The 84245-nt window shown below is 44.9% G+C and carries 69 protein-coding genes and 3 tRNA genes; 38 read left to right on the forward strand and 34 right to left on the reverse strand.

The features are described 5' to 3' along the window. The 5 genes from QVA83_RS10715 to QVA83_RS10735 all read right to left on the reverse strand — a co-directional run. A partial coding sequence (locus QVA83_RS10715) for a pyridoxal-phosphate dependent enzyme (RefSeq protein WP_287498459.1) occupies positions 1-440 on the reverse strand: 440 nt, incomplete at its 3' end. Positions 441-460: 20 nt separating this feature from the next. After that, positions 461-1870, reverse strand: a complete 1410-nt coding sequence (gene trpCF / locus QVA83_RS10720) for a bifunctional indole-3-glycerol-phosphate synthase TrpC/phosphoribosylanthranilate isomerase TrpF (RefSeq protein ID WP_156078150.1) — start codon at positions 1868-1870, stop codon at positions 461-463. Further along, positions 1863-2894, reverse strand: a complete 1032-nt coding sequence (gene trpD, locus QVA83_RS10725) for an anthranilate phosphoribosyltransferase (protein WP_014948943.1) — start codon at positions 2892-2894, stop codon at positions 1863-1865. Before trpD ends, trpCF begins: the two co-directional genes overlap by 8 nt. Further along, the gene (locus QVA83_RS10730; RefSeq protein WP_014948944.1) at positions 2887-3519 is read right to left on the reverse strand and encodes an aminodeoxychorismate/anthranilate synthase component II; all 633 of its coding nucleotides are present in this window, start codon (positions 3517-3519) and stop codon (positions 2887-2889) included. The genes trpD and QVA83_RS10730 overlap by 8 nt, the downstream gene beginning before the upstream one ends. Continuing rightward, positions 3516-5252, reverse strand: coding sequence for an anthranilate synthase component 1 (locus QVA83_RS10735; RefSeq protein WP_287498460.1), 1737 nt, complete (start codon positions 5250-5252; stop codon positions 3516-3518). The genes QVA83_RS10730 and QVA83_RS10735 overlap by 4 nt, the downstream gene beginning before the upstream one ends. Positions 5253-5530: 278 nt before the next feature. Between QVA83_RS10735 and QVA83_RS10740 the strand changes: the two genes are divergently transcribed. The 6 genes from QVA83_RS10740 to dkgB all read left to right on the forward strand — a co-directional run bounded on the left by QVA83_RS10740 (position 5531) and on the right by dkgB (position 10872). Next, positions 5531-6388, forward strand: coding sequence for a PHP domain-containing protein (locus tag QVA83_RS10740; protein WP_069944025.1), 858 nt, complete (start codon positions 5531-5533; stop codon positions 6386-6388). A 226-nt stretch (positions 6389-6614) separates the two neighbouring features. Next, entirely contained in the window at positions 6615-7235 is a 621-nt protein-coding gene (locus QVA83_RS10745; RefSeq protein WP_014948946.1) for an L-threonylcarbamoyladenylate synthase, read from the forward strand. A gap of 224 nt (positions 7236-7459) precedes the next feature. Continuing rightward, a complete protein-coding gene (locus QVA83_RS10750; RefSeq protein WP_014948947.1) occupies positions 7460-8323 on the forward strand; it encodes a segregation and condensation protein A in 864 nt (287 codons plus the stop codon). Then, on the forward strand, positions 8310-8903 hold the full coding sequence (scpB, locus tag QVA83_RS10755; protein WP_014948948.1) for an SMC-Scp complex subunit ScpB: 594 nt from the start codon (positions 8310-8312) through the stop codon (positions 8901-8903). Before QVA83_RS10750 ends, scpB begins: the two co-directional genes overlap by 14 nt. Before the next feature lie 40 nt (positions 8904-8943). Next, positions 8944-9840, forward strand: coding sequence for a 23S rRNA pseudouridine(2605) synthase RluB (rluB, locus tag QVA83_RS10760; protein ID WP_014948949.1), 897 nt, complete (start codon positions 8944-8946; stop codon positions 9838-9840). Positions 9841-10068: 228 nt separating this feature from the next. Beyond that, positions 10069-10872 carry a 2,5-didehydrogluconate reductase DkgB gene (dkgB, locus tag QVA83_RS10765; protein WP_014948950.1) on the forward strand — a complete coding sequence of 268 codons (804 nt, stop codon included), beginning with the start codon at positions 10069-10071 and terminating at the stop codon, positions 10870-10872. A 223-nt stretch (positions 10873-11095) separates the two neighbouring features. Here dkgB and QVA83_RS10770 read toward each other — a convergent pair whose 3' ends face one another. Continuing rightward, positions 11096-11659 carry a sugar O-acetyltransferase gene (locus tag QVA83_RS10770; protein WP_039225718.1) on the reverse strand — a complete coding sequence of 188 codons (564 nt, stop codon included), beginning with the start codon at positions 11657-11659 and terminating at the stop codon, positions 11096-11098. Between the two features lie 40 nt (positions 11660-11699). Beyond that, complete coding sequence (locus QVA83_RS10775; protein ID WP_156078151.1) at positions 11700-12371, reverse strand: DUF4097 family beta strand repeat-containing protein; 672 nt, start codon at positions 12369-12371, stop codon at positions 11700-11702. A 551-nt stretch (positions 12372-12922) separates the two neighbouring features. Here QVA83_RS10775 and QVA83_RS10780 point away from each other — a divergent pair. After that, positions 12923-13417, forward strand: coding sequence for an arsenate reductase family protein (locus tag QVA83_RS10780; protein ID WP_039216282.1), 495 nt, complete (start codon positions 12923-12925; stop codon positions 13415-13417). A gap of 12 nt (positions 13418-13429) precedes the next feature. Next, positions 13430-14716, forward strand: a complete 1287-nt coding sequence (locus QVA83_RS10785) for a DUF445 domain-containing protein (RefSeq protein ID WP_156078152.1) — start codon at positions 13430-13432, stop codon at positions 14714-14716. Between the two features lie 133 nt (positions 14717-14849). Here the strand turns inward: QVA83_RS10785 and tmpT are convergent, their stop codons facing one another. From tmpT to QVA83_RS10815, 6 genes are all read right to left on the reverse strand, one after another. Continuing rightward, entirely contained in the window at positions 14850-15503 is a 654-nt protein-coding gene (tmpT, locus tag QVA83_RS10790; protein ID WP_156078153.1) for a thiopurine S-methyltransferase, read from the reverse strand. 105 nt (positions 15504-15608) lie between these two features. Further along, positions 15609-15965: an outer membrane protein assembly factor BamE gene (locus QVA83_RS10795; protein WP_012517879.1), complete on the reverse strand. Its 357-nt coding sequence runs from the start codon at positions 15963-15965 to the stop codon at positions 15609-15611. 124 nt (positions 15966-16089) lie between these two features. Further along, positions 16090-17775, reverse strand: a complete 1686-nt coding sequence (gene recN, locus QVA83_RS10800; protein WP_156078154.1) for a DNA repair protein RecN — start codon at positions 17773-17775, stop codon at positions 16090-16092. Between the two features lie 301 nt (positions 17776-18076). Then, positions 18077-18586 carry a DNA starvation/stationary phase protection protein Dps gene (gene dps / locus QVA83_RS10805; protein ID WP_014976104.1) on the reverse strand — a complete coding sequence of 170 codons (510 nt, stop codon included), beginning with the start codon at positions 18584-18586 and terminating at the stop codon, positions 18077-18079. A 259-nt stretch (positions 18587-18845) separates the two neighbouring features. Next, positions 18846-19721, reverse strand: a complete 876-nt coding sequence (nadK, locus tag QVA83_RS10810; RefSeq protein WP_014948959.1) for an NAD(+) kinase — start codon at positions 19719-19721, stop codon at positions 18846-18848. Between the two features lie 90 nt (positions 19722-19811). Further along, positions 19812-22154: a fatty acid cis/trans isomerase gene (locus QVA83_RS10815; RefSeq protein ID WP_287498463.1), complete on the reverse strand. Its 2343-nt coding sequence runs from the start codon at positions 22152-22154 to the stop codon at positions 19812-19814. A gap of 210 nt (positions 22155-22364) precedes the next feature. Here QVA83_RS10815 and QVA83_RS10820 point away from each other — a divergent pair, with 210 nt between their 5' ends. Further along, entirely contained in the window at positions 22365-23552 is a 1188-nt protein-coding gene (locus tag QVA83_RS10820; protein WP_231513055.1) for an iron-containing alcohol dehydrogenase, read from the forward strand. Between the two features lie 102 nt (positions 23553-23654). Here the strand turns inward: QVA83_RS10820 and QVA83_RS10825 are convergent, their stop codons facing one another. From QVA83_RS10825 to QVA83_RS10840, 4 genes are all read right to left on the reverse strand, one after another. Further along, positions 23655-24422: a 3-hydroxybutyrate dehydrogenase gene (locus QVA83_RS10825; RefSeq protein WP_156078156.1), complete on the reverse strand. Its 768-nt coding sequence runs from the start codon at positions 24420-24422 to the stop codon at positions 23655-23657. Further along, the gene (locus QVA83_RS10830; RefSeq protein WP_239260235.1) at positions 24415-25485 is read right to left on the reverse strand and encodes an extracellular catalytic domain type 2 short-chain-length polyhydroxyalkanoate depolymerase; all 1071 of its coding nucleotides are present in this window, start codon (positions 25483-25485) and stop codon (positions 24415-24417) included. Before QVA83_RS10830 ends, QVA83_RS10825 begins: the two co-directional genes overlap by 8 nt. Next, a complete protein-coding gene (locus QVA83_RS10835; RefSeq protein ID WP_156078158.1) occupies positions 25482-26903 on the reverse strand; it encodes an E22 family MetX-like putative esterase in 1422 nt (473 codons plus the stop codon). The genes QVA83_RS10830 and QVA83_RS10835 overlap by 4 nt, the downstream gene beginning before the upstream one ends. Positions 26904-27007: 104 nt before the next feature. Then, a complete protein-coding gene (locus QVA83_RS10840) occupies positions 27008-28303 on the reverse strand; it encodes a GntP family permease (protein ID WP_014976110.1) in 1296 nt (431 codons plus the stop codon). Between the two features lie 263 nt (positions 28304-28566). On the opposite strand from QVA83_RS10840, the gene QVA83_RS10845 reads away from it, so the two are divergent. The 3 genes from QVA83_RS10845 to QVA83_RS10855 all read left to right on the forward strand — a co-directional run bounded on the left by QVA83_RS10845 (position 28567) and on the right by QVA83_RS10855 (position 32941). Continuing rightward, entirely contained in the window at positions 28567-30945 is a 2379-nt protein-coding gene (locus QVA83_RS10845) for a TonB-dependent receptor (protein WP_156078159.1), read from the forward strand. A gap of 244 nt (positions 30946-31189) precedes the next feature. Further along, positions 31190-31858, forward strand: a complete 669-nt coding sequence (locus QVA83_RS10850) for a response regulator transcription factor (RefSeq protein ID WP_014948967.1) — start codon at positions 31190-31192, stop codon at positions 31856-31858. Between the two features lie 189 nt (positions 31859-32047). Beyond that, positions 32048-32941, forward strand: coding sequence for a retroviral-like aspartic protease family protein (locus QVA83_RS10855; RefSeq protein WP_278343961.1), 894 nt, complete (start codon positions 32048-32050; stop codon positions 32939-32941). An 81-nt stretch (positions 32942-33022) separates the two neighbouring features. Here the strand turns inward: QVA83_RS10855 and QVA83_RS10860 are convergent, their stop codons facing one another. Further along, positions 33023-36538 carry a hybrid sensor histidine kinase/response regulator gene (locus QVA83_RS10860; RefSeq protein WP_287498461.1) on the reverse strand — a complete coding sequence of 1172 codons (3516 nt, stop codon included), beginning with the start codon at positions 36536-36538 and terminating at the stop codon, positions 33023-33025. 246 nt (positions 36539-36784) lie between these two features. On the opposite strand from QVA83_RS10860, the gene QVA83_RS10865 reads away from it, so the two are divergent. From QVA83_RS10865 to QVA83_RS10885, 5 genes are all read left to right on the forward strand, one after another. Beyond that, positions 36785-37690 (forward strand): tetratricopeptide repeat protein, encoded by a 906-nt coding sequence (locus QVA83_RS10865; protein ID WP_156078162.1) that lies wholly within the window; start codon positions 36785-36787, stop codon positions 37688-37690. A gap of 212 nt (positions 37691-37902) precedes the next feature. Then, entirely contained in the window at positions 37903-38526 is a 624-nt protein-coding gene (gene grpE / locus QVA83_RS10870) for a nucleotide exchange factor GrpE (RefSeq protein WP_061485368.1), read from the forward strand. Positions 38527-38645: 119 nt separating this feature from the next. Further along, positions 38646-40574, forward strand: a complete 1929-nt coding sequence (dnaK, locus tag QVA83_RS10875) for a molecular chaperone DnaK (protein ID WP_014948972.1) — start codon at positions 38646-38648, stop codon at positions 40572-40574. A 200-nt stretch (positions 40575-40774) separates the two neighbouring features. Next, positions 40775-41905, forward strand: a complete 1131-nt coding sequence (gene dnaJ / locus QVA83_RS10880; protein ID WP_014948973.1) for a molecular chaperone DnaJ — start codon at positions 40775-40777, stop codon at positions 41903-41905. A 311-nt stretch (positions 41906-42216) separates the two neighbouring features. Continuing rightward, complete coding sequence (locus QVA83_RS10885; RefSeq protein ID WP_014948974.1) at positions 42217-42702, forward strand: c-type cytochrome; 486 nt, start codon at positions 42217-42219, stop codon at positions 42700-42702. Positions 42703-42817: 115 nt separating this feature from the next. On the opposite strand, the gene QVA83_RS10890 is transcribed toward QVA83_RS10885, so the two are convergent. After that, positions 42818-42970: a hypothetical protein gene (locus QVA83_RS10890; RefSeq protein ID WP_155279855.1), complete on the reverse strand. Its 153-nt coding sequence runs from the start codon at positions 42968-42970 to the stop codon at positions 42818-42820. Between the two features lie 101 nt (positions 42971-43071). Here QVA83_RS10890 and QVA83_RS10895 point away from each other — a divergent pair, with 101 nt between their 5' ends. From QVA83_RS10895 to QVA83_RS10905, 3 genes are all read left to right on the forward strand, one after another. Further along, positions 43072-44334 carry a hypothetical protein gene (locus tag QVA83_RS10895; protein ID WP_075176283.1) on the forward strand — a complete coding sequence of 421 codons (1263 nt, stop codon included), beginning with the start codon at positions 43072-43074 and terminating at the stop codon, positions 44332-44334. A 306-nt stretch (positions 44335-44640) separates the two neighbouring features. Continuing rightward, positions 44641-47229, forward strand: a complete 2589-nt coding sequence (locus QVA83_RS10900) for a bifunctional diguanylate cyclase/phosphodiesterase (RefSeq protein WP_156078163.1) — start codon at positions 44641-44643, stop codon at positions 47227-47229. Positions 47230-47418: 189 nt separating this feature from the next. Continuing rightward, the gene (locus QVA83_RS10905; RefSeq protein ID WP_061485376.1) at positions 47419-49323 is read left to right on the forward strand and encodes a propionyl-CoA synthetase; all 1905 of its coding nucleotides are present in this window, start codon (positions 47419-47421) and stop codon (positions 49321-49323) included. Here QVA83_RS10905 and QVA83_RS10910 read toward each other — a convergent pair whose 3' ends face one another. After that, positions 49324-50007, reverse strand: coding sequence for a cytochrome b/b6 domain-containing protein (locus QVA83_RS10910; RefSeq protein ID WP_044583832.1), 684 nt, complete (start codon positions 50005-50007; stop codon positions 49324-49326). It lies immediately after the preceding gene. 403 nt (positions 50008-50410) lie between these two features. On the opposite strand from QVA83_RS10910, the gene dapB reads away from it, so the two are divergent. The 8 genes from dapB to QVA83_RS10950 all read left to right on the forward strand — a co-directional run bounded on the left by dapB (position 50411) and on the right by QVA83_RS10950 (position 60814). Further along, entirely contained in the window at positions 50411-51214 is an 804-nt protein-coding gene (dapB, locus tag QVA83_RS10915; protein ID WP_014976121.1) for a 4-hydroxy-tetrahydrodipicolinate reductase, read from the forward strand. A gap of 371 nt (positions 51215-51585) precedes the next feature. Further along, positions 51586-52716: a glutamine-hydrolyzing carbamoyl-phosphate synthase small subunit gene (gene carA, locus QVA83_RS10920; protein ID WP_014948979.1), complete on the forward strand. Its 1131-nt coding sequence runs from the start codon at positions 51586-51588 to the stop codon at positions 52714-52716. Positions 52717-52729: 13 nt separating this feature from the next. Then, entirely contained in the window at positions 52730-55951 is a 3222-nt protein-coding gene (gene carB, locus QVA83_RS10925; RefSeq protein ID WP_014948980.1) for a carbamoyl-phosphate synthase large subunit, read from the forward strand. 117 nt (positions 55952-56068) lie between these two features. Continuing rightward, complete coding sequence (greA, locus tag QVA83_RS10930) at positions 56069-56545, forward strand: transcription elongation factor GreA (protein WP_014948981.1); 477 nt, start codon at positions 56069-56071, stop codon at positions 56543-56545. A gap of 488 nt (positions 56546-57033) precedes the next feature. Then, complete coding sequence (locus tag QVA83_RS10935; RefSeq protein ID WP_283615565.1) at positions 57034-57804, forward strand: methyl-accepting chemotaxis protein; 771 nt, start codon at positions 57034-57036, stop codon at positions 57802-57804. Positions 57805-57929: 125 nt separating this feature from the next. Further along, the gene (locus QVA83_RS10940) at positions 57930-59780 is read left to right on the forward strand and encodes a hypothetical protein (RefSeq protein WP_039225620.1); all 1851 of its coding nucleotides are present in this window, start codon (positions 57930-57932) and stop codon (positions 59778-59780) included. A 10-nt stretch (positions 59781-59790) separates the two neighbouring features. Beyond that, positions 59791-60330 (forward strand): NUDIX domain-containing protein, encoded by a 540-nt coding sequence (locus QVA83_RS10945; protein WP_014976126.1) that lies wholly within the window; start codon positions 59791-59793, stop codon positions 60328-60330. A 91-nt stretch (positions 60331-60421) separates the two neighbouring features. After that, positions 60422-60814 (forward strand): DUF3224 domain-containing protein, encoded by a 393-nt coding sequence (locus QVA83_RS10950; RefSeq protein ID WP_014976127.1) that lies wholly within the window; start codon positions 60422-60424, stop codon positions 60812-60814. 100 nt (positions 60815-60914) lie between these two features. On the opposite strand, the gene QVA83_RS10955 is transcribed toward QVA83_RS10950, so the two are convergent. Beyond that, positions 60915-61364: an Hsp20 family protein gene (locus QVA83_RS10955; protein ID WP_014976128.1), complete on the reverse strand. Its 450-nt coding sequence runs from the start codon at positions 61362-61364 to the stop codon at positions 60915-60917. 389 nt (positions 61365-61753) lie between these two features. Between QVA83_RS10955 and QVA83_RS10960 the strand changes: the two genes are divergently transcribed. Both QVA83_RS10960 and pta read left to right on the forward strand, forming a co-directional pair. Further along, positions 61754-62935 (forward strand): acetate kinase, encoded by a 1182-nt coding sequence (locus QVA83_RS10960; RefSeq protein WP_110287883.1) that lies wholly within the window; start codon positions 61754-61756, stop codon positions 62933-62935. 44 nt (positions 62936-62979) lie between these two features. Beyond that, a complete protein-coding gene (gene pta, locus QVA83_RS10965) occupies positions 62980-65121 on the forward strand; it encodes a phosphate acetyltransferase (protein WP_156078165.1) in 2142 nt (713 codons plus the stop codon). A 211-nt stretch (positions 65122-65332) separates the two neighbouring features. Here pta and QVA83_RS10970 read toward each other — a convergent pair whose 3' ends face one another. The 6 genes from QVA83_RS10970 to miaB form a co-directional block, all read right to left on the reverse strand. Continuing rightward, positions 65333-66631: a Xaa-Pro dipeptidase gene (locus QVA83_RS10970; RefSeq protein WP_156078166.1), complete on the reverse strand. Its 1299-nt coding sequence runs from the start codon at positions 66629-66631 to the stop codon at positions 65333-65335. A 118-nt stretch (positions 66632-66749) separates the two neighbouring features. Beyond that, positions 66750-68255: an apolipoprotein N-acyltransferase gene (lnt, locus tag QVA83_RS10975; protein ID WP_156078167.1), complete on the reverse strand. Its 1506-nt coding sequence runs from the start codon at positions 68253-68255 to the stop codon at positions 66750-66752. A 106-nt stretch (positions 68256-68361) separates the two neighbouring features. Beyond that, positions 68362-69219 carry a CNNM family magnesium/cobalt transport protein CorC gene (gene corC, locus QVA83_RS10980; protein ID WP_014948991.1) on the reverse strand — a complete coding sequence of 286 codons (858 nt, stop codon included), beginning with the start codon at positions 69217-69219 and terminating at the stop codon, positions 68362-68364. Between the two features lie 116 nt (positions 69220-69335). Beyond that, complete coding sequence (gene ybeY, locus QVA83_RS10985; RefSeq protein WP_156078168.1) at positions 69336-69812, reverse strand: rRNA maturation RNase YbeY; 477 nt, start codon at positions 69810-69812, stop codon at positions 69336-69338. Further along, positions 69809-70891, reverse strand: a complete 1083-nt coding sequence (locus QVA83_RS10990; protein WP_039216249.1) for a PhoH family protein — start codon at positions 70889-70891, stop codon at positions 69809-69811. Before QVA83_RS10990 ends, ybeY begins: the two co-directional genes overlap by 4 nt. Positions 70892-70920: 29 nt before the next feature. Then, the gene (miaB, locus tag QVA83_RS10995; protein ID WP_287498462.1) at positions 70921-72375 is read right to left on the reverse strand and encodes a tRNA (N6-isopentenyl adenosine(37)-C2)-methylthiotransferase MiaB; all 1455 of its coding nucleotides are present in this window, start codon (positions 72373-72375) and stop codon (positions 70921-70923) included. 305 nt (positions 72376-72680) lie between these two features. Between miaB and QVA83_RS11000 the strand changes: the two genes are divergently transcribed. The 3 genes from QVA83_RS11000 to QVA83_RS11010 all read left to right on the forward strand — a co-directional run bounded on the left by QVA83_RS11000 (position 72681) and on the right by QVA83_RS11010 (position 74620). Then, the gene (locus QVA83_RS11000; RefSeq protein ID WP_156078170.1) at positions 72681-73880 is read left to right on the forward strand and encodes an FAD-dependent monooxygenase; all 1200 of its coding nucleotides are present in this window, start codon (positions 72681-72683) and stop codon (positions 73878-73880) included. Continuing rightward, positions 73880-74056, forward strand: coding sequence for a hypothetical protein (locus QVA83_RS11005; protein ID WP_014948996.1), 177 nt, complete (start codon positions 73880-73882; stop codon positions 74054-74056). The genes QVA83_RS11000 and QVA83_RS11005 overlap by 1 nt, the downstream gene beginning before the upstream one ends. Positions 74057-74296: 240 nt before the next feature. Further along, entirely contained in the window at positions 74297-74620 is a 324-nt protein-coding gene (locus QVA83_RS11010; RefSeq protein ID WP_231513057.1) for a hypothetical protein, read from the forward strand. Positions 74621-74697: 77 nt separating this feature from the next. Here QVA83_RS11010 and QVA83_RS11015 read toward each other — a convergent pair whose 3' ends face one another. Further along, positions 74698-75288: a TetR/AcrR family transcriptional regulator gene (locus QVA83_RS11015; protein WP_156078171.1), complete on the reverse strand. Its 591-nt coding sequence runs from the start codon at positions 75286-75288 to the stop codon at positions 74698-74700. Between the two features lie 149 nt (positions 75289-75437). Between QVA83_RS11015 and QVA83_RS11020 the strand changes: the two genes are divergently transcribed. Next, positions 75438-75989 (forward strand): carboxymuconolactone decarboxylase family protein, encoded by a 552-nt coding sequence (locus QVA83_RS11020; RefSeq protein WP_014948999.1) that lies wholly within the window; start codon positions 75438-75440, stop codon positions 75987-75989. A 161-nt stretch (positions 75990-76150) separates the two neighbouring features. Here QVA83_RS11020 and QVA83_RS11025 read toward each other — a convergent pair whose 3' ends face one another. Continuing rightward, entirely contained in the window at positions 76151-76333 is a 183-nt protein-coding gene (locus QVA83_RS11025; protein ID WP_014976139.1) for a hypothetical protein, read from the reverse strand. Positions 76334-76580: 247 nt separating this feature from the next. On the opposite strand from QVA83_RS11025, the gene QVA83_RS11030 reads away from it, so the two are divergent. Beyond that, a complete protein-coding gene (locus QVA83_RS11030; protein ID WP_014949001.1) occupies positions 76581-76751 on the forward strand; it encodes a hypothetical protein in 171 nt (56 codons plus the stop codon). A 592-nt stretch (positions 76752-77343) separates the two neighbouring features. Beyond that, on the forward strand, positions 77344-79908 hold the full coding sequence (locus QVA83_RS11035; protein ID WP_014949003.1) for a TonB-dependent receptor plug domain-containing protein: 2565 nt from the start codon (positions 77344-77346) through the stop codon (positions 79906-79908). Between the two features lie 69 nt (positions 79909-79977). Here the strand turns inward: QVA83_RS11035 and QVA83_RS11040 are convergent, their stop codons facing one another. Continuing rightward, positions 79978-80535, reverse strand: a complete 558-nt coding sequence (locus tag QVA83_RS11040) for an acyl-CoA thioesterase (RefSeq protein ID WP_069944046.1) — start codon at positions 80533-80535, stop codon at positions 79978-79980. 92 nt (positions 80536-80627) lie between these two features. Between QVA83_RS11040 and QVA83_RS11045 the strand changes: the two genes are divergently transcribed. Next, positions 80628-81248: a flavin reductase family protein gene (locus tag QVA83_RS11045; RefSeq protein WP_156078172.1), complete on the forward strand. Its 621-nt coding sequence runs from the start codon at positions 80628-80630 to the stop codon at positions 81246-81248. 50 nt (positions 81249-81298) lie between these two features. Continuing rightward, a complete protein-coding gene (locus tag QVA83_RS11050; protein ID WP_014978884.1) occupies positions 81299-81955 on the forward strand; it encodes a cupin domain-containing protein in 657 nt (218 codons plus the stop codon). Between the two features lie 171 nt (positions 81956-82126). Here QVA83_RS11050 and QVA83_RS11055 read toward each other — a convergent pair whose 3' ends face one another. The 4 genes from QVA83_RS11055 to QVA83_RS11070 all read right to left on the reverse strand — a co-directional run bounded on the left by QVA83_RS11055 (position 82127) and on the right by QVA83_RS11070 (position 84130). Beyond that, positions 82127-83533, reverse strand: a complete 1407-nt coding sequence (locus QVA83_RS11055) for an alanine/glycine:cation symporter family protein (RefSeq protein WP_156078173.1) — start codon at positions 83531-83533, stop codon at positions 82127-82129. 320 nt (positions 83534-83853) lie between these two features. Beyond that, positions 83854-83929 (reverse strand) — tRNA-Gln (locus QVA83_RS11060). A 4-nt stretch (positions 83930-83933) separates the two neighbouring features. Then, a tRNA-Leu gene (locus tag QVA83_RS11065) sits at positions 83934-84018 on the reverse strand. Between the two features lie 35 nt (positions 84019-84053). Beyond that, positions 84054-84130, reverse strand: a tRNA-Met gene (locus QVA83_RS11070). Positions 84131-84245 lie beyond the last annotated feature (115 nt).

The raw sequence follows: 84245 nt of genomic DNA on the forward strand, positions 1-84245 counted from the left end.
CGGAACACGTTTGGCGCTTGACGCTCAACATCTTTCGCACCCATATAAATACGTGCTTTTAGCCCCAACAATGCACATGCTAACGCAGTTGCAACACCGTGTTGGCCCGCGCCTGTTTCGGCAATAACTTCTTTTTTACCCATGCGCTTGGTAAGTAGCGCTTGGCCCAACACCTGGTTAGTTTTGTGAGCGCCACCGTGTAGTAAGTCTTCACGCTTTAGGTATAACTTTACCTTTGGGTTACTTACCAGATTGCGAGTTAACGTCATTGACGTTGGGCGACCGGCGTAGTCTTTTAACAGAGATAAAAACTCTTCGTTAAATGTCGGGTCGTCCTTGGCATCCAAAAATGCTTTTTCCAGCTGGTCTAGCGCTGGAATAAGTAGCTCGGGCACGTACATGCCACCAAATTCACCAAATTTTGTATCTAACTGGTTCATTACGTTGTCCTGTATTTAAATTAGTAACGGCGGCAAATGGCAAAAAGCGCGTCGAGTTTTTCTTCGCTTTTCACACCGGGGGCGGTTTCTACGCCTGAATTCACATCAATAGCACCACAGCCGGTTGCAATAGCTTCTGCAACATTCTGGGCGTTAATACCGCCAGCAAGCACTAACTTATGCTTCGCTTCGATATCGGTTAATAGCTGCCAGTTGAACGCTTCGCCTGTACCGCCTTTGGCATCACCCACTTGGCAATCCAGAAGAACACGGCTTACAAGGCTATTTTTTAAGTGTCTGTCCACTGCGTCTGGTAGTGCGCCAGAAGAGGTTGCTTTAACACCTTCGACTTTCCAAATTTCACAACCTTCTGGAAGCTTGGCAGCAAGCGCTGAAATGTAGGTGTCATGTTCGCTGCCGTGAAGCTGCACGGCAAAAAGGTTGAGCGAGGCGGCGAGCGATGCCACTTCATCAATGTCGTGATTAACGAACACACCAACAAAAGCACCGTCAACGCTCTGCGTTATAGTCAAAGCCTGTGCTTCGCTCACACAGCGTGGCGATTTTTCAGCGAAGATAAGCCCGCCAAAGCTAGCGCCTTTATCAAACGCCATTTGCGCTTGTTCGGGGTTGGTAAGCCCGCACACTTTAACTGCGCCATTCACTAACGTTTTCACAGCGCGCGGTAGGTCAGACTCTGCCATTAACGCACTGCCCACCAAAAAGCCTTGGGATACAGGCGCTAAACGAAGCACGTCTTGGTGTGTGTATATGCCCGACTCTGAAATAACCACGTAATCGTGCGTGGCTTTTTCAAGCATGGGCACAAGGCGTTCGGTGGTCGCTAAATCGGTAGAAAGGTCGCGTAAGTTGCGATTATTGATACCAATGATGTTGGCTTCAAGGGCAATAGCGCGCTCCATTTCTTCTTCATTACTTACTTCGGTAAGAATGTCTAATGACAGAGCATTGGCAACGCTTGCCAACTCTCGATATTCGTCATCATTTAGCACACTAAGCATTAATAGCACTGCGTCGGCATTATAGTGACGGGCTAGATACACTTGATAGGTATCAACGAAGAAATCTTTGTTAAGCACAGGCTGAGCAACACGCTCAGTAACATAAGCTAAGTACTCAAATTTACCTTGGAAGTACTTCTCGTCTGTCAGCACAGAAATACCGGCAGCATAAGGCGTGTAAGCCGCTAAGATCTCGTCTAAATCGAAATGCTCTCGAATAAGGCCTTTTGAAGGCGATGCTTTTTTGCATTCGAAGATAAAGCCTGCGTTTGGCTCACTAAGTGCGGCAAATAAACTATTTTCGGAAGGAACTAGATTCGCCTTGAAGCTTTCCAGCGGCAGTGCATCTTTGCGTGCGGCCACTTCTTCTCGTTTGTCTGCAACAATTTTCTCAAGCACATTAGCCATTCGTGCTTACCTCCTGAGTAATTTTGGCAACCTTCGTTAATAACTGCATGGGTAACCCTTCGGCCATAGCGTTCATCGCCATTTCAGCCCCTTCTTTGAAGGTTGAGGCTTTGCCGGTTACTTTCAACAGTGCCCCGCAGTTCATGGCGATAGCGGCACGGTGCGCCTCTTTACCTTCGCCGTTTAGCGCTGCTTCAACAAATTGTCTGTTTTCTTCAGGTTCACCGCCCTCAATCGCAGAAAGAGGATAATGAGGTAAACCGAAGTCTTCGGCGGTAACGGTAAGCTTGCGAATATCGCCATGCTCAAGGTCGTAAATCATTGATTCGCCGTGAAGCGCCAGTTCATCCAAGCCATCGCCATGCACTATCATTGCGCGGTGTTGGCCAAGCAGCATAAGGGTTTTTGCGTAAGGTTCAAGCAGTTCAGGAGAGTATACGCCGAAAACGCCATGAGTTGGACCCGCCGGGTTTGCCAGCGGCCCCAGTATATTAAATAAGGTTCTGGTCTTCATCGCAGCGCGCACGGGGGCTGCGTGGCGCATACCGGCGTGATAAACCGGTGCAAAAAGAAATGTGAAATTTGCTTCATCTAAGCACTTGCGGGAAGTTTCTGGGCTTATTTCTAAATTAAGACCAAACTGGCGAAACAAATCAGCAGAGCCAGACTTACTCGATACACTGCGATTACCGTGTTTCGCCACCTTCACGCCACAAGAAGCGGCAACCACCCCAGCTGCACTGGAAATATTAATGGTGTTGTGGCCATCTCCGCCTGTACCAACGATATCTGCAAACTCATAAGACGGTGTGGGAAAGGGCAGTGCATTGGCAACCATGGCACTCGCCGCACCCGCAATTTCGCTGGGAGATTCTTTTTTCATTTTCAGCGCAGTCAGCACTGAAGCAATCATCACCTCGCTTTGTTCACCGTGCATGATGCTGTTAAACAAGCTGTATGCCTCGGTTTGCGACAGTGATTCTCGCAACATAATTTGTTCTAGTAGAGGGCCTGCATTAAGCATGGTTCGCTCCCTGTAACGTTAAATAGTCAATACTTTGCTTTAACAGCATACTGCCGTGGGCTGTTAAAATAGATTCTGGGTGAAATTGGAAACCCAACATGCGATCTTCGCTGTTGTAAACTGCCATTACGGCCTCACTGCCGTCATCGTTTATTGTAGATGCGCAAACAGTAAGGTTTTCAGGCAATGAATGTGCCACTAAAGAGTGGTAGCGTGCTACATGTAAGGGCTGCTGTAAGCCTTTGAACATGGCGTCTTCAGAATGGGTAATAGCAGAAGACTTGCCGTGCATAACTTGGCTGGCGCGACCTACGGTGCCGCCGTAATGCTCAACAATGGCTTGGTGGCCTAAGCAAATTCCAATAACGGGGAACACGCCGTGTACCTTTTTAAGTAGCTCAGGCATACAGCCAGCTTCACTTGGTGCACCTGGGCCTGGCGACAGCATAAGAAGCACTGGGCCTTTTGTTGCTTGTTCCTGCATTCTTTCAAACAGAGCATTTGCTGAAACCGTGTTGCGATAGACTTTAATGTCTAGGTTTAAGGTGCGCAGTTCGTCCACAAGGTTGTAGGTAAATGAGTCTACATTGTCGAGCAAAAATAGGGTGGTCACTTGCTGATTCATGCGTTGCCTCCTTCATTTAATGCAACGTTGATACTTTCAGCTTCTTCTTGTAGCGCTGCTTTTACTGCACCAATTACCGCTTGTGCCTTAGCGCGGGTTTCATCAGCTTCAGCTTGTGGAACCGAGTCATATACTACACCTGCACCCGCTTGAATATAAGCCGTGCCGTTTTTCACAAACGCTGAGCGAATGACAATACAAGTGTCCATATCGCCTTGACCATTCAAGTAGCCAACCGCACCGCCATAACTGCCGCGGCGTTTTTTCTCTACTTCGCGAATTAACGTCGCTGCGCTTACTTTTGGTGCGCCAACTAGAGTGCCCATATTCATGCAGGCTTGATAAGCGTGCAGTGGATCTAAGTCGTCACGTAGCTGGCCAACCACGCGTGACACCAAGTGCATCACGTGAGAGTAACGGTCAACTTTTAGCAAGTCTTTCACATAGCGCGTACCTGGGCGACTCACTTTTGCAACATCGTTTCGGGCAAGGTCAACCAGCATAATGTGCTCAGACTTTTCTTTGGTGTCTTCGCGAAGGTTGAGCTCAATACGGCTGTCTAAATCTCTATCAATACTGCCGTCGGGGCGCTTGCCACGTGGACGGGTACCGGCAATCGGGTAGATCTCTACCTGATTACTTTCTCTTTCGTATTTGAGCGCTGATTCAGGAGAGGCGCCAAATATGCTGAAAGCGGCATCTTGCATGTAAAACATGTAAGGGCTTGGGTTTGATTCTTTAAGTTTAGCGTAAGCAAGTAGCGGCGACGGGCAGGGGAGAGAGAATGTGCGCGAGGGCACAACCTGAAAAATGTCGCCGGCTAAAATGTGCTGTTTTAAGTCCAGCACATGGTTGCAAAACTGTTCATCACTTAAATCAACACTAACTTCAACGCTTGGGTCAAAAGAAGAAAGTGACTGTCCGTTTTGAGTTTCGTTTGAGTTTTCTGAGTTGGAAACGAGTGACTGTCCGCTTTGTGCTTCACTTTCTACATCAGCAATCTTTGCTGTATTTGCACCTACTAGCACGGGTTCAGCGGGCATATCGTGTAGCTGCTGATGAATTGCTTCTAAGCGCTGAGCAATGGCAAAGTATTGCTGGGCTACGTCTTGTCCGCTAAAAACACTGCCAATTAAATGGGTTTCGCGGGTTTGGTGGTCAACGGTAATTAAAGTTTCTGCTAAGTAAAATACAAAGTCTGGACAGTCATTTTCATCTTCTGCAACGTTAGGTAATTTTTCAAAGCCTGCTAGCATGTCATAGGCAAAAACACCGCCTAAGAAAACGGCGTGGGGATGCTGGCGGATTGGCGTTATCTTATTGATAACAATGCGAAGCGCGTCCATTACGCTTGCGGCCTTTAAGCGGCTGTCTTCGTCAAGTTCACCGTCGGCTTCATCACACACCAACGTAATTGAAGTGTCTGTCCTTTCTTTGATGTGTAGGCCGTCAGGGGCGTGGTCAACAAATAAAGGTAACACTGAAGCGCCGTTGCCTGTCAGTGCTTTCACTTCAACGCGGTTGCCCCGGCATTCCATGCGCAGTGCTGCGTCAACCATTAACAAGCTTTGTAAATCGTCTTTAGAATCAATTTCTGCCGACTCTAAAAGCAATGCGTTATTTTTATTGCCACAAAGGTGGGCAAACGCGGCAAGTGGATCATCGACATAGTGTCCCACCTGCTCAATTGTCTCTACCTTACCTGGAGAAATCCCCAGTTCCGCTAAACTCATTTTTGCTACTCTCCAACTGCAAAAAGACAAAAAAAAGGCCCGTATTAACGGGCCTTTATGTGTATTCATTCACGCACTACAGTGCACACCGCCCGTTAAGTTAGGGAGTGCCACCACCAAGCTGCAACTGTCATTGCTGTTGAAATATTGTATGAATGCATGAATTACTCGTTGTTTTTCCAAACTTCAATAGGATTTGAAGCGGTTAGTACGTATACTTTGTGTGTATAGAAGAAAACAAATTGCCGTTTGTGTCAACCTAAAATTTGCATAAGACATTGAAAATAGATCTACACAGTCATACAAAATTCTCTGATGGCCACCTAACGCCAGAAGAATTAATCCTTCGCGCGCACACCATGCAGGTGGATGCGCTTGCCGTTACCGACCACGATACCGTAGCCGGTTTGGAAGAAGCACATGCTACTCAATCGAAGCAAAAACGTGCATTAACCATTATTGATGGTGTTGAAATTTCCACCACTTGGCACAGTTTCGATATCCATGTAGTTGGATTAAATGTGGACAGACACTGCCCAACGTTTCTTGAGCGGCTGCAAGGCCAGTCTCAAACCCGAGAAGCTCGAGCTGAAAAAATTGCTGATAAGCTCGAAAAGTGTGGGTTTGAAGGTGTTCTAACGCGAGCAAAAGCGCTAGCGGGCGTTGGCCAGGTGACACGGGCGCACTTTGCGCGCGTATTAGTAAATAACTACGGTGTGCCAAGTATGGACGCCGCGTTTAAAAAGTATCTTGGCAAAGGCAAACGAGCTGCAGTTAAAGCAGAGTGGCCAAGCATCGAAACGGCTATCGAGTGGATCCACGATGCAGGTGGACAAGCTGTACTGGCTCATCCTGCTCATTATGATATGACAGCGAAGTGGCTACGGCGCTTGGTGGCATTGTTCGAACAAGCCGGTGGCGACGCCATTGAAACCGCATTTCCAGGTATCAATAAAACCAAACAAGAGCTTATTAATGAGCTTGCACAAACCCATCAGTTACTAGCATCGGCGGGCTCTGATTTTCACTTTCCGTCTCGTTGGACTGAGCTGGGTAAGAACCTCGGCATTAGCAGTAAGCTCACACCCGTATGGCATAATTGGAAACAATTTGAAGGGCAGGTGGCCGAGAGCTAAGGAAATCTAATTTGCAACGCTCTCGGTATAAATGGGCAAGGTAAGGCAAATGGTTCACGTACGGTTGATGAGCGCTAAAGCTAATTAAAATGCCGAGAGTTGGTTGGTAAAAAGCTTAAAAACGAGTTTTACCCACGAGCTTAACCAGCAAGCTTTACGAGTGGACAGACACTTACCTCGTTGGCAAAGTAGTATCGTTCTGCGCGTTTAAGAAAAGGAAGTAATTATGAGTCAATTTTTCTATGTGCACCCCGACAACCCGCAAAAGCGCCTAATTAGTCAGGCTTGTGAGTTAATTCGAGAGGGAGCAGTGGTGGTGTATCCGACAGACTCAGGCTACGCCATAGGTTGCCAAATGGAAGACAAAAAGGCGCTTGAGCAGTTGTGTCGTATTCGTCAAATCGATAAAGATCACAACTTTACCTTAATGTGTCGAGACATGTCTGAGCTATCAATTTACGCAAAGGTAGACAACACGGCGTTCAGGCAAATTAAGAACAACACACCAGGGCGTTACACCTTCGTGTTGAAAGCGACCCGCGAAGTACCAAAGCGTTTGCAAAATCCTAAACGTAAAACCATAGGTATTCGCGTGCCCGATAACGCCATTGCACTTGCATTATTGGAAGAGCTGGGCGAGCCGTTGATGTCAACGTCTTTGATTTTGCCAGGTAACACCATGGCCGAATCAGACCCAGATGTCATTCGCGACAACTTAGAAAAGCAAGTAGGGCTTATTATTCACGGTGGTTACATTGGTGAGCAGCCCACTACCGTGGTTGATTTGTCGGAAGACACACCAGTAATTGTGCGACATGGCACGGGCGATCCGTCTCCCTTTGAGTAACTTTCGTTAGGCTGGCTTTTTGAAGAGACTGTTTTAAATAGGTTATTTTAAATAGCTTCTTTTGCTAGTTGCAGGTGGGAGTTATAGTAGGAAACCGTAAGCTATGTTGCGAGGGCCTGTAGCGCTTCGGTTTGCAGCGAAGCGCTGCAAGTTCTCGCGTGAACGCGTAAATAATAATATCAATAATCGCCGCTTTGTTAGCGCGTAAAAACGGTTGTGGAACTGTGTCAGAGCTTGTTGAAGAAAATAATAACGATAATGATGCCTCTGTTGAGAAGGGGCTTTTGACACCTGTTCAGCAGCCGTTGCCACTTGCGTTTATTAATGGCGAAGCGCTAATTGAAAAGCCTGAAGATCTCTTCATTCCCCCCGATGCCCTAGAGGTCATATTAGAAACCTTCGAAGGGCCGCTCGACTTACTACTTTATCTGATTAGAAAACAAAAGTTTGATATCACCACACTGCCCATCGCTGATGTTACCAAGCAGTATATGGAGTATGTGGATGCCATGATGTCGCTAAAATTAGAGCTGGCGGCAGAGTACTTGCTGATGGCAGCCATATTGGCGGAAATTAAGTCCAGGCTTCTACTTCCTAAACGCAGTGACGATTCCGACGAAGAAGAAGACCCTCGAGCAGAGCTTATTCGCCGATTAAAAGAATACGAGCTAGTAAAGCAAGCGGCAGAAGATTTAGATATTCAGCCTAGACTTGAACGGGATATTTTCACCACTCACGTTGAACTAAGTGAGAATGTGGCGCCAATTCGCATTGAGCCCGATGTGTCTTTAGCTGAAATTGTATTGGCGTTCAGTGCGGCCATGAAGCGCGCTGAAGCGTTTGAACACCATACCATTGCACGGGAAGCACTGAGCACGCGAGAGCGCATGTCGCTCATTTTGTCGTTACTCACAACAACAGAATATACGCCACTTGAACGCCTATTTACGGTTGAAGAAGGTAAAGCTGGGGTAGTGGTTTGCTTCTTAGCAATTTTAGAATTAGTAAAAGAACAGCTAATTTTATGCATTCAGGCAGGTCCTTATGCAAAAATTCATGTAAAATTAGGTGCCCATGAAGAAAATTAACACGGCGCAGCTTAAACAATTGGTAGAGGCAGCAATATTTGTTGCTGATAAACCTATTTCAAAGCAGCATTTAAAAGAAACGGTACTCAATGAGTTTACCGTCGCTGATAGAACCTTGAGTAAGGTGATTAACGAGCTAAAGTTAGACTATCAGCCAAGAGGCATTCAATTGGTGGAAGTAGCAAGTGGCTATCGCTTTCAATCGTTAGATGCGTTAAGCCCGTGGTTAAGCAAATTGTGGCAGGAAAATGCGCCAAAGTATTCTAGAGCAATGCTCGAAACCTTGGCACTCATTGCCTATCGTCAACCTATAACCCGCGGAGAAATAGAGCAGGTAAGGGGCGTGGCGGTAAGCAGTAATATTATAAAGACACTCACAGAACGAGACTGGGTAAAGGTAGTAGGCCACAAAGAAGTGCCTGGGCGACCAGCACTTTATGCAACTACCAAAGGCTTCTTAGACTATTTTTCGATGACGTCGTTGAGCGATTTGCCCAATGCTGATGCTTTCGAAAACATGGCTGAAAGCGTTGCGTCAGACTCGCCGCTTAAGGTGTTAAATGAGGCACCGTCTGAATAGACCGTGCGACCGTAAACAAGCAATTAAAGAGTGAAAACCCATGACTGAAAAGTTGCAAAAAGTACTGGCTAACCAAGGGCTAGGCTCGCGACGAGAAATGGAACGTTGGATTGAAGAAGGCCGAGTATCGGTCGATGGCACCAAAGCAACATTAGGAGATAGAGTCGACCACACCGCACAAATCCGTGTTGATGGTCATTTGCTATCTCGTCAAACAGAACAGCCAATTTGCCGAGTGTTGATGTACAACAAACCCGAAGGTGAATTGTGTAGCCGTCACGACCCTGAAGGTCGCGATACGGTATTTGACCGTCTACCCGCTATTCGACTAGGGCGCTGGATCACCGTTGGTCGTCTAGACATGAACACCAGTGGCCTGCTGTTATTCACTAACGATGGTGAATTAGCCAACCGCCTAATGCACCCTAAGTGCGAAGTAGAACGCGAATACGCAGTACGTGTATTCGGTGAGGTAACAGGCAAAACACTACATACCCTTCAAAAAGGTGTAGAGCTGGAAGACGGCGAAGCAAAGTTCCTGACAATTTCAGGTGCGCCTACGCCGCAGCATGCTGAAGATGAAAGCATGAACCGTTGGTACAACGTAACGTTGAAAGAAGGGCGTAACCGCGAAGTGCGTCGTCTTTGGGAGTCGCAAGGCGTGCAGGTAAGCCGTTTGATCCGTGTTAAGTATGGCCCAATTGAATTGCAAAAGCGTCTACCCCAAGGTGCGTGGGTAGAACTAGGATTAGAAGACGTGAACGCGCTTCGTAGCCATGTTCAACTGCCGGATGAAACGCAAACTATGGTTAATGTGCGCCAGGGCAAACTTGACCACGCGCGTTTAAGTCGCATGCGTCGCTCGGTTAAAAAGCATAAAGTGCGTAAGCAACAAGGCTTAAATAAACGAGCTGGGCGTCCCGCCAAACGTAAGTAATAGTTAATTTATTCTTGACGTGTAAGTGATTACTCAAAGCCGCAAGCGTTCGCTAGCGGCTTTTTTATTTCAGTGACGTGCATTCTTCAACTTAATCACTAGGTTTGTCCCCCATTTAATTCTGATTTCAGTCACGATGATTACGATCTTCTTTCTAAGCGATGGCGTAGCAAAGTGTGAAGCTGCTACGTCAAGTAGGGTAAGACCAAAACGGAAAAGGAGATAGTAATGAAAGATATGCCTCAGTTAGGAATGGGAACGTTTCGATTGAAAGGTGACGAGGCCCGTGAGTCAGTCAGTAAAGCGCTAGAGGTTGGTTTCAGACACATTGATACCGCACAATTTTATGACAACGAAGCACAAGTTGGCGATGCCATAAAAACCAGCGGCCTTGATAGAAGCGAACTGTTTGTCACCACCAAGGTGTGGCACGAGTCATTGGGCGATACCCATTTTATTCCAAGTGTTCACGAAAGCTTAGAAAAGCTGAAGCTAGAATATGTTGATTTGCTTCTTATCCATTGGCCATATCCTGGCAATGATATTTCACTCGAAAGTTACTTAGGCAATCTTGCAAAGGCGAAAGAGCAAGGGCTTACTCGTCATATTGGGGTGTCTAATTTCACTATTGATTTGTTAGATAAGGCCGAAAAGGTTCTTGGTAAAGGCGAGATTTACACCAACCAAATTGAAATCCATCCTTTCATGCAAAATAAGAAAGTTGTTGAAGCGTGTAAGGAAAAAGGCATAAAAGCGACTGCATATATGCCATTTGCGGTAGGAAAAGTAATGAAGGACGAAACGTTATTGCGAATAGCACAAAACCACGATGCGACGCCGGCGCAAGTTGTTCTGGCGTGGATGGAGAAACGTCACATTTACGCAATCCCTTCATCAACCAGTAAAGTACACTTGGCGGAGAATTTAGCTTACGGTGGTGTACACTTAACTGATTCAGAGCTCGCGCTTATTGATGATCTTGATAACGGCGACCGAATTGTAAACCCGGATTTTGCTCCAGACTGGGATTAACGATTTGTAGAGAGCGTTTGTCTTTAGACTACTAACGGGATAGCGTTTAATTTTACCTAGCTCTGTGTACAGGGCTAAAATCAGGGGCCGCCTTTGAGGTACTAATGGCGGCCCTTGAAGAGTCTTTGAATTACCGGTTCAGATTAAATCGATAGATGTGACTTGGTATGGACTCGAGTAAAGGTGTTTTTTAAGACATGTGATACCGAAAACATCACATGCTCTATTCGGCTTGCTCTATTTCTTTGATGACTTTGGCGGGGTTACCACCTATGACCACATTGTCGCCAAAAGACTTAGTTACCACCGCGCCAGAGGCCACAACCACATTGTCTCCCAACGTTACGCCAGGGTTTATGACCGCCATACCACCAATCCAGCAATTATCGCCAATAGTAATGGGCTTGGCGAACTCGATGCCGGTTGCCCTTTGTACCGGATCTAATGGGTGCGTAGCGGTGTACAAACCGACTTGAGGCGCAATCATGCAGTTATCACCTATCGTGACCTTCGCTGCATCTAAAATCACACAATTGAAGTTAGCGAAAAAATTTTCGCCTACGTGAATATTTTCGCCGTAATCACATTTGAATGATGACTCGATGTAAAGCCTTTTTCCAGTACTACCAAACAGCGCTTTTAGTAGTCTTGTACGCTTTTTGTGGTCACTTTGACAAGTTGTGTTGAGCTCGTCTAATTGCATACGACATTGCTTGCGCAATGCCGATAATGTTTTGTCTGACGGAAAGTATAAATCGCCAGCAAGCATCTTTTCTTGTTCAGTCATGCATTTCCAGAATGTTAGCTTAAATGATTAAGCTGATAAGTTACTGCGCACCACTGTAGCTTACAATGACTTTTTGCTTAAGTTCGTCGCTTTCAATATCTAAGTTAACAGGACGGTGCAAAACAATGTTGCCGTCCACAGTAACCGATGCACTAATCGATAGGGTAGGTTTGTTGTCCGATTTCTTGCCCCAAGAGCTTTCACTTTCCTTATATACGATATCGCCTAAAACGTGAGAAGAGCCAGACAAAGTAATATCGCCGTTGAGTGTTTTGATGTGTTTTTCAATGGTTGTATCAACGGCTGTTATGTCTCCATTCACTGTTTCAACGCTACCGCCAATTTTACTTTGCGTAGGAAGCGTAACATTTCCATTCACGGTCTCTACACCCTTAAGCACATTGAGGTGTGAAGCTGCACTTATATCGCCATTTACAATATCGATATTTCGGACAGACACATGGCTACCCATTTCAAGATTGCCGTTAACGATACTGACTTCATCTGCGCCACCATGATCGCTAATTTCCACATTGCCATTAACAGAAGAAATATCGCCAGCGTGCTTCCCTTCAGCTATGTCAATATTGCCTAGAATAGAACTGAAATCGCTGCCTTCTAATGCACTAGCGTCTCCAACATGGATAACGCAGCCAGTAAGCAAAGAGGCTGAAAGCAACATAGCTGCACTAGCAATTATAGACTTTTTCATATTCTTATATCCTTGATTATTTTATAAATACTTAATAAGACGCTTTAACGGTATTAATATCAAACACAAATTTTGTTGTGTATTTATAAAATACGTTTCACGTATCATGCCACTCTTAAAAAGTATTTTAAATCAAAAGGTTAGTTTAATGTGCCAAAGGGGGGAGACTGGCTCAATGGTGTAATGACTAATTTTATAGTTTCATCTGCCACCGGATGGCGAATTTGACCATTCTGCACCACATGGCCCTAAGCTCAGAAGGGAGCTCAGAAGGGGACAGACACTCGCTTGAAGAAATTATTTAAAGAAATGGACAGACACTCATTGTGAATACATCTTTTTGGTTACAAGCTGCTTTTTTGAGTGTCCGTCCTCGAATTGTATTTGGTTACAAGCTACTTTTTTGAGTGTGTGTCCAAGAAGTACAGGTAGCTATTTGAGTGTGTGTCCAACGAGTACAGGCAAGGTTTTAGCCTTTGCGAGTGTCTGTCCTCGAATTTCAATAGTATGTTGGTATATGTGGTTTTTACTTTTTAGTGAGGTTAGGTGGCATGATAAAGATTTATCACAACCCAGAGTGCGGCACGTCTAGGAATGTACTGGCGGTGATCAAGGCCGCTGGGTATGAGGTGCAGGTTATTGAGTATTTGCGTGTTGGGTGGGAACGTGAACAACTAACTTATTTATTGAATGCAGCTAACCTTAACCCTCGACAAGCGCTTCGCACAACAAAGTCTCCTGCTGCTGAATTAGGGTTACTTGATGAAACAGTGAGTAACGAAATCATCTTTGAATTGATGCTGGAACATCCCGTTTTAGTGAATAGGCCTATTGTTTGCATTCCCGAAGGTGAACACGAAAAAGCAGTTTCTTTACCTCTTGGGAGAGTTGAAGGTAATTCCTATTCGAATAACGCGAAAGAAACAGTGAAATTATGCCGGCCAAGTGAAGCTGTACTGGATATTTTGCCTGTATGGCCACAAGGCCCTTTTGCTAAAGAAGACGGCACACCACTTATAGACCAAGATGGTAAACGAGTAATTTAAACGGAGTAGTTTATGCAGGACAAGTACACGCAATTGAATAAGGCTAAAAGGCTTGCATTGGCCTGTTTGATTTTTGCCGCAAGTGTATTTGTTTTAACGGTTTTACTTCCTAAGTTTTATCCAAACTTGCAAGGAGCATGGTGGTTGGGGCTTATTAAGATGGCCAGTGAGGCGGCGCTCATCGGTGGTCTAGCTGACTGGTTTGCAGTGACGGCATTATTTAAGCCAATTCCAGCGAAGTACCCCATTCCGCACACCAATATCGTGGCTAGTAACAAGTCTGTTATTGCTAATAACCTGTCATTGTTCGTTAAAGAAAAGTTCTTTCATCCTGAAGCAATAGAGAAGCTAATTCGGGACAGCGACCCTGCTAAGGGCGCGGGAAGGTGGTTGTCACAGGATAGAAACGCTACCCGTTTAAGTCGCTTTCTATGCGATGCTTTTGCAGGCGTTCTGCGTGTGCTCGATGACAAACCTGTGAAAGCGTTTATCGCTAAAACCGCACAGAAGGGCATTAACCAACTTGATCTTAGGCAATTGATGGCAACCTCGTTAAGCGCCGTTACGAAAGAGCGCCAGCATCAGGTAGTGCTTGATAGGGTGTTAGGGAAATTGGCCTCACTGCTTGCAGAGCCAGAAACCCAAATCTACATAGCAGATACGTTAGTAGTCTGGCTAAAAACTGAATACAGTCGTATCGAAAAGCTATTACCGTCTAGTTGGCTAAGCGAGCAGGGGGCACTCATTGCTGTTAAAGCGGTTTCAAGTATTTTGGAAGATGTATACGAAGATGAGCATCACCCCATTCGCCATGCATTTGATGAGCAAGTACAAGAATTCCTCTACGAACTACAGCACAGCCCGTTAATGGAGAAAAAGGTAAACAGCTATCGGGAAAAAATTATTAATGACCCAGCGTTAAACGCGTATGTTCAGCAATCATGGGCCAAGTTTCATCAATGGCTTTTAACGTCTCTTGAACAGCAAAATGGTAAAGCAGAAACAAAGGTGTCGAGCCTTTTGAACGATTTGGGTACCACGTTAACGCAAGACAGTGAGCTAGCAAAAGCGTTCAATAAGCACATTGGAGAAGCGGCTAAATATATGGCGCCTGAGTTGGCTGAATTTCTAACCCGTCACATTCGCGACACCATCAATAGTTGGGATGAACGTGAAATGGCTGAGCAGGTAGAGTTGAATATTGGCCGCGATCTTCAAAAAGTTCGCATAAACGGCACGATCGTAGGCGGGTTGATAGGTGCAATATTGTTTGGCATAGAGGCACTGCTTGGCCTCTAGTCATTTATTTAAGCAAGTCGCATTAGCTGGTGTGGGTATGAATAGCTTAAGTGTCGCTGTTAATCAGCGCTAAAACGCAAACTATAAAGCAACTATTTCAACGCTTTGTATTGGCAATAAATCTTAAAAAAGTCTACTTCGCCGTTAGTGCAAATACCAAATTATCAGCGTCTACTTTGCCTTTCAAACCGCCTTCAAGCACCGAGCGCTCTAACCTCTGAATGTTGTAATCGGCTGAATAAAGAGCGTCGACGGTTTTTTCGTTTACGCTAAAGGGAGGGCCGGCCATTTCATTCTGGTCATACTCGAAAGAAATGATTAGCTGGGGGGCGCATTGAGTAATGGTAATTAAGTGTGCAGCGTATTGCTCGCGAAGCGGACTGGGCAGTGCAACTAAAGCGGCTCTGTCGTAAACACCAGTAACGTCACCTATGTCGCTTGATGTGAGTTTAAAAATATCGCCCACGTGTATGGTTAAGCCGTCTTTAGCATAAACCTTACCCTTTGCTGTTGGGGTAATGGTAGGCTCGGCTCCCAGCTCTTCAAACAGCTGTATAATAGCCACTTCGCTTAGCTCAGCACCTACCACCTCACAACCTTGGGAAAGTAGCCAGCCGATGTCGCGGGTCTTCCCGCATAGCGGAACAAATATGCGTTTCAAAGCTGAGTGTGAGTTTTCAACATCCAACAGGGAAGAGGCATATTTGATAAGAAGCGCATTCCCTTCAGGTTCGTGAAATCCAATCTCGTTCTTTTGCCATTTACTGTGCCAAAAACTATGTTCCATATAAACCTCAAGTAGGTAAGCGATATATCTCTAAAAAAACAGACGTTTTTATGAAGGGTATTAGAAACAAAAAAGGTAGCGAGAAACGCTACCTTTTAAACAAAATTAGTTATCAAGCGGTGTATTGAAGTCTTCAGATAACTCGAAGTCACCTTCAACCGTTGTCACTTTGTTGTCTACAAAGTTAATCACCATTTGCTTTTGAAAATCTTCACCACGCTTTTTCATACCGCGCTTCATATCGTAAACGTAGTACCAAGTATCATCGTCGAATGAGTCTTGAACAACAGGGTTACCTAGTACATAAATAACCTGTTCTTTTGTCATTCCAACGCGCAGCTTTTCCACATCTCTTTGATCAAGGAAGTTTCCTTGAGGAACGTCGATTCGATAAATCCAGTTCGAGCAAGCGGTTGATGTAAGTGTGATACCAAGAATTACTAATAGGTGTTGCAACTTCATGCGTTAATTTGTCCAGTATTGCCTTTGTTAGTGTCAATGAACTTCGCTAAAGCGAATTTCGAGACTGTTTTATTGCAAGCGCGAAGGCATGCTACATTGACAACTATGACCAATCAACTGCATTTTAGTTCGATGCTGCGCTTTTAAGCAGTTCTTTTGCATTCGCTAGCGCCGATTTGGTTACTTTATCACCGGCTAATAGTCTTGCAAGCTCATCGATCCTGTCTTGCTTAGTCAGCGCCAACATCTGGGTTTCAGTACTTTCCCCGTCGGTAAGCTTGGTAACAAACAATTGATTATGTGCCTGTGCCGCTACTTGAGGTAGATGGGTAACACACATTACTTGCGATTGTTTACCTAATTTACGTAAAAGCCCGCCAACGATTGATGCTGTTGGGCCGCTAATGCCCGTATCGACTTCATCGAAAATCATAGTAGGGGTAGCGTGATGGCCGCTTGCTATAACCTGAATAGCCAGTCCTATACGAGAAAGTTCACCACCTGATACGACTTTTTCTAATTTGTCTGCATCTTGACCAGGGTTGGTAGACACTTTAAATTCTACGGTATCTAGACCTGTGCTCACCGGCTTCTTAAGTTCGTCGTATTGAATCTGAATATCCACTTTTGCGTGGGGCATATTCATTTGGCGAATTTGCACTTCAATATCTTCGCTTAGCTTACCAGCAGCACGTTGCCTGCTCTCAGAAAGCGCTTTGGTCGCGGTTAAATACGTTGCACGTGCTTCTTCTACTTCGCCTTCAAGAGTACCTAACAGTGTTTCCTGTTCCGATAAAGCATTGAATTCGGCGGCTAGCTCTTGGTGATGCTGATAAAGTCCTTCTGGCATCACAGTATGTTTACGGGCAAGTTCCATCGCCTTCGCATAGCGCGCCTCAACTTGCTGTAAGCGAAGTGGATCGATCTCTAAGTGATCGCAGTAGCTACGTAGCTCTCCTGCCGCTTCTTCTACTTGAATTGCTGCATCATTAAGCATTGCAATGATTGGCGTTAAACTAGCGTCGTGCGTCTCTAATTCGCCTAAACGTTCAATACTGCTTTGTATAACTGACAGTGCGTTGCCTTCATCGCTTTCATATAAATTGTATACGCTAGTCTGTGCTTGCTCTAAAAGACTTTGCCCGTTACTCAGGCGTTTGTGCTCTATTTCTAACTCTTCAAATTCACCCTCTTCAATGGCGAATTCATCAAGTTCTTGAACCTGATAAGTTAACAGCTGAATTCTGTCTTCGCGCTGCTGGGCTTGTTCTTGAAGCGCCTTTAACGTGCGCTGCTTATCACGCCAAAGAGAGTAGGTTTCTCTAACTTGCACTAATATGTCGTTGTGCTTAGCGTAACCATCAACTAATTCCCTTTGATGGTCTTCTTTCAGCAACTGTAGGTGAGTATTTTGACCGTGAATGGCCAACAAAAACTGGCCTAAGCCTTTTAACTGCTGAAGTGAGGCGGGAATACCGTTGATAAAAGCTTTTGAACGGCCTTCCTTTGAAATAACTCTGCGAATAAAGCAGCTATTCTCATCTTCATCTGAGGTGAGCTCATGTTCATCGAGGAAGGCTTTAGCTAATACATTGCCGTTTAAAGAAAAGTGAGCAATGATCTCCGCTTTTGCGCTACCTTTTCGCACCGCATTTGCGTCGGCGCGCTCGCCTAAGCACAAGCTTAAGGCATCAATAGCAATTGATTTACCTGCACCGGTTTCACCGGTTATAGCAGTCAACCCGTTTTCCAGTTGAACTGATAATTGTTTTACAACAGCAAAATTAGAAATAGAAAGATGCGCTAACATAACCACACTCGAAAAAAGTTGAACATGATGATATATACAGTAACTGATAATATATACAGTATTTGTGTTGTGTAAAGTTAAGTCGCAAAATATTTATTTAAAAACAACCGGCGTCGATAATAATATTCGTAAAATCAATTGTATAGGTTCGATCTTTTAAGGGTGGGTTATGAATAACCGATAATTCGGATTCGCCGCGAAGGGAAAACTTAAAAAGGAGAGCCGAAGCTCTCCTTAACATTACAACTTTAATCTATTGCAGATAGTTCGGATTACAATCTGCAAACACAGTGAACGTATTCTATTGTTGTAGCTCACCGCTGCCAGACTCAATGTGCGCGCGCACAAACCACTGGAACTGTTCTAAATCTGCAAGTTGGCCGGTGATCATATCTTCCGATACTGGGTCAATTTCACCCAAAAGCTCTAACGCTTTTCTGTGGTCACCATTTACACCGTCATATACGGCATCCAGCGCCTTAAGGTGGTCAAGTACTAAACCTTTACCCAACTCATAATCATTCCAGCTGCGGCCTTCAACAATGGCTTTTGGTGTACCTTTCGGTACGCCACCTAATGTAGCAATTCGCTCTGCAATTGTGTCGGTCATTTCGCGTACCGCATCTACCTGCGGATCCAACATCTCATGCACACCGATAAAATTTGGTCCTACTACATTCCAATGAATGTGCTTCAACGTTAACTGTAAATCTAATAGTGCAACCAATCGCTGATCCAATACCTTGATTGTTTTGGCAGCAGCATCGTTATCCATTCCAGGGGCTGTAAATTTGATATTGGTGTTACTCATGATATCTCCTATTGAATGCAAATAAGTCAGCGGGATGCGAAACATCATTTAGGCCAAATAACAAAGACCTTGTGCTGACGACTTGTTGTAATAGGTGCAACAGGTATGCCGAAAACTTATATTTCTATAAGTCTTGGTTTTCGTTAAGGAAATTAGAGAAGATTAAAAAATCTTTATTTTTCAAGCCTGTAGCAATCAAGAAAATGCTACAGGCTTATGTAATAAATGCACATGGAATCAACTAAATGGAGCAGGGAGGTTAGTAAAGCTTACTACCCCAACCTAACTTTTTACGAAGTACATTGAAGTAGCTGTAGCCCTTAGGGTGAACAAGATGGAGTTTGTCTACGCTTTTGTTTATTCGAATTTCATCGCCAGGCAGCACCGGCAGAACAATATGGCTATCGCAACTCACTTGTAGCGAGTCACTATTAACCTTTGATACTTTCATCGATACCTGACTGTCAGCATCAACAACGATTGGACGGCTGCTAAGTGTGTGAGGAAACATGGGTACCAACGTAAGTGCATCTAGCTTGGGCATAATAATAGGGCCGCCCGCTGATAAAGAGTAAGCCGTTGAACCTGTAGGTGTGGCTACTATTAATCCGTCGCTGCGCTGACTGAATACAAATTGCTCATCGATGTAAATTTCAAATTCCATCATATGGGCAACTTTTCCGTGGTGAAGCACCACTTCGTTTACAGCAGAGTTGTTACTTTTAAGCTTTTCGTGTCGATAAACTTCTACTTCAAGTAAGAAGCGCTCTTCTACTACGCATTCACCGTTAAAGATAAGGTCAAGTTGTTGAACAATATCATCGGGGTGGATATCAGTTAAAAAGCCGAGATTTCCTCGGTTTACACCGACAACGTGAATGTCAAAGCGAGCGAGCACACGTGCTGCACCAAGCATGCTGCCGTCACCGCCTACCACAACGGCAAGGTCAGCCTCTTTGCCAATAGTGACAAGGTTACAGCTTTTGAAGTTTTCGGTTTCAAGTTCTTCAGCAATACTTTCCTCAACCAATAATTTACAGCCTTTTGCCAATAAATATTCGGCAAGAATGTTCAGGCTGTCATGGGTTGCAGCGTGCTGAGGTTTTCCAATTAAAGCAACGGTTTGATAGGGCATGGAATGCTAATGTCCTTTCATTTCCAATGGTTGGACATTAGCATAGGTTTTTTGCAAAAGAAAAGCGTTAAACGGCACACAGCGCAAGGTTTAGCGATCTTCTAACCGATTATAGTCGAGAAGACCGCCTTCAATAGGATAGCGCTCGCTAGACCATTGCATTAATTTATCACTAAACGCCCAAAAGTTAGGGTTGGTTCGGCGCATGCCAACATCGTCGAGCAAGGCTTTGTAATCGGCTTCGCTTTTAATGGATTTAAGCTTCTCAATCGAAGACGTTATTTCTGAGGCATTGATATACCAGAATGCGTCAGGGTAACTGCCCAACAAACCATGAACTAGCGTGATTGAATCTTTAGAAGGCTCCCGGTTTTCCTCTTCTTCAAATAGGCTATTTACATTGTAATGCGCGCTATTTCTAAGGGCAGTGAATACATCAATGTTGTCTGGGTTTTTGTCGTCTTGAATCACAATCATGGTAGTTTCAGGCATCAACGTCGCTTGTTGAGCAGGAAGTGAATCTAAGCGCTCTAATGCTTCGAGCTGTTCAGCTGATAGCAAACGTTTATTGTAGGTTGAGGCATTCGGTTGAACCTTAGCCAAGTAATGCGATAACAATTGATAAAGTTCTTGTTGAGGATTATCTGTTTCGAACGCTATGCCAGAAGGTTGTTCGAAACTGTTGATATCACCTTCCAAATAATCGGTAAGTTCAGGGCTTGCGTTTTGATACCAATCGTCAAGAAGGTCATGGCGGGTGATTGGAGGAAGTAGATTAAGGAAGTTCGATTCACCTTCCATGCGCAAGAAATCCATGTATAAACGGGTCAATAACTGATGGCCATAATTGCCGTAAACATCAAAGCCAGCCACAAGCAAGTAGTGAATGCGCTCTAACAAGGCATAGTCAATCACCCATGCTGTTTTAGTGGGCTGGCCAACCATCCCCTTAACAACTGTGGCATTATCGAAATGACGAAATACGGTTAAGCTGGCATTGGTATTATCGCCGTCGCCATCCCATATACTCGACACACTCAAATGCTCTTCATTTTTGAATTCATTGTTCAAAAAGGTGGTTCTTGCACGCATATATTCGCCTTGGCGCTTAGCGTATTTAACCCAGTTTACCGCAAGGGCTGAGCTATCTTTTTCAGCGGGAAGGTGGAGGTTTTCTTTTTGAGTAGCGTAAAAAGCATTTACTTTTTCAGATGCTGCAATGTCTGGGTCGACAAAGAACACCCAGAATCGATCGTTAATGACGTTAAGCGCGACTTGTCCTCTGCACACGGGACCTTTGATATAACCCATAATGGTGTTTTGCGCGCGCTCAAGCATAAATCGATAACGACTTTCTACTGGCAATAAGGTAAAGGCCGTTAATGGGTTGGCCGCCACTTGGGGTTTGTATGATGGCAATGTTTCTACAGAAAATTCTGCGTCGACAAACCACGATTGCCATTTTTCCATCAGTGTTTTATTAATGGCGTAAGCTTGATGTGTTTTACTCACGATAGTTGAATGCACTGGCTGTAGACGATAGTAAACGCGCTCGACCTCTGGATCGTCGAAGGGTCTGCGAGTAGCAATAATATCTAACGCTTGTCCGGGTGGTGTGCGCGAGCGCACTAGCTTAAAAAACTGAGGCGTTTTACCTTTTTCTGAAATATCTTCGAAATAGAGGTGAGACGTAAACAAGTGTTCGTAAATATAACGTGCGGAAAGCTGCATCTTGTTGCTATCCCCATTAAGCCACACTTCCAAACCAGTTATGTTCTCATTCAGTTCTTGTGAGAGCGCTTTGGGTAAAGGTAACGGCGCACCATGGTTTAACCACTGAATGAGTGTAGAGTGCTCTGCATCCGACAGGGCTGGCAGTGCGTAGGGCATGCCTCCCAGGGGCTGGCCTGCTATGTACCCGCCCATTTCATCTATTGTTGGGCATTGGTTTTGTCGATTTAAGCTTATATCGAAATTGTCACCTAAATGAGCGGTGTTGGGCAAAGGGTGCTGTTTTTTTAGCAAAAGCATTTGCGCTAGCACCGAAGATTGGGTCGGCGAAGCGTTAGGTTTTTCTTTCGATTCGAGCACGTCGAAAAAGCCACGCTTTCGCCATGCGTCTACGTTGTGGGCGTCGAGAAACATTCTATTGGGTTGGGCAGCGGTGAGTCGTGTCCCTTCATAGACTTTTTCTTTGTTAGCACCTCTGGCTATACCCTCTGGAGATGACATCTTTAGTTGGCATGGCGCATCGTAACAGGCGTGGCAGACAACACAGCGCTTCGTTAGTACTGGGTTTACTTGTGTGTCAAAGAAATTGTCGGGCAAATTCTCCATGGCGGGCATGACGTTGTTTGATGAAAGTAAAGGAGCGTCAGGTTTCGGCCATTGCCATATCGCTATAGCGATAATTGCTATAAGCAACGAAATCATACCGAGTTTCTTCATAATCGTAGTCCACAGAAAAGTTCTAATCAGTTTATCACTCATTTCACGTACGGTGATGTTAATAATTAACCATTAACTCTTGGCAATGGAAACAACCACGCATTTGTATGTATTTGGAGGAAAGCTGGAGAGGTAGTGGGGCGGTAACATTATTTTTACATTGTCATTGCTTTGGGCGTTGTACTAGGTATGCTGATGAAAAGAATTCGCAGCGAGGGAAACATGTCTCATCAAATTATTCTGCCAAGAGTGATGCACATAGGGAAAGGGGCGAGTCAGCGGGTTGCTGAAACGCTAAAAGGACTCAACTGCCATAAACCTTTACTGGTTACCGATAAGGTAATGGTTGAGTTGGGATATAGTGCTGCCATAGTACAGGTGCTGGAAGAGGCAGGAATAAGAGCCGATGTATTTTCAGATACGGTGCCAGAGCCCACGGTGAGGTCTATTTATCGCGGTGTGGATGCGTTCAAAACCCACGCTTATGACAGCATCATTGCTTTAGGTGGTGGAAGCCCCATCGATAGCGCAAAAGCCATCGCTATTTTGGGTAAGTACGGCGGCGAAATGCGAGACTACAAATTCCCGCGGGTTTTAGATGAAGCGGGACTGCCGATCATTGCTATTCCCACAACAGCGGGAACGGGCTCAGAAGCAACGCGATTTACCATTATCACCGACGAAGATACCACAGAAAAAATGTTGTGTGTTGGTTTAGGGTTTATGCCAACGGCAGCCTTGGTCGATTATTCATTAACGCAAAGTTTGCCTGCCCGCGTGACAGCCGATACAGGCATTGATGCGCTTACTCACGCTATTGAAGCGTTTGTTAGCCGCAAAGCCAATTTTTACAGTGATGCACAGGCGTTATCAGCCATGGCGTTAATTGCGCCTAATCTACGCACTGTATTTGCAGACCCAACAAATGAAACGGCGAGAGAATCAATGATGCTGGGCTCAATGCTCGCGGGCATTGCCTTTTCAAATGCTTCAGTGGCCCTTGTTCATGGAATGAGCCGGCCTATCGGTGCAGCGTTCCACGTGCCTCACGGATTGTCGAATGCCATGTTGTTGCCCGCGGTAACCGCCTTTTCTATTCCAAGTGCATCAGTGCGTTATGCACAATGTGCTCGCGCCATGGGTGTTGCTACGCAAAGTGACTCTGATGAGGTGGCGAATCAAAAGCTTATCAACGAACTAAAAGCGCTCAATGCAGATTTGCAGGTGCCTACGCCTGCCGATTTCGGTATTGATAAAGAGGCATTTTTTGCAGCGACTTCAACTATGGCAGAACAAGCTTTGGCATCAGGCTCACCCGGTAATAATCCACGCATCCCTACCATTGAAGAAATGGTTGCCATCTACGTATCTCTTTGGGAATAACGCTTTTGCGAAAACATTAAACGAAAAAAAGACTGCTCATTGCAGTCTTTTTTATGTGAAAAGAAATATTCTTTAAAAGCTAAGCGTTAAAAAGCTTGAGGGTTATCGAGCCGTCCAGCCCCCATCAAGCACCATGGTTTGCCCTGTGATATTGCGAGCACTGGGCGACATTAAGAAGCTTGCGGTATCTGCAAGTTCTTCAACGCTAACAAATTGCTTTTTAGGCATGGGTTCTAACATTATTTTTGTTATTACCTCTTCCTCGGTAAGGTTATTTTCTTTTGCCTGTGCTGTAATTTGTTTCTCCACCAATGGTGTTTTCACATAGGCGGGGCAAAGGGTATTGATAGTTACATCGCAATCTCCTGTTTCAAGAGCGATAGTTTTGGCAAACCCTAACAGCCCATGCTTCGCCGCTACATAAGCAGACTTATAGGGCGAGGCTACCAACGAGTGAATAGATCCTACATTGATAATGCGCCCGTAATTTTGCTTACGCATGGCAGGTAAAAACGCTTGGGTTAAAAGAGCAGGGCCAACAAGCATAATATTTATAAGCTGCTGCCACTTATCTGCAGGGAAGTCCTCGATGCGTGAAACGTGCTGAATACCGGCATTGTTTATAAGCACATCAACGGTATGTTTCCCTAGTACCTCAGGTAGCGCTGCGACTTGTTCTGCATTGCATACGTCTACCGCTACTGCGCTGGCCGATCCGTCTAAATGCGCAAGTCGAGTCACAGCCTCTTTTGCTGCCTGTTCGTTTATGTCGGCGATGATCACATGGTGCCCTTGTTTCACCATTGACTCAGCAATGCCAAAGCCAATGCCGCTTGCTCCACCCGTGATAAATATTGTGCGCTTAGTCATTGTTACTTCCGTTGGATTTATTTAGTGAAGGTGCACTATTTAATGAAAACAGCAGCTGTTTTACTGCGTTTATTTGTGCGCCGTTCCTGTTGGCGTAATTGCCAGAGGCATAGCCCCACCAATCCCAACAGCCTTGTGGATTTAACGGCATGAATAACGACTTCTTAGTTTGCGGATAAAGCACAACAATATTGTTGTCATCAGCCCATTCATTCAACCCCGTTTGGGTAGTGTAGGCATCGCCAACGGCATCGGCATACTGGTTACAGCCGTGGAAACTAATATGGGCTCTGCACGGCTCGCCTTGTGCACAGCTTTCAGGCACATACACAAAACCTTCGCTTGCTAATGTTTTGGCATCGCCACCCGCTATTTTTTGCTGATCAATTGAATGAATTTGCCCTGACAGTGACTCGTCGGGTGTCGAAACATCTTCAACAAGATGAGAGAGCATGGCACCTGCTGCATCGTAATCGCAGTTTCCAATGAAGGGGCTCTCTGATTTCATGCAGTTAACCCCATTGTTTTTGGTGGGAAAAAGGTGAGCCATCGGTTTGTCATTGATATAGGCAATATTTTGTGTGTCTGTCCACAATTTGTATTGCTCAAATAATAAATCGCTCACTGGTGCAATCACTCTGGTGTCTTGCGTACCGTGGAAAAGCCAGACTTTTGCGTCTTTCATATTGGAAAGCGACGCAATTTTTCCTTCAGTTTCATACTGTTTGGCTTTTTCATTCAGCGCTTCAAGGTTAATTTCTCCCTCTACCTTGTTCACGCACTGTGCCAGGGCAGTGGTTATATCACCTTGTGCACAGAAGTACGGGCCACCCGCAATAACGCCAACGCCTTTTACCCAGTCGCTGTGTGCTAATTGAAATTGTGTTGCCATGTAACCGCCTGACGATAAGCCAGATACGGTAACGTTCTTTAAATCAATGGTGAGTGAAGGGAGCGCGTCTTGCGCAGATGACTCGTTACCGAATACCGGTACACTAACGGCAAGTGCGCTTAATACAGACAGACAAAGCGCGTGGCGTAAAAAGGGGGTAGATTTCATCATTGCATTGCTGCCTTATCATTTTCTAAAAATTGGCTAATAGCCTGAGCCTGAGCGGATACATTCGTCACGCCTTCCAAATGACCTAATTTGCCATTTAGCGTAACCAATGTGCTGTCGTTATTCATTGAAGTTAAACCTTGGTGTGCACTTTGCGATAAGTAGGGCATAAGAAGCAAATCAGTTTGGGCTGGAATAAACAGCGTTTTCGCCTTTATCGACGCCAGCCCTTGCTCAAGATTACCTTGATGCCCAGCAACGAAAAGCTGGCAAGCTCGAACCAAGTATAAAAGGTGGTTTGCGTCCATGGATTTTGCCCGGGTCTTTGCTCGCTCACGCAGCCAGTTCACAATACTGTGTGATTGACGTATGTCATTAAGCGGCGCCGACTCAACATTTTTATACCCTAACGTGTTGCCGGTTTGGTTGAAAAAAGAAGGGGTAAGGGCATTTTGCGTAATTAACATGAGCGAGGCAGCTAAGCCATTAAGAGGTGCTTGCTCTTTGGAATAAGCGCCGTTGTTCCAGTTTTTATCTAGAGTGATTGGCGTTGCCCAGTGTTCCAATGCCGCGGTAGTCCATGCATCGCTTTGACCTGCGCCGATAACTGAAATCATACGTTCAACCCAGTCTGGGTAAGCGCTCGCCCAATCGATAGCCTGCATAGAGCCCATAGAAGGCCCAATAACCGCATACAGTTTACTAATACCTAAACTTTCGAGAAGCGCTTTTTGAACATTGACAAAGTCACGTATTGTCACGACGGGAAAGTCTAAGCCATAGGGTTTGCCTGTATCTGGATTTATTGACGTAGGACCGGTTGTAATAACGTGCGGGTCGTAAGCATTTAGATTGGCCAGCGTATCAACGCTTATTACATAAAAGCGGTCTGTATCAATCGCCTTGCCGGGGCCGATAATACTATCCCAGTAGCCTGGCGCTGGATCGTTTTCATCGTACTTTCCAGCGGCATGAGAAGATCCAGAAAAATAGTGGGTAATCAGTATAACGTTACTCTTAGCATCATTTAGTGTTCCGTACGCCTCCCAGCCAACTTTTACGTTTTTAATTTGTTTACCACCAAAGGTTGTGAAATGAGGCATTTCAAAAACGCGTTTTTCTACCATCAGCGAAGCGCTTGGCAAGGAAGAAACGGGCTCAGAAGTAGGTGCTTTTGAAGAACTGAGCAATGGCGATGTATCGTCGGATTCGCCAGCAATGCCCTGGCAATGTACCGTCAACATTAGTGTGGCAAATAATCCCACCAAGGAGCGCTGCTTTTTAACTAAATACACCTCAACCAAATTTGCTAATGCTAAGTGTTTCTGCACTCGTTGTGAGCTGAGCTGTTTCAATAGCTTATTGATGCCTTTGCTCTTATTCCACACTAGCGTGGAAGCAAGCGTCTTTTTCCAATTCATACTTTCTTATCCCTTTCTCTGGCCGCATTTTTAGATGGCAGTGTTTCGCTAGAGTGACTTATATATCGTGCGGCCTTAGGCCATATCGTTGGCTTTGACTAATGCTACATAATGCTAAACAGGCCAATGGCCATGGCAAGGCCAATAACTGGCACCACAACAGTTAGCGCACCAACCGCCCAGTAGGCAGCCTGATGGGTTTCGTTACAAATGGCGCGTATGGTAGTAACCACATAGCCATTGTGAGGTAACGAATCTAGTGCGCCTGATGATATAGACACAATTCTATGTAGCTGTTCTGGCTCTACGCCTTGGTCAAGGTAATGCGGAGCCACCAAGGGTAAGGCAATGGCTTGTCCGCCAGATGCACTTCCTGTTAACCCTGCAATCACGCTTACGGCAATGGCGGCACCAATAAGCTCGTTACCAGGAATTTGGGTCATAAGCGCTACTGTTGTTTGAAACGCTTCGGTGTTTTTTGCTATAGAGCCAAAACCTACAACAGCGGCGGTGTTACCTATGGCGATCAATGCGCCGGTGGTACCCGCATTTATGGCAACCGGTAAACTGTGAAAATGTTTGTAGTTAATCGCCAGCAAACACAGTACGCCGCCGCCTAACGCCAGAATAAGCGCAAGTTGAGCGAGTTCTTCATGGAATAGAAACGAAATGACTAACACCACGACTAACGGCACAATTCCGGTAAGCGGGTGGGGTAGCGCTCTGTCTCGCACTTCAGGGTCGCTTGCTCTGGCTTCAAACACCTCGCCGTTATTAACGGCTTTTCTGATCATCTTAGCAAGCCACCAGTAACCGAAGCATGCCATGAATATGGCGACGACAAGGCTAACTTCCCACGCGGCAAAAGGGGAGGTACCCAAATACTTTATAGGGATCCAGTTTTGGATTTCTGGCGAGCCCGCGGAGGTCATCGTAAATGTTACCGACCCGAATGCCATGGCAGCAGGTATGAAGCGACGGGGTAGGTTGGCATCTTTAAACAAACTCACCGCCATAGGGTAAACAGAAAACGCTACCACAAACACGCTTACACCACCGTAGGTCAAAATAGCGCAAGCTAGCACAACAGCTAATACGGCACGCTTGTAACCAATTTTGGTGATAATCCAGCGAGAAACAGCATCTGCTGCTCCTGTGTCTTCCATGAATTTACCGAATAACGCACCAAGTAAAAACATGAAAAACCAAGAGGCGATAAAGCCAGAGAAACCACTCATATAGGTTTGAACGAAGTTTACGTCGCCGGTGAAGACGCCGATATTATTGGTAATGGCAACTACAAGCGCACACAAAGGTGCAGCAATAAAGAGGTTCATTCCGCGTATTGTCAAAACAATAAGCAACAACAGACCGCCTACTAAGCCAATCATACTTAACATAGTTATTATTCCTTAAAAAATCTGTGACCGCAGATGATCCGAAACAGTTAAGTCGATTTAAGATTTGCTTACACTCAAAACCACAAAGTGTATACAAATCAGATAAAAAGCGTTCATAACAGACATAAAGTTTGACGTTACTTTTATCAAAATCCCATAGTACGATGGTACTACATACTATTAACAATTAATTAACTAAAGTGATTTTGACCGTAGGCAATACATCCGGCAGTGACCAGAACTTAGAACAACAAGGACTCACTATGTCTCAATCAATACACACAAATGGCTTGGTTTTACCCTACCAATCACATTCAGCCTCTGTTAGCACAGTAGAACGCAAAAGCGATTCAGTTAAGCTCCCCATTCGCAGCCTTTGTGCCCTAGCGGTGGCTAGCGTTTTAAGCACAGCGCCAGTATTTGCTCAGGATAGTCAAGCTGATGCCGATGCCGAAGCGCAAAAAGGAAAATTAGAACGCATTGAGGTGACAGCGCGAAAAACTGTAGAGTCGCTACAGGAAACGCCGGTAGCTATCACGTCTATTGGTGCTGTTGAACTTGGAGAAAAAGGGATTAGCGTGCTGACTGAAGTGCAGCAGTTTTCGCCCAACACTACGCTACAAACTAGTCGCGGTACCAATTCCACCCTGACGGCATTTATTCGCGGATTGGGTCAGCAAGACCCGCTTTGGGGCTATGAACCAGGCGTGGGTATTTATGTTGATGATGTTTATATTGCTCGCCCACAAGGGGCCGTACTTGATTTGTTAGACGTACAGCGTATTGAGGTATTACGTGGCCCGCAGGGGACGCTTTACGGAAAGAATACCATTGGTGGCGCGGTTAAATACGTTACGAAGGAAATGACCGGCGATACGCAGATGAACGTTGAAGCTACGGTAGGTAGTTACAGTCAGCAGGATATCAAAGTGACAGGTCAAATACCGTTGATTGAAGACACGGTGTATCTAGGCGTGGGTTATGCCAACTTAAACCGCGACGGCTTCGGTGAATATCTGGTAAGCGCGTTGCCCAATCAAGATAAAGAGAACTATAACAAAGATCTTTGGGCAGCCCGTGTAACGCTAGAAGTTCACCCGAGTGAAGATTTGTTTTTCCGTATTGGATGGGATAAGACCGAAGACACATCAAATGCGAAAGGCGGCTACCGTTTAATCCCAAGTATGTTAACTGATGCGCCCGTGCCTGATTCGGTTTTCGATTCGTACACCAGCTTACCTACATGGAATAAAGTCGAGTTAGAAGGCTATAACTGGCTGGCACGATACAGAGTGAATGATGATTTAGAGCTTAAATATATTGGTTCGCATAGAGAGAGCTATTCACCTACCAACATTGATTTTGACAATACGCCTCTGCCTATTTTTGATGTACCGGCAGAGTATGACGACAGTAATGATACTCACGAGATTCAAGCGAATTATACCGGGAACGCGTTTAGCTTAGTGTCAGGGCTCTATTTTTACGATGGTGAGAGTTGCGGTAATTTTGATGCCATTTTAGGTGTGTTAGGTCAATCGCTTGGTGCCTCAGGGTTAACGCGGGAAGTGACGGGTTGTAATAACTCAGAAAGCTGGGCTGCCTATGCGCAGATGAACTATGACGTAACCGATAAGCTATCGCTTTCGCTTGGTGCCCGATATACCGATGAAGAAAAGACCGCGTTTGTAAATAACGGTCTGGTATTCGCCAATGTTTATCCTTATACCGACTGGATTGATGGGTACGTGCGTCCCGACGGACAATTAGTACCTCAAGTACTTGGGACAGACACCGATGGCGATGAAGTGTTAGATGCGCCAGCGGTAGAGAGTTGGTCGCGCTTTACCCCGCGAGTGGGCGTGGAGTATCAAATGGACCGCGATACCATGTTCTTCGCGAGTTATTCACAAGGCTTCAAATCGGGCACGTTTAACCCTCGTGCTCAGACTAACGAGCCTGGTGTTGAACCAGAAGTCGTTGACAGCTTCGAAGTGGGTGTGAAGAGTGACTTAACCGACGCACTTCGTATGAATATCACATTGTTCTCTTACGACCACAAAGATCGTCAGTATATTGGTGTAGAAGGGGATTTGTCTGATCCAACAGCCCTTGACCAGCGACTGCGCAATGCTGCAGAAACGGCTGCAAAAGGCGCCGAGTTGGAGATGACGTGGGTAGCCACGGATAACCTTCAGTTTGACGTTGCTTACGGTTATATTGACTTTGAGATTAAGAAAAACAATGCAATCCCTCCGTTGATTGGTCTAGCAAGTACGCCAGAGAATACCTTTAATCTTAATGCCAACTACCTACTAGAAACGAGTTTTGGGGATATTACTTTCAACGCCAACTACTACTATCGCGATGATTATCTTATCTTTGAAACCAGCGATCTTATTCAGCAAGATGCCTATGGTATGGTGAACTTAAGCGCGCGCTGGGAAAGCGTTGAAGGCGACTGGTATGCTGGACTACACGTCAAAAACCTGACCGATGAAGAGTATCTGGTTGGTGGTTATGACTTTGTCACGCAAGACGATGAAGGTAACTTCGGTCCGGGCCTTGGTGGCGATACGACACTTATCGGTTATTACGGTGACCCACGTACAGTTCACCTTACGGTAGGTTATCGATTCTAAACGGTATGTTCTGAAGAAGACCAGCAACACGTTTCACGCCTAGGCCATTGCGCTTAGGCGTGCTCACGTTTGCTCGACCTCTTTCGATTGTGTTGGCCGGCGGATATGTCGAGCAGTGAAGGGCGTGGTGCGGAGCCTTACTCAATAACAGATGCACCAATAACAGATACGCCAATAAGATTAACCTTTTTTTACCGGCGTGGTAGTATGTTGATTAACAAGGTAGTTACAAGTTGATAGCATTATGTCTGTGAAAATCTTGATTGCTGACGATCACCCTCTGTTCAGGGCTGCGATGTGCCATGCGTTAGCTAGTGTGGAGCATATCGAACTTGTAGAAACCTCCACGTTCCCCGATACGCTCACTAGTCTTGAAGAAAATGACGACATCGATCTGCTTTTCTTAGATCTCACTATGCCAGGCAATGAAGGGTTAAATGGCCTTGCTGAGGTACATGCGCTCTATCCTGATGTACTTGTTGTTGTTATTACCGCACAAGAAGAGCCTGATGTTATGGCAAAATCGTTTGCGTTAGGCGCAAGCGGTTTTATACCCAAATCAGCTTCGGTCGATTGCATTATTGACGCGGTAAATACGGTGTTAGACGGTGAAACTTGGATCCCGCCTTCAGTTCACAATGCATCAGCGACGATGCCAAATGCCACTGCATCGAATGCGAATGGCCACTCTGGCCAAGATGATTTCACAAACCGATTAAAGCAACTTACCCCTCACCAACTTAAAGTGTTGCGAATGGTATCAGACGGCTTGCTTAACAAGCAGATTGCTTACGAACTGGCCATTTCTGAGTCCACCGTTAAACAGCATGTATCTGCAGTATTGAGAAAGCTTGGTGTTATTAACAGAACCAAGGCCGGTATCGCGTTCAAAAATGCAATGCATTTAAGCTAAACGGAAAGCGATAGACGTCTTCAAGACTATGATCATATTGATATAGTTTAAGCACTAACATGTATTAGATGCTTTCCACTAGATTAGGGATTTTTGCGCGTTCGGTTCATCGTGCTAATTCGATCTCAATCAGCTCATGTGCTAGCGTAAGATTTCAAAGGATTAGTTTACTGGCGTAAAAGGATATTTATGACGCGATTTATTTTACTTTCCCTTCTCTTTAGTTCTTTCAATGCGTTTAGTGCCGTTACAGCATGGACAGATTTCACCCTGGACAACGGTCACGTTTTTTTGCCTGTTACCATAGAAGGCATCGAATCTCGGGTCATGCTGGATTCAGGAGCACAAATAAACAGTATCAATCGCGCGTTTATCGGGAAGCATGATTTAGACCTTGATAAAGGGCGCCCCGTGACCGTTAAAGGGGTGTACGACGTTGAAAGGCGTAACGCTTACAACAATGTAAACGTTGAAATATTCAATAGTGATTTCGAGTTGGATTCCCTTGTCGAATCCAGCTTAGGTCATCACTCTAATGGTATGTTACTGGGGGCAGGTTTTTTCAATAACTTCATCGTTCAATTGGACTATCCCCACAGAAAAATTCGTTTGGTGACGCGTGATTCGATAGATATGGGGAAGGTGGCAAATGTTCGAGCCAACTCTCAACAGGGTAGTGGAATGCCTATCGCGCAAGTAGAAATTAACGGTGTTGCGTTGTGGCTATTAGTCGATACTGGTAACGCCGGTACAATTTTGATTAACCGTCGAGCGGCGTCCAAGGTTGGGTTGCTAGAAAAAGTGGAAGGCGCAAGCACGTCATTTGGTGCCAATAGTTCTGGGGTCAATGAGTTCGCTACGTCAGATGTCGTGAAGTTTGGTCCATTCGAGATTAGTGACGTTAAGGTTAGCTTTCCTGCTGAGGGGCAAAAGACAAACTTAGAAAGTCAGTATGAAAGAACGGGTAGCCGGATAGGTGGAAAGCGGGTAGTTGGCTTAATAGGCTATGATTTGTTGAAAGACTTCGTTGTAACACTTGATTATCGTTACGGGAAACTTCACATCGCGTTACCGCAAAAGTAAAAAGTATCTTGATGCAAACCAGCTACCAAAAGAAGGCGAAATACCTACTGCCGTACTACAAATGCGATCTCGAGTTCTCTATTAAACAAGCGATTGCTTTAGCAGTCGCTTAAGTGCCGCAGGCTTTAAGGGTTTTGGCAGGTAGCTAAATTGTTGCTCCGCCGCTTCCTCTCTTATGTCGTTACTTCTGTTGGCAGTGACTAAAATCTTTAAGGCAAAACGCACGTTATTTTCAGAAAGAATCGCTGCAACGTCAAAACCGGTTTCGCCATAATTTAGGTGATAATCGGCGACGAGCACATCAAAGTGTTCTTGTGAAATACTCGACACTTCTGCTCCGCCCGCTATCAATGTTGTACACCCTCCCCAATCTCTCAGTAAGGTACACATTGCATTTGCCACTTGCTCGTCATTTTCTACAAGTAGAAAACGGGTGTCTTTTAAAAATGCATTGTTGTTTTTATTCGCTGAGTCTAAAGAGGGCATTTGATGGGAGTGCGAGGAGACAGGGCGAGAACGGCTGTCTAATGCGCTTTTTTGAACGCTTACTGAATTATTTGGCGCACTTGCTGAGTTCTTCGTTAATACCGAGTTATTAAAAGGAGAGTCAACATGGTTAGTGTTACTTACGTGCGCGGTGGGTATCGAGGCTTCGCTTTGAAATGCTCTAGATACAGCCACACTGAAGCAGCTTCCTTTATTTGGCGATGAAGTCAGCCCGACTTCATGACCGAGTAGTCGACATATCTTATCTACAATAGTCAGGCCTAATCCAATTCCTTCGCCTTTGTTGTTGCTCTCTAGCTGGTGGAACTCACTAAATATTTCATGCTGTTGGTGGTCGGCGATACCTAGTCCGGTATCGTAAACACAAAGCTTTATAACCTGCTCGGTATTTGTGACTCTTGTGCGTCTCACGCCCACCAAAATACGGCCTTTTGCGGTATAGCGGACTGCGTTGGACAGCAAGTTTTGAAGCACCCGTCGCAGTAGTACTTTGTCCGAGTACACCATAACTCTGGTCGGTACATACCTGAGCTCAATACCTTTTTGCTTTGCAATGACACTAAATTCCTGCACCAATGAAGACAACATATCACTGACTGGAAATTCAGTCTTTTGAGGGGTAAGCACGCCAGCGTCTAATTTCGTCATATCAAGTAGCATTGAAAGTAAGCTCTGAGCATTGTCCAAAGAATTCACCACGCCTTCAGATAGTGTGGCCAGTTCACTGCCTTGCGTCTTTTTGCTGAGCATGCTGGCAAATAATGTTGCGGCGTTGAAAGGTTGCATGAGATCGTGCCCAGCCGCGGCCAGAAATTTGGTTTTGCTCTCGTTAGCTTTGTCAGCGTGTTGTTTGGCTTCTTCTAATTCTGCTGTACGCTGCGCAACCCTTGCCTCCAAGTCTTCTTTTGCACTTTCTAATTCTTTTTGAATTGCTATGTATTCAGTTATATCGCTATAGGTAGTCACGTAGCCGCCACCAGGCAGCGGCGCGCCGTTAAGTTCTATCACTTTTCCGTCAGGCTGTTTGCGAATATGTTTATGACGGGTGCCTTCCAGCATGTAGCTAACGCGCTTTTCGATAGATGAGGGGCTAAACAACCCTCGGTTTGCGTTGTAGCTAAGTATATCGGTAATGGGCATGCCCGCTTTTAGAAATCCTTTAGGGTAGGCAAATAATTCCACGTAACGTTCGTTCCACGCCAGTAGCTGCAGTTTGTCATCAAGCACACTTATGCCTTGCTCAATGTTTTGCACTGACGATTGAAGTACCTCGTGGTTAAACTGAAATGACTGAGAAGCTTCTTCTACCCAGTCAACCAGTTCTGGAAAGCTATCGCTGCCTGTATCGGCGATGGCACACAGTAATATACGAGCACTAGGTGCTCCTACTTGTGCGGCAAGCAACTTATTTACCCTGTCGATAAGCGCCTGACTGGCATAACCACTGCTAGCGGCGCGATTGACGTCAACTGATAGCTGCTTAACCAGTTGAGAGTGCGTGGCACTCTCGAGCACACGTTCGGTGAGTGCAATTAAGTCCCTCACTTTTACCAGTAAACGAGGTGTGTCGTGATCTGTTAGGAGCGTATTATTTGGCTTCGTGCCACGTCTTGATGTAATCAATGCAACCGTAACGAATGTTAGGCAATTAGCCAATAAGGAAAAGGCAAAGCCCAAACCAAGCGCTTGGTCAGTGGGTGCTGGGTTGAAATAATAACTCGACAGTAAGCTTGGGTAGAGGAGGAATGCTGCCCAACATGTAAACCCTACCAATAAGGCGCAAATAGCAGCAGCTTTGTTGCTTTTCGTCCAGTAAAGACCAAACATAAGTGCAGGCATGCACTGTGCTAATAATGCTATAGCAATCACCCCGCTTTTAACCAGAGGTGCAGCCTGACTTATATTCAAGTGATACCAGAGCGCAATACTAAGTACGACTACAACGGTAATACGACGTATAGACAGTATTTTGTTTGGCTGCATTGAACGATTGGGCGATGTCTTTAGTCTCGCTTTTAGCCAAAGTGGCGTAACAACATTGTTCGAGATCATTATTCCCAGCGCCAAGGTTGCAACAATCACCATGCTGGTGGTTGCAGAAAGACCTCCTATGAAAGCAAATGACGACAGCGCGATATTTTCAGCATATAAAGGTAGGGCAAGCACATACGCATCAGAGCTCGTATCCACTGGCAGCAGCATTTTTCCTGCAAGTGCAATAGGAATAATAAAAAGGGTCATGCCAAATAAATAGAGGGGAAATAGCCACCTTGCTGTTCTAAGCTCCCCCTCACCGTTCTGCTCAACGAAGTTCATATGAAACTGTCGTGGCAAAACGAACATAGAGCAAACGCCCAAAACAACATGTGATACATAAACCCAGGGTGCGCTATCAGCATAAATGACTTCTCGAGCACTGCCATTTGAAGCGGCGTTAGACACCAAATCCAACACACCATCAAACAGATAGAAGCAAACGAAAACACCTACAGCGCACAGGGCAACAAGCTTTATAACCGATTCAAACGCTATAGTAAGTAGCAGACCGGGGTGTTTGTCGGTCAAGTTGAGTGTACGGGTACCGAAGATAATGGCAAATAATGCGAGCAAGATAGCTACGTAGATACTTAACCATGGCGTGCTTGTATGCGCGTCGTCAGTCAACAAATTTATTGATTTCGTAATGGCGTCTAACTGCAGGGCGATGTAGGGCACTACACCGAAAAAACACAGTAAAGTGATAAGCGCGGCAATCAAGTGGGAGTGCTGGTATTTAAGTGAGATGAGGTCTGCTAAAGAGCTGATGTTGTGTTGTTGACACAGTCTGCTTATATGAAGCACCACAGGAAACGCAAATGCCATAGTCAGCATAATCCCTAAATAAGTAGGGATAACTGCCCAGCCATATTGTGCTGCTTGAGAGGTAGTGCCGAAAAATGCCCAAGATGTACAATGCACGCCCAATCCAAGGCTGTACAATATTGGGTGTTGCCGGTTGTCACGTAAACGCTTATCGCCCCAAAATGCTAAAGCGAAAAGCGCGAGGAGATAACAACCAACAATAGTGCCAACCGTCCAGATACTTAGCATAGATATTCCGTGTAGTTGAACGCATTTATTAGCGCAATTGAAAGCGCGTTTTATTGTTGATTTACATTAACATAGTTTTCACATGCGAGGTATCTTCTGTTGGTACACAAGCAATATTTCGGAGTTAATTATTTGCAATTTGAACGATAAGTGATAGGTTTTTATACAAGGCGACGTCTTTTTGAGCAGTTGGATTTACACATAAGTCGGTCTTAGCCATGACCGAAATAATAAAAAGGGAATTTAATGAAACAAAACTCAGCAAGCACACGTATTCTGCGAATCTCACTACTAATTTCAACTATAATATCTGCATCTGTTTGGGCTATTCCGAATCAACCTGAATGCGCAGACGAAGATTGTTCACTTGCTAAGCTGAATACACTTCGAGCTTTGGCGTCCAGAGGTCATGAACAAACCAGCTTCTCCCTCGGCCATATCTTTATGAACCCTGAATCTGGGGTAAAGACAGATTTAGAAAATGCCTATTATTATTTTGATAAGTCTGCCAAACAGGGCTTCCTGCCAGCTTACCGACAAGCAGCGGGGATGGCTGCACAGGGAATTGGTACACAAAAGAATATGGCTGAAGCCAAGCGATTGATGAAATTTGCTGCAGATGAAGGCGTTAATAGAACGGCAGAGGAATATGCTGTTCTCGTCTTTTCTGATAATGAATCTACCGACGAAGAAAAAGCGACTGCGGTTGAATTTTTGGAAGCCGAAGTTGAAGAAGGAATGAGCTACCTCGCTAACTATGTATTAGCCGTTCTTTATATCAATGGAGAGTTTGTGGAAAAGGATATGGTGAAAGCGAAGTCTCTATTAGCATTTCCAGCGTCAGGTAAATACGCCAATTCGGTAGAGCTACTTCAACAATTAAGTGGAGAGAAAGTTATAGCGCAGGATAATGAGAACCCTAAGTCTACAGCTGGTCTCGATAGCAGCATTGAAACTATTACGGTGACTGGAATTAGTATCAATATGGGCGATGTTCACGGGTTGATGCTAAGTGAACTCAGAAAGCACCATGGGCAAACGGGAAGCAGGATAAAAGGGAATGGTTGCAAAAGAGGTGACCCTCAGTGTGTTATCCTAGATAGTGGTTCAATACAAACGCCAACATTTTGGCAAGTTGGTACCACTAGGTAACTAAATTAAAGAAACTCATTAAAGCGTTAGGAAGCCAAACTTAGTATTGAAGTTTGGCTTTTTTTATATTTTTTTAAAATCACCCACAAAAATAATGTGGATACCCTTGATCACCTTAAATCTAGCCCCATAACTAAGCGCAACAGACTTATTCCCAATAATTTTAACGTTATTGGGCAATGCCTAATTAAGAAAAACGTTTGGAGGTAGGCATGAGCGATAATCGCGACGTGCAGGCAGAACAAGAAAATACAGTTGATCAAACTGTACAAAATGCTGAAGAAGCGCAAGTAGAAGCGTCACAAGCAGAAGGCGTAGAGCTTGATGAAAATGCACAACGCATTTACGAGCTAGAAACTGCACTTTCTGAGGCGCAAGCCACAATCAAAGAGCAGCAAGATGGCGTGCTTCGCGCGCGTGCAGATGCTGACAACGCACGTCGTCGTGCTGAAGGTGAAGTAGAAAAGGCGCGTAAATTTGCCCTTGAACGCTTTGCTGGCGAGTTGCTTCCGGTTATCGATAACCTAGAGCGTGCTATCGAAATGACCGATGGCGACAATGAAGCGGTTAAGCCGCTTTTAGAAGGTGTGGAAATGACCCACAAAACTTTCTTAAGCACTATTGAGAAATTTGGATTAAGCCTTATTGATCCGCAGGGCGAAGCCTTCAACCCTGACTTGCATCAGGCAATGTCTATGCAAGAAAGTGCAGACCACGAGCCAAATACGGTGATGGCGGTTATGCAGAAAGGTTATCAAATTAACGGCCGCTTGTTACGCCCTGCCATGGTTATGGTATCGCGTGCGCCAAGTGGTGGTGTGGACACGCAAGCGTAAGTCACGCTTTTTGCGATAAACACACAAAAATGTCAGTTTTTTTACTGACATCTATTGAAAAGGCTGGGGAATAACCCCACTAAAAGTACAGAATTAAGAAACTTTTTCGGAGACACGAAATGGGTAGAATCATTGGTATCGATTTAGGTACAACGAATTCATGTGTCGCAGTTCTAGACGGCGACAAACCTCGCGTAATTGAAAACGCGGAAGGCGATCGTACAACCCCTTCAATCATCGCTTACACAAACGATGGGGAAACATTAGTTGGTCAGTCTGCAAAGCGTCAGGCGGTAACTAACCCGACTAACACATTATTCGCAATTAAGCGTCTAATTGGTCGTCGCTTTCAAGATAAAGAAGTACAGCGTGACATCGACATCATGCCTTTCAAAATTGTAGGTGCTGATAATGGTGATGCGTGGGTAGAAGCGAAAGGCGAGAAAATGGCGCCTCCGCAGATTTCTGCTGAAGTACTTAAGAAAATGAAAAAGACAGCTGAAGATTATCTTGGTGAAGAAGTTACTGGCGCAGTTATCACTGTTCCTGCTTACTTCAACGATTCTCAGCGTCAAGCAACTAAAGACGCGGGTCGCATCGCTGGTCTTGAAGTTAAGCGTATTATCAACGAGCCAACTGCTGCTGCTCTTGCCTACGGCATGGACAAAAAGCAAGGCGACAACGTTGTTGCAGTATACGACTTAGGTGGCGGTACGTTCGATATCTCTATCATCGAAATCGATGAAGTAGACGGCGAACACACGTTTGAAGTACTAGCAACTAATGGTGATACTCACCTTGGTGGTGAAGACTTCGATAACCGTGTTATCAACTACCTAGTTGAAGAGTTTAAGAAAGACCAAGGCATCGACCTTCGTAAAGATCCGCTTGCTATGCAGCGTCTTAAAGAAGCGGGTGAAAAAGCAAAAATTGAGCTTTCTTCTTCTCAACAGACTGAAGTTAACCTGCCATACATCACTGCTGATGCAACAGGTCCTAAGCACTTAGCTATTAAGCTTACTCGTGCAAAACTTGAGTCTTTGGTTGAAGACCTAGTTAAGAATTCACTTGAGCCGCTTAAGAAGGCACTAGCTGATTCAGATCTTTCTGTAGGCGACATTAACGACATCATCCTAGTTGGTGGTCAAACTCGTATGCCGCTAGTACAGAAGTACGTGACTGAATTCTTTGGCAAAGAGCCACGTAAAGACGTAAACCCTGACGAAGCAGTTGCAGTAGGCGCAGCAATTCAAGGTGGCGTACTGTCAGGTGACGTTAAAGACGTACTACTTCTAGACGTTACACCTCTGTCTCTAGGTATCGAGACTATGGGTGGCGTGATGACTGTGCTTATCGAGAAGAACACGACAATTCCAACGAAGAAGTCGCAAACGTTCTCAACTGCTGAAGACAACCAGTCTGCGGTAACAGTACACGTACTACAGGGTGAGCGTAAGCAATCAAGTGGCAACAAGTCTCTTGGTCAGTTCAACCTAGAAGGTATTCGTCCAGCAGCACGCGGTGTACCGCAAATCGAAGTAACATTCGACCTTGATGCTGACGGTATCCTACACGTGTCTGCGAAAGACAAAGACACAGGTAAAGAGCAGAAGATCACTATCAAAGCCTCTTCAGGCCTAAGCGATGAAGAAGTAGAAAAAATGGTAGCTGACGCGGAAGCGAATAAAGAGTCTGATAAGAAGTTTGAAGAGCTGATTCAAGCGCGTAACCAAGCTGACGGTATGGTTCACGCCACACGTAAACAGCTTGAAGAAGTTGGCGATGCACTAAGTGCAGAAGACAAAGCGCCAATCGAAGAAGCACTTTCAGCACTTGAAACTGCAGTTAAAGGCGAAGACAAAGCGGACATCGAAGCGAAAACGCAAGAGCTTATCCAAGCATCTAGCAAGCTGATGGAAGCGGCGCAAGCTCAGCAAGCTGCAGCCGGTGGCGCAGAAGGTGCAGAGCAGCAAGCTTCTTCTGGTAAAGCAGACGATGACGTTGTTGACGCTGAATTCGAAGAAGTGAAAGACGACGACAAGAAGTAAACTGTTGTGTCAGGCCCGTTACATAGCATGTTAGCGGGCCGTGTAAGCAGTTCAGGCGCAGCAGGAATTTCTTGTTGCGCCTTTGTTGTGTAAATGACTTGGCTTTATTGAATGTGTGTTCAGGTTATTTTCACAACAGTCAGATGTAGATTCGATGAGCATAAAATGCTTATCGACAAAAAGTAGGATATGTAAACGATATGTCGAAACGAGACTACTACGAAGTACTCGGGGTAGATAAAAGCGCAGGCGAACGCGAAATTAAAAAGGCGTATAAGAAGCTGGCGATGAAATATCACCCTGACCGTACGCAAGGCGATAAAGGCCTGGAAGATAAATTTAAAGAAATCCAGGAAGCCTACGAAATTCTGTCAGATTCGCAGAAACGTGCAGCATACGACCAATATGGCCACGCGGGAGTAGATCCTAACCGTGGTGGCGGTGGCTTCGGTGGTGGTGCCGATTTCGGCGATATTTTTGGTGATGTATTTGGTGATATCTTCGGCGGTGGCCGAGGAGGTCGTCAATCTCGCGCACGTCAAGGTTCAGACCTCCGCTACAACTTAGAGCTAACGCTTGAAGAAGCGGTTCGTGGCAAGAGCGTAGATATTCGCGTACCAACTTTGGTCGAGTGTGAAGTCTGTGATGGTTCTGGTGCGAAGAAAGGCTCTTCACCCAAGACCTGTCCAACCTGTCACGGCAATGGCCAAGTTCAAATGCGCCAAGGTTTCTTTGCTGTTCAGCAGACTTGCCCTACGTGTTCGGGCAAAGGCAAGATCATTGAAGATCCTTGTAACAGCTGTCATGGCCACGGTCGTAAAGAAAAGACTAAGACCCTTAACGTTAAAATTCCAGCTGGCGTAGATACCGGTGATCGTATTCGTCTATCAGGCGAAGGTGAAGCTGGAGAGAACGGTGCACCTCCAGGTGATTTATACGTTCAGGTCCACGTACGTGAGCACGATATCTTTAAGCGCGATGGCAACAATTTGTACTGTGAAGTACCGTTGAGCTTCACTACGGCAGCCCTTGGCGGCGAGCTAGAAGTGCCAACGCTAGATGGGAAAGTAAAACTGAAAATCAGCCCTGAAACGCAGACTGGCCGAATGTTCCGTCTACGTGGTAAAGGTGTTAAATCAGTGCGAAGCGGTGCCATGGGCGACTTAATGTGTAAGGTTGTGGTCGAAACACCAGTAAACTTATCATCTCGCCAAAAAGAACTACTTCAAGAGCTTGAAGAGTCGATGGGTAAAGCGTCAAGTAAGCATAGCCCGAAAGCGCAAGGCTTCTTTGACGGCGTTAAAAAGTTCTTTGACGATTTAACGAACTAATTGCTTAGTAGTACATACTTCATTTGAAAGCCCTCAGTTGAGGGCTTTTTTATTTTTGAAAGGCACTTAAACGCGCTCTTATGAGTGGCCAATTATCCATGCAGATTGGTATTTGTAATAGAAAGTGCTCACTTTAAGAAGGAAAGGGGGAGTTAGTCTTTTCTTTACTTACTTTTACCGCTAAAAATCTTGCGCATCATCCGACTATTCGTCACGATAACCCAAGTATCGGGACTTTTAGCTTGCAGATCACAAGGCTTAAAAGCCCGTTTGAGACCAATGAATAATATTTACCTAACAAGGGAACAGGCATGAAATTTTCAAGTAAATTGCTACTGAGCGCTGCCACGGCAGGCGCAATCTTATCAGGCTCGGTATTAGCTGCTGACGTGACAGAAGCAACGTCAGAAAAACACGCGGGAGCTGCAACACAATATCGCCAGGCCGTTTTTCAGTTAGTACGCAGTAACATGGGACCTTTAGGTGGCATGGCAAAAGGTGCTTTACCTTTTGACGAAAGCGTTATGGAAACCAATGCCGTACGTCTAGAACAACTTGCTGACATGATGGGCGATTATTTATCAGTTGATACCCGTAAGTTTGACGTTGAAACTGGCGCAAAAGATGAAATTTGGGAAAATTTCTCAGATGTAGAAAAGAAAGTGATGGCACTTAAAACGGCAGCGCAAGGGCTTCAAGCAGCTGTTAAAGCGGGTGATGAAAGCGCGTACAGAGGTGCAATCGGTAAAATTGGTGCAAGTTGTAAATCATGCCATGACGACTATAAGAAGGACTAGCCCAAGCTTGTTTTTCAACACGTGAAAGCGCTCTAATATCGGGTCAGTAAGAATGTACTATTGCATTTTACTGACCCAAAACCTCGATTAGTACTTCGATGTGTTAATTAGTATTTTATAATTCAATCATACAGATAAATTGAGAGTGGCGCTGAAGCGCAGACTCGCAACCTTCCTCAAACAGTAGTGTACTTTTTCGTCCAGGGCTTTGTAGGTAATAAGCATCAGGCATCGCCACACACTTAGCCACCTCAGAAATTGACTTCATTATAGCCTTGTAGAACGTGTCTACGAGAGTACATCGTTAAGACCCATACGCTGTGGTATATTCGTAAGTGCTTAACAACAGATTTTTAATATGGAGATAAGATGCGACCCTCGCTAACGTATGTAGGTACACTGGACGATGTTGTAGAGCGTTTTCCTTGGCAATTCGACGCTGATATAAACTACTTTAATCAATTGCTAGTGAGGAAGGCTATATTAGGAGAGAAGATACTTATCAATGATGGGTATTTACTTAATAATAGTGCGGCAAGGCAAGCTATTCTAAACCCCAGTTGTTCTCCGCTCACGTCACTAATCGAGCAAGGTTTTGTAAGGATCTTATCGCGGAACGCCGATTTAGTCTCCTTACCAGAGAAAATGGCGGATCAAGGTGTTGCCAGTTTCAACGTTTTGAAAAATTCTGCCGAATGGCCAAGTTTGAAGCGAGAATTACGTAAGTGGCAGCCACTGTTAGAAGAAACGGATAATTTTATACCTTGGCCAGAAAAACACATCAGTCATGGCTTTGATCAAATGATCATGCGGTTGGCTGAACGCACACCAGAAGACTTATCAATTGGCAGTGTCAGTCATGACCAGTGGCGACGAGTGTTTGATTTGTATGAACAATCAAATCGATACGACAAAGAGGCTACCCGAACCCGTTGGGAGTCTGCGGTCACTGAGTGCTTAGCTGATAACCATCAAGGGCGTCTAGCTATGATGCACCTGGCCTGTGAGGCGTATCACTACAATTTCGGTGTTTGCTTGGGCAGCCAGACGTCTTTGTCGAAACAGCAAATTTTGGTCGAAACACGGTTTAGCTCAGCGTTTGCTGATTTATCCAAAGTAGATCAAGAGTTACAAATGCAGCACGTTTCAATACCCGGATTGCGTGTACCGCAAAATATATCAATGAATAGCGGGCCAAAATGGGCGGAACTAGTATCTCCGTTTAGCGATGTCGGCAAACAGTTGAGAGCATACCGTCAAGCTCAAGATGACTATTTTTCTGGGCAAGGTACAGAAGAGTGTTTAACTGCTGAGGCTCGTGCCTATTCGAAGCAGTTGTCATCGTTGTTTGGTGAAAAGCAATCGGAATCTGCAGTCGCGAGGGTCGCTATTGGCGTAGGCTTTTTTGCTGCGGGGCTTATGGCGGCGGGTCCAGAAGTAGCGGCAGTCCTTTGGCTGACAGAAAATTACTTGTATCCGACAATAACGCGTAAATTCAAGCTGCGTGACCGTGAATTTTTTAGCAAAAATACACCACTTCCCACGCAAACTGTTTCTAGCGCGCTAAGCTCAGTAGTGTTAGATCCTGTTCAGATAAAAGAGCTCGCAAGTACTATCCCGGATTTCAAATAGTTAATTCGTAATAATAAGAACTTTCCACGGGTTCGAAACGTTTCAATGGTTTTTTGCTGGAAATTTGTACAATTCTTGGCTATGTTAAACACTCAGGCTTGGCGATAATTTTCTTCGACTGAAGGTACGCGTTTAGGTACCCAATCTTCGCAGGTCCTGCTTTTAAAAAATATAAAACAGCTCGTAGACAACTGAAACAGCAAAACTTGTAAAGCGCTTAAAACCACGACACAACTTTTCATCCTTTTATTGTCGTGCTGCTATCGTTTGTGCTGAATTCGAAGAGATATCAAAAGGTTTGCTTAGATGGATTTACGCAGTGAACGCATGTTGTCAACCATGCGCACAACACAGCAAAACATTTCTGTGTTGCTCAATGAAAGTCGAACGAAAACAGAGGCTCTGTGTATATTACTTGCCTCGGTAAACCCTAGCAATGGAAGAGCAACGGTATTATCTTGCGACGTAAACCACCTATCATTAGAAGCCGAGAGTGTTGTTTTTCCTTCACATGTATTGCTCATGCTCCCGCTTACACCTTTGAGCGCTCCAATACCTTGCAAAGATTTTATCTTTCCCCCTTCACTCGAACATTATGCTGATAGCTATGTAGTAGTTGCTACCGTGCGAGATATGCAAAATGAAGTAATGGGTGTTGTTCTCACTTTTGTACGCCACAGTGTATTGAGCCCTCTACAACATACATTGATAGATATTACGCGCCAAAAAGTAGAGCTTAGTTACCAATATGAGCTGGCGCGTCATCCCTATTCAGACAAGTTATCCGAACAGCTTGCCTTGTTAGAAGAGGTGAGTTCAATTTCTAAAGTGGGCGCGTGGGAGATTGACAGATTCACAGGCGTACTTTCTCTGACTGAGGTGATGAAAGCCTTATTAGGCTTACCTCGTGTAAAAAGCGTCGGCCTTAATGAAGTGCTCGATATGCTTACCTCGAGTGATAGAAGAGACTTAAAGCAGCGCGTTTTTAAAGCGCTTAAAGAAGATAGAGAGTTCGTAAAGCACTTTGAATTTCACGACAAGCAAGGTCGCAGAAAAAGTATAAAACTAACCGTGTTCTTACAGGTTCAGCGAGGAAATGCTAGCGGAATTAAATTAACCCGGCTTTATGGCGCAGTGCAGGATGAAACGGAAATACAGCGTCTATCGGATTCACAACATAACTACACAGATTATCTGACCAGTTTATTGAATAATGTGGATAGCGTGGTGTTAAGCATAGATGAACATGGCACTATTCTAACTGCAAATGAACGCGTTTATTCTGTATTAGGCTTTGAGCCCGAAGAGCTGATTGGCCAAGATATAAAATTAATATCAACCAAGGTGCAAAATACCGATGCGCCTTCTTGTTTCATAAACATACCAGCGGGTTTAGCATGGTGTAGCGAAAATGGCTCGGTAAACGAATGTCTTCGCCATAAAAATGGTAAACGTATTGCCTGTGAAGTTTATTTGTCGAAATGCTCTGTACATAATCAACAATTAATTATCGCCTCAGTGCGCGATATCACTAATCAAAACCACGAAATTGAGCATTACAAACAACTCGCTTTAATCGATACGGTGACAGGTCTTCCGAACTTACACCAATTTGAGCGATACCTTGGCGATAAAGCTCATGACGACAAGTCATCTAAACCATTTGCCACGTTTATGCGCGTTGCTATCTGTAACATAAAAGAGTACGAAAATGCGTTTGGGGAGCCAACGATAGACTATATTCTGAGAATTTTGGCCAGTCGCTTCATTCGCATATTCGAGATTAACAAGCGCAATTCAGCCAGTATATTCAAATGTGAGAGAGGTGCTTTTTATATTCATCTTCATCAATATTTTGGTGAAGAAGCACAGTCTCTAAATGCTGCACACGATTGCGCTATTCTTATCCACGATCACGTGCTAGCGCCAATAACCCTGCACAACAGCCTCTTAAATATTGAAACGCAAACCATAAGTTGCACGGTTCCAACAAAGCATTTTTCGTTTAAAAAGATAAAAGAACTATTGTCGAGAAAACCTTTAAGAGAGGTAAAAAATACTTCTACTTTTAAGTCGGAGCACGAGTATTTTCATGTTAATGCAAGTGATATCGAGCGGTACAATTACATTAAACACTCTCTGAGCAGGGCTATTTCTAACAACGAGTTATATATTGAGCTTCAACCTCAATACGATGCAACGAAGAGCCTTATAAGCTCAGAGGTGTTGTTAAGGTGGAAGCATCCTCATATGGGTACAGTAAGCCCTTCTGAATTCATTCCTATTGCCGAAGAGAATGATTTTATTGCTGAACTCGGGCTGTGGGTGTGTAACGAAGCCTGCGGGTTACTTAGTGAATGCCAGTCAAAGAAAATTAACACTAAGTTGTCTGTTAATATCAGTGCAAAGCACTTAGCGCGAGCTGATTTTGTGAGAAAGTTCGTCGCAATAGTAAATAAGTGGCGCGTGTCACACAAAAATTTAACTCTAGAGCTCACTGAAGGTGCATTGATAAGAGGGGTGAGCATTATTCAACGTCGCGTTAGAGAATTAGCGGAACAAGGGTTTAGTTTGTCTATCGACGATTTTGGTCTTGGTGACTCAAATTTAAATTATCTTCAAGATTTGCCAATTACCGAACTGAAAGTAGACAGGGTATTTGTCGAAGCGATGGAAGGCTCGCAGCAAAAAACATTATTGGTTACAAGTATTTGCAACATGGCAAAAGCGTTACACATAAATACCGTAGCTGAGGGAATAGAGACAACGGGTCAATTAGATCAAGCTAAGGCATGTGGTTGCGGAGCATTTCAGGGATATTACTTAGATAAACCCATGAGTGTAGATGATTGGAAAAGTAAAATTAGTGAGAAGCAATATAAAGAAGGTAGTTAACCTTACGCAGTCGAGGGCTTATTCAAGTATGCGTTGAAACAACCGCTTCGATACCTCTTGTTATCAAATAGGGGGATAAAGTTTAAATTTATGTAAATCAACTTGTTAGTCGATCTACGCCTGAAGTCTTATTAGTAGATGTCATGTAACTATCGTAGGGTGAATATAAACCCTACTCAGGACATGGTTATGACTTATAAAGATGAATATATTGCCTCGACCCAGCACCCCGATGAGTTTTGGTTAGAACAAGCACAAAAGCTAGCGTGGTTTCAACCTCCTCAAAAAGGATGCCAACCTACAGATAATGGTTACTTCGACTGGTTTAGGGGAGGGCAGCTTAACACCAGCTATTTAGCACTTGATCATCACGCAAAAAATGGTCGTGGCGATAAAACCGCGCTTATTTATGACTCACCTGTTACACAAACCACTCAGCACTTTACTTACAAAGAGCTATTGAACCGTGTTGCCGAGTTCGCAGGCGGCTTATCTCGCTTGGGTGTGACGAAAGGCGACCGCGTGATTATCTACATGCCCATGATCCCGCAAGCAGTGATCGCGATGCTTGCTTGCGCCCGTTTGGGAGCTGTGCACTCTGTGGTGTTTGGTGGCTTTGCCGCAAATGAGCTTGCAGTACGAATAGATGACGCAAAACCGGTAGTTATTGTTACTGCGTCATGTGGCATTGAAGGCAATAAAGTTCTACCGTACAAACCTCTTGTTGATGAAGCAATATCATTAGCAGAGCACAAACCACAGGCATGCGTGTTGTATCAACGCCCTCAGTTAATTGCTGAGTTAAATGAAGCAACTGACCACGATTGGCTCTCTCTGGTTGAAGCTAGCGTGCCAGCTTCTCCTGTTGCCGTCGATGCAACTGACCCGCTTTATGTTCTTTATACTTCAGGTACAACCGGTAAACCCAAGGGGGTCGTTCGAGATAATGGCGGGCACGCGGTTGCTCTCCATTATTCAATGGGCGCGATTTACGGTATTAGTGAGAACGATATTTTTTGGGCTGCATCGGATGTTGGTTGGGTGGTCGGTCATTCATATATTGTCTATGGCCCGCTCATAAAAGGCGCAACGACGGTACTGTACGAAGGAAAGCCCATTGGCACTCCTGATGCCGGTGCATTTTGGCGTATGATAGAGTCTCACAAAGTGAATGTGCTTTTTGCAGCTCCAACAGCATTTAGAGCGATACGAAAAGCGGACCCTGATGCTGAGTTTTTATCTAAATACAATACGTCGAGCTTGCGTACCTTATTTATGGCGGGTGAACGTCTAGATCCGCCAACATATTTCTGGGCGAGCGAGAAGGTTGGTGTTCCCGTTATCGACCATTGGTGGCAAACCGAAACTGGCTGGCCAATTTGTTCAAACCCGATGGGGCTTGAGCCAATGGCTACGAAACCCGGTTCATCAAGCGTGCCTACACCTGGGTTTAACGTAAAGGTATTGCAAGGAGCTGATGAACAGCAAATAACCGGTGAAAAAGGCGCTATTGCTATCAAGTTACCGCTTCCCCCAGGTTGTTTGACAACGATTTGGCAAGACCATCAACGGTTTGTCGATGGCTATTTACGAGAATTTGAAGGGTATTACAGCACCGGAGATAACGGGTACGTAGATGAAGATGGCTACGTATTTATTATGGGTCGCACCGACGATGTCATAAACGTTGCCGGGCACCGGTTATCTACCGGTGAAATGGAAGAAGTGCTTGCAGGACATCCTGCCATTGCTGAATGTAGTGTAATAGGCATCCATGATGCACTGAAAGGGCAATTGCCAGTTGGATTGGTACTGCTAAAAGACGGCGTTACCGTTGATGAACAGGCACTTGAGCAAGATTTGGTTCAACGGGTTCGAGATAAAATCGGGCCAGTGGCGTGCTTTAAGCGAGCCATCGTCGTCAATCGTTTACCCAAAACCCGGTCAGGTAAAATACTCCGCAAACTGCTGCGTCAAATTGCAGCCAATGAATCTGTTGCCGTACCCTCAACCATCGATGATCCGTCAAGCGTAAGCGAGATTGAGACGCTCATGCGAGAGAAGGGCTTGGTCAACAAGCCCACGGCTGTTTAGCTAGTAGTAATATTCATCTGCCTGTGGAGCTGGCGGGTATACTTCAATAGCCACATATACAGCTGCTGCGGCGATGAGCGCCACAACAAAAGCACGTAGAATTCGCGAGTCAGTAATACCTGCTGTTGCTGACTCCTTATTGCCATGCACCATGGCAGGAACCAATTTTTGCTTCTTATACACGCTGTAAAATATTACCGCGCCTATATGAAGTGCGATAACGTAAAGTAACACATCAAAGGCAAGGTGATGCAGAGTGTTCATTAGCGCTAGTGTTTCTTCTCCGGCTAACTGGCGATAGGGACCGTCTAAGAAAATATCATCGGTCATGAACAATCCCGATACCGCTTGTATGGTAAGCAACACTAGCATAACGACGACAAACCATCCGCCTAAAGGGTTGTGGCCAATAGCGGGTTCGGACTGCCTATTAAATAAGGTTTTTATATAATTGAAAACCTTTCTGGGACCAGTAATAAAGCTACTGAACTTCGCGTGTTGCGTACCAACAAATCCCCAGATTATGCGGAAAACGATAAGGAATAAGGTGAAGTACCCAATGTAAAAGTGCCATTGCACTTTGTTTTCAAGCCATTCAACTGTTGCATATTGCGCTAAAAGGCTCGCTACAATAAGCCAGTGAAAAAGCCGGGTGGGAATATCCCATATAAGAGTTTTTTGCATAGTAAATTTAGTTGGGTTGTATTCTGACTTATCCACACTTGCCGTTCAGCGGTGACGAATAAGTACTCGGTCATCTGTTAATTGCCATAGCGTCGCTTAACTTACTCTATAAAACAAGTAGGCCCAACGGCAGAAAACCTCTGTTTGTCTTAGTGTTGCAATTAGGACATGTTGATCTTTGCATCAAAAATGCGCAGTAAAGCTCAACATGTCCTAAGCATCGTGTACTGAATTTTTTTACATCCGAGCTTGAAGTTTTGGCAAAGAACTATGCAGATTGGTAGTAGTTAAATCTTACCGATTCCTTGTTATGCCTATTTAATATGAATCTCACATTGCAATAGTGACGGCATTTGGCAAAATGCCTCACAGTTGAAGGTTTATAAAAGTGTAAAACGAAAAAATGAAAGTAGGATTATTTGGCGCCAACGGGCGTATGGGACGGGTTTTAGTTGAAGCGCTAGATTTAAGTGACGATGCACAACTTAGCGTGGCAACGGTACGCGATGATTCACCTTGGGTTGGACTAAATGTGGGCGAACTTGCGGGCATTGGCAAAAAAGACGTTGATTGTACTGCGCTATCAGATTTAAGTGGTAATGATGCAGATGTAATGATCGATTTCACCCTGCCTTCGGTTATTGAAAGTAATCTTACGTGGTGCGTTAAAAATAAAATGCCTGTTGTTATTGGAACTACTGGATTAAACGATTCACAGTTAGCGGCACTCGACGAAGCAGCAAAGCATATACCTATCGTATTTGCGGCTAATTACAGTGTGGGCGTAAATTTAATGCTTTCCCTAGTTCGACAAGCTGCAAGTGTGCTGGGTGAAACGGCTGACATCGAAATAACAGAAGCACATCACAGATTTAAACAAGACGCGCCTTCTGGTACAGCCATGGCCATTGGTGAAGCCATTGCTGACGAATTGGGCCGTGATTTAAAAACCTGCGCTGTATACGGCAGAGAAGGAAAAGAGCCTGAACGCGACCAAGGTACTATTGGCTTCGCAACAATTCGAGCCGGAGACATCGTCGGTGAACACACAGCCTTATTTGCAGATATTGGTGAGCGCCTAGAGATTACGCACAAGGCATCAAGTCGACTTACTTTTGCAAAAGGCGCAGTGCATGCAGCGAAGTGGTTGTATGGAAAAGAACCTGGTCTATACTCCATGGTTGATGTACTGGATTTAAAGCTATAGGCGTTTTTATGCCAGCATGCTGTAGCTAAATTAGCAGGCGAGCTTGAGGGCGTTATCAAAGTGTTAAACTAAAGTTGCACTTTAAATGAGCAATAAGCCGTACTTTCGGTGGTTCTGCGCAAAAATGGTGGTATAAGCGGTATTTTAGTAAATTATTACAAATAAATTTGCCATTTTCGGTCAGTGATGTATACTCGCCGGAATTTGCCAGAATTTCGTATTCTGAGGCCGCCAAAATGGCTGAAGAGTGCGGTTTTATTAGCTGCAAAGATCGTAAAACGGGATGTATTGTTATCAATAACTCCCGTTTTTTGTGGGGTTTGTGCAGAAAACTGCACAAACACATAGTTATCCTTAATCTGGAGGTTGACTTGGCTAATTCTGCCCTTTTGGTGTTAGAGGATGGTTCTGTTTTTAAAGGTACGGCGATAGGCGCTACAGGCTCCGCCGTTGGGGAAGTCGTTTTTAATACTTCCATGACCGGCTATCAAGAAATTCTCACCGACCCATCCTACGCTGAACAACTCATCACCCTTACTTATCCACACATTGGCAACACCGGCACTAACGAAGAAGACGTCGAAGCAGATAAAATCTGGTCGAAAGGTCTAATCATCCGTGACCTACCTCTTGTTGCTAGTAACTTTCGTCAACAGCAAACTTTGTCTGAATACCTTAAAGCGAAAGGCGTTGTGGGTATTGCCGACATTGATACACGTCGCTTAACGCGTATCTTGCGAGACAAAGGTGCACAAAACGGCTGCATTATTTGCTCTGATGAATTAGACGAGTCTAGCGCACTAGCGCAAGCAAAAGCTTTCCCTGGCCTTAAAGGCATGGATTTGGCAAAGGTAGTAAGTATTACTGAGCCAAAAACATGGACAGAAGGCAGTTGGGAACTTGGTAAAGGTTATGTAACACCAAGCGAGTTCAAATATCACGTTGTTGCTTTTGACTACGGTGTTAAAAATAATATTCTTCGCATGCTAGCTGACCGCGGTTGTAAAGTTACGTTAGTACCAGCGCAAACGCCTGCTGAAGACGTACTAGCCATGAATCCTGATGGTGTATTTTTGTCAAATGGCCCAGGCGACCCAGAGCCATGTGACTACGCAGTAACCGCAATCAAAACTATCGTCGAAACCGGTACGCCTGTATTTGGTATTTGTCTTGGTCACCAGCTACTTGCTATCGCAAGTGGTGCGAAGACAGTGAAGATGAAGTTTGGTCACCACGGTGCAAACCACCCGGTTAAAGACCTTAAGCGCAATGTAGTTATGATCACTAGCCAAAACCACGGTTTTGCAGTTGATGAGTCTAGCTTGCCAGATAACCTAGAAGTAACTCACATTTCGTTGTTCGACAAGTCGCTGCAGGGTATTCACCGCACCGACAAGCCTGCGTTCAGCTTCCAGGGTCACCCTGAAGCCAGCCCAGGTCCTCATGAAGCGGCACCGTTATTCGACCACTTCATCGAACTTATTGAACAACACAAGCAGTAGGAATTAGCCCGCTATGCCAAAACGTACCGACATACAAAGTATTCTTATCATTGGTGCTGGCCCTATTGTTATCGGCCAGGCTTGTGAATTCGATTATTCAGGCGCGCAAGCGTGTAAAGCCCTTCGAGAAGAAGGCTACCGTGTTATTTTGGTTAACTCTAACCCAGCAACCATTATGACCGACCCAGAAATGGCAGATGCGACTTATATCGAGCCTATTCACTGGGAAGTAGTTCGCAAGATCATTGAAAAAGAACGTCCAGATGCCATCTTACCTACAATGGGTGGACAAACTGCGCTTAACTGTGCGCTAGAGCTAGACAAGCACGGCGTACTTGAAGAGTTCGGTTGTGAGCTCATCGGTGCAACGGCAGATGCAATCGATAAAGCAGAAAACCGCGAGCGCTTTGACAAAGCAATGAAAAACATCGGCCTTGAATGTCCACGTGCGGAAATCGCGCACAGCATGGATGAAGCGCACGATGTACTAAGCCGCATCGGCTTCCCTTGTATCATTCGTCCGTCTTTCACCATGGGTGGAACCGGCGGCGGTATCGCGTACAACATTGATGAATTTAATGAAATTTGTCACCGTGGCTTAGACCTTTCTCCTACCAACGAGCTGCTTATCGATGAATCGTTGCTAGGTTGGAAAGAGTACGAAATGGAAGTAGTACGCGATAAAGCAGATAATTGCATTATTGTATGTACTATCGAAAACTTCGACCCTATGGGCGTGCATACCGGCGACTCAATCACAGTTGCTCCAGCACAAACCCTGACTGACAAAGAATTCCAGCTAATGCGTAATGCAGCGATGGCTGTACTGCGCGAGATTGGTGTTGAAACCGGTGGTTCAAACGTACAGTTCGGTGTAGATCCGAAAACTGGTCGTGTAGTAATCATCGAAATGAATCCTCGCGTATCTCGTTCATCAGCGCTTGCTTCGAAAGCAACAGGTTTCCCAATTGCGAAAGTAGCAGCGAAACTTGCGGTAGGTTATACGCTAGATGAATTAGCAAACGACATTACAGGTGGCCTAACGCCAGCATCTTTCGAGCCGTCTATCGACTACGTAGTGACTAAGATCCCACGCTTTAACTTTGAGAAGTTTGCCGGTGCTAACGACCGACTGACTACTCAAATGAAGTCGGTAGGTGAAGTGATGGCCATTGGCCGTAACCAGCAAGAATCACTGCAAAAAGCCCTTCGCGGTCTTGAAGTAGGTGCGACAGGCCTTAACCCAATGGTTGACCTTGAAGACCCTGAATCACGCAATAAAGTGGTTTATGAACTTCGTCAGCCTGGTGCAGAGCGCATTTGGTACATCGGTGATGCATTCCGTATGGGCATGACGGTTGAAGAGGTATTTAACCTTACCAATATCGACCGCTGGTACCTTGTACAGCTTGAAGATCTTATTCTTCTTGAAGCTAAAGTAGCAGAGCTTGGTTTACCAGGTATTGATGCTGACTTTATGCGCGCACTTAAGCGTAAAGGCTTCTCTGATGCGCGTCTTGCTGAGCTAACCAAAGTGGCAGAAAGCGATATTCGTGAAACCCGCCGTGACTTTGGTATTTCTCCTGTCTACAAGCGTGTAGATACTTGTGCAGCAGAATTCTCTACCAGTACAGCTTACATGTACTCAACGTATGACGAAGAGTGTGAAGCAGCGCCAACTGACAAAGACAAGATCATGGTTTTGGGCGGCGGTCCAAACCGAATTGGTCAAGGTATTGAGTTCGACTACTGCTGTGTTCACGCGGCGCTTTCAATGCGTGAAGACGGTTACGAGACCATTATGGTTAACTGTAACCCTGAGACAGTATCTACCGATTACGACACATCAGACCGTCTGTACTTCGAGCCAGTAACGTTGGAAGATGTACTTGAAATCGTTGCTAAAGAGCAGCCTAAAGGCGTTATCGTGCAGTATGGTGGCCAAACGCCACTTAAACTTGCCCGTGCACTAGAGGCGGCGGGCGTACCGGTTATCGGTACCTCACCAGAAGCGATTGACCGTGCCGAAGACCGTGAGCGCTTCCAGCAAATGGTGAACAAGCTTAACCTCAAGCAGCCTGCGAATGCCACGGTAACTAACGTTGAGCAAGCGCTAACTATGGCTGAAGAGATTGGCTTCCCGCTAGTGGTTCGTCCAAGCTACGTGCTAGGTGGTCGTGCGATGGAAATCGTGTATGACCTCAAAGATCTTAAGCGTTACCTTAATGAAGCGGTTAAAGTGTCCAACGACGCGCCAGTATTGCTAGACCGTTTCTTGGATGATGCTATAGAAGTTGATATCGATGCTATTTGCGACGGCAAAGACGTAGTGATTGGCGGCATCATGGAACACATTGAACAAGCGGGTGTTCACTCTGGTGACTCTGCGTGTTCATTACCTCCACACTCGCTTTCAAAAGAGATTCAAGATGTCATGCGCGAACAAGTTAAAGCCATGGCGCTTGAACTTGGCGTAGTCGGTCTGATGAACACACAGTTTGCGATTAAAGATGGTGAAGTATACCTAATCGAGGTTAACCCTCGTGCAGCACGTACCGTTCCATTCGTTTCTAAGGCAACGGGTGTACCTCTTGCTAAAGTTGCAGCACGTGTAATGGCTGGCGTGAGCCTAGCCGAGCAGGGCGTAACAGAAGAAGTGATTCCACCTTTCTACTCTGTGAAAGAAGTGGTGCTTCCATTTGCTAAGTTCCAAGGTGTTGACCCACTGCTAGGCCCAGAGATGCGCTCAACGGGTGAAGTAATGGGCGTTGGCGATACCTTCGAAGAAGCCTATGCTAAAGCTAACTTAGGTGCGGGTGCGCCACTACCTAAGCAAGGTAAAGCGTTAATTTCAGTACGTGATAACGACAAGCCTCGTATGATCGCACTGGCAAAAGCGTTAGTCGAAGCGGGCTTCAGCATTGAAGCTACCCGCGGTACGGCTACCGAGCTTTATGATGCAGGCATCATGAGTACTGTGGTTAATAAGATGTCTGAAGGCCGCCCTAATATTGTTGATGCAATCAAAAATGGCGAATACGCGTATTTGATTAATACAACAGAAGGTCGTCAAGCCATCACCGACTCAGTGTACATTCGTCGTGAAGCCTTGCTAAACAAGGTAACCTACACCACGACAATGAACGCAGCGTTCGCAACTATCCGTGCTAAGTCTGCTGATGACCGCAATAAAGTGGCGTCAGTTCAAGAACTACACGCTAGACTCAAACACTAATGACATACGCTAGGATACGAGGTATCCTAGCAATATTACATTTGTGTGAACGAATAAAAAGTGCGCCTTCGCGGCGCACTTTTCTGTTTAAATTACTAGCTAAGTGAGACGGTATTCATGAGTCAGTATCCAATGACAGCGCGCGGCGCTCAAATGCTGCGTGACGAATTAAATGAGCTAAAAACCAAAACACGCCCACGTATTATCGAGTCTATTGCCGAAGCACGTGAACATGGTGACTTAAAAGAAAATGCTGAATATCACGCGGCCCGTGAGCAGCAAAGCTTCTGTGAAGGCCGCATTCAAGATATTGAAGGCAAGCTATCAAATGCACAGATTATCGACGTTACCAAAATGGAAAATACGGGTAAGGTTATTTTCGGTACTACCGTAACCATTCTAAACGTCGATACCGATGAAGAAACCACCTACCGTATTGTTGGTGATGACGAAGCTGATATTAAGAACAACTTGATTTCGGTTAATTCACCTATCGCTCGTGGCCTAATAGGTAAAGAGCTTGATGACATGGTAACGATTCAAACGCCAGCCGGCGCAGTTGAAGTTGAAATCATCGAAGTAGAATATATCTAACTACGCAAGCCAGCAGAGTCCTTCTGCTGGCTATATTTTCCGTCACAAAACTTCTGAATCCGATCATGGATTTGTAATCTGTTAAGCCAAAGCGTTTTTTAATTTTCTTGCCTGTGTATTGTTGTTTATTAAGCATTGATTGAACTCAACGGTTAGCCCTGTTCCTGCTGCGCTCGTACTTTAAGAATAAAATTAAGTGATGACGCTGTCCCGTTAGCTCACTTTTGCGTTTTCCTATCCCAAAATACATGCGATTTTTAGTATAAAAATCCACCGCTTTTACAAAGAGGCCTATACTTAGCTCTGGAACCAGTTGTAGATGTATCGGTTTTATCACCTTTTCATTAATCCGTTGCTTCGAAAGAAGTGATGCATCTCGTACTGTTAACACAACCATCTTAGCTTTACGTGACCTTATTCGGGGGTTAGGCCAGTCGATAAGCACAAGCTCTCGATTATCAAACAATTTAGAAACGGCGTGCGCTGAAATGCTAAGTGACGCTGGGAGTACTCAGCAACTCACCACTAATATTGCATCGGCGGTTGAAGAGGTGGCGGTAACAAGCCGTGAGATTGCCAGTTCTTCGTTGGCAACGCTTAATGCGAGTCAAAGCCTAGATCGTTTAGCTGACCATTCGCTCTTAGCCAACGACAATATACGAAAGAGCATGGTAGTGCTTTCAGATGATATTCGAAATGTTCAATCTAATGCCGCTCAAATGGAAATGAAAGTCAGCGAAATAGGAAATATACTGGAAACTATCAATACCCTTTCCGACCAAACTAATCTTCTCGCACTTAATGCAGCAATTGAAGCTGCTAGAGCAGGGGAGCATGGCCGAGGCTTTGCCGTCGTTGCTGACGAAGTAAGAAAGCTTGCACAAAGTAGCAAGGAATCGTCAGATAAAATATCTACGCTGTTAGTGAGCCTAAAGGACGCCAGCGTAATTGTTGTCGATGATATCAACAAGGGTGTTATATCTATAGAAGCGTCAATGAATACAACTATTGAAGGTCGGCAAACTGCGGAAAAGGTGAAAGAAGCAGCGTGCGAGCTCGAGCTTATGGCGAATAATATGTCGTCTGCGGCCGAGCAACAGTCAGTGACCACGGAAGTGGTAGCTAAAGATGTAGTAGCGGTTGAGGAAGCGGCGCGGCACGAACTTCACATTGCACAACAATTGTCTGAGCTATCTGATGAAATGCAGCGCAACAACCAGTTACTGCAACGCACTATTGCGGGGTTTAACGTAGATTAAGAACGGTTAATAGCCCGAGCTTAAAAAATTGTAGTCTCTGACTGGCGGGGCGCTCTACTTAAAATCATTGCTCAATCTACTTACACTAAGTATGATTTTTCCTTTTGTTTTCGAAAGGATGCATCATGGCTTATGATTTTGGTTCTCAGACGCTAGGGATAAAGAACCCATTTAAGACAGAAGGAGCGCTTAGAACACTGGGTGGTGTCTTAACGCTATTGTTAGCGGTTTACGTTGTTTTCACAGTGCCGGCAATATTTGAAGCCAACAAGGTGAAAGGCTATACCTTGCTAGCGGTTGGTTTTGTTTTAGTGGTATCGGGAATACGCCATACGGCGGTTGGTATCCTTCAACTTATGCGCTTTTTTGTAGGTAGAACGGTTCCCACTTCACTGGCCTACAACTTCTCAAAATCTGAACAAGATGCTGCTCAGGCAGAGCAAAAATCCCTGCTTTATTCAAAAGAGTCACTGCACTCTATGCTTATGGGTAGAAGAAACACTACCTTTGAGGAGCCAAAAGGCTGGCTCGCTCGGCTAGTTCACAGCGTTTTTCCTAAGCTTGTTTTCTTACCTTACCCGCTACGCCATCTTGCCCAAGAAATTTTAGCCATGGGGGCGACACTTATCGTGGGCTTAGTTACGTACGCCATCGTCTATTTTCTAGTAAGTAATGGCTTTGCAGGTGAAGTCGCAAAAATTGTCGTTATGCCTGTTCTTTCTTTGGTATTGCTTATCTATTTTGTTGCCAACTGGACCTCTACGGCAAAGGGCATCCATAACGAAGGAAACTCGCAACTTGCTAAAGCGGGAGGGTTGTCAATTGGTGTAATCATTGGATTAGCACTTGTCGTTCCTCTTGGTGCGGGTGTGTTTCTCGATGGTGTGGTGGGAAGTAATATCAATGAACTTAAAACCTGGTCTGAAGAACACGCTTTTTTTAGCGCTTGGCTGAACTTTGTATACCTTTTCATCAGTATCGGCGTGGTGATAGGTCTCGTATTTCCATTACTTAAAAAGCGCATGGATTTAGTGACACCACAAACTGAAGTCAGCGAATTTCGAGCAAACATGCAAGAGTCTGTTCATCCCAATGAGATTTTTATCAATATAGAAAACATCGTGCTTGCCAACCGTCGTTACAAGGAAGTCCCAAACAGAATATACGCAGACTTTGTTCCTAAGCTTAAAGAGCAGGCTGAAGGGAAGGGTAGTTTCGAAGGGGAATTACTGATAGAAACTCAGCCAACCCTCAGTGAGGGGTTGGCATTACCCAGAGGGGCTAAAGTAGCGCTGAGCGCCATTGCGCAAGTTGCCGTCGTTGTTGCCGCGGTATTGTTTTACTCATCTGGCGTACAGCTTGCTGAGCTACTACATCTGGTTATCAATATCGGTGTAGATAACAGCGCACTGTTGAACAATGCTTTTTCTATGGTCAATAATTTGCTCATGCTGATATTCGCTTGGCTTACTTTCAGAGCGGCAGGAAGTATTTTAAATAACGCGTCTCACATGTTTTGGGGCGAGCTGAACTTTAACTCTTTGCTTATGTACATGAAAACCGAAGGCACGTATACCGAGTCTAGAGTTTCAACAGGTATGGCAATTCACGATTCTACACGGTCTGAAAATGTCGTAGTTAGAAGCAGTATCACACCGTGGATCATTACTAGCCGAATTAACACTTCTATATTCGCCACTAGCGGTATGAACAATCTGGAAGCCCCGCGCTTTGTAATGGGAATGAACAAAAACGACGGAGAATTGAAGGAAATCGTCGACGAAATTAAAGCATTCTTACGCGGTAGAGAGACCATCGCTTCAATCACTAATGAATCAGACTTAGCCAATGCAAGTACCATTCATCAAGTTAATCAACAAACCCGAGCGTTTAATAAAAACCCTGACGATCGCCTAACACTTAAAGAGACGGAAGAAAGTGCAGGTTTTCTTCGAAACGAAAAAGACAGTGAGTGAGGAGTGAGGCATGGCTGATATTAAAACACTAGATACAAAAGTTGTGTACGAAAACAAATGGCTTCGCGTAAGAGAAGACAAAATACAACGCAGCAGTGGAAACGAAGGCATTTACGGCGTGGTGGAAAAGCCTGACTTCGCTATTATTTTGCCGATAGAAGGCGATACGGTTTACATGGTTGAGCAATATCGCTATACCATAAAAGAGCGCCAGCTTGAGTTGCCTCAAGGTGCATGGGAAAGTAACCCTGATGTCGACCCTGTTGAATTGGCGAAAGGTGAACTTAAAGAAGAGACTGGCTTAACTGCAGATTCAATGGAATATGTGGGTTTTCAATATTTAGCATACGGTTTTTGTAATCAGGGTTATCACATTTATGTAGCTAAAGGCCTCACCCAAGGCGCACAAAAACTCGATGTTGAGGAAGAAGACTTGCGCGTTGTTTCACTCTCCTTAAATGAGTTAAAGGAGAAAATAAAACGTGGAGAAATCAAGGACGCAAGCACCTGTAACGCAGTGGGGTTAGCCATGCTTAAGGGGATTATCTAAACACCCTGTTACAATTTGCTGACTGTTTTTTTCTTTCTGAGAAGCTAGGGTTTACAGTTTATAACTAAAAACCATTTATAAAGAGATATTTATGGCGTTCAAAGGAAGTTTTTCCATTACTCAATGGGACGAAGACACACTTAGTGAAAGATCAGAGGGAATTAAGGTATCTCACGCTAGTATTAAGCAGGTGTATTCTGGTGAAATGAGTGGCGAATCTAATGTCGAGTTTTTGATGTCTTATCAATCTCAGATGTCTGCCAAATTTACCGGGTTTGAAACCTTCGTTGGCGTAGTAAACGGTATGCGCGGCACGGTTACTTTTCAGCATGCCGGTAAGTTTGAGAATGGAGTTGCAAGCAGCGAATTTATATCAATTGAAGGGTCTGCTACAGGTGAACTGACGGGAAAAAACCTTCGAGGTAACTTTAAGTCTGGTGAATCGGGTAAAGCTGATTACGCCATTGGAATCGACAACGCGTGAGTAACGGGGAAGCGGCAACGAAAAGCGATTTTTTTAGCCCAAAAAAAACGGCGCCGAAAGGCGCCGCTAAAAGTTGGGAAACAAACCAAGAAACTAACTATTAATTTTCAATTAAACGAGAACCAATCTCTATTTGACGAGGCTTCTTGGCTTCAGGAATGACTCGCTCCATATCGATGTGTAACAGACCGTTTTCCATATCTGCAGCTAGCACTTTTACATGGTCGCCAAGTTGGAATTTACGCTCAAAGTTACGCTCTGAAATGCCCTTGTGTAAGAATTTACGCTCTTTGCTTTCTTTATCGTCCGCTTCCGTTTTCTTCGTGCCCGTAATCGTCAACGTGTTTTCTTCAACCTGAATAGAAACGTCGTCTTTACTAAAGCCGGCAATAGCCATGGTTACACGATACTTGTCATCGCCAAGTAACTCTATGTTATACGGCGGGTAGGTACTTTGCTTCTCAGCACGAGATGCTGCATCAATTAATGACGCTAGGTGATCAGAACCAATGAATGAACGGTAAAGTGGAGATAGATCGATAGTACGCATAGTCATATCCTCAAAATTAAGCAATATGTTAAAAGTTTAAATGCCCCGACTCTGCGGCGGCGGTTTTGTCGACCTGACCTTTCAGCGCCGACAAATCAGATATAGGAATGGTCCAAATACTTTTCAAGAAAGAAAATGCATATTTTTTCCAAAAAACTTGGATTTAGTTTTAAGTGTATGTATTTATTGGTTTTATTTGTTTCTTTTTTTACGGCATGAAATGAATCGCGTGCTTTTCAATAAATATTGAGAAAAAACCTCACATACAATAAGTGTATGCGATGTTTTTTATAAAACATTTAGCAATTGTTTAACCAATCCGGTTGTTTATAAATGCTACAATTTGGTTAAGCAAAATGTCTTACCACTTTTATTTGTAAATTTAAAAAATGAAGAAAGAAGTTATAGTTTTAAATTGCGGCAGTTCGTCCGTAAAGTTCGCGATAATTGACGCTGACACTGGAGAGGCTGGACTGTCTGGTATTGCTGAAGCACTAGGTAATAGTGATGCTAGTTTGTCTTACAAGTTAAACGGCAAAAAAGAAAAACGCGCACTACCTGAAAAAGCTGGCCATACCGAAGCGTTAAGCGCAATTTCAGAAGTTATCGCTAGTACGGGCGTTAAGCCTATCGCAATAGGGCATCGTGTTGTTCATGGTGGTGAAAAGTTTAAGCAGGCTGCACTTGTCGATGATAGCGTACTAAAAGCAATTGAAGATTATGCAAGCATGGCTCCGCTTCATAATATGGCGAACCTAAAGGGGATCGTCACGGCGCAAGAGGCTTACCCTGACCTGCCTCACGTAGTCGTATTTGATACTTCTTTCTTTCAAACCTTACCCCAAAAAGCCTTTATTTATGCTTTACCCATGTCGCTTTATCGCGAGCACGGCATAAGACGCTACGGATTCCATGGAACCAGTCACAAGTTCATACTTGATAGCATGGCAAAAATTCTTGAGAAGCCGGTTTCAGATACCAGCATTATCAGTGCCCACCTAGGCAATGGCTGCAGTGTGTCGGCTATAGAAAAAGGTGTGGCAGTAGACACAAGCCTTGGCTTTATTCCTCTTGAAGGCTTAGTTATGGGCACTCGCTGTGGCGACTTAGATCCGAGTCTACCGGGAACGTTGCAGAAGAAGCTTGGCAAAACCGCAGATGAGATAAGTGATTTACTGAACAAACAGTCTGGATTACTTGGTATCTCAGAGCTGAGTAACGACTGTCGAACCCTTGAAGATGCGGCGCTTGAAGGTCACGAAGGTGCATTATTGGCCATTGAAATTTTTTGCTATCGCTTAGCTAAATACATCGCGGGTTATATGGTAGCCGTGCCCACGTTAGACGCTATTGTATTTACAGGCGGAATAGGGGAGAACTCATCGCTTATTCGTGAGACAACTATGGGGTATTTCGCCCACTTTGGAATTAGCTTAGATGAGCAAAGAAATACCGACGCGCGATTTGGTCAAGGTGGAAAGATTACCGCTGATACCGCATCAAAGGCAGTTTATGTTGTGCCTACAAATGAAGAATGGGTGATAGCCGCAGAAGCTGCAACCTTCGCGTAAATTATATAAGCAACGCCAACGCGTTAGCAAAAGCAGGAGTAACTATGTCTCGCAGAATTATGTTGATCCCCGTAGGCACAAGTGTTGGCCTAACTACGGTCAGCATGGGCCTTGTTCGTGCTATCGAGGAACAAGGCATAAAGCTCAATTTCTTTAAGCCCGTTGCACAGCCACGTAAAGGCGATAACGGCGAAGAGCGCTCTACAGCAATTATTGCGCACCATGCCAGTGTGTCGCCCATCACGCCTTTCGAGCTTGAATACGTAGAGCGAATGATCAGTAACGACAGCACTGATGAGCTCTTAGAGGAGATCATCGAGCGGTTTGAAGAAAGCAGTGTTCAAGAGGCTGTTACTGTTATTGAAGGACTGGTGACAACTCGCCATCATCCTTATGCAGAGCGCCTGAATTTAGAGATTAGTCGGGCACTTGATGCCGACATCGTTTTCGTGGCTGTGCCGGGAAATGAGTCGACCACAGATATCAATCATCGCCTCGAAATCGTTGTAGACACCTATGGCGGTCACAAAAGTCAAAAAGTAGTGGGCTGTATCTTCAATAAGGTTAACGCGCCTTTTGATGAACATGGTCGCTTACGCGCTGATATTGGCGCAATAGAAGCCCCTGAGCACGACGAAGAGCGAACCCAAGCGTTACGTGATTTGCCTATTTTCAAAAAGGGCTTGAGTCTACTTGGCACAATTGACTGGAGCGCTGATTTAGTATCTCCTCGCGCCACCGACGTAGCGAAGCATCTTAACGCTAGCTTGTTAAACGAAGGCGAGCTGGCCGAGCGGCGTTTAAGTAGTGTCACGTTTTGCGCGCGAGAAATTCACAACATGACGCACACCCTAAAGCCGGGGGCGCTACTTGTAATGTCGGGTGATCGCGGCGATGTTTTTGTGTCGTGCTGTTTAGCTGCATTAAACGGCACAAAGCTAGGCGCGCTCTTGCTTACCGGCGGCTATCAGCCCGATGAAAACATTATGGCGTTGTGTAGCCAGGCCATGGAAACGGGTTTACCGGTTATGCTGGTAAATTCCAATACGTGGCAAACAGCACAAGCACTTCACGCTTTTAATCAGGAAGTACCTGTAGATGACAGTAAACGCATTGAAAAGGTGATGGTTCACACGGCGGAAAGTTTAGACGCAAGTTGGGTAAATTCACTTACCCAAAAAGTGTCGCGCCAGAAAAAACTCTCTCCATCAGCGTTTCGTTTTTACCTAACAAACCGTGCAAGGCAGGTAAATAAACGCATTGTGCTTCCTGAAGGAAACGAGCCAAGAACCGTGGTGGCGGCCTCTATTTGTGCCAAACGGGGTCTTGCTCGTCCTGTATTGCTAGGCGATGAAACTGAGATTAGACGGGTAGCAGAACAGCAAGGTGTTGTACTGAGCGAAGGCGTTGAGATTCTCTCGCCGTCGGCCATTAAAAAAGACTATGTTGAGAGCTTAGTGGCGCTACGCGGCCATAAAGGTGTGACGGAAGTGGTTGCCCAAGAGTTGTTAGAAGATAACGTAACTCTGGGCACGATGATGCTTCAGCAAGATGACGTGGATGGATTAGTGTCAGGTGCAGTAAATACAACTGCGAACACTATTCGCCCAGCGCTCCAGTTAATAAAGACCGCTAAAAACGCGTCTTTGGTGTCGTCAGTATTTTTTATGCTGTTGCCTGACCAAGTTTTGGTTTACGGCGACTGTGCAATTAACCCAGATCCCAACGCTCAACAGCTCGCTGATATTGCTATTCAATCTGCGGAATCTGCACAAATGTTTGGCATTGAACCGCGGGTTGCGATGATTAGCTACAGCACTGGTTCGTCAGGTGCAGGAAGCGATGTAGAGAAGGTGAGAGAAGCGACCAAAATTGCGCAAAGCCTTCGCCCTGATTTACTTATTGATGGTCCACTTCAATACGATGCAGCGGCTATCGAAAGCGTGGGCAAGAGCAAGGCACCAAATAGCCCTGTTGCTGGTAAGGCAAACGTGTTTGTTTTTCCTGACCTCAATACCGGAAATACCACTTACAAAGCGGTACAGCGTAGCTTCGATCTAGTGTGTATTGGCCCAATGCTGCAAGGTATGCGAAAGCCCGTTAACGATTTAAGTCGCGGTGCATTGGTTGACGATATTGTATTTACCATAGCACTTACTGCTATTCAGGCGGCAGGTAACGTTTAACAGGGTAGACTACCTATCTGTTGTAAGGTAGTTGCTGCTAACAAAAACGGCGCTACTTCAAATGAAGTTAGCGCCGTTTTTTATTTCTTAGTCTGATGCAGTGTGATGTTTTACTAAGCTATTAACCTTGCGTAGCGACTATCCTCTGCACTGTGCAGCAAGCTGCAATCTATAAACTACAAACTAAAGTTTTTCCTTTAGCGGCCATTCATCACATCGCGTACTGCTTCACAATTTGTCCATCTTTCATAACAAAGCCCACTTTTTCCATAAGGCTCATATCATCTAGTGGGTTGCCGGGCACTGCGACGATATCTGCCAGCTTACCTTTTTCCAAACTTCCAAGGGTAGCTTCTTGTTTCAGTAAGCGGGCAGGGTTAATAGTAGCAGCTTGAATAGCCTGAATGGGGGTCATACCGAACTTCACCATCCGGGCAAACTGCTTAGGATTATCACCGTGAGGGTAAACCCCGGCATCGGAACCAAATACCATATTTACACCAGCTTTAACTGCCTTCTCAAAGTTTTCGCGCTGAGTTTTACCAACAATACGCTCTTTATTCAGGCTTTCTTCTAGAATACCGGCTTTCTCTCCTTCACCCAGAATATATTCAGTTACGTAAATATCCATAGAGAAGTAAGTACCGTTCTTTTTCGCTAAATCTATCGCTTCGTCATCAAGCAAACTTACGTGTTCTACTGAATCTACACCCGCTTTAATGGCTGCTTTAATGCCATTAGTGCCATGAGCATGAGTCGCTACTGTCAAACCACGTAAATGGGCCTCATCAATGAGGGCTTTCATTTCTTCGAATGTGTACTGCTGTGCACCTACCTTTGTGCCTTTAGACAAAACGCCACCTGTAGCGCAGAATTTGATCACGGTAGCGCCGTACTTAATATTTCGACGTACTTTTTTGCGTACTTCCCACGGGCCATCAGCTACACCTTCGCTATAATTGTCATACTCATAGGGCAAAAGATTGCTGTCACAATGGCCGCCAGTTACGCCTAGGCTTGGCCCAGCTACAAACATGCGCGGTCCCACTACGTCGCCCGCGTTGATGGCATCTCTTAACGCAACATCAGCAAAACCAGGTGCACCCACATTACGCACAGTGGTAAAACCTGCATCTAACGTTGCTTTAGCGTGTTTAACGCCAGTAATAGCCGCGCGGGGCAGTGATACTTCTAAACGCTTGTACCCGTGTCGAGTTGCATCACTGGTTAAGTGTACGTGCATATCCATTAACCCAGGCATTAGCGTGGCATTGCCTAAATCAATACGTTTTGCTTCGTTTGGAACTGTCAGGTCTTTAAGGCGACCAGATGCAGTAATTATATTGTCCGTTACAATAACAGCCGCCTGTTTGACGACTTTCCCGTTAGCAACGTCTACCATGCGATCTGCAGTAATTACCGTTGTCTCTGCGAAAACAGCAGTAGAGCAAACAATGGCAGTGATAGAAAAGGTGAGTAGTTTTTTTGAAAAAAGAGAAACCCAGTTCACAAGTATTTCCTTAATTAGCACACATTGAACTTTGCAAAAAAACAAGTTCAACATGTCCTACATCGAGTTAGTATTATTATTGAATGACTATTGTGTTGGTACCTTTAACTTGTACAGATCATCTCTGTCTTCGCCTAAGAAGTAACGCACTAACAAATAGCAAAATAACTATAAACCAAACACCTAGCTCTTGAAGATGGTAATACGGTGTAACCCCTCTGGTTGCGACAACTGGCGCCGAAATATTACCTGCCATGAATTGAGGTAGCCGAGCAGTTATTTCGCCTCTGTGGTCTATAAAAGCCGTAATGCCATTATTTGTCGCTCTAACGACAGGGCGGCCTAACTCAAGGGCGCGCATTTGTGCTATCTGCAAATGCTGAGCAGGCCCATGTGAGTGACCAAACCACGCATCATTGCTCACGGTTATGATCATGTCGGTATTTTCATATACATTTGCCATCACTTGATGAGGAAACGCAATTTCAAAACAGATAGCGGGGGCTAGGTGAATGCCGTTAGCTTCAAGGTTTGCCTGTTGATAGTCACCTCGAGAGAATGATGACATAGGTAAATCGAACAGGGGAGCGAGCGGGCGAAGCCAGTCTTCAAAAGGTACGAACTCGCCTACGGGCAATAGATGATGTTTCGAAAATCGGTTGTTGTGGAAATATTGATAGTCGGGATAAGCGGCATCTGGCGTACGTTTACCTAACACAATTAGGTTGTTCCACGCTTCATCAGTTTCCCAGTTGTAATTAACAATACCCGTAATAAGTGCCGTGTTCTCTTGAAAGGCTCTTTCGTTAACTTTAGCAAGATAAGGTTGGGCTAATGGCTCAAGCTTTGGAACCGCGGCTTCAGGCCAAATGATGAGGTCGTTATCCCATAAGCTTTCAGTTAATTTCCAATAGGTGTCCATGGTTGGACCATCTTGCTCTGGCACCCATCGCAGACTTTGCGCGATGTTGCCTTGAGCCATGCCTACTGAGTAGGTTTTTTGGGAGGTAACCCAAGTATGTTGTTTAAGAAGGTAGCCACTGGTAAATAAGCACAGCGCCACTAGCATTGCGTTGGCGAAAGTTCGCTTATTGTGTATCAACGCAAATAGCGTAGCACTGATAACGATAAGCGCGCTTATTCCCGTTTCTCCGATGATTGGCGCAAAGCCTGAAAGAGGGCTCTCTAATTGACTATACCCTAAAGATAACCATGGAAAGCCGGTTAGCATCCAGCTTCGTAACCACTCAGCCGCAACCCAGAAAAGAGGTAACGCCATTGGCCACAAGTGGGGAGAGAAGTACTTGGCGGTTAACTTGGTGGCAAGCGCAGGATAAAGCGATAAGTAGCCACATAGCAACGCCATAATGCCAATAGATGCCGCAATGGGAAGCCCGCCAAAGTCGGCAATACTCACATGAACCCAGCTTATACCCGCTCCAAACCATCCCGCACCGAACAGCCATCCGGCTAAAAATGGGCGATGTTTGAGCTTTATCACCTGACGTATAGCAAGTGCAAGCGCAGGAATAGTTAAAAGCCACATGTTAAAGGGAGCAAAAGCAAGGGTTAAGCTTGCACCACTTAGTAAAAGAAGAAGGTGGGGAGTAAACCGTTTCAGCATAGGAGTCATCTGATCGTGGTTAATAGAGTTGTTACGTCAACATAGGGTGAGCACGCATAAAATCATGCTGCCCTATGCTGAAACAGGCGTAGTTTGCGTTACTTCACTATTCGAGCGAAGGCACTGAAACCTTAAGTTGGATAAGTCGGCGCTTATCAGAGTTAGTCACTTTAAATTGAATGTCGCCAATGGTGATTTCGTCATTGGTTTCAGGCATATGACCAAACGCTTTCAGCACAATACCGCCAATAGTGTCGGCTTCTTCTTCGCTAAACTTGGTTTCAAAAAACTCGTTAAAATCGTCAACCGGCGTTAAGGCTTTAACAGAGTATGTTGATTTATTTAACGGGCGAATATCATCGGTACCATCTTCTTCCGTATCGTATTCGTCTTCAATTTCACCCACGATAATTTCAAGGATATCTTCAATCGTGACCAAACCAGACACACCGCCATATTCGTCTACAACAATGGCCATGTGGTAGCGTTGCTGACGGAACTCTTTAAGCAGAACGTCCACGCGTTTACTTTCTGGGACAATAACCGCAGGGCGCAGAATATCGCGAAGGTTGAATTCTTTTTCCGCGTTAAATGCAAAAGCTAAAAGATCTTTTGCTAACAGAATACCTTCGATGTGGTCTTTATCTTCGCTGATAACGGGGAAACGGGAGTGAGCAGATTCAAGCATTACAGGTAAAAACTCTTCTACCTTTTGCTCTACATCGATGGTTGTCATTTGAGCGCGAGGGATCATGATATCCCTTACTCGCATTTCATTTACCCCAATAACCCCTTCAATCATTTCGCGGGTTTGTGGGTCTATGATTTCGTTCTGTTCAGCATCAGTAATAACCGATACTAACTCTTCTTTACTTCTCGGCTCGCCAGAAATTGAATTTTTTAGTTTATCTAACCAACTCTTGCCTGATGAGCCGTTGGTAGAGTGAGGATTATCGTCGCTCATAATGTCCGTTTAATTGTTAGTTCAACGCCAACGTTAAAATGGTTCTCGCTGGTCGTCAATGTTTTATTGTTATTAAGTGTTAAAGTACTTAACTAACAATGGTTTATATTGAATTGTTAATCAATATATTCGTAAGGATTAGCAATGCCAAGGTGCGCAAGAATATCAATTTCCTTGCTTTCCATTTCCTCAGCTTCCGCATCATCAATATGGTCGTAACCCATTAAATGCAATAGCCCGTGAACAGTCATGTGCGCGTAGTGGTTGCTTACGTCTTTATGCTGTTCTTCGGCTTCTCGACTAATAACGGGGGCACAAATAACCAGGTCGCCTAAAAGGTTTATTTCTATACCTGGAGGCGCTTCAAACGGAAAAGATAAAACATTTGTGGGTTTATCTTTTCCTCGGTATTCATGGTTAAGGCTTTGACTTTCGCCTTCGTCAGTAAAGCGAATGGTCACTTCTTGCTCAGCTAACCCTTCGTACTTGAGCACGGCGTTAGCCCAAAGCTCAAGTTCCGAAGTTGAGGGAATGGCCGACAAAATGGCCTCGTCACCTTCAAACGCTTGCTGTACATCAATAATGGCACTCACGATGCGTTGTCGTCTTTCGTTTGCGTGGCATTATCGTCTTGAGAAGCCTGTTCACGTTGAAGTCGCAACGCTTCTTCTTTACGTGCTTTGCGAAGACGCTCTTGTTCAGCATCGTGCACTTCATAGGCTCTTACGATGCGCGCAACCACAGGGTGACGAACCACGTCTTCAGCGTTAAAGAAGTTGAAAGAAATGTCATCCACTTCACTCAACACTTCAATAGCATGACGAAGACCTGATTTTGCACCGCGAGGTAAGTCTACCTGCGTGATGTCACCGGTGATCACCGCTTTTGAATTGAAGCCAATACGGGTTAAGAACATTTTCATTTGCTCTACCGTGGTGTTTTGACTTTCATCCAGGATAATAAAGGCATCGTTCAGCGTTCGACCGCGCATATAGGCCAGCGGTGCAACTTCAATGACGTTGCGTTCCATAAGCTTTTCTACTTTCTCGAAGCCCAACATTTCAAATAGGGCGTCGTAAAGCGGACGAAGGTACGGGTCAACTTTTTGTGAAAGGTCGCCGGGCAAGAAACCGAGCTTTTCGCCCGCTTCTACCGCCGGGCGGGTAAGCAAGATGCGGCGAATTTCTTGTCGCTCAAGCGCGTCCACAGCAGCAGCGACGGCTAGGTAGGTTTTACCCGTACCGGCAGGTCCAATACCAAAAGTAATATCGTGGTTTACAATGTTCGCCACATATTGCGCTTGGTTAGGGTTACGCGGCTTAATCACACCGCGCTTGGTCTTAATATTCACTTCTTTGCCATAGCCGCCTGTTGCGTCTTTTTCAATAACGCGGGCTTCTTGAATGGCAAGATGAACTTGTTCTGCTTCTAGCTCGGGAATACGGCCCTTAATAGGCTGAGTTTCTATATAAAGAAGCTTAAGTAATTCGCTGGCACTTTTTATTTGCTGCGGTTCACCCAACACCTTGAATGCGTTATTTCGGTAGGTAATTTCTACCCCTAACCTGCGCTCAATTTGTTTAATGTTGTCATCAAAGGGGCCACATAAACTCGACAAACGTTTGCTATCTGCCGGTTCTAATTCAAATTCGTTACTAACCAATGTACTCAAGCTACTTTTTTCCTCGCTATAAAATGTATTTAGGCTGGGTTAAATTGACCCACGCCAAGCTCGTCGGGCAAATCTGCCTGATGCTTTGCCATGATAGATTGGGGCGAAACGGCAACACGCAAGCCCATTTCGCTCTCTCTGCGCACAACTTCACCACGTAATGAGTTAGTGAATACGTCAGTGATGTTTACATCAACGAATTCGCCAATCATGTCTGGTGTGCCTTCGAAGTTCACTACACGGTTATTTTCAGTACGTCCCGAAAGCTCCATTGGGTTTTTCTTTGACGGACCTTCAACCAATATTCGTTGCTCTGTACCAACCATGTGACGAGCAATACGAAGAGCCTGTTGCGTAATACGCTGCTGTAGTAGGTGAAGACGTTGCTGTAGTAGGTGAAGACGTTGCTTCTTAGTTTCTTCACTTACGTCATCTACTGCGTCGGCAGCAGGCGTACCCGGGCGAGCACTGTAAATAAAGCTGAAGCTAAGGTCGTAATCGACTGCCTGAATCAAATCCATGGTGGCTTCAAAGTCGGCATCTGTTTCACCTGGGAAACCAATAATGAAGTCACTCGACAAACTAATGTTCGGGCGAATTTTCTTCAGCTTACGCATTTTAGACTTGTATTCGATTGCTGTATGGCCACGCTTCATCAAGTTCAATATACGGTCAGAGCCGCTTTGAACAGGCAAGTGTAGGTGGTCTACTAACTCCGGAATAGACGCGTATGCTTCTATAATGTCATCAGTAAATTCAACCGGGTGTGAGGTGGTGTAACGAATTCTGTCGATACCGTCTATGGCCGCTACTAATTCAAGCAGCTCAGAGAAACGACAAATTGTACCGTCGTAATTTTCACCGCGATACGCGTTAACGTTTTGACCTAGAAGATTTACTTCACGCACGCCTTGACCTGCAAGTTGAGCGATTTCAAGCAACACGTCGTCAACAGGGCGGCTTACTTCTTCACCACGGGTGTAAGGCACTACGCAGAATGTGCAGTATTTTGAACAGCCTTCCATAATTGAAACGAACGCCGTTGGACCTTCAGCACGTGGCTCAGGAAGGCGGTCAAATTTTTCAATTTCTGGGAAGCTCACGTCAATAACTGACTTTGCGCCGCCCTGAAGTTCGTTGATCATTTCAGGCAAACGATGCAGTGTTTGTGGACCGAATACTAAGTCTACGAACGGCGCACGCTGACGAATGGTATCGCCTTCTTGAGAGGCTACACAGCCGCCCACACCGATAATAAGTTCAGGTTTATCTTGCTTAAGTGTTTTCCAACGGCCCAACTGGTGAAACACTTTTTCCTGTGCTTTTTCACGAATAGAGCACGTGTTAAGCAAGATAACATCGGCTTCTTCAGCACTTTCAGCAGCGCTGTAGCCATGTGTTGAGTCTAGTAAGTCTGCCATTTTCTCCGAGTCATACTCGTTCATTTGGCAGCCCCAGGTTTTGATATACAGCTTTTTAGTCATAACAACTATTCGATAACCTGTTAGTGTTCCTGTAAGTGAAAGCAGTTTCACCCTTTTCTAGCAAAGGTGTCTGCCAGAATGTTGTTTTACGAGCAGCGCTTAAATCGCCACGCAAAAAACAGTGATAGAGTCAGTTACAGGAAGATGTTCAAAATAGCCGCATATTTTACCTGTTATGCAAGCATATTCCCAGTATCTTGAGACGATTCGTTAAGAATTGATCTGGGGCAAGCCGGTTCTACGTTTTACTTCACACCGCTTTGTGTTTTAAGACATAATGCAACTGCGTGTTTTAAGGAGAATTAATGGTCGATTTTTGTATAAATGGCGGCGGTATGGTCGGCGCTGCGCTAGCGTTGGGGCTTGCTCAACAGCAGTTTAAAGTAGCAGTGATAGAGCCGTATCTACCGGTACCTTTTAACCCCGAGGATGGGCCTGACTTAAGGGTTTCCGCTATCAGCGAAGCATCGGTTACGCTTTTAAAAGCCCTTGGCGCTTGGGACCACATAGCCGCTATGCGCGTAAAACCTTACACTGGCCTTAGCGTGTGGGACGACCCTGCCCATCGAACAGACTTTACCGCACATAGTATTGACATGCCCCAACTAGGCTTTTTTGTGGAAAACCGATTGTTGCAGCTAGGATGCCACCACGTATTAAAGAAGTTTGACAATGTTGAGCTCATTACCGGACAAACGGTGCAAGATATTCAATTAACGAATACGGCTAAGGTCAGCCTTTCGAATGGCAGAACCATTGAAGCGAGCTGGCTTGTTGGCGCAGATGGCGCAAACTCTCAGGTGAGAAAGGCGGCGGGCATTGGCACTACAGGTTGGCAATATGCGCAGCAGGCGATGGGGATCACTATAAAGATGGAGAACGCCGTTGAACCTGTAACCTGGCAGCAGTTTACATCGAGCGGCCCTAAAGCCTTTTTACCTATGTTTGATAACTTCGCTTCGCTAGTTTGGTACGACTCGCCTGACGAACTCAAACGGATTAAAAGTTTAAAAGCGAACCAACTTGAAAGTGAAATTCTGAAAACGTTTCCAGATGAATTGACCAGAAATGGCAATAGCTTTTCAGTTATTGATAAAGCGATTTTTCCACTCACGCGTGCTCATGCCAATCACTATGTGAAAGGCTGTTGTGCGTTAGTTGGTGATGCAGCACACACTATTAATCCGCTTGCCGGACAGGGTGTTAATTTAGGTTTTAAAGATGTAGAAACCTTTCTTTCTGTGTGTGCTGAATTCAAGCCATTCGGTAGCGACAACGCATTGTCGCTAACCGATAAAGTATTTTCTCAAAGGCTTATCAGCAATTATGAAAAGCCACGAAAGCGAGATAATTTGGTGATGATGACGGCAATGGATGGGTTTTATACCTTGTTTAGCAATGACGTTGCCCCCATAAAATGGATAAGAAACCAGCTTCTTTCTGTGGCGCAGCGCATAGAGCCTGCTAAACAAGAAGTGCTCAAATATGCGATAGGGTTACGATAATGGAAGTGTTAATTTTACTGGCGGTGTTATTTGGTGCGCTAGCATTGATTATACCGCTAATAGAACGCTCTAAAATGCGAATCAGTAATGAGGATGCTGCGAAATGGGCAAAGTGGATTTGGCCCTTAATGGGGATTTTGCTTATCGCCCAGTTGTTGCGGTTACTGTTCTCTTAGCTGCTGCTTAGGTTTAAAAAGTCACAAAATCTAGCCACTTGCCGAACTCAAATCAATTCACTTTTTCAAAGGTTCAAAGGAATGACCGTACAATTTTCGCAAGGGTTCTCCAATCAATGTCCGTGGGTTAATCTAAAAGGCTATAGCCTTTATTATATTTGGTAAGGGCATCCAGCAGACGTAGGCGAAAAACACTTTTATCAGTTGAAGAGTAAACCTGACCCTGAAAAGGTTGAGGTGATGTCTGCCTGCTGGGATGGCTATGCAGGCAGTTACCAGTTAAGTGCTGAAGGAAGCCTTATTCTCACTCGGTTTCATTACTTCCTCCCCAACGGGTTAGGGGAGTCCGATGCCTTACTTGAGGAGTTACACGGCGACTTTTACTTAGAATTTAGAACCCACTTTGAAGGCGATCAGCTATATGTACCGTTTGCTGATGGTAGAGTGACTGTTGACCAGGAACAGTGGGTTGAGGTAAAGCGAGCCTACGTTAATGTGAAAACGGACAAAAATGGTTTTTCCACTTGGTTTAAACGGTTCATTCCGGACCGCTTGTTTAAGTAAATCAGGGCTCATCCAACTGGTTTCACGGCAATTTTCATGAAATGCACTGCGTCAGTTTTTGTAAGCCTTCATCTACATTAATGTGTTTGTTGTGGCCATTGTCCTTTCAAATCGATAATGACTTTGTCTATCATCTTAATAGTTGTTTGATTATCGTCTTGCAGTAAGGCAAACGCTCGTAAGCCAACGAACTGATTTTGAAGCCACTCTGCGGCTGTTGACGTTGGCGTATGTTCAGGCAGCTCACCTTTTTCGATACAGGCTTCAATAATATTTCTAAAACCAGCCTTGAGGGTTTGCATGCTCTCAAGTACAGCTTTTTTGGCAATATCGCCAATGAGTTCTAATTCTGCAATAGACTTAACCAGCAAGCACTGGCGCATGTAGCGTTGCTCGTCGGGGCCAGTTAATGCTGTTTCAAAAAAATGGTAAAGAGCATCTAAAGGCGATCGAGCTTCTGTGACTTGCTTTAAACGCTTTGCACTGTTGTCAGCATAATGCTCAACAACAAGTTTGAATAAGCCTTCTTTGCTTTGAAAGCGCGCATAAATACTACCCGGACGCATATCCAATGCCTGCTGAATATCACGCATGCCAGCCGCCTGAAAGCCTCGTTGCCAAAAAAGCGTAGTGGCTTTTTCTATAATCTCATCGTGGTCATATTTCATCGCTGCATACCTTATACGTGAATATTTTGAACATATGTTCAATTATCGCTTGAACGATCGTTCAAGTAAACCTATTATTATTGGCATACGAGTTGTGAGTAGCGCAAAGCGTTGCTTGCAGTTTTTGATCACATCAATAGGAGAGTGACATGAGCGATTTTACTTTACACACGAAAGAGAGTGCGCCAGAAGCAGCGAAGCCTTTACTTGATAATTCGCAAGCAGCATTTGGAATGATTCCAAATCTACATGCAGTAATGGCAGAAGCGCCGACTTTGCTTGAAGGCTATCAAGTGCTGCATAAACTAGCGCAAGAAACATCGTTCAATGCAGAAGAGTTAACGGTGGTTTGGCAGGCAGTGAATGTAGAGCACGCGTGTCATTACTGCGTTCCAGCGCATACGGGTATTGCTAAGAGTATGAAAGTGCGCGATGACCTAATTGAAGAGTTGCGAAACGATGAAACACTGTCTGACAGCAAATTGAATACGCTTAAAGAAACTGTGCTGGCTGTAACTCGCGGGCGAGGTAATGTTGATAATGCGCAGCTTGACGCATTTTACAGCGCTGGATACAAGCATCAGCAATTGTTAGAAATCATACTTATATTGGCGCAAAAAGTGATGAGTAATTATACCAATCATTTGGCCGATACGCCTGTAGACGAACCTTTCAAAAAATTTGATTGGTCGCCTAAATAATCATTTGATAGCGCTTTTAAAACGGAAGCAAGGCTTCCGTTTTTTGTTTCTGGCTTAAACGCTTGCGAGCAATCTCGCAAAAACTGAATAGCAGTAGGCTACACAGTGTGTAGATAAAAAGCGCAAACAGCATTTTTCTTTTCCTATTCAAAATACGACTATTAAGACGCTAAGGGCAGCTGCGGGCTTAATTCTTCTACGGTTTCCATTGCAACTAACTCTTCGTATCCCTTTTGCTGCAACAGTGTTTTCAAATCGTCGCAATTACTGCATTTATTTTGTTTAGCGATAGCCACTGCTTCGATGAAACACGATAGGTGAGTTATAGATTGTGTTTGTGTCATGGTCTACTTCACTTTTGATTTTACGTAAGTTCGTTATTTCCATTTTTATTGGAATTACTTTGGCTTAGCCTGAAGTCACTAATGTGACGCTAGCATTACGCTTTTATGAAAAATAAGGGTGAAAAGTTCAAAATACCTTGAAATGTATATACATAGGCTATACATTTTATATTCGAATAATGTGGTAGTACTTGCAGATTCTCATTGAACGACATACTGCACGTATTGATATTTGCAAGGATTTAAGGTGTCTGAAAAAAACAATAAAAAGAAGAAAAAGAATAGTCAGATGATTATTCGAATCAACGACGAAGAGCGTGCCCAGTTTATCGCGTTATGCGAAGACCTAGACACTTCTGCTGCTCGTGAAGTTAGACACTTTATTCGAGAATTTATTGCCAAACACGGCGATCAATAGCGGCTTTGCTAAACGTTATGTGAGTGAAGCGAACACTACAAATAAAGATAAGGATTTACATCATGGCTAAGAAAAAAGAGTTAAAAAAAGCGATTAAAGCAACTAAGGCGAAAATTTCTAAGCAAGAAGGAAAGCTGAAAAAGCTTAAGAAGAAGCTTAAAAAAGCATAAGCGCCTATTTGGCACTCATTAGTGCAAATTTAGTATGAAAAGCGCTCTGAACGGGGCGCTTTTTCGGTTTCACGTACTCTAGTCCAAATTACCTTTTGTGAAGGTGGCACCTTCCTACCGCCTCTTACCACCAGTGCAATAGATGATTCCGTCGCTTCATCTTCAAAATTCCGCCTGTCGTCGATATTAAGGATTTATTACAACTTTAGTATTGTGCGAGCGAATCTTTTTGTGATTTACTCAGCCTTCAAGCACCGCGTGCTTTTCATCTCTAATAATAATAAGTCTGATCAGACAACCTGGCGTTTAGCAGTACCCCAACAACAGAAAGAAGATATTGTATTTCAACGCGTTTTTGATTCACGAAATACAAAACTACACACTTCGAAAAGTAAAATTTAAAAGAATTCAGGAACAACACAATGCAACAGGCAAAATTTAACGCTTCTGCTTTCAAGCTTTCCCTCATTGCTTCTGCAATTGCAGGAATGGCTTTTTCTTCTTCGTCAGTGCTTGCACAGGAGCAAGCTTCTGTTGATGAGCAAGATGTTGAGCAAATCCAAATTGTAGGTTCACGTCGCGTTGGTCGCACCATCAATGACTCCCCTGTACCTATCGACATTATCGATGCTTCATCTATAGAAGCAACGGGGCTCACTGAAACCAACATGATCTTAAACCAGTTACTGCCTAGCTTTAACTTCCCTCAGCCATCTATTACCGATGGCACCGACCACGTACGACCAGCGCAGCTGCGTGGTTTAGCACCAGACCACACGCTGGTATTAGTTAATGGTAAGCGTCGTCACACCTCTGCGCTTCTTAATTTAAATGGTTCGGTGGGGCGTGGCTCTTCAGCGGTAGATTTAAACGCTATCCCGGCTAATGCTATTAAGCGTATTGAGGTGTTGCGTGACGGTGCTGCGGCTCAGTACGGCTCAGACGCCATTGCCGGTGTTATAAATATTGTTTTGAAAGATGCTGCCGAAGGCGGTGAAGTGTCGGCAACGTATGGTGCTAACGTTACAACAATGGACGGTGTGCCTAACCTTGAAGGTGTGAGTGTTGGCGCTGACGGTAATTTAGCATTCGCTGAAGGAAGCGACAGAGACGTAACCGATGGACAAACCTTTACCCTTCGCGGAAACGTAGGCTTCGAATGGGGAGATGACGGCTTTGTTAACGTATCAGGTGAATACCGCGACCGTGGACAGGCGAACCGTTCGGACTACGACCAGCGAGAAAACTATGCGCGAGACGCGGACGGCAACTTAGACCCTCGTGAGCTTACGGTCAACCGCTACAATCACGTTTACGGAAATGGTGAGGTGGAAGATTACGCCTTGTTCATAAACGCGGGCAAAGCCCTTACTGATAGCGTTGAGTTTTATACTACCGCAGGCTACAGCACTCGTGATTCGGTAGGCGGAGGCTTTTACCGTCGTGCTCAAGATTCACGAAACGTAGTTGAAATTTATCCAGACGGATTCCTACCTTCTATTCAAACTGACATAACCGATATGTCGCTGCTTGCTGGTATTAAGGGCTATGGCGATGTGTGGAATTACGACTTGTCCGTAACACATGGTGGTAATGAGCTTGAGTATGGTGTTATCAACACCCTAAACACGTCTTTAGGTCCAACGAGTCAAACTGAGTTTGACGCGGGTACGCTAGAATACAACACCACAATTGTGAATGCTGACGCGTCACGTTTGGTAGATACCGGGTATTTCTACAGCGAAATGAACTTCGCCATGGGCGCAGAATATCGTCATGAGAGCTATGAAATAACCGCAGGTGAAGAAGGGTCTTACATACAAGGTTCGTTTGGACCTGGCGGCGTGGTGACTGACCCGGTAGACGGCCCGTTTGGTGCTGCTGGTTCGCAAGTATTCCCTGGCTTTACACCAGAATCTGCAGGTGAAAACAGCCGTCATAACTATAGCTTTTATGTGGATGTAGAAGCTGACGTTGTAGAAAACTGGAACGTAGCGGTGGCAGGGCGCTATGAAGATTATTCTGACTTCGGCAGCACGTTTAATTGGAAAATGTCTCACCGTGTAACCCTGAGTGATGCATTTGCACTTCGAGCGTCAGTATCAACCGGCTTTAGAGCACCATCGCTACAACAGCAATTCTTCACTTCAATCGCGACGGTATTTGTTGATGGCGAGCCAACAGAGACAGGCACATTTGCGCCGTCAAGTGATGTTGCGCAAGCGCTGGGCAGCCCAGGTCTTGATGCAGAAGAATCGAATAACTACAGTGCAGGTTTTACCTACTCGCCAACTGCCGATTTCAACCTGACAGTAGACTTTTATCGCATTGATATCGACGATCGTATCGTGCTGTCTAACAACCTATCAGGTGAGGGTATAGAAGCACTACTTGCGGGTACGGGAGCTAATCAGGCTCGATTCTTCTTAAATGCGATAGATTCGCGTACGGAAGGTGTTGATATCGTTTCTACCTATACGCTTAATACGTCAGATTATGGTGCGTTTAACTTTAACGCAGGTGCTAACTTTAACGATAACGAGGTAACAAATGTTATCGATGCACCTGATGTGTTGCAAAATGCAGGCTTCGACCAGGCTAACTTGTTCGATGATGTTGAACTACGTCGCTTCGAAACGGCTTCGCCTGACAGCAAACTTAACTTAGGTGTTACGTGGAATTATGACCGCTACACAACAACCTTACGCACTACTCGTTATGGTGAAGTGGAAGACCCATCGTCAGTTGAAGCACGCAATGAAATCATTCCATCAGAGTGGATCACAGACCTAGACGTTCGCATTGCGTTAACAGAAGGACTTACCGTTTCTGTTGGTGCTAACAATTTATTTGATGTGTATCCAGAAACAACCCGTGAACTTGTGGATGATGTAACTACGTTCTCGCGTTTATTCCCGTATTCAGGCTTTTCGCCTTACGGTTTTACAGGCCGTTTTGTTTACGGAAAAGTTTCGTATAGCTTCTAAATAGCACCGGTTCTTGAGTGCTGAAAGCCAGTTGATTAATACGCAACTGGCTTTTTTTGTACCTGTTACTTAGTCATTTTTCTCAAAGGTAACTGCACAGCGATGTTCATTTAAAAGCGCAAAGTCTTCTTTGGGAATAAAGGCGTCGTAATCACGTTGCAGCTTAACTTGTGCCTCTTTTCGAATTTTACTGCGGCGTATAGCCGTTACGAAATTGCGCATTTCATGGTGAGTAGATAACTCTAGCTCAGGGACTGAAACAGGTGTGCCGCTATCATCTTTGGCAACCATGGTAAAAAAGCTGTTGTTGGTATGTTTGACCTCGTTGGTTTTGATATTTTCCGTAGTGACTTTTATCCCTACTACCAAGGATGTGTTTCCGACATAATGAACGGTAGCGTCGAGGTGAAGTAAGTCACCCACTTCAACAGGCTGTAAAAACTCGACGCCATCAACGGTAACGGTTACACAATAGGCCCCTGCGTGTTTACTTGCGCAGGCATAGGCGACTTTATCCATTAACGATAAAATGACACCGCCATGCACCTTACCACCAAAATTAGCAAAAGATGGCACCATTAATTCAGTCAGTCTTGTTCTTGAAAAAGCGACATTACGTGCAGTCATAAACAACCTTTGATCTTAAGCCCTTGAAAAGCGCCGAATAAGCGTTCATATCAGTATTAGATTTACCCTACCACAAATTTTAAGGAATGGTTTTGTCACAAACGCATTTTTATCAACCAAAAGAAGGTCATGGCTTGGCTCACGATCCGTTTAACGCGATCATCGCACCGCGCCCAATCGGATGGATCTCTACAAAATCAAAAACGGGAGTGTTAAACCTTGCTCCTTACAGTTTTTTCAATGCGTTGAACTACACGCCGCCAATTATCGGCTTTTCAGTAGTAGGCAGTAAGAAAGATTCACTGGTAAACGTGCAGGAAACGGGTGAGTTTTGCTGGAATCTTGTATCAGAAGATTTGATTGATGCAATGAACACGACAAGTAAACCTCTGGCACCTGAAGAAAGTGAATTTGACCATGCAGGGCTTCAAACTGTAGAAAGTGAAGTGGTAAGCGTTCCCCGCGTAAAAGCGAGTAAGGTGAGCATGGAATGTAAGCTAACTGATGTGGTACAGCTTAAGACCGCCTCAGGTGAGGAGGTGAATAGCTGGTTTATCATGGGTGAAGTAGCGGGTGTACACATTGATAAGTCACTCATAGAGAACGGCGTTTACAGCACGCTGAAAAGTGCGCCAGTGAGTCGTGGTGGCGGACGAGGCGATTATTACACTATTTCCCGAGATAACTTTTTCGAAATGCTAAGACCAGAGTAACGGTCTTTAATAAAACAGTGACAACGCGTCAATATTAAACGGTGACCTAAATGCTAAATATGAACTTTGATGAACGTCTAGCGATTAATACGCAAATGCAAGAGTGGCAGGCGTCACCGTCTTCTACGGTATGGCGGAAGCCTTTAGAGCGTGAAGCAAAAGAGTCTGGTCATACAACTAGCGTCGTGAAGTACGAAGCTGGCGCGAGCTTTAAGCAGCATAGTCATCCTTATGGTGAAGAAATTTTGGTGCTTGAAGGTGTGTTTTCCGATGAACACGGTGATTACCCTGCAGGTACTTACTTGCGTAACCCGCCAGGCAGTAAACATAGCCCTTTCAGTAAAGAAGGCTGTGTGATTCTGGTTAAGCTGAATCAGTTTGATAAGCGCGATTTGAGTGAAGTACGGGTAAATACAAATAAAGCACAATGGCTGCAAGGGCAGGGCGGTTTACAAGTGATGCCGCTCCACAACTTTGAGCACGAACATGTGGCGCTAGTTAAGTGGCCCGTGGGTGAGATATTCAAGCCTCACAAGCATTTCGGAGGTGAAGAAATTTTTGTGCTATCGGGTACATTTAAAGACGAACATGGTGCATACCCAAAAGGCACATGGTTGCGCAATCCTCATATGAGTCAGCATCATCCTTACGTGGATGAGGAAACAATAATATGGGTGAAGACAGGGCATTTGCCAGTAGCGTTGTAGGCCGCCATTTCATTTGTTGCAGGTAAATCAAAACCAGTGTTTTACTTGCGGTCAATTGCTACAAACGAAAAAGGCTAACCCGAGGTTAGCCTTTCTTTTGTTTAGTCTCACTAGGTCAAAGTTAGCCTGGTAACATCTAACTCTAAAACACTAACTTAGTAAAAGCCGGACTTAATCCCAAATACCATCTTCTGACTTACCCTGTATTTCACAGTCGCCCGCTTTGTATTCCATGTTTGCGCTACTGTCTTTTTTCTTAAAGTAGTCTTTGCTGATAGACACAATGGTAGGGGTCATCCATACAATAGCAATGATGTTAATCACCGTCATTAGGCCCAACGCCATGTCGGCCATGGCCCATACCTGAGGTAGGGCTGCCTGTGCGCCCCAGTAAATCATGCCTAAATAACCAATAGTGTAAACTGCACGGCCTATTTTATTATCTAGCTTGAACATGTGCAGATTACTCTCGCCATAGGCATAGTTTGCCACTACAGACGTGAATGCAAATAAGCTGATGGCGGCAGCCACAAAATCAGTACCGCCTTCGCCTAGGTGACTGCTCATCGCATCTTGGGTTAGGCGTATGCCTTCCATTTGATCAGAGCTTGAACCGCCAGCAAGTAAAATGATGAAGGCAGTAGACGTACATAGCACGAGTGTATCTAAGAAAACGCCAAGCATCTGAATGTAACCCTGTGATACGGGGTGATTAGGGTTTGGCACAGCACTCGCCGCAGCGTGCGGTACAGAGCCGCTGCCCGCTTCGTTTGAATACAGTCCGCGCTGAATACCATTTTTAATGGCCGCACCGAGTGCACCAGCGCCAGCTTCCTGCAAGCCAAATGCTGATTTAATGATATCGAGCAGCATGGCTGGCAGTTCGGAAATATTAATGAAGGTTATAGCCAAAGCCACAAGCACGTAGCCTATTCCCATAAATGGCACCACAAACTCGGCAAAGCGCGCAATGCTTTTAAGGCCTCCCACGACGATTAAGGCTGCCAGTGCAATAATGGCTAGGCCTACATATTCTGTGGGGAAAGAGTACGCATTGTTTAATGCATCGGTAATAGTATTGGCTTGAACGGCGCTAAAGACAAAGCCGTAGCCAAAGAACAAACATAGAGAAAATGCGACTGCAAGCCAGGTTTTGTTCAAACCCTGCTTGATATAATAAGCGGGGCCGCCACGGAACTCGCCGTTTTCGTCACGGACCTTGTATAGCTGACCTAGTACACTTTCGGCAAAGCCAGTGGCCATACCCAAAAGGGCAATCATCCACATCCAAAAAATAGCGCCAGCACCGCCTAGAGATATAGCAACCGCGACGCCAGCTAAGTTACCCGTGCCTACACGAGCCGATAAGCTGGTACACAAAGCTTGGAATGAACTTATCCCATCCTTAGTAGAAGTGTTACTGCCCTTTAGTAGGCTGAACATATGGCCGAAGTGCCTAAGCTGCACACCACCAAGTTTAACGGTAAACCAGATACCACATGCAAGCAGCATAATGATAAGTACCTGACCGTCTCCCCAAAGAATATTGTTAACTAATGAAACGAATTCGTTTATCACGCACTTTCCTTCGTTATTGTTTTAATTATTGCTCGGCGTGTAGAAATGAACTGAACATGACAGGTGCGTTGTCAGAACAAACGCTTCGGCTTAAGCAAACTTATATTTGCTAAACCTTGGAATGAGCCGAGCTATATCGATAAAAAACCAATACTAGCACGACAATTAAATGATTGGACAATGAAAACGTACTGAAACTATGACGTTTTATGCTCGCATATAGCAAATTTATTCATTCATGGGGGAGAAGAACACATTTGCTGAACAAAACGAGAGTACAAACAAAAAAACCGCTCAAAAGAGCGGCTTTTTCAAGAATATGGCTGGGGTAACAGGACTCGAACCTATGAATGGCGGGATCAAAACCCGCTGCCTTACCAACTTGGCTATACCCCAGTCGTGGTGCGGAAGGAGAGACTTGAACTCTCACGCCGTGAAGCACTGGAACCTAAATCCAGCGTGTCTACCAATTCCACCACTTCCGCGCAGCTAGACTTTCCTAAAAGAGATAAGTGAGAATTGGTGGCTACGGCGAGATTCGAACTTGCGACCCCATCATTATGAGTGATGTGCTCTAACCAACTGAGCTACGTAGCCTTGCTATTCTCTTCCCTCTCAGGAAGTGGCGCGTATTATGCGTATATGACTGGCAACCGTCAACCCCTTTTTTACTAACTTTTTTTAAATGCTCATTAAGTGTGCGCATTAGGGC

It is taken from the genome of Alteromonas sp. AO-Serp, assembly GCF_017849675.1.
Classification (GTDB): Bacteria; Pseudomonadota; Gammaproteobacteria; order Enterobacterales; family Alteromonadaceae; genus Alteromonas; species Alteromonas macleodii.

Coding starts and splice junctions, on each gene's coding strand:
- trpCF (WP_156078150.1), bottom strand. CDS start 1,870: ATGGCTAATGTGCTTGAGAAAATTGTTGCAGACAAACGAGAAGAAGTG.
- trpD (WP_014948943.1), bottom strand. CDS start 2,894: ATGCTTAATGCAGGCCCTCTACTAGAACAAATTATGTTGCGAGAATCA.
- QVA83_RS10730 (WP_014948944.1), bottom strand. CDS start 3,519: ATGAATCAGCAAGTGACCACCCTATTTTTGCTCGACAATGTAGACTCA.
- QVA83_RS10735 (WP_287498460.1), bottom strand. CDS start 5,252: ATGAGTTTAGCGGAACTGGGGATTTCTCCAGGTAAGGTAGAGACAATT.
- QVA83_RS10745 (WP_014948946.1), top strand. CDS start 6,615: ATGAGTCAATTTTTCTATGTGCACCCCGACAACCCGCAAAAGCGCCTA.
- scpB (WP_014948948.1), top strand. CDS start 8,310: ATGAAGAAAATTAACACGGCGCAGCTTAAACAATTGGTAGAGGCAGCA.
- rluB (WP_014948949.1), top strand. CDS start 8,944: ATGACTGAAAAGTTGCAAAAAGTACTGGCTAACCAAGGGCTAGGCTCG.
- dkgB (WP_014948950.1), top strand. CDS start 10,069: ATGAAAGATATGCCTCAGTTAGGAATGGGAACGTTTCGATTGAAAGGT.
- QVA83_RS10770 (WP_039225718.1), bottom strand. CDS start 11,659: ATGACTGAACAAGAAAAGATGCTTGCTGGCGATTTATACTTTCCGTCA.
- QVA83_RS10775 (WP_156078151.1), bottom strand. CDS start 12,371: ATGAAAAAGTCTATAATTGCTAGTGCAGCTATGTTGCTTTCAGCCTCT.
- QVA83_RS10780 (WP_039216282.1), top strand. CDS start 12,923: ATGATAAAGATTTATCACAACCCAGAGTGCGGCACGTCTAGGAATGTA.
- QVA83_RS10785 (WP_156078152.1), top strand. CDS start 13,430: ATGCAGGACAAGTACACGCAATTGAATAAGGCTAAAAGGCTTGCATTG.
- tmpT (WP_156078153.1), bottom strand. CDS start 15,503: ATGGAACATAGTTTTTGGCACAGTAAATGGCAAAAGAACGAGATTGGA.
- QVA83_RS10795 (WP_012517879.1), bottom strand. CDS start 15,965: ATGAAGTTGCAACACCTATTAGTAATTCTTGGTATCACACTTACATCA.
- recN (WP_156078154.1), bottom strand. CDS start 17,775: ATGTTAGCGCATCTTTCTATTTCTAATTTTGCTGTTGTAAAACAATTA.
- dps (WP_014976104.1), bottom strand. CDS start 18,586: ATGAGTAACACCAATATCAAATTTACAGCCCCTGGAATGGATAACGAT.
- nadK (WP_014948959.1), bottom strand. CDS start 19,721: ATGCCCTATCAAACCGTTGCTTTAATTGGAAAACCTCAGCACGCTGCA.
- QVA83_RS10815 (WP_287498463.1), bottom strand. CDS start 22,154: ATGATTTCGTTGCTTATAGCAATTATCGCTATAGCGATATGGCAATGG.
- QVA83_RS10820 (WP_231513055.1), top strand. CDS start 22,365: ATGAAAAGAATTCGCAGCGAGGGAAACATGTCTCATCAAATTATTCTG.
- QVA83_RS10825 (WP_156078156.1), bottom strand. CDS start 24,422: ATGACTAAGCGCACAATATTTATCACGGGTGGAGCAAGCGGCATTGGC.
- QVA83_RS10830 (WP_239260235.1), bottom strand. CDS start 25,485: ATGATGAAATCTACCCCCTTTTTACGCCACGCGCTTTGTCTGTCTGTA.
- QVA83_RS10835 (WP_156078158.1), bottom strand. CDS start 26,903: ATGAATTGGAAAAAGACGCTTGCTTCCACGCTAGTGTGGAATAAGAGC.
- QVA83_RS10840 (WP_014976110.1), bottom strand. CDS start 28,303: ATGTTAAGTATGATTGGCTTAGTAGGCGGTCTGTTGTTGCTTATTGTT.
- QVA83_RS10845 (WP_156078159.1), top strand. CDS start 28,567: ATGTCTCAATCAATACACACAAATGGCTTGGTTTTACCCTACCAATCA.
- QVA83_RS10850 (WP_014948967.1), top strand. CDS start 31,190: ATGTCTGTGAAAATCTTGATTGCTGACGATCACCCTCTGTTCAGGGCT.
- QVA83_RS10855 (WP_278343961.1), top strand. CDS start 32,048: ATGACGCGATTTATTTTACTTTCCCTTCTCTTTAGTTCTTTCAATGCG.
- QVA83_RS10860 (WP_287498461.1), bottom strand. CDS start 36,538: ATGCTAAGTATCTGGACGGTTGGCACTATTGTTGGTTGTTATCTCCTC.
- QVA83_RS10865 (WP_156078162.1), top strand. CDS start 36,785: ATGAAACAAAACTCAGCAAGCACACGTATTCTGCGAATCTCACTACTA.
- grpE (WP_061485368.1), top strand. CDS start 37,903: ATGAGCGATAATCGCGACGTGCAGGCAGAACAAGAAAATACAGTTGAT.
- dnaK (WP_014948972.1), top strand. CDS start 38,646: ATGGGTAGAATCATTGGTATCGATTTAGGTACAACGAATTCATGTGTC.
- dnaJ (WP_014948973.1), top strand. CDS start 40,775: ATGTCGAAACGAGACTACTACGAAGTACTCGGGGTAGATAAAAGCGCA.
- QVA83_RS10885 (WP_014948974.1), top strand. CDS start 42,217: ATGAAATTTTCAAGTAAATTGCTACTGAGCGCTGCCACGGCAGGCGCA.
- QVA83_RS10890 (WP_155279855.1), bottom strand. CDS start 42,970: ATGAAGTCAATTTCTGAGGTGGCTAAGTGTGTGGCGATGCCTGATGCT.
- QVA83_RS10895 (WP_075176283.1), top strand. CDS start 43,072: ATGCGACCCTCGCTAACGTATGTAGGTACACTGGACGATGTTGTAGAG.
- QVA83_RS10900 (WP_156078163.1), top strand. CDS start 44,641: ATGGATTTACGCAGTGAACGCATGTTGTCAACCATGCGCACAACACAG.
- QVA83_RS10905 (WP_061485376.1), top strand. CDS start 47,419: ATGACTTATAAAGATGAATATATTGCCTCGACCCAGCACCCCGATGAG.
- QVA83_RS10910 (WP_044583832.1), bottom strand. CDS start 50,007: ATGCAAAAAACTCTTATATGGGATATTCCCACCCGGCTTTTTCACTGG.
- dapB (WP_014976121.1), top strand. CDS start 50,411: ATGAAAGTAGGATTATTTGGCGCCAACGGGCGTATGGGACGGGTTTTA.
- carB (WP_014948980.1), top strand. CDS start 52,730: ATGCCAAAACGTACCGACATACAAAGTATTCTTATCATTGGTGCTGGC.
- greA (WP_014948981.1), top strand. CDS start 56,069: ATGAGTCAGTATCCAATGACAGCGCGCGGCGCTCAAATGCTGCGTGAC.
- QVA83_RS10935 (WP_283615565.1), top strand. CDS start 57,034: ATGCTAAGTGACGCTGGGAGTACTCAGCAACTCACCACTAATATTGCA.
- QVA83_RS10940 (WP_039225620.1), top strand. CDS start 57,930: ATGGCTTATGATTTTGGTTCTCAGACGCTAGGGATAAAGAACCCATTT.
- QVA83_RS10945 (WP_014976126.1), top strand. CDS start 59,791: ATGGCTGATATTAAAACACTAGATACAAAAGTTGTGTACGAAAACAAA.
- QVA83_RS10950 (WP_014976127.1), top strand. CDS start 60,422: ATGGCGTTCAAAGGAAGTTTTTCCATTACTCAATGGGACGAAGACACA.
- QVA83_RS10955 (WP_014976128.1), bottom strand. CDS start 61,364: ATGCGTACTATCGATCTATCTCCACTTTACCGTTCATTCATTGGTTCT.
- QVA83_RS10960 (WP_110287883.1), top strand. CDS start 61,754: ATGAAGAAAGAAGTTATAGTTTTAAATTGCGGCAGTTCGTCCGTAAAG.
- pta (WP_156078165.1), top strand. CDS start 62,980: ATGTCTCGCAGAATTATGTTGATCCCCGTAGGCACAAGTGTTGGCCTA.
- lnt (WP_156078167.1), bottom strand. CDS start 68,255: ATGCTGAAACGGTTTACTCCCCACCTTCTTCTTTTACTAAGTGGTGCA.
- corC (WP_014948991.1), bottom strand. CDS start 69,219: ATGAGCGACGATAATCCTCACTCTACCAACGGCTCATCAGGCAAGAGT.
- miaB (WP_287498462.1), bottom strand. CDS start 72,375: ATGACTAAAAAGCTGTATATCAAAACCTGGGGCTGCCAAATGAACGAG.
- QVA83_RS11000 (WP_156078170.1), top strand. CDS start 72,681: ATGGTCGATTTTTGTATAAATGGCGGCGGTATGGTCGGCGCTGCGCTA.
- QVA83_RS11005 (WP_014948996.1), top strand. CDS start 73,880: ATGGAAGTGTTAATTTTACTGGCGGTGTTATTTGGTGCGCTAGCATTG.
- QVA83_RS11010 (WP_231513057.1), top strand. CDS start 74,297: ATGTCTGCCTGCTGGGATGGCTATGCAGGCAGTTACCAGTTAAGTGCT.
- QVA83_RS11015 (WP_156078171.1), bottom strand. CDS start 75,288: ATGAAATATGACCACGATGAGATTATAGAAAAAGCCACTACGCTTTTT.
- QVA83_RS11020 (WP_014948999.1), top strand. CDS start 75,438: ATGAGCGATTTTACTTTACACACGAAAGAGAGTGCGCCAGAAGCAGCG.
- QVA83_RS11025 (WP_014976139.1), bottom strand. CDS start 76,333: ATGACACAAACACAATCTATAACTCACCTATCGTGTTTCATCGAAGCA.
- QVA83_RS11035 (WP_014949003.1), top strand. CDS start 77,344: ATGCAACAGGCAAAATTTAACGCTTCTGCTTTCAAGCTTTCCCTCATT.
- QVA83_RS11040 (WP_069944046.1), bottom strand. CDS start 80,535: ATGACTGCACGTAATGTCGCTTTTTCAAGAACAAGACTGACTGAATTA.
- QVA83_RS11050 (WP_014978884.1), top strand. CDS start 81,299: ATGCTAAATATGAACTTTGATGAACGTCTAGCGATTAATACGCAAATG.